Below are 86,041 nucleotides of genomic sequence, written 5' to 3'. Positions count from 1 at the left end.
TGCAACGCGGGCTCGAAGCCCAATCAACCGTTCGAGCGAAGACATGGCGACGGAGATGCTCGCTGAGGTACGAGTTCGAAACCCAAGGATGACACGCATCCCCGTCGCGCAACCCGTTTATACACCAACGGCAACGTACAAGGATGAGGCGGGGGAGAAGTCGCGGATTACCAACGGAAGACGCAGCGGAGGGCACAACAAATAGCCCTCATGGTGAGGAGGCCCAAGGGGCCGTCTCGAACCACGAGGGCGGGTGGCTGGATAATCAACTTTCAGAAATTCTGGAACAGCTGCCTGACCGTATCGTAAGTCGCATTGGCGATGTTCAACGATTGCAGGCCGAGCTGCTGTTGCGTCTGCAGCGCCCTGAGCCTGCTCGACTCCTCCTCCATATCGGCATCGACGAGCCGGCCGATGCCGGCGGTGATGTTGTCGTGCAGCTGGGTTGCGAAGTCGTTCTGCAGCTCGATTCGTTTTTCCAGCGCGCCGAAGGCCGAGCCGACCGTCGTCAGCTGCGTCAGCGCCGCGTCGACGACGCTGATCATCTGGCCGATCTGCCCTTCCGTCGTCGTTGACGAGAGCGAAATGACGACCTGGCCCGCCGTGGTGCCGTTTTTGCTGGTCATCAGCACGTAATTCTGCGCGGTCCCGAGTTCGGTGGCGAAATAGGACGAGGTCAGCACGCCGTATTCGCCCGAGCCGGTGGCCCGGTCGTCGATCAGGTAGCGCGCATCCTTGGAGGTCGTGGCACCGACAGGCGTGTTGTCGATATGGTAGCTCAGCATGCCCACAGACACGGTGCCGTCGGCATTGCGGATGAAGGACGCCGGGATCTGGCGCGGCTGCGTCGGCGTGGCATCATTGTTGAGGATCACCCAGTTGTCGCTATTGAAGGTCGCCGATTCCGAAACGCTGCGCAGTTGCTCCTGCAGCTGCTTGAGCTCTTCGTTGATCTTGTTCTTGTCGACACCGTCCTCGGTGGCGGCGACGAGCTTGGCCTTGATCTCCGAGACGACGTCGATGACGTTCTGGACACCGGTATAGGCCGTGCCCATCGTCGCAGCCGCCATGCCGAGTGCATCCTGGACCGCCGAAATGGCCTTGTTGTCGGTGCGCGCGGTGGTGGCGATCGACCAATAGACGGCATTGTCGGCCGCTTTGGCGACACGCATGCCTGTCGTGATGTGGTTCTGCGTGACCGTCATATTGCGATTGATATCACGCAGCACATAGAGCGCCGCATCAACGGAGACGCGCTGATAAATACTCACGGAACTAGACTCCAAAAACACAACAGAACGCAACTGAACAGGGATGAACCTTCCGCACAGACGCTCATGTCCGGGGTCGCTGGGTCTCCAGCGCATTGCCTTCAAGAAACGAAGAAGGCCAGTCGGTTCCTGGCCACGATCATTGCCGCTTATGCTTAAAAAACGGCTAATCTTCAGAAGAAATTTATCTTATTCCGCAAGACTTCATACACCATAAGAAACGCAGCCGAATGGGAATCCGGCAGCGCGTTCAATGTGGATGCAAGGCTTACTCGGCGGCCTGCAACTGCTCCTCGTCGGGTGCGGCGCGCGGCCTCGTCGCGACCGACATCTCCTCGTGCAGGCGCGCCTCTTCATGGGCATGCGGCTTGGCGAAGCGGGCAAGCAGGAGGTAGGCGACCGGCGTGATGAACAGCGTCACCAGCGTCGCAAAACCGAGGCCGCCGACGATCACCCAGCCGAGCGCCACGCGCGCTTCCGCACCCGCGCCATGGGCAAAGACCAGCGGCACGCCGCCGAGAATGGTGGCGATCATCGTCATCATCACCGGGCGAAGGCGCAGCGAGCAGGCCTTTTCGATCGAGGAGCGCACGTCCTCACCCCTGTCCCGCAGCTGATTGGCGAATTCGACGATCAGGATGCCGTTCTTCGCCATGACGCCGACAAGCAGCACCAGGCCGATCTGGCTGTAGATGTTCAGGCTGGAACCGGTGACGATCAAAGCGAAGACGGCGCAGGCAAGGCCGAGCGGCACCGTCGACATGATGATCACCGAGGAGAGCACGCTTTCGAACTGGGCGGCGAGGACCAGGAAGATGATGACGATGGCGAAGCCGAAGGTCAGCGCCATGCCGTTCGAATTCTCTTCCAAAGTCGCGGCTTCCGCGAGCGGCAGCAGACGCGCGCCGGGCGGCAAGATCGGCTCGGCGAGCGCAGTCACCTGTTTCACCGCATCGCCGAGCGACATGCCGTTCTTGAGACCGGCGGTAATCGCGATAGAGGCGAGCTGCTGCTCGCGGTTCAGCTGCGGCGCGACCGAACCTTCCTTCATCGAGGCGATCACCGACATCGGCACGATCTTGCCGTCGCCGGTTTTCAGGAACACGTTTTCGAGATCCGTGGGGTCGTCGATCGGCCGCGTAGTCGAAGTCAAAAGCACGGGATAGGATTCACCGTCGACGAAGACGTCGACCACCGAACGCCCTTCGAGCAGCGACTGGATCGCCGTCGAAAGTCCGGTGATGTCGATGCCGAGATCCGAGGCGCGCTCGCGGTCGATCGCCACCGATACCTGCGCCTGGCTGGGCTCGTTGGTCAGCCGCGGCGTATCATATTGGCCGGTGGCGTCGAGCGCCTGCACCAGCTTGGCAGCCGCCGCCGTCAGCGCCTCATGATCGTTGCCGACAAGCGCCATCTGGACGCCGCTGCCGGCGCCGCGGATGCGCAGACTGTTGGAAGAGATGGCGTTGCCGCGCAGCGCCGGCACCTTCGCCGCCGCCTGGTTGATGTCGCCGACGATCTCCGCCTGCGTCCTCTGCCGCTCTCCCCAGGGAGCGAGCGTCAGCACCATGAAGCCGCTGTTCAGCGAACCGCCCTGGCCGGAGATCGAGAAGACGTTGCGGACGTCGCCGCTGTCGACCAGCGGCTGCAGATATTCCTCGACGCGCTGCATCTTGTCGCGGGTATATTCGAGGCTCGATCCCTGCGGCGTCGTCAGCCGCATCATCACCATCGATCGGTCCTCTTCCGGCGTCAGCTCGCTTTTGACCGTCGAGAAGGCGACGAGCGCGGCACCGGCGAAGATCACCGAAAAGAGGATAACGACGAATGGCGCGTTGAGGCAGCCGTGCAGCGCCCATTTGTAGAGGCTGGCGAAAGCCCCGCCGACGCGGCCGAGCGCACCGTGATCCTCGATCATCGGCTTCGTCAGCATGCGCGAAGCGAGCATCGGGCACAATGTCAGCGCCACGATCGACGACAGCCCGACCGAAAAGGCGAGCACGAAGCCGAATTCACGGAAGAGACCGCCGACCTGCCCCGGCAGGAAGGAGAGCGGGATGAAAACGGCCGCCAGCGTCGCGGTCGTGGCGATGACGGCGAAGAACACCTCGCGCGTGCCGAGCACGGCGGCCGCGCGCGGTCCCATGCCCTCGGCGCGCCGGCGCACGATGTTTTCGAGCACCACGATCGCGTCGTCGACGACGAGGCCGGTGGCCAGCACGATGGCGAGCAGCGTCAGAATGTTGATCGAGAAGCCGACCAGATAGATGGCAGCCAATGTCCCGATTAGCGCCACCGGCATGCTGACCGCCGGGATCAGTGTCGCCCGCCAGTCGCGCAGGAAGAGATAGATGACGGCGGTGACGATGACGGCGGCGAGCACCAGCGCCAGCACCACCTCATGGATTGCGCCTTGAATGAAGACGGCATCGTCGCTGGTGATGGCGATGGTCGTTCCCTCGGGCAGCGTCTTCGACAGCTGCTCGACGGCGGCCTTGATGCCGGTCGAGATATTCAGCGTATTCGACTGCGCCTGGCGGATGATGCCGAGGCCGATACCGGGCTTGCCGTTCGAGCGCAGCGCCGTTTCGCCGTCGCGCGGCCCGAGCGTCACCGTGGCGACGTCGCCGAGCCGGACGCGGTCCTGCAACATCACATTGGAGAAATCCGCCGGCGTCTGCAGGTTGGCAGTGGCGCGCACGACGATATCCTGCGTCGTGCTCTTCAGCGAACCGGCCGGAACGTCGAGCGCGGCATTGTCGAGCGCCTTGGTCAAGTCGCCGATGGTGAGCCCGCGGCTGGCGAGCGCGCCCTGGTCGACATCGACGCGGAAGACCTTCTCTTGGTCGCCATATTCCTCGACGTCGGCGACGCCATCGACGGAGGCGAGGCGATCGATCACCTCGTTCTCGACGAGCTGCGTCAGGTCGTCCATGTTGAGCTTGGTGGAGGTGACGGCAAGGCGCATGATCGCCGACGAATCCGAATCCGCCTTGACGATCTGCGGCGCATCCGCCTCGTCGGGCAGGTTCTGGGTGATGCGGCCGATCGCATCGCGCACGTCGTTGGCGGCGACCGCGAGATCGATCGCATCGGAGAATTCGAGCGTCACCCGGCTCTGGCCGAAGGAAGAGGTCGAGGAGATCGACTTCAGGCCGCTGACGCGAGCGACCGCGCCTTCGATCACCTTGGTCAGTTCCTGGTCGATCGTCTGCGGCGAAGCGCCGTCGAAAGTGGTGCGCACGGTGACGACGGGACGGTCGACATCAGGCAGCTCCCGCACCTCGACACCGACATAGGCCGCAAGACCGGCGACGACCATCAGCGTGTTGAACACCAGCGCCAGGATCGGCCGGCGAACGAAAAGCGCGGTGAAGCTCTGCTTGCCCGACGCTCGGTCCTGAGGCAGTTCGGTCACGCTCATTGGGTCGCGACCTCCCCGTTCGCGGCGACATCGGCACTGACACGCACCGCCCCGCCCTCACGCACGCGCTGCAGGCCCTGCGTCACGATCTTGTCGCCGTCCTTGAGGTCGGCTTTGACGAGAATGAAATCGGGATTGCGCTGCACGATGCTCACCCGCACCTTGTGCGACTTGTCGTCAGTCACCTGCCACACGAAGGATCCTTGCGAATCCCACTGCACGGACTGCGGATCGACCGCCGGATATTTGTCGCCGGGGAATTTCATGCTGACGCCGAAGGACATGCCGGCGCGCAGCTCGTCGGAAGAGTTGTCAATCCGGGCGCGCAGGCGCAGCGTGCGGCTTGCCGCGTCGATACGGTTGTCGACCGCCTCGATCACGCCCGAAAACACCTGCCCGGGCTTTGCCACCGACATCGCCTCCACCGGCTGGTCGACCGCAACCGTATTGGAAAAACGCTCCGGCACCCAGAAGTCGACGAGGATTTCCGAACGATCGTCCAGGGTGACGATCGGCGTTGATGTCGTGACATTGTCGCCGATATTGACCGGCACGATGCCGACAATGCCGTCGATCGGCGCCGTGATGTTGCGCCGGGCGAGATTGAGCTCGGCGGCCTGCAGCTGCAGCCGCGCGCCCTGCTCGGCGATCTCGGAATCGAAGACGTCCATGCGCGACACGCTGGACTTGATGTTGTGGTAGAGATTGGACTTCTCGACCGCCGCCTTCAGCGCCACATCCGCCTGGCCGCGCGCGATCACCTGCTCCTCGCTGTCGAGCTTGGCGAGTACCTGCCCGGCCTTCACCCTGTCGCCGGATTTGATGAGGATTTCGCGGATCGTTCCCGTGGCCTGCGGCGTCACCGCGACGGAACGGATCGCATCGCCTGTACCGATGGCGTTCAGCCGGTCGTTGACGACGCCTTGAACGACGGCCTGCGTCGCGACAAGAACGACGCTGTTGCGCCCGCCGCCGCTGCGGCGGTTCTGTCCCTGCCCTTGGCCGCGCTGCTGCCCCTGCGCCCCGGCGGAAGCACCGGCATCGGCTGTTTCAGGAGCTTTAGGTGCAATCATGGAAACGAGGCTATCCGGAATGCCTGCATCGCGCATCTTATCGCCGGCACCGGGCGCAAAGAAAACCCACGCGGCAAAACCGGCAATGATGACGATGAGCGAAAGTATAAACTGCTTCCAAAAGGCCATTCACGTCTCCGGAGGGACTCGAGGTTGGACCAGGGTCGGTCGAAAGAGGCGCTGCGGGATCAAGCTTCCCATCTGATGCGACAATATCGCGCGTTTACAGCTTACCGACAAGCATAAGCGGCCGGCATTACCGATTTGTAATATCAGCGAAGAATGGAAATAATCCGGGCGCTCACTTTTGCTTGAATGGAGCTCGCAAAGGTCTTCGATGCTGCCGGTCTATGGACGAAGATCGCTCAAAACCCATAAAAACTGAGGGGCGGAACTCTATCGGCGTATCGCCCATCGCAGGCCGACCATCGCTGCGATCCCCAGTATTGGCCAAACCGCCCAGAAGGTTCCACTCCAGGTGAGAGCGTTGATGCCGATAATGCCGAGCGCCGTGATCGCGAGTGTCACCATCCTGCGGTCGAAAAGCGCCTGGTCACGAGTCCAGGCAAGCGCTGCAATGATGACGAGCGCAAGCAGCGGGAAGCGAGCCCAGAAAACTCCGTGCCATGTGAGGAGATTGATGCCGACGAGTACGGCGGCGATGACGCCGAGCACGCTGAACAGCCTTCGGCCGTAGCCGGCAGCCGGTCTTGCCTCGGCCGTGACCGGAGCTGCCGGCTGGGGCCGAACAGAGGCGGGTCGTTCCGCAGGCTGCGCCTCCTCGCCTCCGTCGCCGATCCTGACCGCATAGCTCGGCACGCCCTCGTCGACGTTCTTCACCGTCAGCGGCCCGAGAAACTCGAAACCAACAGCTACCTTGTTGCGCACCTGATCGTAAACTGTGCTCGATATCACGATGCCGCCGGGGGCGGCCGAGGCCTGCAGCCGCGCGGCGATATTGACACCGTCGCCATAGATGTCACCGCCCTCGACGATGACGTCGCCGAGATTGATGCCGATGCGGAAAAGCATGCGCCCGTCGCTTGGACGGCGGGCATTGAAGCCGGCAAGTTCGTTCTGGGTATCGACGGCGGCGCGCACGGCTTCGACGACACTCGGGAACTCGGCGATCAACCCGTCGCCCCAGGTGTTGACGACACGGCCGCCATGGCTTTCGATCAGGTGTCCCATCGCCTCGCGGCAGCGCTTCAGCGTCGCAAGCGTCCCTTCCTCGTCGGCCCCCATCAGCCGTGTATAGTCCTGCACGTCAGCACAGAAGATCGTCGTCAGCTTCCGCCGCGTTTCACTCATGGTCACTCGCCTTTGCTATCGGCCCCGAAAGGTCGCTGCAAAGGTGGAATTGGGTTGAATGGGGACCAATATGAACGATTGCAGCGGCGGTAAATTACGCAGCCTTTGTATTTGTTGCCATCAATAATTGCCGATCGCCACCGGATGCGGGCAAAAGGATGGACGCATACGACGCGCTTAAGCCCGCGCGCCGAAAAAAATCGATCATTGAACAATCTTGCGCGGGCTCGCCGCATGTTCCTTCGCCACGGTGCTCGAGCCGTCGATTTCCTGAAGCAACACGTCGTAGCCCCAAAGATCGGCGAGATGTTGCAGGACGAGCTTCGTGTCACCTTCCTGCAGATAGCAGCCGTTCATGACGATATGCTGCAGCAACAGGCGGCGGTCGCCGGCGAGATCGACATCGACGATATCGATGGCCGGATCGGTCCAGCCGATATCGTATTCGCGGGAGAGCTGGCGGCGAATGCGCAAATAACCGCGCTCATTGTGAATTGCCGAAACCAGCACACCTTCGGTCTGTTCCGGGTCGTCGTAGAGATGGAACAGCCGCAACCGCCGGATCAGGTTCGGGCTTAGGAACTGGCTGATGAAACTTTCGTCCCGGTAATTTGCCCAAACGTCGCGCAGAACCCCCATCGCGTCGCCTCGTCCCGCAATATCGGGAAACCATGCCCGGTCCTCTTCCGTCGGTTTCGTGACGATCCTCTCGATGTCCTGCATCATCGCAAAACCAAGCGCATAGGGATTGAAGCCCGAGAACCGCCGATCGTCGTAGTTTGGCTGGAAGACGACATTGGCGTGGGACTTCAGGAATTCGAGGAAGTTCCCGTCGCTGATCTGCCCCCGCTCGTGAAGCCGGTTCATGATCTGATAATGGACAAAGGTGGCGGTTCCCTCATTCATCACCTTGGTCTGCCGCTGGGGATGGAAATATTGAGCGACGTGGCGGACGATGCGAAGGATCTCGCGCTGCCACGGCTGCAGTCGCGGCGCGGATTTCTCGAGAAAATAGAGGATGTTATCCTGCGGAAGGCCGAGCGCGGCGCGCCGCTTTTCCAAGCCTATATCACCCGCCTTCTTCGCCTTGCCGACGGGAACCGTGCGCCACAGGTCGTTGAACATCTGCTCCTCGTGGGCGCGACGCTCCTGTTCCCGCTTCTCCTCCTGGCGAAGGTCGATGGTGGTCTTGCCGGCATACCGATGCACTCCATGCGACATCAGCGCATGCGCCGCATCGAGCGTTCTTTCGACAGCCGTCTCGCCGTAACGCTCTTCGCAGCGGGTGATATAACCCTTGGCGAAATCAAGGTAATCGAGAATTCCCTCGGCATCGGTCCAGAGCTTGAAGAGATAATTGTTCTTGAAGAAGTGATTATGGCCGAAGGCCGCATGGGCGATGACGAGCGTCTGCATCGTCGCCGTGTTTTCCTCCATCAGATAGGAGATGCAGGGAGAGCTGTTGATGACGATCTCGTAGGCAAGGTCGCGCATCCCGCGGCGGTAGAAGGTTTCATGGTGCGCAAAGTGTTTTCCGAAGGACCAATGGCGGTAAAACAGCGGCATGCCGGTCGAGGAATAGGCATCCAGCATCTGCTCCGAGGTGATGACTTCGATCTGGTTCGGATAGACATCGAGACCGAGCTCGCCGAGCGCGATTTCCTCGCACGCATCGTGGACGCGCTGCAGCGTTGCAAAGTCCCAGTCGGCTCCTTCGAACAAGAGCCGCTCTCTTGGCCTCACCGTCATGGTCATGGCGTCACCTTCGACTGTGCCTCACGTTTCTGGAAGAGATCGTGGAAAACAGGGAATATTTCGCTTCGCCGGCAGACCTTGCGCATCGAAAGCGGCAGCGGTTCGGAACGGATCCCGTCATAGAGCATCCAGAGGGGCGATCGCGATACCGAGGAATCGCCGCCTTCCTCGCCGACCTCGATATAGGCGAAATACTGGCACAGCGGCAAAATCTCGCGCAGCAATTGCCCGGTCAGATTTCCATCCGAATGGGCGTTGTCGCCGTCCGAGGCCTGGGCGCCATAGATATTCCACTCCGCCGGATCGAAACGCGCCGCGATGATCGCCCGCATGGCGGCAAGCGCGCTCGACACCAGCGTGCCGCCCGTCGCCGGACCGTAGAAGAAGGTTTCCTCGTCGACCTCCTCTGCCCTGTCAGTATGGCGGATGAAGACGATTTCCACTTTCTTGTAGCGTTTCGACAGAAAAAGGTAGAGCAGCAGGTAGAATCGCTTCGCAAGGTCCTTCATGTGCTCCGACATCGAGCCCGAGACGTCCATCAGGCAGAACATCACCGCTTTGGCGACAGGTTTCGGCTCGTTTTCGAAGCGGCGATAGCGCACGTCGAGCGGATCGATATAGGGAATGCGCCGGCTTTTTTCCGTCAGGGATTTGAGTTTTGCCTCAAGCGCCAGGCGACTCTCGTCGTCCTCGCATTCCTCGATCTGCCGCTGCAGGGCCTCGATTTCTTCGCGGCGCGGGCGGCCAAGCGCAACGCGGCGCATCATCGCCAGCTTCGTGGTGCGGCCGACGGCAATGTTGGCGGGGGATCCCGATACGGAATAACCGGCCCGGAACGGAGTTTCCTCCTCCGTTTCGGCTAGACGCCGCTTGGCAAGGTCTGGCAATTCAAGGTCATCGAGGAACACATCGAGGAATTCCTCCCGCGTCAGCACGAAGCGGAAACCGTCCTCACCGTCGCCCTCGCCTGCATCTTTTGGTTTTCCACCCTTCCCACCCGGCGGCCGCGGTATGATGTCCCCTTCGACGAAGGCCCGGTTCCCGGGCAGGATGTGGTCGGCGATGCCGCCTTCGCCCCGTCGAAAGCTTGGTTCGGCCATTCCATCGATCGGCAGGCTGATCTCCCCGCCGTCGAGCACGTCTCGAATGTTTCGATTTTGCAGCGAACGTTTCACCGCCTGCTGCACGGCTCCCTTCATGCGTCGAAGGAACCGCTGACGATTTTCCAGACTTTTACCGCGCGGATTTAGCCGCCGGTCGACAATGTGCATAATGGCTCCGCATTAACTTGCCTGTTTGACGCGCATGTACCATTCGACGAGGCGCCGAACCTGCCGTTCCGTGTAACCTCGCGCGGCCATGCGCGAGACGAATTCGCTATGCTTCTTTTCTGTTTCCGAATCCTTCTTCGACCCGAAGGAAATAACCGGCAAGAGATCTTCGACCTGCGAGAACATACGCTTCTCGATGACTTCCCGGATTTTCTCGTAGCTCGTCCATGACGGATTTTTTCCGCCATTGGCTGCCCGCGATCTCAGCGAGAACTTGACGATTTCGTTGCGGAAATCCTTCGGATTGGCGATTCCCGCCGGCTTTTCGATCTTCGTCAGCTCCTGGTTGAGGAGCTCGCGGTCGAGAAGCTGACCAGTATCGGGATCCTTGAAGTCCACATCTTCGATCCAGGCGTCGGCATAATCTACATAACGGTCGAACAGATTCTGTCCGTAGTCCGAATAGGATTCAAGATAGGCCTTCTGAATCTCGTTGCCAATGAACTCTGCGTAGCGTGGCGCAAGATCGGCCTTGATGAATTCCAGATAGCGCTTCTCGACGTCGTCGGAAAACTGCTCGCGACGGATCGCCTGTTCCAGCACATACATCAGATGGACGGGATCGGCGCCGATATCCGTGGTGTCGTGATTGAAGGTGGAGGCGAGCACTTTGAAGGCGAAGCGGGTCGATATCCCGTCCATGCCTTCGTCGATGCCGGCAGCATCCCGGTATTCCTGGACACTGCGGGCGCGCGGATCGCTTTCCTTCAGGCTCTCCCCGTCATAGGTGCGCATCTTCGAGAAGAAGGTCGAATTCTCGTGTTTGCGCAGGCGCGAGAGGACGGAGAAACGCGCCAGCATTTCGAGCGTTGCCGGGGCGCATGGTGCATCCACCAGTTCCGATCCCTCGATCAGCTTTTCGTAGATCTTCTGTTCCTCTGTCACCCTCAGGCAATAGGGCACCTTGATCACGCAGATGCGGTCGATGAAGGCCTCATTGTTCTTGTTGGCCTTGAAGGTCTGCCACTCCGCCTCGTTCGAATGCGCAAGGACGATGCCGGAGAAAGGTATGGCGCCGATATTCTCGGAGCCGATATAATTGCCCTCCTGCGTTGCCGTCAGCAGCGGATGCAGCATCTTGATCGGCGCCTTGAACATCTCGACGAATTCGAGCACGCCCTGATTGGCGCGGTTCAGTCCGCCCGAATAGCTGTAGGCGTCCGGATCGTTCTGAGAATAGGTTTCCAGCTTGCGGATATCCACCTTGCCGACCAACGAGGAGATGTCCTGGTTGTTCTCATCTCCAGGCTCGGTCTTGGCAATTGCGATCTGGCGCAATCGCGAGGGTTGTATCCTGACGACGCGGAATCGGGAAATGTCGCCTCCGAAGTCGTCGAGCCGCTTCAGGCACCACGGGCTCATCAATCCGTTCAGACGCCGCAGCGGGATCCCATACTGCTCCTGCAGGAGCGAACCCATCGTCTCCGGGTCGAAGAGGTTGAGCGGGCTTTCGAACACGGGGCTGATCTCGTCACCGGCCTTCAGCACGTAGATCGGATGAACCTCCATCAACTGCTTCAGCCGCTCCGCCAGCGACGACTTGCCGCCGCCGACCGGACCGAGCAGATAAAGAATCTGCTTGCGCTCCTCGAGCCCCTGCGCCGCATGCCGAAAGAAGGAGACGATGCGTTCGATTGTCTCTTCCATGCCGTGAAAGCCCGCAAAGGCGGGATAAACCCGGATGGTCCTGTTCATGAAGATTCTGCCGAGGCGCGCGTCCTTGGCGGTATCCACCATCTGCGGTTCGCCTATTGCAGCGAGCAGACGCTCGGTCGCGTTGGCATAGGCGATCGGCTCGGTTTTGCAGAGATCGAGATATTCAGAAACCGACATGTCGCTTTCGCGGCGCGCTTCATAACTGCGTGTGAACGCATCGAATACGGATTCACTCAGCATGGGACCTCCATTAAGGTTATGCCGCAGGCTCTAAGCCGTATAACCATCGAGATGGCCACGGCGTTCCTAAGAATCAATAGTTTCGTAGGTATATTCGACGCTCACCGGCCGTTTGTAGCAATGCACAAAATTGTGCATGCACCGGTAATTTTTTTACTCCGCGAAACTGTTTCCCATTGTAGTTGAGAAAAGGGTCATCGCGATATCAGCACATTTAGCGACGTGACATGAATGTCAAAAAGGTGTGCAATGGCGCCCGTGATTCGAGCCGTGGGAAATCGGCGATCGGCCGACGGTGAGAGCAAGCCGGCTCTGACAGCGGGGCAGCCAGCGCGCTCCCGCAGCATGGAACCGGACGAATGTCACCACCCGCCCGGTATATTCCGAATCATCGCTTCCCGGCACTTTTAGCCGTTGAACGCCTTCTCCAGCGCAACCACATCGATCTTGACCATGCCGAGCATGACTTCGGTGACGCGCCTTGCCCGCTCGCGATCTTCGTCGGCGATCATCTCGGAGAGAGCGCGCGGGACGATCTGCCAGGAAAGACCCCAGCGGTCCTTCAGCCAGCCGCAGGCCTCCGGCGTGCCGCCATTGGCGAGGAAGGCATCCCATATCCGATCGATCTCCGCCTGGCTTTCCAGAAGGATCGCGATCGAAAAGGAATGGTTGAAGCTGTCGAGCGGACCGGCCTTCATCGCCAGGAAGGCTTGGTCGCCAAGCGTGAACTCGATCAGTTCGACGCTGCCGGGAGGGCCGCTCGGCGTTTCCGCCGGAAGTATGGTGGTGCGGCCGATCCTGGAATCCGGAATGATCGACACGTAGAATTCGACGGCTTCGCGTGCCTGCTCCGCGAACCAGAGATTTGAAATGACCTTGGGCATGGACAGCCTCCTTGTTGGCGAGTATCCCGGACTTCTGTCCGATGCTTCGAGGACGTCTGGTCGACGCCGGTTCCGACAGGCTGCGATCGGATTTTTTTCGCCGCCCACACCCCCGCAATAGCGGCGGTTCGGGAATGAAAGCGGAACATCTTTTCTGGCCTTTCCTTCCCGAATCACTACATTACGCGCCATGAGCAATAGTTTCGACGATATTCCCTTCTTCGACGAGGAGCCGGGCGAAGTGGCGCGTAAGCCGCAGCCGTCTGTCGCAACTGCCGGAAGGCCGGCCGCCGGCGGCGGCATCGCCGCCCGCGCCATGGCGGCGCGTGACGGCGGCAAGCGGCCGGATTATCTCGCCGGATTGAACCCGGAACAGACCGAAGCCGTCGAAACGCTGGAAGGCCCCGTCCTCGTGCTCGCCGGCGCCGGCACCGGAAAGACGCGCGTGCTGACGACCCGCATCGCCCATATCCTCAATACCGGCCGCGCCTTCCCTTCGCAGATCCTGGCCGTCACCTTTACCAACAAGGCCGCGCGCGAGATGAAGGAGCGCATCGCCCTGCTCGTCGGCGGCGCCGTCGAAGGCATGCCCTGGCTCGGCACCTTCCACTCGATCGGCGTCAAGCTCCTGCGCCGCCATGGCGAACTCGTCGGCCTGAGCTCCGGTTTCACCATTCTCGACACCGACGATGTCGTGCGCCTGATCAAGCAGCTGATCCAGGCCGAAGGCCTCGACGACAAGCGCTGGCCGGCCAAGCAATTCGCCGGCATGATCGACACCTGGAAGAACAAGGGCCTCGGCCCCGCCGATATCCCCGAGGGCGATGCCCGCGCCTTCGCCAACGGCCGTGGGCGCGATCTCTATTTCGCCTATCAGGCGCGCCTGACGACGCTGAACGCTTGCGATTTCGGCGACCTGCTGATGCATCCGATCGCGATCTTCCGCAAGAATCCGGATCTCCTGAAGGAATATCACGGCCGCTTCCGCTATATCCTCGTCGACGAATATCAGGATACCAACACCGCCCAATATATGTGGCTGAGGCTTCTTGCCCAGCGCGCCAAGGGCGAGCCGCAGAATGTCTGCTGCGTCGGTGACGACGACCAGTCGATCTATGGGTGGCGCGGCGCGGAGGTCGACAATATTCTTCGCTTCGAGAAGGATTTCCCCGGCGCCAAAGTCATCAAGCTGGAGCGCAACTACCGTTCGACCGAACATATCCTCGGCGCGGCCGCCCACCTGATCGCCCACAATGAAGGCCGCCTGGGCAAGACGTTGTTCACCGACCGCGCCGATCCCGACGACGTCAAGGTCCAGGTCCACGCCTCCTGGGATTCGGAAGAGGAAGCCCGTGCCATCGGCGAGGAGATCGAGCAACTCCAGCGCAACAAACATCTGCTGAACGACATGGCGATCCTCGTGCGTGCCTCCTTCCAAATGCGCGAATTCGAAGACCGCTTCGTCACCCTCGGCCTCAATTACCGCGTCATCGGCGGCCCGCGCTTCTATGAGCGCCTCGAAATCCGCGATGCCCTGGCCTATTTCCGCCTGGTGGCGCAGCCGGCCGACGACCTCGCCTTCGAACGTATCATCAACACGCCGAAGCGCGGCCTCGGCGACACGACGGTGCGCGCGCTGCACGATTATGCGCGCGCCCGCGACATCCCGATGCTGGCGGCCGCCGCCGACATCATCGAGACGGACGAACTGAAGCCGAAGGCGCGAAAAGCCCTCTTCGACGTGATTCAATCTTTCCGCCGGTGGCAGGAACTGCTTGAAAACACGCCACATACCGAACTTGCCGAGCAGATCCTCGAAGAGTCCGGCTATACCGACATGTGGAAGAACGACAAGAGCGCCGAAGCTCCGGGCCGCTTGGAAAACTTGAAGGAACTCATCCGCTCGATGGAAAGCTTCGAGTCGATGCGCGGCTTCCTCGAGCACGTTTCCCTCGTCATGGATGCCGAGACCAACGAGAACCTCGACGCAGTCTCGATCATGACGCTGCATTCGGCCAAGGGCCTGGAATTCAACACCGTTTTCCTGCCCGGCTGGGAGGAAGGCCTTTTTCCGCATCAGCGCTCGCTCGATGAAAGCGGCCGCGCCGGCCTGGAGGAGGAACGCCGCCTCGCCTATGTCGGCATCACCCGCGCCAAACGCCGCTGCCACATCTGGTTCGTCTCCAACCGCCGCATCCACGGTCTCTGGCAATCGACCCTGCCCTCGCGTTTCCTGGACGAACTGCCGGAGACCCATGTCGAGGTCGCCGAGATGGAACAGAGCTACGGCGGTTACGGCCGCGGCGGCTACGGCCAGTCCCGCTTCGACAAGGCCGAACCCTTCGCCAATTCCTATTCGACTCCCGGCTGGAAGCGCGCCCAAGCCAACAAGACCGATGCTACCCGCGACAATTGGGGCACCCGCTCCGGCCACGCCGTCGAACGCATCGGTTACGGCGAAAGCGGCCCGAAGGGGCGCATGATAGACGGCGAACTGGTGGCGAAATCGACATCGTCGGAACCATCGCGCTTCACTCTCGGCGACCGCGTATTCCACTTGAAGTTCGGCAACGGCAACATCACCGGCATCGAAGGCAACAAGCTGACGATCGATTTCGATCGCGCCGGCCAGAAGCGGGTGCTGGACGGGTTCGTCGAGCGCGTGTGATTTTGCGGTTATACCGCGTGGGAACCCTTACCCGAACATCCGCATACTGCTGAGCCCGAGAATATCGTTCAGCAGGGCGATCCCCATTCCGGCGGCGACGATCGACAGCCCGATCAGGAACAGTCGCCGAGCCCGGTCGTATTTTGCGGCGAGCAGGGAGTCGCGCGCGAGCAGATCGGCAAACACCTTCACCTGAACGGCGATACCGACAGTCAGGAACGACATCGGCAGCAGATCGATGCGGCTCCAGTCATTGGGATTGGAGACCCAGAGACTGATGAAATTGAGGGAGAAACCAAGAATGATCCCGGTCGCCGTCAGCGAGCCATTGCGGAATGTCGCATCGATCTTTTCATCTGCTTGAGGATCGGACATGGCTTCAATCTCGATTTGCTGATGAGCCAAGAAAGGCAGAAATCGCGGCGGCGGGCAAGGTTGAGCGGACGTTGCCGTCGAAGAAGGCGCTGCAGCGCCTCAGCCGGCAAACCGATGAAGGCTGACACGGGAAAAATGAGGCTCTGCCGGGGAGATCCCGCAGTGTAAAACCTTCGCCTTCCCGCCGTTTCGAGAGGAGAGTCACTGCGATCAAATATCCATGGTTGCATTAGCGTATGCTTTTTCGACCAGCCACTACCGGAGGTACTAGAATTAACACTTGCGCACCCGCGCTGGGAAATCCACTAGTGGTGTGTTCGGTGCATTTGGCATTTGCATTGCAATAACGCGAAGGGATTGGCCTTGATGAAAGCGCTGCTGCTCGTCGATATCCAGAACGGCTTTTGTCCGGGCGGCAATCTGCCGGTGCCGGACGGCGACAAGGTGGTTCCCGTCGCAAACCGGCTGATCGACAGCGGCAGATACGATCTGATCGTCGCCTCGCAGGACTGGCATCCGCCCGGCCACGGCAGCTTCGCCTCCGCCCATCCGGGTGCCACCCCCTTCGAGATGGGCGAATTGGCCGGCAAGCCACAGATGATGTGGCCCGACCACTGTATCCAGGGTACGCCCGACGCCGAACTGCATCCGGAACTGAAGTCCGAAGAGATCGACCTGATCCAGCAGAAGGGCGAGGATCCCAGAATCGACAGCTATTCGGCGTTCCGCGACAATGACCGGGATGCTTCGACCGGTCTTTCCAATTTTCTCCAGGAACAGGGTGTCACCGATCTCGACGTCTGCGGGCTGGCGACCGATTACTGTGTCAAGTTCTCGGCGCTCGACGCGCTCGAGATGATGCCTGGTGTGCGCGTGCGCTTCATCGAGGATGCCAGTCGCGGCATTACCCCCGAAGGTGTTGCCGCCGCCATCGATGAGATGCGGGCGCATGGCATCGCTGTGATTAAAAGCGCAGATGCCTTGCACCAATGAGCTTGCGATCGCCGGCTATTTCAGCAAATAGGCGTCGAATGTCTCATCGCTGCCGGCAACGGGGCCGAAGCGCTTGACGAGGGTCGTCTCGCTCCGGAATGCCGAAATGTCCTCTGGCATCAGGGATAGCAGCCAATTGTAACTTTCGCGCAATGAGACCGGTGCGGCAATCCGGTCAAGCCGCTGTGAGAGAAGAACGACGACGGGAGCATGCTCGCTCTGCTGCAGTTGCCGCGCCGTCTGCAGAATGTCGGCAAGGCTGAGAGACAGCCGCGCTTTGCTGGTATAGTGCACAATGGCACCGAACCGTTCCTCCCTTAGAAGATAGGTGCGATTGGAGATGTAATAGGGCAAGGCTTCCACGAGATAATCGGGGTCCGCCATGATGATCGCATCCTTGAGATCAGGACGAGATTGAATGAACGAGCCGAGATCCCGGGCTCGGCTGAGCGGCATGTCGGTGAAAAGGAATTGATGGACCCTCTCGATGCCGGAAGCGACCTGCAGCGCGAGCAATATTATGAAGCACAGACGCCCGATCTTCACGCCGACGCCGGCAGTTTCGGTGCCGGCGACATCGGCGGGGCCGGCCCGAGGCGGCTGGGTCAAAGCGGTGATTGCGATCATGAAGACCAGCCACAGCGCCTGATGTCTGTAGCTACCTGGGTAAACGAGCGTAAAAAGCAGGGAAAGCCCGAGGAGAACCAGTGCTGCTGCGAACATCGCCGGTCGCCGGTTCGCCAGCCCCAACAGGCTGCCATAGATGAGCACAGCCATGAGCAACGCGAATATCCGGGCGAACAATGGATCAGCCACGACCAGTTCAAGGATCCGGTCGGGGTAGAACGCCATGAAATAGGAACTGGCCGCGGTAAAGGCAGAAAGGACAAACAAAGCGAAATTCTTGCCCGCAAGATCGTTCTGCCCCGCATCATTGAAGGTCGGATAGACCGTCATGACGCAGAGAACAATGCCGACGGCGGCAATGGCAGCGGCTGTCACTAGGGCCCGATATGCGCTCAAAGGGGGTCTTGGCCGCGCCAGAACCAGATCGAAAAACCAATAGGCGAGGAAACCGCCGACGAGGACCACCGAATGGACATTGGTATTGGCCAGCAAGGCGAACAGCAGGCCAAGCAATATCCCATTGCGGAGGCCTTTCTCCCAATTCAGGACGATAAGGAAGACCACCAGCATGCTGATGCCGTAATTTCGCGACATTGCGGCGTAGTCGAAAACCGAAAAGCTGCAGAACAGCGACAGCAGCATGATGCGAAGGGGCAGTTTCAGCCGGAAAACAAGGAGGTAGGCCGAGACCGTCGCGACCGTCAGCGCGACGATCTTCAGGACGACGGGTGAGCCGACCACGACATGAGCGGCGCGCAGCAGGATATACCAGAGAGCAGGATGACCTTCGCCATGCATCTGGCGAAGCATATCGATGAAACTTTCGCCCTGAAGAGCGAGCGACAAGGCGCGAACCTCGTCACGCCATACCGCTTCGAACCAGCAAAGCGCAGACGCTAGCGCAAACCACAGCAGAAAGATCGACGCTTTGCGAAGCACGGTTGATCGGCGTTCATCGATATCAGAGACAATCACAGCCAATTGACACAACCCGGTGACGGAAAATGTCGCGACGATACCGGTGTCCCGATAATTTGGTGTTAAAAACGTTCGGTCCGATTGAGCTTTGGGGCGCTTCTCCGCCGTCGCGAGTGCCACCGTCGAGCGCCGACGGCGGCGGCTGCGATGGCACAAAAATTTCCCCGTCCATGTCGGCTGAACCCAGCTTGGTCCGTTCTTGGTTCTGAACACAACAACCATGGGAGATGAGAATGAGAAAGCTTGTGACCGCAGCCTTCATAAGCCTGGACGGCGTCATGCAGGCGCCGGGCGCGCCGCAGGAGGATCCGACCGGCGGCTTCAGCCTTGGCGGCTGGACCGTCAATTACTGGGACGAGCCGATGGGCCAGTTCATGGGCGGGATCTTCAGCAATCCCTTCGCATTGCTGCTTGGCCGCAAGACCTACGAGATCTTCGCAGCCCACTGGCCCTTCGTCGGCCAAGACGACCCGATTGGAAAGGTCTTCAATGCCGCGACCAAATATGTCGCGACCACCTCCACCCAGCCGCTCGCCTGGGAAAATTCCGTCGCGCTTCATGGCGACGCTGCGGCCGAAATCGCCCGGTTGAAGCAGGAGGATGGCCCAGATCTTCTAACGCAGGGCAGCAGTGGCCTGCTGCAGACCTTGCTGGCGCACGACCTGATCGACGAACTCCGGCTTCTGACCTTCCCGCTTATTCTTGGCCCCGGCAAGCGCCTGTTCGCCGATGGCGCTAAACCGCAGGCGCTGAAGCTCACGGCAAATGCAGTATCCACGACCGGTGTCATCATGAGCGTCTACGAGCGTGCGGGCGAGGTCAAAACCGGCACCTTTGGAATGCAGGAACCTTCGCAAGCCGAAATCGCCCGCCGGGAGCGAATGAACCGCGAGGGCTAAACGCCGCTACCCGTTTACGGCCCAACGCTCTTGTTCTTCTCGTCGCGCTCCATGAGATAGATGTCCTCCGCCAGGTCCTCCATCTTTCGCAGAAGGGCTGCGTGTGCATCGCGAAGGCCTTGATTGTAATAATGGGCACCGATCTCCTCGGCGAAAAAGTCGAGCAGGAACTCGGCCGGCAGCGCGCCGATCGGCTGGTCGAGCTCCGTCTCGAAATAGCGGCGAATACTGGAAACGATGATCGCCTTCGCCTCCTTCGAAAATTCAATCTTCTTCATGGGAGTCCCTTCGGCCGGATGCAGTCAGGCTTTGATGCTTCAGCGAAATCGATTGGTCAATCAACGAAATTCAATTGCCGCGGAAGACCATAGCCCATAAGGAAAACCTGAATTTCCAACAGGACACCCACATGAATCGCGCCGACTTTGTTGAAGGTTTGCGGGGCGGCTCGGCCGTTGCGCTGGCATCGGCGCCCTTCGGCGCGCTGTTCGGAGCGCTGGCGGTTGAAAACGGCATGTCGCTTTCCGAGGCCGCCTTCATGAGCGCCACGGTCTATGCCGGTGCCAGCCAGATGGTCGGCATCGAACTCTTCGGCCACAAGGTCCATGCCTGGCTGATCGTGCTGTCGATCCTCGCCGTCAATTTCCGCCACGTGCTCTATTCCGCGGCCTTAGCGGGCTACATCGGCCATTTCACCTCGGTGCAGAAATTCTTCACCTTCTTCCTGCTCGTCGATCCGCAATTTGCCGCGGCGGTCAAGCGCGGCGAAGCCGGCAAGCCGCTTACCTTCGCGTGGTACCTCGGCTTCGGCATCATCATCTACATCCCCTGGGTGCTGATCAGCGTCGCCGGCGGCATGCTCGGCGGCTTCATCGGCGATCCCAAGGCGATCGGCCTCGATATCCTGTTGCCGGCCTATTTCCTCGGCATCGTCCTCGGTTTCCGCAAGCGCGACAATTTCCTGCCGGTGGCGCTCGTCAGCGCGGTGGCATCAGTGCTCGCCTACCGTTATGTCGGCTCGCCCTGGCATGTCAGCCTAGGTGCGGCCGCCGGCATCGTGCTGGCTGCCCTGCTGCCGCTGCCGCGCGAGGTGCCGGATCTCGAAGCCGACGCCCTTCAATCCGAAGTGCACGAGGTTTGAGCCATGGAATTCGATCTCCACATGGCGCTCGTCATCCTCGCCGCAGCAGTCGCCACCTTCGCCACCCGCATCGGCGGCTATATCCTCATCACCCGAATGAAGAGCATTCCGCCGCGCGTGGAAGCGGCGCTGAATGCCGTGCCGGCCGCCGTGCTGACGACTCTTGTCGCACCTGCCTTCTTCATCGGCGGCTGGGAATCGAAACTGGCACTGATCGTTGCGCTCTTCGTCGGCCTGCGCATTTCCCATACATGGATGCTGGTTGCCGCCTGGGTTGTCGTGATGGCATGGCGCTACACGATCGGCGCCTGAGCCCTGCCTTGCGCCTGAAAGTTGCGCGACCTTGCGGCCCGAAGACAGTGCTCCGCCGCCTCTTGCCTAATATTCGAGCGGCAGCGTCGCGTTTTCGAGCCACGCCTTGACGTCGTGGTCATGGATCAACGGCATCAGCGCCTCGCATGTGCGGCGGTGATAGTCGTTGAACCAATGCAGCTCATCATGGGTCAGCAGCTCGGGAATGACGAGGCTGCGGTCGATCGGGCAAAAGGTCAACGTCTCGAAGCCGAGCATCGGCATGTCGCCGCCGTCGATCTCCTCGGCGCCACGCACATAGATCAGGTTCTCGATACGGATGCCGAAGCTGCCCGGCCGGTAATAACCTGGCTCGTTCGAGAGGATCATGCCGGGCAGCAGCTCCTGCGTCGAAAGCCTGGAGATGCGCTGCGGTCCCTCATGCACAGAGAGATAGGAGCCGACTCCATGGCCTGTGCCATGGGCAAAATCGGCGCCTGCCCGCCACAGCGCGATCCGCGCCAGCGGATCGAGGTCGCAGCCGCGTGTACCCCTGGGGAAACGTGCCGTGCTGATCTGGATCATTCCCTTGAGCACCATCGTGAAGAAACGGCGATGCTCCTCTGACACCGTACCAATCCCGACCGTGCGGGTAATGTCGGTCGTGCCGTTGATATATTGCGCACCGGAATCGATCAGGAAGAGTTCACCCGCCTCGATCATCCGGTTGGTCTCGGTCGTGACACGATAATGCATGATCGCCGCGTGTTCGCCGGCGCCGGAGATCGTATCGAAGGAAATATCCTTCAGCGGGTTCTGCATGCTCTGGCCGACACGGGCGCGCACAGCCTCCAGATGTTCGGCAGCGGCGATCTCGCTGACGCTGCCTGGTTTCTCCTGCGACAGCCAATAAAGGAATTCCACCATCGCCGCCCCGTCCTGCAGATGTGCAGCGGCCGAGCCGTTGATTTCGACGTCGTTTTTCACCGCGCGCGGCAGCTTGGCGGGATCGGCGCCCTCCACCACTTCACCGCCAGCCCGGCGGACGATCTCCGCCAGCGCATGTGAGGCGATATCAGCGTCGATCAGCACGCGGCCGCCATCCCTGGAAACGGCAGCGAGCCTCTCTTCGAGCGCCGAAGGCGGCAGCTGCGTGCAGATCTGCCCGAGATAGGCCTCGGGCTCGATGCCTGTCTTGCGCTTGTCGAGGAAGAGTTCGGCCCGTCCGTCGGTATGGATGATGGCGCGCGCCAGCGGATGCGGCGTGTGCGGCACGTCGGCACCGCGGATATTGAAGATCCAGGCAACCGACGAGGGATCGGCGATCAGCACCGCAGCCAGGTTTTTCTTCGAAAGATCGGCAGCAATCGTCGCAATCTTATCGTTCGCCAGCACGCCGGCCTGGGCGACATTCTGGATGGTGACGGCGCCGAGCGGCTCGGCCGGCCGATCGCTCCACAACCGGTCGAGCGGATTGTACGGCAGGAAGACCAACGTCCCGCCGATCTGCGCCAGTGCTTTTTCCAGGCGCCGTACCTCCGCGCCCGCGTGCAGCCAGGGATCGATGCCGAGCCTCAGCCCCTTGCTTCCGTTTGCGGCAAGCCAGACATGCGGCGGCTCGTTGACGAGATCGCCAACCGAGAATACCGAGCCGTCAACTTGTTCGGCCAGCTGCGTCACATAGCGCCCGTCGACGAAGACGATCGCCTGCGTCCGCAGGATCAGCGCAATGCCCGCCGAGCCGGTGAAGCCCGTCAGCCATGCCAGGCGCTCGGAGCATGCGGGAACATATTCGCCGTTGAATTCGTCGGCACGCGGCACGAGGAAGGCATCTATGCCGAGCGCATCGAATCCGGCGCGCAACGCCGAAACCCGATCCTTGCCGAACTGCGGCGTGGAGGTGACCTCGAAAGACTGGAACATGCTGGAAATCCGAATGGTTGAAACGAATCCGGTTAATGGGATGCAGTCATGTTAGCGAAATTTCAATCGATGGGGAGAAAAAGCGACGAAACGAGTCGAAGTCACTGCAGACGCTCGGCATTTTGACAGAACTGTGACGCTAAAAGTTAATTTGGCATGCTTTATGCATTGGCCGCATGGCTCCCATGAGGAAAACCCTCTGCCTCCGCATTTCAGAATAGCTATATAGACGCCATCGAACGGTTCGGATGAACCAGCAAACAAAGGATTTTTTGAAATGACCGCCTCTCTCTCGCGCTTCGCATACAGCAGCCCGGTACAGGCTGGCGAACGCCAGACCGTGCGTCACGTGATCGGCGCCCGCCGCCCGCAGAACGAGGACAGCCTCAAGCTGCTCGGCGCCGGCCAGCGCGTGACGCGCCACCAGGGCGCCCCCAGCTACGCGTTCTAAGCTTAAAGCCTGTCCGTCCCCTCCCTCCCGGACCGGCCTATTGGAATGCAGTAGAGCCTGCTTGAGCACTCCTCCTCCTTCGAGCTCGCGGGCATTGGCCGGATAGACCGGTCCAAGGCGGTGCCACTGGCGCCGCCTTTTTCTTTTGTTGAGAACGGCACGGGAAGCGCGCTATCCTGTGGAACAACTGAGGTCACGACTTGTCCCCTCTTCTCCCCAGCGTGGAGAAGGTGGCCCGTAGGGTCGGATGAGGGGGCCGCACGGCACGCCCTTCATTGCCCTTCGCTTGCGCTCAGCGCATTCGCGGCTTCGCCGCTCACCCCCTCATCTGCCCTTCGGGCATCTTCTCCCCGCCGGGGAGCGGAGTAAGTCGCACCCGTCGCCCCGATCCTCTCCCTCCTCAAGGCCGATCGAAATGAATCGTCACCCAGCCGTTCCGCCAGATCGTCCTGACATGGCGGAGCCGCGCGCCACTATAGGCGGCGATCACCTTCCACCGTTGTGACGCGAGAATGCCTGAAAGGATCACCGATCCGCCGGGCGCAAGATGCGTGGCGAGCTTTGGCGCCATCCGGATCAGCGGCCGGGCGAGAATATTGGCGATGATGAGGTCGAAGGGGCCATGCTCCGAGAAGGCCGTCGAATGAAAACCCGGTGCGGTCTTCGTGACGATGCCCGACGCGATGCCGTTGCGTCGTACGTTTTCAGCCGCGACCCGCGTCGCGATCGGATCGATATCGGTCGCAAGCACCGGTATATTTTTGAGCTTGCGCACCGCGATCGCCAGAACGCCGCTGCCGGTGCCGAGATCGAGCGCATTGCCAACCCGGCGCGAACGCACCACGGCATCGATCATCTCCAAGCAACCGGCCGTTGTGCCGTGATGGCCGGTGCCGAAGGCCTGGCCGGCATCGATCTCGATGGCGATGTCGCCGGAGAGGACCTTGTCGCGGTCATGCGAGCCATGCACCAGGAAGCGCCCTGCCCTGACTGGCTTCAATCCTTCGAGCGATTTCGCCACCCAGTCGACATCCGGGATGACTTCTCGCAACAGCTGAGCATCTGGAAAAGCGACCTTCAGCGCCGCCTCGATGCGAGAGCGCACATCTGACTCGTCCTCGGTCATCATATAGACCGAGGCTTCCCAGACATCCTTCTTTTCATCGATTTCGGTAGTGCCGATGGCGAAGTCTTCTTCGCCGAAGACTTGGGTCAGGAGCTCGAGGATCGCTTCGGCCTGGCTTTCGGTGGTCGACACGTAAAGGCGGATTTCACTCACGATAGGCGGTCTTTCCCGTTTCCGTTGCCCGCCATCGGTCGAGCCAACGGCCCATCACGCTGAAGCCGTCACCCCTTATTGACGAGATTCTCCAGCTTCTTTACCGCCGTGTCCGGATTTTCGCCATAGGCGATCGTTCCGGCAAAGCGTCCAGCCGAATCGAGCAGGAAGACCGAGGCGAAATGATCCATCGTATAGTCGCCGTTCGGGTCCTTCTCATCGACCGGTACCTTCTTGGCGTAGATGCGGAAACCCTTGATAACCTCGGCGATCTTGTCCGGCGGGCCTGAAATGCCGATGATGCGCTTGGAAAAATTGGAAACATATTGGTTCATGATTTCGGGCGTGTCGCGCTCGGGATCGACGGTCACGAAATAGCCCTGCAGCTTGGTTCCCTCGGGATCTACCTTCTCCATCCAGCCGTTCAGCTCGTACAGTGTCGTCGGGCAAACTTCGGGGCAATGGGTAAAGCCGAAGAACAGCGCCGTCGGCTTGCCGCGCAACGCCTGTTCGGTAATCGGTTGGCCGCTTTGAGAAACGAGCGTGAAAGGCACGCCGTAGGGAGCTTCCGCCACCACGTCCCGCGACTTCATGGAATAACTAACCGCGCCGAGAACTCCGGCAAGTATCAGAACACCGATCCAGACGGCGATGCGAAATGTCTTCATGGCGTGGCCCTCAGTCGGAGGCGGTCATGCCCCCGCCGGCGTGATTATAGTTTCGGCCGGAGGCGCGCAATTCAAGAATATGTTTTCTGACCCGTGATTAATTGCCTCAGGGGCAGAAGCTGTCCAGGGCGGAAAAATCGTCGAACCGCAATAGCGCATACCAAAAAGCGGCATCATTTGAAACACTTACCATCAAGGTGAACAGATAAGTTCAAGAGAAACATCATTAGGAAAGGCTTAAATCGTCATCTTTATATTTAGCAGTGCGTGCGGCCCGATCGAGCCGTTCTGACATGAAGTCTGCCGAGTGGCGAAAATCCCCGGACGTCCGCATGAGGGTAGGAAAAACATAAACCCGAGCGGTTTGTGGAGGGGTCTTTTCATGACGAATTCATCGGTGCGCAAGAGCCTGTCGGTGAGCCAGCGGCTCTGGACACTGGGCGGTGCGGCCTTCATCGGTTTCGGAACGATGCTCGGCGTCGGCTGGTACGAGAACATGCGGATCGACACGGCGTTGCGCCGCGCCGGCGAGATCCAGACGAGCGTCAACCATATCGGCGACATGCGGCTTGCGAATCTGACGATGGTCTTGGCCGCGATGGACATCATCGTCGACAAGGACAGCAAGGCCGTCGAACCCGAGCGCATCAAACTGATCGGTGATTCGCTGGCTGCTCTTTCGGGTGGTTCGAAGGAGATGCACTTTCTGGCGAATGAAATGCAAGTCGGCAGCCTGTTGAAGAGCTATGACGCCGATGTCGCCGCAATCGGCAAGGCAATACAGGTCGATCTGATCGCGCTGGTCCAGCAGGGAGCACCCGACGCCGAATTCGACAAGATCGACGACGCGATCGACGGCGCCGGCGAGGAACTGACCGCAACGCTCGACAAGCTCGCCGCCGACGGCACCATTTTCGCCCAACAGCATGTCGAGCTCGCCAATGCTGTATCGCGGGAGGCCCTCATCCTGCAGATCGGCCTCGGTGTCCTGGCCATCCTCACCATGGGTGTCCTGCAATATGTCCATGGCGGCTCGATCCGGCGTGGCATCGGCGCCGTGCGCCAGAGCATGCAGCGCATCATGAGCGGCGACCTGGCCAGCGACGTTGCGGAAAAGAACCGCGGCGACGAGATCGGCGAAATGGCCCGCGCGGCCGACAGCTTCCGCCTCGCCGCCATCGAAAAGCGCGACCTTGAAGCCCGGACTGAGACCGACAGGCAACGCAGCGATGCCGAGCAGCGTGCCCGCGAAGCCGCCAAGCTTGCCGACGCGGAAGCTCTGAACGCCGCCGTCACCGCTCTCGGCGCCGGCCTCACCCGTCTGTCGGGCGGCGATGTGACCGTGACGATCGACCAGCCGTTCCGCGACGAACTGGAGCGCTTGCGCCTGGACTTCAACCAGACGACCGTGACGCTGCGCAAAGCAATGAGCGACATCGCCATCAACAGCAGCTCGATCGAGGCGAACAGCCGCCAGATGCGCGCCGCCGCCGACGATCTCGCCAAACGCACCGAGCAGCAGGCCGCCTCGCTGGAAGAGACGTCCGCCGCCCTCGACCAGATTACCGCCACCGTCCGTAACGCCACCAACCGCGCCGAGGAAGTGGGCCACATGGTCTCCCACACCCGCGAGAATACAGCGAAATCGGATATCGTCGTCGGTGATGCGATGGCCGCGATGGAGCGAATCGAAGGCGCCTCCCGCGAGATCGGCAAGATCATCAACGTCATCGACGAAATCGCGTTCCAGACGAACCTCCTGGCGCTCAACGCCGGTGTCGAGGCAGCGCGCGCCGGCGAGGCCGGCAAGGGCTTCGCCGTCGTCGCCCAGGAAGTGCGCGAACTCGCCGGCCGTGCTGCGGGTGCTGCCAAGGATATCAAGGCCTTGATCGGAAAATCCGGCGAGGAAGTGAAGATCGGCGGCGAACTGGTGACAGCCGCCGGTGAAGCGCTTCGCCAGATCGGCGAAGATGTTCTGCGCATCGACGAACATGTTAAATCAATCGTAACCTCTGCGCGCGAACAATCGGTTGGATTGAACGAAATCAATACTTCAATCAGCCAGATGGATCAGGTCACGCAGAAGAACGCGGCCATGGTGGAAGAGACGAATGCCGCAAGCCATACGCTCGCCATCGACGCCGAAAATCTGACGCAACTGATCAAGCAGTTCAAAACCGGCGAGGGCATGAGCGCCCGGCAAACGCCGCGAGAGGCAACCGCCGCCTCGCATTCGAGACCTTCTCCCGCACGCAGCCTGATCGGCAAAGTCGCGGGCGCATTCAACGGTGGTTCCGCCGCCAAAGCCATCGCCGCTCCCGCCGGGGACAACTGGGAAGAATTCTGATCATGAACAACAACGCCATCAAGCAGTCGGGCGCCTATCTCGAAATCGTTTCGTTCCACCTGGGCGACCAGGAATTCTGCATCGACATCATGGCCATCCGCGAAATCCGCGGTTGGGCGCCGGTAACGCCGATGCCGCATACCCCTCCCTACGTGTTGGGCCTCATCAACCTGCGCGGCGCGGTGATCCCGGTCATCGACATGGCCTGCCGCCTCGGCATGAAGATGACCGAGCCTTCCGAGCGCTCGGCGATCATCGTCACCGACATCGCCGGCAAGCTGGTCGGCCTGCTGGTCGAGCAGGTTTCCGACATGATGACCATCAAGAGCGAAGACCTGCAACCGCCGCCGGAAATCATCCCGGAAGCCCAGCGCGCCTTCTGCCGCGGCATCGTCGCGCTGGAGAAGACCATGGTCTGCTTCCTGAACCTCGATACCGTCATTGCCGACGAGCTGAATCAGGCGGCTTGATATTTATCTGAGCATGGAATTCGGAGGGCCCGGCTCGTCCGGGCCTCTTTCGTTTTTGAGGAAGATGCGGCTCACCTTATCTACCGAGCCGCGCGCCCCCTCTCCTCCGTCATCTCTGTGCTTGTTGTCACAGGGATCCAGCCACCGCGCGTCCGCGCGGTGAATGACCCACCATAAGAGTCTCCTGCGCCCAAAGACTTGGGCGCGCTGGATCCCTGTGACAAGCACAGGGATGGGGAGTTTGGGGAGACGACCCACACCCTTCCTAACATCCGCAACCCTACTACGGCCTCCCATTCTTCCAGGTCACGTTCTGCCCATAGAGCGGAATGGTCGAGATCGACATCTTCGCCGAACCATCGGTCAGTTCCCGCGAATGAGCGAGATAGATCAACGTGTCGTTGGTCTTGTCGTAGATGCGGTTAACAACAAGCGTCTTCCAGATCAGCGACATGCCCTGGCGGAACACCTCGCTGCCGTCCCTGGAGAGGTCGATGTTGCCGATCTCAATCGGCCCGGTCTGGCGGCAGGCGATGGAATTGTTGGACGGATCCTCGAACCAGTTGCCGTTCTTGAACCGGTCGATCAGGCTGCGATCGAAATAGGTGACGTGGCAGGTGACGCCCTTGACCTCGGGATCGGAGAGTGCCTCGATCATGATGTCATTGCCGATCCAGTCGACCCCGACCTTGCCGACGACTTCGGCCGAGGCGGCGCCCGTGGAAATGGCAGCGAAGGAAAATGCGGCGAGAAAAAACATGCGCAGCTTGGACATGGCGGCTCCCTGGATGATCCGCATTCTAGATAAGCATGCACCCAGGCTTTGCAAGAAAGCGCCGCTGCAGGTTCAGATTCAGCCCTTCCGGCAGGTGCAGGGCGCGTAGCCCTTCGCCGTCAGCCGCCCCGGCGTCATGCCGATCAACGCCGGAATCGCTTCCACGGCTTTCGCCTTGACCGCCTTCGCCATCTCGATCGCCGCTGCCGCGCAGACCGCGGCATCCTCGGCGGCGTTATGGTGCATGAAACGCAGGCCAAGATGCTCGGCGATCAGGTTCAGCCGATGCGAGAGGAAATGCGGCCAGATCCGCTGCGCCATTTTCAGGCTGCAGAGATAAGTGAGTTCCGGATAGGATTGCCGGTAGAGATCGAGGCTCGCCCGCCAGACGCTGAAATCGAAGGCCGCGTTGTGCGCGATCATCGTCGCGCCGCTGATATCATCGTAGAACTCGTCCATCACCTCGGGAAACTCCGGCGCATCCTCGACATGCTCCGGCCGGATACCGTGGATCGCGATGTTCATCCCGGAAAACCGCATGTCGCGCGGCCGGATCAGCCGCTCCTCGACGCGAGTAACCCGTCCCTCCTCGATCCAGGCAAGGCCGACCGAGCAGGCGCTGCCGCGCTGCTCGTTGGCCGTCTCGAAATCGATGGCGATGGTCGTCAAAGACAAATATCCGAATCGTCTAGCGCTACCGGCATAATCATAGCGGAAGGCGAAGGCAAATTTCGGCCTGTTGACATCTGCACGCCAATGGGGAAACTTCCGCGCATGATCAACTCTGTGACCCTTACCATCCATCATATCGCCACGACCCTTCCAGGGTACGCGGGAGCGATGGTGCGTCACTAGCCGTCCGATCATCCCGAAAACCCTGCCGAGGCGAGCAGGGTTTTCGAAAATCCGGCTCTCCTCCCTGAAACCCAAGGAGAGCATCTCATGTCAGAAAACAAAGAGAATGAACCCCGCGACCGAGCGCGCCTGCCGGACGGCGTCGTCGTGCGCGCCGTACGTCTTTCCGATGCTGAAGAGATCACCGATCTTATCAACTTACCGGGCTACCGGGCCGGCACCCTGCGGCCGCCGTACCAGCGGATCGAAGAGGTCCGCAAGAACATGGAAAACCCCTCGCCCGGCGCGCTCAATCTCGTCGTCACGCTGAATGGCAAGATCGTCGGCAATTGCGGCCTCAACCGCCTTAGCGGCCGTCGCCAACACGTCGCCAGCCTCGGCATGGGCGTGCATGACGATTTCACCGGTCGCGGTTTCGGCCGCATCCTGCTTGGCGCGATGGTCGATGCCGCGGACGACTGGTTCGACATTAAGCGGCTCGAACTGACCGTCTATACCGACAATGAGGCTGCGATCGCTCTCTACGAGAAGTTCGGCTTCGAAAAGGAAGGGCTTCTGCGCTCATTCGGCTACCGCGCCGGCCAATATGTCGACGCCTATGCGATGGCGCGGCTGAGGGCTTAGGCAACAGCCAGACGATAGGGCTTGACGAGGCATTCGGCGGGAACGCCCCATGCCTCGTTGAGCTTGAAAATCATGTCGACCGTCAAGGCGCGCTTGCGGTGCAGGATTTCCGAGGCGCGGGAGCGCGAACCTAGGATCTCGCCAAGATCTGCCTGGCTGCGGGCGGTCAACTCCATGAATGCATCCAAGAAATCGACAGGTTCCAGTTCGACCGCGGGGAAGTGCCGGTTTTCATAGGCCTCGATAAGATCGCAGAGCACGTCGAATCTGTCCGCATCAGCCGAGCCTTGCGGCGGCGGATTGTCGAAATACGGAGCGACTTCTCCAAGCGCCCATTCCAGATCACCATCGCTCCTGATCGGTCTTATGTCCATTACACCGTCTCCGGATCAACCCTGTCATATTCGGCATGCGTACCAACAAACTTGATCAATACGCGCCGGTAGGCATAGGCAACGTGCACGATAAGGCGGTACTTGTCTCCGCCGATATCGAAAATCACCCTGTTGTCACCGACGAAATCTACGTTGGTACCGAACATTCTTTTGATATCCGCCGATCCCGCCCATTCCGCTTTGCTGACAACAGCATGCCAAACGCTAAAAGGAACCCTGGCCTGCGGGTGCAACTCCCAAAAGGCACGCAATGTCGACTTGGCGATCACCTGCATGGAAGAGAATATTCCCAATACGGGAACAAATCAAGCATCGATCACCCGCCAATCAGCGCTAGCCACTCGTCTTCGTCCATCGTCTGGACGCCGAGTTCGCGGGCCTTCTCGAGCTTCGAGCCGGCGCCTGGGCCGGCGACAACGATATCGGTTTTCTTCGACACCGAGCCCGCCACCTTGGCGCCGAGACTTTCGGCCGTCGCCTTCGCCTCGTCACGGGTGAATTTTTCGAGCGAGCCGGTGAAGACCACCGTCTTGCCGGCAACCGGGCTGCCTGACGTGACCGGCTGTTCGGCCGCCGTAGGTCTCACCTCTTCGAGCAGCCGGCCGATCACCTCGATATTACGCGGCTCCTTGTAGAACTCGACCATGGCGCGCGCCACGACCTCGCCGATGCCCTCGATGGTATTGAGATCGTTCCAGGCGTCGCCGGAAACCGGTGCCGCCTCCCTCATCGCGGTCGCAAAGGCCTCATAGGTGCCGTAGGAGCGCGCCAGCAGCTTCGCCGTTGTCTCGCCGACATGGCGGATGCCGAGCGCATAGATGAAGCGGTGGAGCGCGATGCTCCGCCGTTCGTTGATCGCCGCATAGAGCTTGCCGACGCTGACCTTCCCGAAGCCGTCGATATTTTCCAGCTTGGTGAGCGAGGATTGCTGGCGCTTCTCCAGCGTGAAAATCTCGGGCGCAGTGCGGATCTGCAGCGACGGATCCTCGTTTTCAAAGAAGAAGTCGATCTGCTTCGAACCGAGCCCCTCGATATCGAAGGCGTTGCGAGAAACGAAATGCTTCAGATGCTCCGTCGCCTGCGCCCGGCAGATAAAGCCGCCGGTGCAGCGGCGCACCGAATCCATCTTGCCGGTCTTCTCGTTCACCTCGCGCACGGCATGCGAACCGCAGACCGTGCAAGTCTTCGGAAATTCATAGGGCCTCGCCTCGGCGAGGCGCTTCTCCATCACCACGTCGAGGATCTGCGGAATGACGTCGCCGGCGCGCTGGACGATGACGGTATCGCCCTCGCGGATATCGTGTTCCTCCGGCCGGATGCGTTCGCCGCTATTGCCGATGCCCTTGATGTAATCCTCGTTGTGCAGCGTCGCGTTGGTGACGACGACGCCGCCGACCGTGATCGGCTTCAGCCGCGCCACCGGCGTCAGCGCCCCGGTGCGGCCGACCTGGATCTCGATCTTCTCGACCTCGGTAAAGGCCTGCTCGGCCGGGAATTTATGCGCCGTCGCCCAGCGTGGGCTGCGCGAGCGGAAGCCAAGGCGCTGCTGCAGTTCGAGGCTGTCGACCTTATAGACGACGCCGTCGATATCGTAATCGAGATCCGGGCGTTTGAGGCCGATCTCGTCATAATGCGCCAGGATGTCGGCAACCGAATTCAGCCGCTTCATCAGCGGATTGACCGGGAAGCCCCAGTCCTTGAAGGTCTGCACCATGCCGAATTGCGTGTCGGCCGGCATGTCCGACATCTCACCCCAGGCATAGGCGAAGAATTTCAGCTTGCGGCTCGCCGTCACCTTGGCGTCGAGCTGGCGCAGCGATCCGGCCGCCGTATTGCGCGGATTGACATAGGTCTGCTTGCCCTCCGCCTCCATCTGCCGGTTCAGCGCCAGGAAGTCGCTCTTGGCCATATAGACCTCGCCGCGGATTTCCACGACCGCGGGAACGCCCTTCGGCAATTGGTTGGGTATTTCGGCGATCGTCCGGATATTGGCAGTGACGTTTTCGCCCGTCGTGCCGTCACCGCGCGTGGCGGCCGTCGTCAGCCTGCCGTTCTCGTAGCGGATCGACATCGAAAGGCCATCGATCTTCGGTTCGGCGGTAAAGGCGATCGACTGGTCCGGCAGCCGACCGAGGAAGCGATAGACGCTGGCGACAAAATCCTGCACGTCCTCCTGCGAAAACGTGTTGTCGAGCGACAGCATCGGCCGCGCATGGACGACGGGCGAGAAGGTGACGGAAGGCGCAGCACCGACCCGCCGCGACGGGCTGTCTTCACGGATCAGCTCGGGAAACCGCGCTTCCAGCGCATCGTTGCGGCGCTTCAACGCATCGTAATCCGCGTCCGAGATTTCCGGCTGGTCCTTGCCGTGGTAAAGCGCGTCGTGATGCGCGATCTCCCTTGCCAGCCGCTCGAGCTCGGCAGTGGCCTCTTCGATCGTCAACGTGTCGACGGTGGAACCTTCGGTGGACATGGAACATCACTCCAGAGAATCTGGCCAGAAATCTGCATTGTTTTTAGAGCAAAATCGCCGGATGAAAAGAGCAGTTGCTTACCCTGTCCGGTGAGGACTGCCTACAGTTCTATGCCCAATCCCGCGCATTGCGTAGCCGGATCCCGCTGACATGGAGGCCGGTGTTCCAGAGGTTCTTCAGCAGCCGCAAACTGTCGACCACCCGCAGTTCCACCCGGCGCGGCGCGAACTCCTGGTCGAGACGTGAGATGGCGGTGCGCTCGATGGAAACGACGCGTCTACGGGCCAACCACATGCCCGCATCCCTGAGATCCTCAAATTGCTCAGCCGGCATCTCGTAGCGATGGATCGTTTCCGCTTCGAGCCTTTCCAGCCAATGACGCTCGACATAGGCCGCAGCCCGCCACTCGCCGAGCCATTGCCGCCGTTCGGTCTCCAGCGTCTCGGGTGTCGCCCAGATCAGTGTCCGCGGGCAATCTCGCGGAAAGAGATACATAAAGTCATGATCGTCATCGATCGCCCAGACGAGCGGGCCATTCAGCCATTCCAGGCCCACCGGGCGGATCGAGGGATTGCGAACCGGGCGCGGCTCGAACACCGCAATGTCGGGATCATCGCTGAAATGGAAAAGACGCATGGCAACGGATCGCGCTGATCGGAATGATACGCATAGCGCGAAGCGGAATCTTTGTCACCGTTGCCGGCCGCAGCAATCAGCCGTTACCCGCCAGCAGGCGCTTCGCCGCCGCCCTCGCCTCTTCCGTCACCGAGGCGCCGGCGAGCATGCGGGCGATCTCCTCGGTGCGATCCTTGTGCGCCATCGTCGCGACGCGCGTGGCGATCTTTTCGGAACCTTCGGCCGCTGGCCCCTTGGAGATCAGCAGGTGTGTCGCCGCCCTTGCCGCGACCTGCGGCGCGTGGGTGACCGAGAGAACCTGCACCCGATCAGAGAGCCGCTTCAACCGCTGGCCGATCGCATCGGCCACCGCGCCGCCGACGCCGGTGTCGATTTCATCGAAGACGAGCGTCGGGGCTGAGCCGCGATCGGCGAGCGCCACCTTCAGCGCCAGCAGGAAACGCGACAGTTCGCCGCCGGAGGCGACCTTCATGATCGAGCCTGGGCGCGTGCCGGGATTGGTCTGGACATGGAACTCGACGACGTCGATGCCTTCGGGCAGCGCCTCCTGCGCATCCGTGGTGATCTCGACCATGAAACGAGCGCGTTCGAGCTTCAGCGCCGGCAGTTCGGCCATCACGGCGGCAGCCAGCGCGGTGCCGGCTTGATGGCGCTTGTCGGAAAGCGAGCGCGCCGCCGAATCGTAATTCTCTCGCGCCAGACCGACCTCCGCTTCCAGACGCGCAAGCCGCTCCTCGCCCGCATCGAGATCGGCAAGATCGGCGATCATGCGCACCGCCAGCGCCGGCAGCTCGGTGACGGGCACGGAATATTTGCGCGACGCAGCTCTGAGCGCGAAAAGCCGCTCCTCCACCCGCTCCAGTTCTCTCGGATCGTATTCGGTCTTGCGGAGCGCTGCCTCGACTTCCATCTGCGCGTTGGAAAGCTGGTCGAGCGCAGCATCGAGCAGCGTCACCGTCTCTTCGAGCAGCCCGGGCGCTTCATGGCTCTTGCGCTCCAGCCGGCGCACCAGCGAGGCGATATGCGGTACCGGCGAGGCATTGCCGTTCAGGAATTCGGAGGCTTCGGCGATATCGCCGGCGATTCGCTCCGCCTTCATCATCCTCTGCCTGCTTTCGGCGAGTTCCTCCTCCTCGCCGTCCTGTGGCGAGAGTTTCTCGAGCTCTGCCACGGAGGAACGCAGATAGTCGGCCTCGCGCGCCGCACTTTCCACCCTCTCGCGATGCTTTTTCAGCGTCCGTTCGCTGTCGCGCCAAAGACGGTACCGGCGAGAGACCTCCGCAACCTCATCGGTGAGGCCGGCAAAGGCATCGAGCAGGTTGCGGTGGGCATTGGTGTCGACAAGAGCGCGATCATCGTGCTGGCCGTGAATCTCGACCAGCATCTGGCCGGCCTGGCGCATCAGCTGCACACTCACCGGCTGATCATTGACATAGGCCTTGGTGCGCCCATCGGCTGATTGCTGACGGCGAAAGATCAGGTCGCCCTCGTCGTCGATGCCGTTTTCACGCAGGAGTACGCGCGCCCCATGGTCCATGCCGACGTCGAACACCGCCGTCACCTGGCCCCTGTCTTCGCCATGGCGCACCAGACCGCCGTCACCGCGCCCGCCGAGCGCCAGCGACAGACTGTCGAGCAGGATGGATTTGCCCGCTCCCGTCTCACCCGTCAGCACGGAAAGACCGGTCTCGAAGGCAAGATCCAGCCGCTCGATCAGGACGATATCGCGGATCGAAAGCTGGATCAGCATGGGACTTAGGAACCGAGCAGGAGTTTCTTGCCTGCCGCAGCGATCCAGGAGCCCTTGTTCTCACGCGGCTCGGCGCCACCTGTCTGCAGCAGCTTGTAGGAATCGGCGTACCACTGGCTGTCCGGATAGTTGTGACCAAGGACGGCTGCCGCGGTCTGCGCCTCGTCGACGATACCCATGGCGTAATAAGCCTCGACGAGACGCGCCAAGGCCTCTTCGATCTGGTTCGTGTTCGGATATTTCTCGACGACGATGCGGAAACGCGAGATTGCGGCGAGATATTCCTTCCGCTCCATATAGTAGCGGCCGATCTGCATTTCCTTGCCGGCGAGCTGATCACGGGCGTAGCGGATCTTCGCCTGGGCGTCGTCGACATATTCGGAGTTCGGATAGTTGTCGATCACAGCCTGCATCGCCTCGATCGTCTTGGCCGAGGCGCGCTGGTCCTGGGTCACGTCGACGATCTGTTTGGAATAGGTGAGACCGATGAGATACTGCACATAGGCAGCGTCCTGGGACTTCGGATATTGCGACATGTAACGGTTACCCGAGGCAAGCGCATCATCGAGCTTGCCCTGGCGGTATTTCACGAAGGTGCTCATGACAAGCGCCTTGCGCGCCCATTCGGAGAATGGGTTCTCGCGATCGATTGCATCGAACTTGCGCGCTGCTTCCGCCATGTTGCCCGCCTTCATATTGGCAAGGCCCTGGGTGTAGAGCACGTCAGGCGGATCGGTTTCGAGGCCAAGCTTGGTGATGTCGATATCGGGATCCGACTGGCAGCCGGAGATCGAGGCGCCTGCGCTCAGCACCAGAAGCGATGCGAACAAAGCGCGCGCTGTCTTCATCATACCTTCAGATCCTGCATAAGCCATTCAAAAGAACCCCACTGCCGCCGCTCGCTCCACGACAGCCACGCCTCGCTGGCGTTTCTAGCCACAAATGTGCATCAAGAGCAACGCAATGATAAGGCATTAACGCATTTTTGTGGCAGCCGCCGCCGGATTGGCCGGCTTTTCCTCTTCTCTCCAACCTGTGGCAGCTAAGCAACTGCGAGAAAACACCTATCACCACAGACTCGGGCCGACATAAAAAAACCGCCTCCGGGAAAGAGGCGGCCTGGTCTTGAGAATATGCTGGAGGTCATGCCGACCAGGGAGCGAATTCCGAAGCGTTGACGGCAATCAGTTCACGAGCGGCGACGCGCTGGCGCGGCGTCGAGGTCTCGACCACCTCGTAGGCAGAGGGATCGGCGAGCAGCGCCTTCAAAGCATTGGCATTCATCTTGTGGCCGCCACGATAGGATCGGTAGCAACCGATGAACTGGACGCCAGCGAGCGACAGGTCGCCAACAGCATCAAGCGTCTTGTGGCGAACAAACTCGTCCTTGGCGTATCGCAGGCCTTCGACATTGATGACGGTATTGTCGTCCGAGATGACCACGGAATTTTCGAGCGAAGAACCGAGCGCATGGCCCGATGCCCAGAGACGCTCGACATCACGCATGAAGCCGAAGGTGCGGGCGCGGGAAAGTTCCGACTTGAAGACGGCGGCGCTTATGTCGCCGGCCCACTTCTGCCGGCCGATCAGCGGGCATTCGAAATCGATCTCGACTTCGAAGCGCGTGCCGTCATAGGGACGGAATTCGCTCCAGGAGCCGCCATGCTCGATTCGCACCGGCTTGGTGATGCGGATATAGCGACGCTTGACACCGAGCGAGACGAGACCGGCCTGCTCGATCGCTTCGACGAAGGGCAGCGAGCTGCCGTCCATGATCGGCATTTCTGCGCCCTGCACCTCGATGATGACATTGTCGAGGCCGAGTGCATACACGGCGGCCATGACATGTTCGATCGTCGCAATTGAATGCATGGGTGAGAAGCCGAGCACCGTGCAGAGGTCTGTATTGCCGACCTGCGAGGAGACGGCCTTCAGTTCGGTGATGTCGCCATTATCGTGCAGGCGCTGGAAAACGACGCCGGTGTCCGCTTCGGCCGGGTTCAGCGTGATCGAAACATTCGCACCCGAATGAACGCCGATGCCCGAGAGCGTCACGGGACGCGAAACCGTCGTTTGAAAACCCAGCAAGCCAATAGCCATAAAATCTGCCTTTATTTTTCCGCTCCAGCGGTTGGTGCCACGGCGCGGTTATCATTCCTTCTGCAGAAGGAGTCTCGTCCAGACGACTCCCAGCGCAGTTTTCTTGCGCCATATTTACGTGTGTCGGCGCTCCAATCCAAATCACTGTTTCTTTCGTTTTGTTACGAAGTCACACGATTGATATCGCTCATAAATTCCCGCCCGAAAACAGCAATGCCCGGGATCTGAATCCCGGGCATGAACGGTGCCGAAGCCCCCGATATTTCAGTTCGACTGGCGGCGCAGGAATGCCGGAATTTCCAGCTGATCGTCTTCCTGCATCATGCGAGCCTGCGGAACCGCACGACCCTGATCATCGAGATTGCCGCGGCGCGGCGCATAGAGGCTTGCCTCCGGCGACAACGGACGGCGCTGCTGTGACGCGGCCGGCGGCGCGGCGGTCATGTCGGCGGCAACGGCGTCATCGTCGCGGCGGCCAAGCGAATTGGTGATTCGCTTGAGCAGGCCCATCGGGCCGCGCTCTTCCTGCTGATGCGCGGAAGCCGGCTGCGTGCGGTGGTCGAGTTCAGCCTGGACGACCGGCGGGAAATCCTCGACCTTCGGCATGCGCACCGGTTCAGCCGCCTGCCGGATAATCGGCTCCTGTCGGACCGGCTGCTGCTGGATAGGCTGCTGCTGGACGGGCTGGCTCATCACCGGCTGGCTCATTACCGGCGCCGGAGCCTGCTGCTGCACCTGTGGGCGGATCGCCGGAGCTTCCTGTGCAGGCGCGAAGATCTTGCTCTGCGGACGGAAGACTTCCTGCTGCGCAGCAGGCTGCTGGACGGGGGCTGCAGCACGCGGGGCCGGAATTTCGAGCTCACGTTCCATCTCGGCTTGGCGGATGGTCTGCGCGATCGGATCGATGGCCTTCGGTGCCTGCATCACCGGGGCAGGCTGAACTGCGGCCGCTGCCGGAGCAACAGCCGCGGAGGGACGGATAGCGGGCTTGGCGGCCGGCTGGAAGTTGCGCTCGGCGGCTTCGCTGATCGCCCGGTCGATACCGGTCGCGACGACCGAGACGCGGATGATGCCTTCGAGCGATTCGTCGAAGGTGGCGCCGAGGATGATGTTGGCGTCTGGATCGACTTCTTCGCGGATGCGGGTCGCAGCTTCGTCGACTTCGAAGAGGGTGAGGTCGCGGCCGCCGGTGATGGAGATCAGCAGCCCTTGAGCGCCCTTCATCGAGGTTTCGTCGAGCAGCGGGTTGGCGATTGCCGCTTCGGCTGCCTGCAGTGCACGGCCGGAACCGGAGGCTTCGCCGGTGCCCATCATCGCGCGGCCCATCTCACGCATCACCGAGCGGACGTCGGCGAAGTCGAGGTTGATGAGGCCTTCCTTCACCATCAGGTCGGTGATGCAGGCGACGCCCGAATAGAGAACCTGGTCGGCCATGGCAAAAGCGTCGGCGAAGGTCGTCTTGTCGTTGGCGATGCGGAAGAGGTTCTGGTTCGGAATGACGATCAGCGTGTCGACAGACTTCTGCAGTTCCTGGATGCCCATCTCGGCCAGACGCATGCGGCGGCCGCCTTCGAAATGGAACGGCTTGGTGACGACGCCGACCGTCAGGATGCCCTTGTTGCGGGCGGCCTGCGCGACGACAGGAGCAGCGCCGGTGCCGGTGCCGCCGCCCATGCCGGCGGTGACGAAGCACATATGCGTACCGTTCAGGTGATCGATGATCTCGTCGATGCACTCTTCGGCGGCCGCACGGCCGACTTCCGGCTGCGAACCGGCACCGAGGCCTTCGGTGACGTTGGCGCCGAGCTGGATGATGCGCTCGGCCTTCGTCATCGTCAGCGCCTGCGCATCCGTGTTGGCAACGACGAAGTCGACGCCCTGGAGGCCTGCGGTGATCATGTTATTGACGGCGTTGCCGCCGCCGCCGCCGACGCCGAACACGGTGATGCGCGGCTTCAGCTCGGTGATGTCAGGCTTTTGCAGCTTGATGGTCATGGTACCTGTTCCTTCTCTCTCTGGCCGCATCGCCACGCCGGCCAATTACGCAAATTTCAGAAGCTTTCCTTCAACCACTGGCCCATGCGGGCTATGCGGCTGTTATTTCCCCCAAGCGACATGAGCAGACCGCTCTGTGACGCATGTGTCTCCATGTCCGCGACCTGCGGATAAATCATCAGGCCGACGGCCGTCGAAAAGGCCGGGCCCTTGGCCGCCGTCGGCAGTCCCGAGACGCCCATCGGCCGGCCGATGCGGACGTTGCGGGCCAGAATGCGCCGCGCCACCTCGGCAAGGCCGGTCAGCTGGCTCGCGCCTCCCGTCAGCACGACGCGTTTTCCAACGATCGGGCTGAAGCCGGAACGCTGGATCCGGTCGCGGATCAGTTCCATCGTCTCTTCGATTCGGGCCGATACGATGCGCGAAACCAGCGCCCGCGGCACCTGAGACGGCTGGTCGCGATCGTCCTCGCCGATCGGCGGGATCGAGATCAGCTCACGCTCATCGGAGGAATTCAAGAGTGCGGAGGCATGCACGACCTTCAGCCGCTCTGCATCCTCGATGCGGGTCGAAAGGCCGCGCGCGAGGTCGGTGGTGACGTGATGGCCGCCGAGACCGACGGCATCGGTATGAACGAGCTTGCCTTCGGCAAAGACCGAAATCGTCGTCGTGCCGCCGCCCATGTCGATCGCCGCGCAGCCGAGTTCGACCTCATCGTCGACGAGAGCCGCAAGACCGGATGCATAGGGGGTCGCAACAATGCCTTCGACCGACAGATGCGCGCGGTTGACGCTGAGCTCGAGGTTCTTCAGTGCCGAGCGCTCCGCGGTCACGACATGCATGTCCACCCCGAGCGCATCGCCATACATTGCTAGCGGGTCGCGAATGCCGCGCTCGCCGTCGAGCGAGAAGCCGGTCGCCAGCGAATGCAGCACCGAACGGTCCTGGCGCAGAGACTGCTGGCAGGCCGCCGACAGCACCTTCTTCAAATCGTTGAGTTCGACTTCCTGGCCGCCGAGATCGATCGTCGCGGTGTAGATGTCACTGCCGAGGCGGCCGGCCGTCAGATTGACGATCAGGCTCTCGACGGTCAGCCCGGCCATGCGCTCCGCCGCGTCGACCGCCAGCCGAATGACGCCTTCAAGCGCATCGAGATCGGCGATGACGCCGGTCTTGATGCCGCGGGAGCGCTGATGGCCGATGCCGATGATCTCGATATTGTGCGTGCGGCCCGGCAGGATCTGGCTTTCCTCGCGCGGCGTCAGCCGACCGATCATGCAGACGACCTTGGTCGAGCCGATGTCGAGCACCGAAACGACATGCGACCGCTTCGACGAAAGCGGCTTCAGGCGCGGCAATCCGAAATGGGATGAACCGAACAAGCTCATATATTCTGCCCCGCCTTCTTCAATTCCTTCGTACGCTCCGTTACCGCCGCCTGCCGGCGGACCGCCGCTTCCGGCGTCAGCTGGATCGCGGTCCTGTCCGGCAATCGCAGATCGACCGCGGCGATGTCCCGCTCCAGGAGCTGATGCTCCTTGTCGAACTTCGAAAGCGTCGCCAGCGCCTGATCGATGCCGTCTTCCGGCAGCTTGACGATGACGCCGTTATCCATGTGCAGATCCCAACGACGGCCCGATATCCAGACATAGGCCTTCACGCGGGCCTTCACGTCGGGCCATTTCGAGAAAGCGTCGCCGAGCGAAGCCGCCGCGGTCTCGGCGTCGCGGCCAACGACGAGCGGCAGCGACGAAAACTTGTTGTCGCGCAACGGCGCAATGACGCTGCCGTTCTTCTCGATCAGCGAAAGCTCCTGCCCGTGCTGCCAGATCGCATAGGCCTCACGCTCCTTGAGCTTCACTTCGATCGTCCTCGGATAGACCTTTCGAACCTCGACATTCTCGACCCAGGGAAGGTGCGCAATCTTCCGGCGGGCCGCATCGACGTCGAGCGCGACCAGTGAGGTCGTGCCGTCCAGGCCGATCAGCTGCAGGATCTCGATTTCGGAGGTTTCCGAATTGCCAGAGACTTTCACATCCTCGATCGCAAAACCTGCGGCCGTGGTCGTAGCCTGTGCGACGGCTTCGGTATGACCGCCGAGCGACATGCCGTAGAGGCCGGTCGCAGCCAGGAAGGCAAGCGCCGACACCGTCCCCGTATGGGCCGGAATGTAAATGCGGCCGCTACCGAGGCTGATCAGGAAACGAGTGACGCGGCGCAGCGGACGCGGCAGGACGAACCGCTCTTCGGCTTCTACGATCGGAAGCACGGCATGATGGCTGGGGCGCCCTATCCTCTTGACCGTCAACGCAAACAAGACGCGTCCTCCACCATCCACCGGAGAAACTCACCAAAGGAATAGCCGGCATGACCGGCCATTTCGGGCACGAGCGAGGTAGGAGTCATGCCTGGCTGGGTATTGACCTCCAGCCAGATGATTTCGCCGTCTTCGGAGAAACGATCGTCGTAACGAAAGTCGGACCGACTGACGCCGCGACAACCGATTGCCTGATGCGCCCTTAGAGCCAATGTTTGTATTTTTTGGTAAATATTCGGTGAAATTTTCGCCGGGATGACGTGTTTTGATCCGCCCGCAGCATACTTGGAATCGTAATCATAAAAATTGTGTCCCTGCGGCACCACCTCGGTGACGCCGAGCGCAGTCTCGCCCATGACCCCGCAGGTGAGCTCGCGGCCGTAGACATAGCGTTCGACCAGCACCTCTTCGCCATAGCGCCATTCGGGCGAACTGACGACCTGCGGCGGATGCGCCTGATCTTCGGTGACGATCACGACGCCGAAGCTCGAGCCCTCGCGCACAGGCTTCACCACATAAGGCGGCTTCATCGGATGCGTCGAAGGAAAGACGAAACGGTTGATGGCCTGCGATTCGGCGACCGGGATGCCGGCGGCGGCAGCGACACGCTTCGCCTTGTCCTTATCCATTGCCAGCGCCGAGGCAAGCACACCTGAATGCGTATAGGGGATCTCCAGATATTCCAGGATGCCCTGGATGGTCCCGTCCTCGCCGAACGGCCCATGAAGCGCATTGAAGACGACATCGGGCCTCAATGCGGCAAGCTTTTCGGAAACATCGCGGGCGACATCGATCGTCGTTACCTTGAAGCCTTCGGCTTCGAGGGCCTCTGCGCAAGCCTTTCCCGAGGAAAGGCTGACAGGCCTTTCCGAGGAAAATCCGCCCATCAGGACAGCAACATGCTTGCGACTCATCAACACCCCCAAAAATAACTTCCATTTTTGAAAACGACGCTTGCGCGAAGCTGTCTGCGTCGTTTCGCGCCTTTGTCGGGCCTCACATGCATTAGAGCATCATTATGGTTAATGAAGTGTTTACTTTCGTTAACTCCTGGCCCGGAACTTCGCGGCCTTTTAACTTTTGCTCATTGTGCGACCAATCCCTCGCCATCCGGGAATGAACCTGCGCGGAAGTGAAAAAGCCTATGTCTTCAATGAGATACCCAATCACGCTCACCCGCGATGGAATCAGCCAAGGGAATCGGGTGCATCTCTCAGCCGGATACCGGCAACAGTGAGGCGGCGGCCGGCGCTCGAATTGATTAATGCCGAGAGCATCGGCGCGCGGGCGTCGCCGCTTTTCTATTGATGCCGATACCACTTCCGGTTAGCGAAGGCGCATGGGTAATCAGGGAGAAGATCATGCGATGCCTCGTCACCGGCGCCGCCGGCTTCGTCGGTAGTCCGCTTGTCAAACGGCTGCACGCAGACAAGACTTGCGAGCTCGTGGCCACCACGAGATCCGAGACCTCTGCCTTTCCGCCGGATGTAATGCATTTTCCCATTGAAATAACCGACGGAACCGATTGGACGCCAGCGCTTGAAGGCGCCGACGTCATCATCCATCTCGCCGCCCGCGTTCACATTATGGACGACCGCGCGGCCGATCCGCTAGCGGAATTCCGCCGGGTCAACACCGCCGCCGCGCTCAATCTCGCTGGACAGGCCGCCAAGGCGGGCGTGAAGCGATTCGTCTTCGTCAGCACCATCAAGGTCAACGGAGAAGAGAACGACCGGCCGTTCCGGCACGACGACAGACCGAAGCCGATTGATCCCTACGGCATTTCGAAGCTGGAATGCGAAATCGGCCTGCTTGAAATCGCAGCGCGCACCGGCATGGAAGTCGTCATCATCCGGCCGCCGCTGGTCTATGGCCCCGGCGCACGCGGTAACTTCGCGCTGCTCGTGAATCTTGTCCGCAAGAAACTGCCGCTCCCCTTCGCTTCGCTGATGAACCGCCGCACATTGGTCGCGGTGCAAAATCTTGTCGACCTGATCATCACCTGCGCGACCCATCCCGCCGCCGCAGGCGAGACCTTCCTTGCCGGAGATGGTGAAGACCTCTCGACGCCTGATCTCATCAGGGGAATTGCCGCGGGGCTGGGCGTCAAGCCGATGCTGGTCCCCTTCCCGCCTGCACTGCTGCACCTGGCGGCAAAGGCACTCGGGAAGGAGGCCGTCTATCAGCGCCTTTGTGGTTCGCTGCAGGTCGACATATCCCGGGCGCGCGACGTTCTCGGCTGGTCACCCGTCGTCACCCCGCGCGAAGGCCTCAAACAGGCAGTAGAATAGCTTATTCGCTCGTTACGCCCTGGAACGGGCGCACTTCGCGGCCGGGCATGAAGACGCCGAGGCGCTTGATTTCCCATTCGAGCTTGATGCCGTCTTTCTCGAAGACCTCACGGCGCACCTGCTCGCCGAGATATTCGAGATCGTAGCCGGTCGCCTGCCCCATATTGATCATGAAGTTGCAGTGAAGCGACGACATCTGCGCGCCGCCGATCACGAGGCCGCGGCAGCCTGCCTCGTCGATCAGCTTCCAGGCCGAATGACCCGGAGGGTTCTTGAAGGTCGAGCCGCCGGTCTTTTCGCGAACCGGCTGCACCGTCTCGCGGTGATTGCGCACAGCGTCCATTTCGGCGCGGATCTGGGCGCGATCTTCCGGATAGCCCTCGAACAGCACCGAAGTGAAGATCAGATCGGCCGGCGCCTTTGAAAGCCGGTAGGAATAACCCATCTCCGCATTGGAAAGCACATGCTTGTTGCCCTTGCGGTCGACGGCGTTGACCTCGATCAGCCGCTCACGCGTCTCCACGCCGTTCGCGCCGGCATTCATGCGCGCCGCGCCGCCGATACCGCCCGGAATGCCGTAGAAGAAATGGAAGCCGCCGATGCCATTGTCCATCGCCATTGCCGCGACATGCTTGTCGGGGCAGATGGCGCCGGCGAGGATGCGGTTTTCGCCGGCAAGCTCGACGAAGCCGAAGCCCTTGGCCGACAGGCGCAGCACCACGCCTGAAATGCCGCCGTCGCGCACCAGAATGTTGGAGCCGACGCCGACCACCGTCAGCGGCACCTCTTCCGGCAATATCTTCAGGAACGCAATGAGATCGTCGACGTCATGCGGCTGGAACATCAATTCGGCCAGACCGCCGGCCCTGAACCAGGTGACGCGATCCATGGGGGCATCCGGCGTGATACGGCCGCGGATATCCTTTACACCGTCTCCGAGAGACGCGAGAAGCTTTTCCCCATTCACCTGTTTCATGCGGACTTTCCCGATAGGCCTTCCAATTGCTTGGGCAGTGCTGCTGCCCATGATGTGATGCTCCCAGCCCCCAACAGAACCACGAAATCACCAGGCTTTGCAACCTCCGCAACCATTTGCGGCAGAAGCTCCGCCGAAGCGAGGAAGCGGGCGTCGCGATGGCCGCCGGATTTGATGCGCGAGACGAGCGACATGGAATCGATACCTTCGATCGCATCCTCGCCTGCCGCATAGACGGGCGCAAGGAAGATGCTATCGGCGTCGTTGAAGCAGGCGGCGAATTCCTCGAACAGGCTAGCGAGACGCGTGTAACGGTGCGGCTGATGGACGGCGATGATGCGCCCCTTGCAGGCCTCGCGGGCCGCCTTCAGCACTGCCTTGATTTCGACCGGATGGTGGCCGTAATCGTCGAAGATCTGCACCCCATTCCATTCGCCGGTCAGCGTGAAGCGACGCTTGACGCCGCCGAAGGAAGCAAGCCCCTTGGCGATATCTTCACTCGATATGCCAAGCCGGTTGGCGACCGCGATCGCCGCCGTGGCGTTGGAAATATTGTGGCGCCCGGGCATCGGCATGACCAGCCCCTTGAGCTCGGTCCTCTGGCCGGTGCGGCGGCGGCGGATCTCAACGTCGAAAATCGAGCGCGTGCCGTCGATGCGCACATTCTTGAAGCGCACGTCGGCCTGCGGGTTCTCGCCATAAGTGATAATCTTGCGGTCCTCGATGCGGCCGACCAGCGACTGCACCTCGGGATGATCGAGGCACATGACGCCGAAGCCGTAGAACGGCACGTTTTCGACGAACTGCCGGAAGGCGGCGCGCACGGCGTCGAAACTGCCGTAGTGGTCGAGATGCTCGGGGTCGATATTGGTGATGACGGCGACATCGGCCGGAAGCTTCAGGAAGGTGCCGTCGGATTCGTCGGCCTCCACTACCATCCACTCGCCCTCGCCCATGCGGGCGTTGGTGCCGTAGGCGTTGATGATGCCGCCGTTGATGACGGTCGGATCGAGCCCGCCGGCTTCGAGCAGCGTTGCGACCAGCGAGGTTGTCGTCGTCTTGCCGTGCGTGCCGCCGATGGCGATCGCATTGCGGAAGCGCATCAGCTCGGCGAGCATTTCGGCGCGGCGCACCACCGGCAGCAGCTTTTCGCGCGCGGCGATGAGTTCCGGGTTGCTCTTCTTGATCGCCGTCGAAACGACGACGACTTCGGCATCACCGAGATTTTCGGCGCGATGGCCGACGGAGACCTCAATGCCTTTATCGCGCAGTCGCTGCACATTGGCGCTGTCCGATTGATCCGATCCCTGCACCTTGTGACCGAGATTGTGCAGCACCTCGGCGATACCGCTCATGCCGATACCGCCGATGCCGATGAAATGGACGAGACCGATCGCCTTCGGCAGTTTCATGCGCGTGTCCTCTTGAATTCTGAGACTGTCTTGCCGGCGGCAATAGCCTCAACCATGTCGGCAAGCAAGTTCGCCGCATCCGGTTTCCCGGCGAGCTTGGCCGCCGCCGCCATGTGCGAAAGCTTGTCCGGATCGTTCATCACATGGCTCAGTATAGAGGTGATGCGTTCAGGCGAAAGCTCCGACTGAGGGATCACCTTCGCCCCGCCGGTCGCAGCCAGTGCGGCGGCGTTCGCCGCCTGATCGTGGTCGAGCGCATGCGGATAGGGCACCAGAATGGCCGGGCGCCCGATGACGGAGATTTCCGAAACAGTGGAAGCGCCGGAGCGGCAGATCACCAGATGCGCTTGAGCAAGACGCTCCGCCATGTCGTTGAAAAATGGTGCGATATCGGCTCCCATCTCCAGCTTGGCGACGCAGCCGCTGACCATCTCCATATCCTCAGGGCGCACCTGCTGCGTCACCCTGAGCCGCGCGCGCAGGCCGTCGTCGAGCAGGCTGATCGCCGTCGGCATCGCCTTGGAAAAATACTGCGCGCCCTGGCTGCCGCCGAAGACGACGAGATTGAAGGGCTCTCCGGAATGCGAGGGCAGGTAAGGCTGCTCGGCGGCGGCAAGGATCGCCGGGCGCACAGGATTGCCTGTTGCAACCGTCTTGTCGGAAAAAGCATCCCCGCTTTCCGGCAGAAAGCCGCCGGCGATCGCCTTGACACGCGGAGCCAGCGCCTTGTTGGCGCGGCCCATGACGGCATTCTGCTCATGCAGCATCGAGGCGACGCCGAGCCGCGTCGCAGCCAGCAGCGGCGGCACGGTGGGGTAACCGCCGAAGCCGACGACAATCACCGGCTTCAGCCGCTGGATCAGCCTTTTGGCCGCTCGCATGCCGCTCCACAGCGTCCACAGCGAGCGGGCGACGGCAACGGGGTTCTTCGAGCCGATCGTCGCCGACGGCACGACATGGATCTGCTCGGCCGGGAATTTGCCGGCATAACGCTCGGCCCGGCTGTCGGTCACCAGATGCACCGAATAGCCGCGCTCCTTCAGCTTGAAGGCCAGCGCCTCCGCCGGGAACACATGGCCGCCGGTCCCCCCGGCGGCAAGCAGAACGATGCCTTTGCTCATGACCTCTTACTCCGCCGGCATGCCGTGCGGGACGCGGAAGAGGCTCCGGTCCTGCGCACGTTTTTCCGGGCGATGGCGTGTCAGCGCCAGGATGAAGCCGGCGGTAACGCAGATCGCCACCATGGAAGAACCGCCGTAGGAAATCAGCGGCAGCGTCATCCCTTTCGCCGGCAGCAGCTCGAGGTTGACGCCGATGTTGATGATCGACTGAATGCCCATCTGCAGCACCAGGCCGGCGACGGCGAAGCGGTTGAAATCGTTCCGCTCGCGATAGGCATGCGACAGGCCGCGCAGCACCAGCGCGGAAAACAGCGCAACGAGCGCCATGCAGAAGACGATGCCGAATTCCTCGGCCGCGACCGAGAAGATAAAGTCGGTATGCGCATCCGGGATGATACGCTTGACGATGCCTTCGCCCGGCCCCTGACCAAACCAGCTGCCGCGGATAATCGCCTCACGCGCCGTGTCGATCTGGAACGTGTCGCCCTCGCCGGTCATGAACTTGTCTATGCGCAGCGCAACGTGCGGAAAGACGTAGTAGGCGCTGAGCAGACCGCCGGCGCCGCCGATGCCGAGCAGCATGATCCATATCCACGGCATGCCGGCCATGAAGAACATGCCACCCCAGACGGCCGTCGTCAGGATGGTCTGGCCGAGGTCGGGCTGGGCGACGAGCAGCGCCGCAACGATGCCGAACAGGATGATGGCAAAGAGATTACCGGGGATTTCAGGCTGACGCGCATGCTCGGCAAACAGCCAGGCGCAGACGACGACGAAGGCAGGTTTCATGAATTCCGACGGCTGGATGGAGAGGCCGGCGATCCAGATCCAGCGCCTGCCGCCCTTGACCTCCTGGCCGACGAAGAGAACCAGCACCATCATGGCGAGCGAAATGATCAGGAGCAGGATCGCGGTTCGTCGCACCTGGCGCGGCGTCAGGAACGATAGCCCGAGCATGACGGCGATCGACGGGATCATGAAGGCCGCATGACGCTTGACGAAGTGAAAAGGCTCTAGCCCGATGCGCTCGGCAACCGCCGGAGATGCCGCAAACGACAGCATGAAGCCGATGCCCATCAGGAAGATGAACATCGCCAGGAAGAAGCGGTCGATGGTCCAGAACCAATCGGCCAGCGGCCCACGTTCCGCGCGGCTTACCATGTCATTTCTCTCCTGTTGCCGGACCGATCAGCATTGTCATTCCGTCAAGGGCGGCCACATGGCTGACGAAGGCATCGCCTCTGACTTCGAAGTTCTTATACTGGTCGAAGCTTGCGCAAGCTGGGGATAACATCACGGCGGAAGCAGCAGCTTCGTCGCGCTCCGCATCGGCCGCCGCATGTGCGACTGCGCGCTCCAGCGTGCCGGAGATCTCGTAGGGCACGGCTTCGCCGAGTGTGGCGGCGAACTCCGCCGCTGCCTCGCCGATCAGATAGGCCTTGGCGATGCGCGGGAAATAGGGCGCGAGAGTCGTGATGCCGCCCGCCTTCGCCAGGCCGCCGGCAATCCAGTAGATGCGATCGTAGCTCGACAGCGCGGGTGCTGCCGCATCGGCGTTCGTCGCCTTGGAATCGTTGACGAAGACGACGCGGCCGCGTTTGCCCACAGGCTGCATGCGGTGCTTGAGCCCGGGAAAGGAGGCAAGGCCGGTGCGAATGTCGTCGGCGGAAACGCCGACGGCAAGGCAGGCGGCGACCGCCGCGGCCGCGTTCTGCGCGTTATGGCTGCCGCGCAGCGTCTGGATGCCGTCGAGATCGTCAAAGGGCAGCATGGCGCCGCCGCCGGCCTGGACGAGCCTGGTGCCCTCGGCATAAATGCCGTCAGCCACCACACTCCGGCGCGAGATGCGAACCACCTTGACACCTGCCCGCTCGACCCGGTCGGCGATCAACGCCGAATGGCTGTCGTCGATGCCGACGATCGCGACATCGCTGCCCGCAACCAGCCGTTCCTTGACGTCGGCGTAGTGCTGCATCGTGCCGTGACGGTCGAGATGATCGGGCGTCAGATTGAGCAGGATGCCCGCGGAAGGGTTCAGCGTCGGCGCCAGATCGATCTGGTAGGAAGAGCATTCGACGACGTAATAACGCCCCGCCTTCGGCGGATGGAGCGTCAGCACCGCCGTGCCGATATTGCCGCCGAGCTGGGTGTCGTAGCCTGCGGATTTCAGTATGTGGGCGATCAGCGCCGTCGTCGTCGACTTGCCGTTGGTGCCGGTGATAGCGATGAAGGGGCAATCCGGCGCATGGGCGCGGCGCTCGCGCACGAAGAGCTCGACGTCGCCGACGATATCGACGCCGGCCGCCCGCGCGAGGTCGACTGTCCAGTGCGGCTTTGGATGGGTGAGCGGCACGCCGGGCGACAGGACGAACAGGGCATGCTGGCTCCAGTCGATGCCGTGCAGGTCTTCCGTCCGAATGCCTTCTGCAGAAGCCTTGGCGACGCTGTCGGGATTGTCGTCCCAGGCGGTCACCTCGGCGCCGCCCGCAATCAGCGCGCGGGCAGTAGCAAAACCGGAACCGCCGAGCCCGAAGAGCGCGACCTTCCTGTCCTTGAGCGTCGTGACCGGGATCATCGCCGCCTCACCGGAGTTTCAGCGTCGAAAGGCCGAGCAGGGCCAGGCCGACGGCGATGATCCAGAAGCGGATCACCACCTGGCTCTCGGTCCAGCCCTTCTTCTCGAAATGATGATGGATCGGCGCCATCAGGAAGACGCGCCGGCCGGTCATCTTGAAGAAGCCGACCTGGATGATGACCGACAGCGTCTCCATGACGAAGAGGCCGCCGATGATCGCCATGACGATCTCATGTTTGGTGGCGACGGCAACGGTGCCGATCGTACCGCCGAGCGCCAGCGAGCCGGTATCGCCCATGAAGATGGCGGCCGGCGGCGCATTGAACCAAAGGAAACCGAGGCCGGCGCCGATGACGGCGCCGAGCACGACGGCAAGCTCACCGGTGCCGGGCACGAAATTGATCTGCAGATAGTTCGCAAACACCACATTGCCGGCGAGATAGGCGATGACGCCGAAGGAGGCGGCGGCGATCATGACCGGCACGATGGCAAGCCCGTCGAGGCCATCGGTCAGATTGACGGCATTGCCGGCGCCGACGATGACGAATCCGCCGAAGACGACGAACATGATGCCGAGATTGATCAGGAAGTCCTTGAAGAAGGGAAAAGCGATCGAGGAGCCGAAGGTCGAACCGGCAGTCCCCGAGGCAAGGGCCGTGCGCATCATGAAATAGACCGCGATGCCGGCGATGACGAACTCGATGCCGAGGCGCGCCTTGCCGGAGAAGCCCTTGTGGCTCTGCTTGGTCACCTTGAGATAATCGTCATAGAAGCCGATTGCGCCGAAGCCCAGCGTCACCAGCAGTGTCGCGACGACATAGACGTTGGAAAGATCGGCCCAGAGCAGCGACGCCCCGACGATGCCGGCCAGGATCATCAGCCCGCCCATGGTCGGCGTGCCGGCCTTCTTGAAATGCGTCTGCGGCCCGTCCGCGCGGATCGGTTGGCCCTTGCCCTGCCGGATGCGCAGCGAGTTGATGATCGTCGGCCCGAAAAGGAAGACGATTAGTGCGGAGGTGAAGAGAGCGGCGCCCGTGCGGAACGTGATATATCTGAACAGGTTCAGAAATTTGAAATATTCCGACAGTTCGACAAGCCAGATCAGCATTCAAGGCCCCTTGTTACCCGGTCAAAGTTCGCGTTGCGTGTCGGAAAATGCCGGGAACTTGTCAAGAAGCGCGGCGACGATCTTGCCGAAACCGATGCCCAGAGACGATTTCACCATCAACACGTCGCCCGGTGCGACCGAATTCAATACATAGTCCGTCAGTTCATCCGTCTTTTCGCGGTACTGTACGTGGACGCTTTCCGGCAGTGATTCCTTCAGCGCAGCCATTTCGGCGCCTGCGAGCCAGACATGTTCGATGCCGGCCGCAAGCAGCGGCCCGGCGAGATCGGTGTGGACCTTCCCGGCATACTCGCCCATCTCGAGCATGTCTCCGAGCACGGCGATACGGCGTCCGCGCCCGGTCGGCTCGGAGGCCGCCAGCAGTGCGATCGCCGCGCGCATCGAAGCGGGATTGGCATTGTAACTCTCGTCGATCAGCGTGAATCTGCTATTACCGCCGCCGATCGACAGCCGGTGGCGTTTGCCCCTGCCCTTTTCCGGCTTCAGCGTCGCAAGTGCATCGATCGCCTTTTCCATGTCGGCGCCGACGATCTTGACAACGCCGAGCGCCGCGAGAGCATTCTCGGCGATATGGCGGCCCGGCGCACCGATCGCGACCTCCAGCGTCTCGCCGCCGATCGTCAGCCACAACGTCGAATTCTCGTCCGCGCCGTTGAATTCCGCTAGCCGGAATTCCGCCTTGGCATGTTGGCCGAAGGAATGAATATGCTCGATGCCGAGCGACTGCGCCGTTCGATCGAGGAAATTGAACTGGTCATTGTCGCGGTTGAGCACGACGTGGCCGCCGGGCTCGAGCCCCTCGAAGATCTCCGCTTTGGCGGCAGCAATCTCCTTGATGCTCTTGAAATTGCCGAGATGGGCCGGCGCGATCGTCGTGATGACCGCAACATCGGGGCGGATCATCGCCACCAGCGGCCGGATCTCACCCGGATGGTTCATTCCGACTTCGTAGACGCCGTAATCGGTATCATCATGCATCCGCGCCAGCGTCAGCGGCACGCCCCAATGGTTGTTGAAGGAGGCGACGGAGGCATGCACCTTGCCCGACGGCGACAGCACATGCCGCAGCATCTCCTTGGTGGTCGTCTTGCCGACAGAACCAGTGACGGCGATGATCTTAGCCCGCGAGCGCTCGCGGGAAGCCTGCCCCAGACGCCCGAGTGCCGCCAGCACATCGTCGACGACGATCATCGGTACCGTCAGGCGGCCGAGGGCGGGAAGCCTCGCTTCGCTGACGACGAGAAGCGAGGCGCCGTTCGCTATCGCCATCGACGCATAGTCGTGACCATCGACGCGGTCACCCTTGATCGCAAAGAACGCCTCGCCTGATGTAATCGAGCGGCTGTCGATGGAAATGCCGGTGATCCCTTCGGGCAAAGTGCCGAAAGGGCGCCCCGCCATCGCTGCGATCATGTCTTCGGTCGTCCAGAGCCAGCTCAAGATTTTAGTTCCTCCAAGGCCTTGCGCACCTCCGCGTGGTCGGAGAACGGCAGTGTGACACTCCCGATCGTCTGCCCTTCCTCGTGCCCCTTGCCGGCAACGATCAGCGTATCGCCGGATTTCAGCATGCCGACCGCCTCGCGGATCGCCGTGGCGCGATCGCCGATCTCGGAGGCGCAACCTGCTGCCGCCATGATCTCGGCCCGGATCGAAGCCGGCTCCTCCGAACGCGGATTGTCGTCGGTGACGATGACGACATCGGCAAGGCGGCAGGCGATTTCGCCCATGATCGGTCGCTTGCCGCGGTCGCGGTCGCCGCCGCAGCCGAAGACGACGACGACACGGCCGGTGGTGAAGGGCCTCACCGAATTCAGCACATTTTCCAACGCATCCGGCTTGTGGGCATAATCGACATAAGCGAGTGCGCCATCTTTGGTATGGCCGACCAGTTCGAGGCGGCCGGATGCGCCGACCAGTTTCTCGAGCGCCGCCATCGCGACCTTCGGCTCGACTCCCGTGGACATGGCAAGTCCTGCCGCAACCAGCGCGTTGGCGACCTGGAAATCGCCGGCCAGCGGAATGTCCACCTCGAAGATCTCATCGCCGATATGGATCTCCGCCGTTTGCTTGTGGCGGAAATGCTCGACGCGTTTCAGCGAGAGATATTGTCCCTTGCGCCCGACGGTGCGGACGTCATGACCGGCATCGGCAGCCGCCTTGATGGCCTGCGCCGACCACGGATCGTCCGCGAAGACGATCGCCGGCGAGCCCTTCGGCAGCAGCGTATCGAAAAGCCGCATCTTGGCGGCCATATAGTCTTCGATCGTGGGATGATAATCCATGTGGTCGCGGCCGAGATTGGTGAAGGCTGCGGCGGCGAGCCTGACGCCGTCGAGACGGGACTGATCGAGGCCGTGGCTGGAAGCCTCCATCGAGGCATGCGTAACACCCTCGTCGGCGAGCTCCGCCAGCAGTTTGTGCAGCGATACCGGATCCGGCGTCGTCAGTGCGCCATATTCATTGCGCGTCGGCGAAACGACACCTGTTGTGCCGATCATCGCGGCTGCATGGCCGGCATGTGCCCAGATCTGGCGGGTGAAAGAGGCGACGGAAGTCTTGCCTGCCGTGCCGGTGACGGCGACCATGGTCTCGGGCTGCCTGCCGTAAAAACGGGAGGCAGCGATGGAAAGAAAGCGGCGCGGCTCCTTGACCGCAAGCACCGGGATGGGAGCATCGACAACCTGGGAGGTGATCGCGACGGCGGCCCCACGGCCGGCGGCATCCGCGATGAAGCCCGCGCCATTCGCCTTGGTGCCGGCGACCGCGACAAAAGCGTTGCCCGATTCCACCTTGCGGCTATCCGAAGACAGGCCTGAGATATCAAGCAAGCCTGCCGGGCCTTCGAGCTGTGCTTCAAGTTCCGGAAACTGATCTCCGGCCAGGTCTCGCAATTTCATCGAACGCACTTTTCTCTCTTGAAGCCGGTTCACCCCTCGCGAATCGGCGTCGGTATTCATTCACACTCAATAAGACACCAGCAAGGCCGAACCGCCCTCCCCAAATTTCGGCTCGATGCCGAGAATGGGAGCCGCGCGGCGGATGATCTCACGAGCGATCGGGCCGGCAGTACCGGCGGAGATCGTTCCACCATACTGCTTTTCGCCTGTTTTCGGCTCGTCGCAGAAGGTGATGACGACATATTGGGGATTATCGATCGGGAAGGCGGAGATAAAGGAGTTGAAGTTGAGCGTCGCGGAATAACGCCCGTTCACCACCTTGTCCGCCGTACCGGTCTTGCTGCCGACGGCAAAGCCCGGCACACGGGCGACGCGTCCCGACCCCTTGTAACCGTTGAAATCGAGAAGATAGCGGATCTCATCGCTGGTCGATTTCTTGAGGACCTGCTTGGAGACCTGATCGGCCTGTTCGCGGGTGCGCGGCAGGAATGTCGGCTCGATCAGCTTGCCGCCGTTGACAAGGGCGGCAGCCGCCACGCCCGTCTGCAGCGCGGTCGTCGAGACGCCGTGGCCGAAGGAAATCGTGATCGAATTGATCTTCTTCCAGACGCGCGGCTGGCTCGGCATCTTCACTTCGGGCAGTTCGGTCTGCATCTTCGTCAGCAGGCCGAATTTGGTCAGATAATCCTTCTGCGCGTCGATGCCCACGAGGTCTATGACGCGCGCCGTGCCGATATTCGACGAATACTGGAAGATTTCGGGAACGGTCAGCCAGCGGCGCTGTCCGTGAAAGTCATGGATGGTGAAGCCACCGATATAGATCGGCTTGCTGGCGTCGAACGTGTCGGACATCTTCACCTTGCCGCTGTCGAGCGCCATCGCCAGCGAGAAGGTCTTGAAGGTCGACCCCATTTCGAAGGTGCCGTTCGTCATCCGGTTGAGCCAGCCTTCCTTGGCGCCCTCCTGCGGATTGTTCGGATCGAAGTCGGGTGCCGATGCCATGCCGAGCACTTCCCCGGTGTGCACGTCGATAACAGCCGCGCCGGCCCCCTTGGACTGGAAATTGTTGACGGCGTTGACGACCGCGTCGCGAACGATGTTCTGCACGCGCAGGTCGATCGACAGCCGCACCGGCTCCAGCGGCTGGTCGCTCGTCATGCCGACCGAGGCGAGATCGGCGAGCCCCTGGTCGTCGATAAATTTCTCCATGCCGGCAACGCCGCGATTGTCGATGTTGACATAGCCGAGGATGTGCGCCGCGGTTGAGCCGCCGGGATAGAAGCGACGCTTCTCCGGCCGAAAGCCGATACCGGGAATGCCGAGCGCGAGGATCTGGCTCTGCTGCTTCGGCGTCAGCTGCCGGCGCAGCCAGGCGAAATGCGAGCTCTTGACCGAAAGCTTCTTGTAGGTGTCCCTGACGTCGAGCTCCGGCAGAACAGTCGCAAGCTTCTCCACCGCCTCATCAACGTCAACGATCTTGTTCGGCTCGGCAAACAGCGAGACCGTGCGGATGTCGGTCGCCAGCACCTCGCCATTGCGATCGAGAATGTCGGGCCGCGAGGCCATCAGCCGGTCGGGCGGCAGGATGCTGGAGACGACCTCCTGATCCTTCATGGCATATTCGACCAGACGACCGCCGATGACGACATAGACACCCATGAAGCCAAGGATCAGCAGCCCTACACGGCTTTTTGCCTGCCCCGTCTTCTTCTTGCGCGACCCCTCGATGGCCACGCCGGCGGAAGGCCCGCCGAAACGGTTATAGACGCCGGCGGAGAAATGCGCCTGGCTCTTCAGGACCATGATGCGGGAAAGAAACGACATTATTCCACCGACCCCGTTTCGATCTCGTCTGCCTCGTCCGCCACCACACCGTGCTGCTGTACTATGCCGCGTGGCGCAGACATCGGCACCGGCTGTGCTTTGCCGGTCGCGCCTTTGGCGCCGGCCATGGTCGCACCCTTGGGACCGGCGTTGGCCTCCGTTACGTCGGGTGCCGGAACCTCGGATCTCAGCATCGGCAGCTCCTTCGCATGCACGAGCGCCGTCGAATCCGTCGGCTGCAGCTGCAATTCCGCATTGTAGGCATTGACCAGCCGCTCCAGCCGGTTCGGCTGCGATTGCAGCGCCCAATCGGCCTTGAGAAGATCGATCGTGTCCTTCTCGAGCTTGATCTCGGCTTCGAGGCGATGAACCTCCTCAAGCTTCAATTCGGCGCGATGCTTGATCGTGTAGGTGACGGCGGCAGTCGCCGTCATGACGCCGATGAGCACGAGATCGAACGTCTTCAGCATATCAACCTCCGAGCTTTCCGAGAGAGGCAAGATTGGGAAACCCGAAGAGCGACATATCCGCCGCCTCGGCGGCCGCGCCCGTGCGCAGGCCAGCGCGCAGCTTGGCGGAGCGGGCGCGCGGATTGGCTTCAGCCTCCGCCTCGCTCGCCGAAACCATCGGCTTGCCGATCGCCGTGAAGGTCGCCGCCCGCTCGTGTGCGGCCGGCAGGTGCCGCGAGCCCGTCGCCTTGCCGGCGCGGTCGGAGAAGAATTTCTTGACGATGCGGTCTTCAAGCGAATGAAAGGTCACGACGACGAGCCGGCCGCCGGGCTTCAGAGCTCGTTCCGCCGCAAACAACGCCTGCGCCAGCTCCCCTAGCTCGTCATTGACGAAAATGCGCAAGGCCTGGAAGACGCGCGTCGCGGGATGGATCTTGTCCTTCATCTTGCGCGGGGTGACCAGCTCGATGAGACCGGCAAGATCGCGCGTCGTTTCGAAGGGCTTTTCCTCGCGCCGCTTCTCGATCGCATGTGCGATTCGCGGCGCCTGACTTTCCTCGCCAAGAAAATGGAAGATGCGGATCAGATCCGCGACTTTGGCGCGATTGACGACATCGGCGGCCGAAACGCCTGTTGCCGACATGCGCATGTCGAGCGGCCCGCTCTTCTGGAAGGAGAAGCCGCGCTCGGGCTCATCGATCTGCATGGAAGAGACGCCGATATCGAGCACGATGCCGTCGAGCCCGCCCTGCGGCGCATGATCGGCAAGATTCGAGAACTGCGCGTGAATGAGCGTGAGACGACCGGCATGAGCGGCAACCATCGCCTGGCCTGCGGCAATTGCGCTGGGATCGCGATCGAGCGCGATCACCTCGGCGCCGGCGGCAAGAATGGCTGCGCTATAACCGCCCGCACCGAATGTACCGTCGAGAATGAGCTTGCCGGGCGCGGGCGAGAGCGCCACGAGGACTTCATTGAGAAGAACAGGAATGTGACGAACCGGTCCGCCACCGGCATCAGTTGAACCTCCGCCAGGATTCGTCACCATTCCGTTCCCTCGTTCCTTCAGGAACGCTTGCCCGCCAGCTTGCGCTCCCCTCGTGCCTGCGCCTGCGCAGCCAGGAATGCCTGCGGCTGCCAGAGCTGAAAATGATCCGCCCGACCGACGAAGGTCACTTCGTCCGAGACGCCGGTAAAGTCGCGGATGAAATCCGTGACCATCAGCCGCCCCTCGGCATCGAGCTTCATGAAGACCCCGCCTCCGTGGATCAGAAGCGACATCGCGTTCGCATCCGGCGAAAACGGATCTTCCGCAGCAATCTGCCGCTCGAATCTTTCGAGAAGATCCGGGCCGCCGACGCTGATCGCCGGAAACACAAAGTCCTGGAAACAGTAAAGCTCCTGGACGTTGCGCTGCGCCAGCACGGAACGGAATGCCGAAGGCACGGAAACCCTGCCCTTGGCATCGATCCTGTTGGTCGCGTTCGAAAGGAAGCGGCTCATGACTCGAAACATCCGTTCCCGCAGGGAGCCGGACAAAAAGACGCCCGAAAGTCCCAATATCAGGCACAGCTTCGCAAGCCGGATGAGCCAAATCCCACCCGACGCTTCCGGAAAGGAAGACGCCTTTGCTTTGCGATGAATGGGCAAATGATTGCCCTGATGCAGTGCGCATTTGGGATAGCATGGGACCATATGGGCGTCAATGGGATACGCCCATTTTGCAACGGACGCATGATCAAACATTTATAAGCTGTTAAGTTTAACAAAGGGTTAGCGGCGCCATTTTCGGCATGACGCGCGTTGGTCGCGCGTCACAAAAAAACAGCCATAAAATGCATGAATATCAGCTTGAAAACAGTTGGTTTCAGCGGCTTAGGGTGAAAATCCCGGCCCTGCCGCAGCACGGATGTTAATCGCCAGTTGGCCTGTAAGCCGGGTTCTGTATGGCTCCGGCGTGAACCGGAACGTGGCAGCCATTCCTCTGGGACAGCGCTCGCACGCTGCCTCACGCAACCCACCCGGACGACTGGCCTGGAAACCGGCCGGAGAGCCTTTCGGCCCGCCGCGTCATCCCTATTCGGTCTTGCTCCCGGTGGGGTTTACCGTGCCATATCCGTTGCCGGAGATGCGGTGGGCTCTTACCCCACCCTTTCACCCTTACCTGTTATGACAGGCGGTTTGCTTTCTGTGGCACTTTCCCTGAGGTCGCCCTCGCCGGACGTTATCCGGCACCGTGTTTCCGTGGAGCCCGGACTTTCCTCACCTTACCGCCTTTCGGCATTGGTAAAGCGCGGCTGCCCGGCCAACTGGCAGGGCTCCCATAAACGAGAGAGCCCGTAATTGCTACTGAAATATAGGGGGCAGCCTTAACGGAAATTAGGTGTGAAATCCGTGGAGTAGCCCTGTTCGCTGATTCTGCCCGACAAAAGCAGCTCCGCGCCGAGCCTGCCGATTTCGTCCGAACTCTTGGCCGAGGTGCCGGCGCAGCCCGTCAGCACCGCGATCCCGGGCGAAGAGGTATAGCCGACCATCGGATAGCTGCTTTCCGTAAACGAGACGACGCAGGCGGCCGTCGAAATCGACAGCGGCGTCATATCGGGCACGAGGTCGGCGACGATGCGCTGGAGATGCGAGCGCACGCTCTCGCGCCCTTCGGTCCTGAACCAGGCTCGCATCTCGATGTCGTTGTGTAAGATCAGATCGTCGGGATCGCCGCCGATCTTCAGGTAGAATTTGCCATCGGGATAACGGATCGGCGGCAGCAGATAGATGTGGATGCCGGGCACGTCGAGAATGAGCGACGGCATCGCCGCAAGGCGGAGCGCATCAGCCTCGCCGACCTCGAACAGCGTTACGGTCCGGCCATAAACCGTCATGGCAACAGGCCGTGGCAACAGATTCTCGGCAATGGAAAATCCGCCCGCCGCCAGCAGCACCTTTTCACTGCGATAGGTGAGGCCCCCGGCAGTCTTGACGCTCGCCAGCCCGCCCCCCTCGCGGATAGAGACCACATGATCCCGGATGACAGTCGCACCTGCCCTTTCTGCCAGCATAGATTGTGCCTTGACCAGTTTACGCGGACTGATATGTCCGGCGCCCCTCGCTTCGAACACACCTGCACTGCGGGCGGGAAAGGCAAAGAAGGGAAATGCGGTCTTCAATCCGCCGGCGTCCAGAAGCCTGGTCTCGACGCCGAGCGAAACGGCGGCCTGCCGAGTCCTTTCGAGATAATCGCTCCCATCAGGCGCGACGACGACGCAGCCGGCCTCCCGATAGAAGTCGATGCCGCTCTCGTTCGCGATCTCGCCGTAGCGACCGATCGAACGATTGGCGAGCAGCGCCCAGTTGCGGTCGGGATCGATGGTGCGGGTAATGCGCCCCTCGTCGTAATGGCTGGCGAAAACGCCTTCATGCGCCTTGCGATCATCAGGCTCGTCCGGGCCGATCACCGCGACACCATCCGTCTGCCGCGCCAGATGCCGCGCGGCAGCGGCTCCCATCAGCCCGCGGCCGACGACGATATATTTGAAATCGACTGCCATGATATTCCTCTCAAGCGAAGACGGGCGCCAATTCGCGGCCGAAGTCCTCGTCCCCGAGCCGCCCTTCCTTAAGAAGCACGGCGCCAAGACGCCCGAGTTCGTCGGAGGATTTGGCCGCGACGAAATTGCCGCCGGTCAGCACCGCAATCCGCGGCGACTGCGTGAAGCCGACATAGGGATAACCGGTCGGGGTGAAATTCGCCACACACGGAGCCGACGTGACCGGGCAGCCGGCAAGCTCCGGCATCAGTTGCAGGGCGATGCGCGAGAGATGATCGCGCTCGGCCACACTGCCGTCGGAACGGAACCACGTGGCGGCCTCTTCCAGCCGGCTGAAGGAAAGCGCCTCGGTATCGCCGCCGAGCTTCAGATAGGTCTTGCCATCGGGATAACGCACCGGCGGCAGAATATAGATGTGATCCTCCTCTCGGTCGCCGAGCACAATGGTCGACGGCATGTCGCCGAAAATCGTCATCTCGCGCTCGCCGATCTCGTAGAAGACAACGGTACGCGCCATGACTCTCAGATCGACGCGACGCGGCAGCAAAGCATGGAAATTGCTGAAAGCGCCAGCCGCGACCAGCACGCCCTCGGCACTGTAGCTTCTGTCGCCAGCTGTCACCTCGACATGGGAGCCCGCGTCGCGCACCGATGTCACGGTCGCTTCGATCAGCGAGACGCCGCCCTGTTCGGCGAGCTTGGCTTGCGCGCGCACCAGCGCCCGCGGATTGATGTGCCCGGCACGATTGCTCTCGAAATATCCGCTGAAGTCGGGGGCGACGTTAAGATAGGGAAAACGCTGCCTGAGTTCCGCCGGCGCGACGGTCTCGATATCGCTACCGAGCGTTCGGCTGACGGCCAGCGCCCTCAGAAGAAAATCCTGCTCATCCCTAGGCGCCGGCCCGGCGAAAAGGCAGCCGACTTCCGAAAAGAAGGAAATGCCGCTCTTCGCCTCAATGTCGCGGTAGCGGCCGAGCGCCCGCGCAGCGAAGGTTCCCCAGGCAAGATTGCCGTCGAAGGTGCGGGTAATGCGCGCTTCGTCATAGTGGCTGGCAAAGACGCCGCGATGAGCCTTACGCTCCTCGGGCTCCGGCGGGCCGATCAGCGCGATGCCGTCGGCCATGGAGGAGAGGTGCCGTGCCGCCGCCGTCCCCATCATGCCGCGCCCGATGACGATGAACCTGAAATCGACTGCCATATCTCACCCCATCTCGAGGTGGCCCACCTCGTTTCGAGGTGGGATATCATGGCGCGCATCCCGATTCATATCGCAAAAACAGCGGCGGAGGATTTTCCTCCGGTCCGCTCGGCGGCTCAGTCGAGCATTGCCAGGACCTTACCGCAATAGGTCTTCGAAACCGGGTTCATGCGCGTTGCGCCGTGGCCGGCATTATACTTGAGGATGGTGTTGCAGGTCTCTCCACCACCGAGATCATGGGCAGCAGCCAGATATTTCATGCCGTACTTGATGTTGGTTTCCGGATCGAACAGGCCCTTGGCGCTGCCGGAATAACCCATCATGCGGGCCGTTGCAGGCTTTATCTGCATCAGGCCGATTTCACCGTGGCTGCCGCGTGCATTCGGATTGAAATTGCTTTCGACGCGGATGACCGCGGTCGCAAGCGCAACTGGTACAGCATATTGGTTCGCATATTTGCTGATCAGCGCGGAATAGGAATCGCCGGCAACATTGGCGACGGAATAACCGCTCTGGCGCTCGACCGTCTTCAGCGGGCGTTCCGCCGTCTTGAGCGGACGCTTCGCCGGCTTGACCGAACGTTCCGCTTTCTTCAACGGACGCTCTACCTTCTTCGAAGGACGCTCGACTTTCTTCACCGGCGCATCGGCTCGCACACCCCAATCATTCGCAAGCGCAAAGCTATTTCCCGCCAGCACCATGCCAACGCATGTTGCAGCAACAACAATCAGTTTTCTCATGTAGTCTTGAACACTCCGACCCAAAGAATTTCCGGACGGCGCGCCTCGCTGTCATAATGAATACCAGATCAATGACCGATCGGGATTCACGGTAATTCTTATCGTTTCACATATCGCCCGTAGTTTAACCCGAAAACAACCCCGAGCACCGCTTGGCGGACGTTCTTAGACCATCGTAATGAGGAGATAATAGGGAAATGATGTGGCAGGCCGAATTTCGCGCTGCAATGCGAAATTCGGCGTTTGAGTAATTGCCGAGAATCAGGAGTAACGCGGCAACGCCGACAGCAGCCGGTGCAGCGTGTCGATCGTCGAGAAATCGGCGATCCCGTCCACCCGTTCCGGCCGGAAATGGCGCTGGAAGGCTTCCACATCGCCGGCCGTCTTTTCGGAGAATTTCCCCGTAATTTCAGTACTGTAACCATAAAGCGACAGCATCGACTGCAGCGCTTCCACCGGCTGGCCGGCGTCCCCGCGCTGAAAGAAACGCCCACCGGTGATCATCGCCGGCTCGACCCAATGGCCCACACCCGCCCGATGAAGCTCGGCCCAGGGGAATTTCTCGCCCGGATCGACCTTGCGAATCGGTGCGACATCGGAATGCCCGAGCACCCTTTCCGACGCGATCGACCAACGTTTGACACAGTCGCGACACAATTCGATGACTGCTGCGATCTGTTCTTTCGGATAGTCGGGAAGGCCGCCGGGATGGCCGGCATTGGCGATTTCGATCCCGATCGACAGCGAATTGATATCGCTCTCGCCGTGCCAGCTGCTTTTGCCCGCATGCCAGGCGCGCCGCGCCTCCGGCACGAGCTGGATCACCTCGCCATTCTCGTGCACGAAATAATGGCTGGAAACCTGGCTCTCTTCCCGACAGAGCCAGTCGAGCGCGCCATCGGCCGTCGGCATACCGGTATAATGCAGGAGGATCATGTCGGGACGCCGCCCGTCCGCCCGCTCGCCGTGGTTGGGCGACGGCCGCACGCAAGCGCCTCGATAATCGGCCTCGAAAGAGGTCATGCGGCGCGGCGTTCCTTCTCGATCGCCGCATAGGCGGCGTTCAGCGCCGCCATGCGCTCATTGGCGATCAAGTGAAACTCCTTCGGCACCCCACGCGAGATCAGTCGATCGGGATGATGTTCGCTGACCAGGCCGCGGTAACGGCGGCGGATCGTCGGAAAATCATCGGAAGGCGACACGCCGAGCACCTTGTAGGGATCGCCGCCAGACGAGACGTGGCGAGCGGCGATCTGGTCGAAACGTGTCTCGCTCATTTCAAAGATTTCGGCGATGTGGCGCAGGAAATTCAGTTCCTTCTCATGGATCAGCCCGTCGGCCTTGGCGATATGGAAGAGGCCGTCGAGCACGTCTTCCAGCACCGTGCAATTGGCCGCGCAGGTGGTGCAGAGCGTGGAGAGCCGCTCGGCGTAGGCCTCATAGCCGGCAACATCCTGACGCGCGAGGTTATAAAGTCTGGCGACATTCTTGGCCTGGTCCTCGGGAAATTCGAAGATTTCCCGGAAGGCCTCGACCTCCCTCTCGCTGACGATGCCATCGGCCTTGGCCATCTTGGCCGAAAGCGCGATGATTGCCACGGAGAACGCCACTTTGCGCCGGGTTTCGGGATCGCCTTCGAAAACCGTTCGGATCGCCTCGACGACCGCGGAAAGCGCATTGCCCGCGGTATTGCCAATGGCATTCAACAGTTTTTCCCAGAAGGACATCGAAAATCTCTCGCACGCTTGTCAAGTATGAGCAATCAGCTTGACCAAAGAATCTGAGCCTTTGCAAGGCGACGATTGGTCGTAGGATCGAAAACAGTTTTCACAATTCGGTAATTATTGCACCGCAGCAAGCGGTCGGTCGCTTTCGCCGGATCGGCCGTAAGAGAGTGCTCGCACCATCTCACTCGATGCTTAACCGCCGATTTCCACAAACAGCTCCAGACAACCAACGCGGGCTTGAAACGATTATATCGATACTTCGCGCCGCCTTCGCCGTTGAACCCGGCAAAAAGCCGCTTCTTTCGTAAATTCTTTACTTTACAGAGCCCTTTCCCTGCCGCATCCATGCGCTAGCTAACGCCGCCCACAGAAACATCGCAGGAGGGATCCATGGCCAAACAGAAAGTCGCAATGCTGACCGCCGGAGGCCTGGCGCCCTGTCTTTCCTCCGCCGTTGGCGGCCTCATCGAACGCTACAGCGACGTCGCCCCCGAGATCGACATCATCGCATATAAGTCCGGCTATCAGGGCGTGCTGCTCGGCGATCGCATCGAGATCACCCGCGACATGCGCGAGAAGGCGCCGCTGCTGCATCGCTATGGCGGCTCACCGATCGGCAACAGCCGCGTCAAGCTCACCAATGCCGCCGACTGCGTCAAGCGCGGCCTTGTCAAGGAAGGCGACAACCCGCTGAGGGTTGCCGCCGAACGTCTTGCCGATGACGGCATTACCATTCTCCACACGATCGGGGGCGACGACACCAATACCACCGCCGCCGACCTTGCCGCCTACCTCGCCGCCAACGGCTACGACCTGACCGTCGTCGGCCTGCCGAAGACGGTCGACAACGATGTCGTCCCCATCCGCCAGTCGCTCGGCGCCTGGACGGCCGCCGAAGTCGGCGCGCATTTCTTCGACAATGTCAGCAACGAGCAGACGGCCGCACCGCGCACGCTCGTCATCCACGAGGTGATGGGTCGTCATTGCGGCTGGCTGACGGCGGCCACCGCCCGCGCCTATCTTCAGCGCACCAGCCGCAACCAGTATGTCGATGGCCTGATGATGGACGCGCACCTGAAGAGCATCGACGCCGTCTATCTGCCCGAAATGGCCTTCGACCTCGACGCCGAGGCCGCCCGCCTGAAGGACATCATGGACCGTACCGGCCACGCCACCGTCTTCGTCTCGGAAGGCGCATGCCTCGACGCCATCGTCGCCGAGCGTGAAGCTGCCGGTGAGACCGTCAAGCGTGACGCTTTCGGCCACGTGAAGATCGACACGATCAATGTCGGCGCCTGGTTCCAGAAGCAGTTCGCCAACCTGCTGAACGCCGAGCGCTCGCTGGTGCAGAAATCGGGCTATTTCGCTCGCTCGGCCCCGGCCAACGGCGACGACCTCAGGCTGATCCAGAGCATGGTCGATCTCGCCGTCGAAAGCGCGCTCAATAAGGTCTCCGGCGTCACCGGTCACGACGAAGCGCAGAACGGTAAGTTGCGCACTATAGAATTTCCCCGCATCAAAGGTGGCAAAGCTTTTGACCTGTCGACGGCATGGTTTGCCGAAGTCATGGACAATATAGGGCAGAAATACAAAGAAGCATGATTGACGGACGGTTAATATGGTGTCTTTGCTTGTTCCCGACGGAATAGGAGGAGATTCCATGTCGCTTGAAGCCTGGCTCGCTTTTGCTGCCGCATCCGCCATCATGCTGGCCATACCGGGACCGACGATACTGCTCGTCGTTTCCTATGCGCTCGGTCATGGCCGCCGGACGGCCTTTGCGACGGTGAGCGGCGTGGCGCTTGGCGACTTCACCGCCATGACCGCGTCCCTCTTCGGTCTCGGCGCGGTGCTCGCCACCTCCGCCGCCCTCTTCACCCTTTTGAAGTGGATCGGCGGCGCCTACCTGATATGGCTGGGAATCAAGCTCTGGCGCGCTCCGGTGATTGGCGAGCCGGTCGCCGACAACGACAATCTGCCGGAGGAAAAGTCGCTTAAGATCTTCCTCCACGCCTATGTCGTCACCGCCCTCAACCCCAAGAGTATCGTCTTCTTCGTCGCCTTCGTGCCGCAGTTCCTCAACCCGGCCCTGCCCTTCTTCGGGCAGATGGCGATCATGGAAGCGACCTTCCTCGTGCTGGCGATCCTCAACGCCGCCACCTATGCTTTTCTCGCCCATTCCGCTCGCGGACTGATTCGCAAGGCGAGCGTCCAGCGCGCCGTCAACCGGACCGGCGGCACCCTGCTGATCGCCGCAGGCGCCGTCACCGCTGGGTATCGCCGTATTGCGGCTTAAAAATCCGGTTATCGCGCTATTGCAGCTTAGAAATATTCCGTGGTTGCCGGATTGCAACGAATAGGTTAATGGGGTCATCGGGTTTAAGCTTTTTAGTAACTTTTATAACGCTGCCGGGGCGGCGCGATTTCACGAAAGTGACGGAATGGTGGCGATCGGATTGTCCGGCCTGAAACGCGGTCTTGCCGTTTCAACGGTGCTCTGCTGCGGCGTGATCACTGGCTGCACGAGCGTCGAATATACCTCTCAGGCCGAACTGACAGCTGCTCAGACCGTGGTTCCGACGCCGAAGCCGGGCGAAGACGCGATGCTCGCCGCGGTCCCGACAGCGGAAGGTGCTGCCGGCCAGGCAATCGCCGGTGCCGTCCTTCCCCAGGCAGCTCCGTCACTCACCGCAACGGCGATGCCGACTGCGCCGGGCTCCCAGCCCGCCGATCTGACCATGCAGGCAGGCATACAGCCGGCAGCCTATGCGCAGATCCCGCTGACGCCCGAGATGACAGCGATCCAGTCCGTCGTGCCGACGCCGCGCCCGGGAACGCCGTCACAGCCGGCAACGCAGCTTGCCTTCGCCGCCACGCCGCAGAACAGCGCGCTTGCAGCACTTGCCGCAGTCGACACCACGCCGCGCTCCATGGACTACGGCTTCGACGAATCCGGACCGATCGATCCGCCGACGGCTCCCCCGATGTTCAGCGACGACGATAGGGACGATGCGCCGACCGTCGAGAAGAGCTTCGTCACCAAGCTCATCCAGAAATATTCGAAGATCTATGAGATTCCCGAGACGCTGCTCCACCGCATCGTCCATCGCGAAAGCCGCTACAATCCGAAAGCTTACAACAAGCGCGGCTATTTCGGCCTCATGCAGATCAAATACAACACCGCCAAATCCATGGGCTATGACGGTGCGCCGGGCGGCCTCTTCGACGCAGAGACCAACATCAAATATGCCGCGAAATACCTGCGCGGCGCCTGGCTCGTCTCCGACAACAAGGAAGACGACGCCGTCCGCCTCTATGCGCGCGGCTATTACTACGACGCCAAGCGCAAGGGCATGAGTGATGTCGCCCAGGGTAATTACTGAACCGGGCAGCTGCCGAAACAACCAATTGAAACAGCGGTCATAGCCTACGGCTGCGGCTGAACCTCCCGTTGTGATCCGGCCTGCTGTTGCGGCGCTCCCGATTGCGGCGACGCCGCCAGGATCGCCTTCAGAAGCGTTTGGGGCTGATAGCCGAGCCAGCCCGGCGTCAGGCCGAGTCGGACGACGATCAGATTGGCGGAAGGCACGATCGCCATGCTTTGCCCGTCATGCCCCGTGAGCCAGAACGTATCCTCTGGCAACCCGAACGCGGCGCTGGAGCCACCGGGCGCGAGCCAGGCCTGACCTTGCGTATACCGGCCGTTCGAGGCAGCCGTCGGCGTGCGCATGGCGCCGACGAAGCCCTCCGGCAACAGCCGCTGGCCGTTCCACACCCCATCCTGCAGCAGGAACTGTCCGAAGCGGGCCCAATCATGCGCCGTCGCGTAGAGATAGGAGCTTCCGACAAAGGTGCCGCGCGCGTCGAGTTCGAAGACGGCACTCGTCATGCCGAGCGGCAAGAAGAGCGCGTCGTGCGGATAGGAGAAGGCTGCCAGCGCATTGCCGACTCGGTCCATCCAGATGCGCGACAAGAGCACCGCCGTGCCGCTCGAATAGCGGAAGCGCTGACCCGGTGCCGCCTCCATCGGCGCATTGGCCGGCAACGACACCATATCGGGGTCGAGATAGAGCATGCGCGTCACGTCAGCGACGTTGCCATAGTCCTCGTTGAACGCCAGGCCGCTCTCCATACCGAGCAAGTCGGATACCTTGATCCTGGCGCGCTGATCGTCCTTCCACTGCGCCAGCAGATGATCATCGTCGAAGGAAATCTTGCCATCGAGCATCAGCCGGCCGAGGATGGCCGCATTCACCGTCTTCGTCATCGACCAGCCGATCAGCGGCGTCTTCGCTGAAAATCCGGGACCATAGGCTTCAGCGACGATTCGGCCATCGCGCACCACCACGATTCCCCGCATGGCCGGGCCGGCAAGCCCTGTATCGTTAAGCACCGCAGCGATCTTTTCGTCCCGACCGCCGACACCCTCGCCTTCCGGCCACAACGCCGCGTTCGCCTCCATTCTTGCCGGCGCGTCGAAAGCTGCGGCATTCGCCGCCGCCTCGAAATTGCCGTCGGGCACGCTCGTGCAGCCGAAAGCGCCGCGGTAGAGCGCGTAACTCGAAGCAAACAGCCCCAGGAAGCGCGCGGTCACACGGTTGTTGTCGCGGTCGACGCTGACGCGCACGAGCCGCAGCAGCGGATTTCCCGGCGCCTGCACGTCATCCGTCAGCACGTCTTCGGCGTTCCGTCCGGCAATGAAGACATTGGAGCAGACGATCTTGGCGGCATAGCCGTCGCCGACGCGCAGAAGCTCCGGCGGCCGGACGAACAGCCAGGCAGCGCCGGCAACGACGATGAGAACGACAAGGAGAGCAAGCGCCTTCAGGATACGCAGGACAAATCGCATGGCATTCCTCCGAATGCCCGGAGAGAAGCAGGAATTCCGTCTGCCGGAAAGGGCGCGGCGCGAAGAATATTCCGTCACCCGATCACTTTCCGAGGAGGGCGATGTTTTCGAACGGCGCAGGCCCACAGCCCGCGTCATCAAACTGTAGCAGTGGCGCGCTACACGCCCTGAACGCTAAAAAGGTGACAGACTCATGTCAGAATTTGCACCGGATGCCGGCTTCCGCAAGAACCGGAAACTCAAGGACGCCCTTCTCCGCCACAAGGCTTTTTCGAAGGAGGGCTTCTCCGAGCGTCTCTTCGGTCTTCTCTTCTCCGGCCTCGTCTATCCGCAGATCTGGGAGGATCCGGATCTCGACATGCAAGCGATGGAGCTGAAGACCAATCATCGCATCGTCACCATCGGCTCCGGCGGCTGCAACATGCTCGCCTATCTCTCCAAGGCGCCGGCCTCGATCGACGTCGTCGACCTCAACCCGCACCATATCGCGCTGAACAAACTGAAGCTCGCCGCCTTCAAGCATCTGCCCGATCATACGGATCTCGTCCGCTTCCTGGCGATGCCGAACGAGAAGTCGAACAGCCGCGCCTTCGACCGGCATCTTGCCGCCAATCTCGACGAGGCGACCCGTAGCTATTGGAACGGCCGCAAATTCGGACGCCGCCGCGTCACCGTCTTCGACCGCAATATCTATGAAACCGGCCTGCTCGGCCGCTTCATCGGCGCGGCCCATCTCCTTGCCCGTCTGCACGGCGTCAAGCTGCGCGAAATGACCAAGACCCGCTCGATCCGCGAGCAGCGCCAGTTCTTCGACGAGCAGATCGCCCCGCTGTTCGAAAAGCCGGTCGTGCGCTGGATCACCGGCCGCAAAAGCTCGCTCTTCGGCCTCGGCATTCCGCCGCAGCAATACGACGAGCTCGCAAGCCTTGCCGCCGATCATTCGATCGCGCCGGTGCTGAAGCATCGCCTGGAAAAGCTCGCCTGTCATTTCCCGATGCGTGACAACTATTTCGCCTGGCAGGCCTTCGGCCGCCGCTACGGCACGGAAGAAGAAGGCCCGCTGCCGACCTATCTGAAGCCGGAGCACTACGAGGTGATCCGCGCCAATGTCGACCGCGTCAACGTCCACCACGCAAGCTTCACCGAACTTCTGGCCCGCGAGCCGGCCGCCTCGCGCGACCGCTACATCCTGCTCGACGCGCAGGACTGGATGACCGACGAGCAACTGAACGACGTCTGGCGGGAAATCACCCGCACGGCGCGTGAAGGTGCCCGCGTGATCTTCCGCACCGCCGCCGAAAAGAGCATCATCGAAGGCCGCCTGTCTCCGTCGATCCGAGATCAGTGGGATTATTTCGAAGAGAAGTCGCGAGAGCTGACGGCGCTCGATCGCTCCGCGATCTACGGCGGCTTCCATATTTACGGGAAGAAGGCGTGAGCAAAGTCGGCGCCGAGACGGCAGGAAACAGCAACGAACATGCCAGCCTGATGGATGGCATGTATCGCTACCAGCGCCATATCTACGACCTGACCCGCAAATATTACCTCCTCGGCCGCGACAGCACGATTCGCAATCTCGACGTGCCTGATGGCGGCACGCTGCTCGAAGTCGGCTGCGGCACCGGGCGTAACATGGCTTTGGCGCACAGGTATTTCCCGAGCGCCAAGCTGTTCGGCCTCGACATTTCCCAGGAAATGCTGATCTCGGCGCGCAAGACCTTCGCTACGAAAGCGACAATCCCGGAATTCCGCGTCGCCGACGCCACGGCGTTTACGCCGCGCGAATTCGGCGTCAGCGGCTTCGACCGCATCCTGATTTCCTATGCTCTGTCGATGATCCCGGACTGGGAACGCGCCGTCGATGCATCGATCGCCGCACTCAATCCCGGCGGCCAGTTGCACATCGTCGATTTCGGCCAGCAGGAAGGCCTGCCGCGTTGGTTCCGCCGCATGCTGCAGGCCTGGCTTGCGAAATTCCATGTCACTCCGCGCGCCGATCTGCAGGAGGTCCTGGAAGCGCAGGCCGAGGAACACAATGCGCGATTGTCCTTCGAAACAGTCGGCGGCGGTTACGCCTGGCGGGCGGCCATTATCAGCAGACGCTCATAATTCGCTTGAAACTAACCGATTTTTTACGTTGATATGGTGAAAAGAGGGTTATTCCTCTGCTGGACTCGTTTTTCTCGAAGGTCAGGCTGTGGGGCAAAGAGATCATTCGGTTCACGACGGGATACCCATGCGCCGGCTTTTGTTTTGCGTTCTGCCCCTTGCCATCATGCTGGCCGGCTGCTCCTCTTCCGGTCACGACTATCTCGAAACCGCATCGATAAAGCCGAAGACGCGCTTCCAGGACACCGATCCGCAGGATTTCGGTCCGAAGCATCCGCAGCAGAATGCAATCCACGGCATCGACATCTCCAAATGGCAGGGCGATATCGACTGGGCGACGGTGAGGAATTCCGGCGTCGCCTTCGCCTTCATCAAGGCGACGGAAGGCAAGGACAGGGTCGACCCCCGCTTCGATGAATATTGGCGCGAAGCACGCGCCGCCGGCATCCCGAACGCCCCCTACCATTTCTATTATTTCTGCTCCTCGGCCGATGAGCAGGCCGACTGGTTCATCCGCAATGTGCCGAAGGAGGCCATGCGCCTGCCGCCGGTGCTCGACGTCGAATGGAACGCCGAATCGAAGACCTGCCGCTACCGCCCCGACGCGGAAACCGTGCGCTCTGAAATGCAGCGTTTCATGGACCGGCTGGAGGCCTATTACGGCAAGCGCCCGATTGTCTACACCTCGGTCGATTTCCACCGCGACAATCTCGCCGGCTACTTCCAGGATTATCATTTCTGGGTCCGCTCGGTGGCAAAACATCCCGAGGTGACCTATTCCGACCGCCGCTGGGCCTTCTGGCAATATACCTCGACCGGCATTATTCCCGGCATCAAGGGGCCGACCGACATCAACGTCTTTGCCGGCAGCGCAAAGAACTGGAACAATTGGGTCGCGGCCGTTTCCAAGGATAGAAATTCTTAGTAACGTCTTTCAATCTTTCTTGCTTCCGTCACATTCCTCTGTGAAAGCGACGGGCATCCATTTGCTATAAGGACCGCATTCATGCACCGCTCGCTCACAAGCCGCTCTGCACTCGCCCTCCTGTTTGCCCTCGCTTTTGCAGGCGGCGCGGCCGCCCAGCAGGCGCCCGCGGCCTCGGCTCCGGCAGCCCCCTGCGGCGGCGATCTGTCTGCCTTCCTCCAGGGCATCAAGGCTGATGCGGTCGCCGCAGGCGCCAGCGCCGCAGCCGCCGACGAGGCGCTGGCCGGCGCCGAAATCGATCCCAAGGTCCTGAGCCGGGATCGCGCCCAGGGCGTCTTCAAGCAGACCTTCCTCGAATTCTCGCAGCGTACCGTCAGCCAGGCCCGTCTCGACATCGGCCGCCAGAAGATGAAGCAACATGCCGACGTCTTTGCCCGAGCCGAGCAGGAATTCGGCGTTCCCCCCGGCGTCATCACCGCCTTCTGGGCGATGGAAACCGATTTCGGCGCCGTCCAGGGCGATTTCAACACCCGCAATGCCCTGGTGACGCTGTCGCACGACTGCCGCCGCCCGGAGCTCTTCCGCCCGCAGCTGATCGCTTTGATCGAGATGGTCGAACACGGCGACCTCGACCCCGCCACCAACACCGGCGCCTGGGCTGGCGAGATCGGCCAGGTTCAGATGCTGCCACGCGATATCATCGCCTATGGCATGGACGGCGACGGCGACGGCCATATCCACGTGAAGCAGAGCGGCCCGGACGCCGTCCTGACGGCGGCGAAATTCATCCAGCACCTCGGCTTCGAGCGCGGCCAGCCCTGGCTGCAGGAAGTCACCGTGCCCGACAACCTACCGTGGGAGAAATCCGGCCTCGGCGGCACGATGAAGGCCGGCGAATGGTTCGCGCTCGGCGTCAAGCCGCGCGACGGCAACACCGCCTTCGGTGAACTCGAAGGTGATCTCGTGCTGCCGCAGGGCCGCATGGGACCGGCCTTCATCGCCTATCCCAATTTCAAGATCTATCTCGAATGGAACAAGTCGTTCATCTACACGACATCGGCCGCCTATTTCGCGACCCGCCTTTCCGGCGCCCCGACCTATCTCAAGGGCGCACCGGAACAGGGGCTTGCCAACGACCAGATGAAGACGCTGCAGACCAAGCTGCAGTCGCTCGGCCACGATGTCGGCGAGATCGACGGCATTCTCGGTTCCGGAACGCGTATCGCGATCCAGAAGGAACAGCAGCGCTTGGGCATACCGGCCGACGGCTGGGCGACGCCTGCCCTTCTCAACGCTCTCTGATCGCCGACAGCCGGCCTCCATCCGTTTGACAAGAAACGGGTGGCGCCGTTTTCCGCTTACGCTAAAACTTCATGGTCAAAAGCCGTCGGTTTTCGACCAACGTCCGGCGGAGATGCGATTTGCGGTGGAGGACGCGGCGTGGAAAGCAGAATGAATGCCTGGACCTGGGGCTTGCTGGTCCTGCTCGGTCTGATCTGGGGCGGCTCCTTCTTCTTTGCCCGTATCGCCGTCCAGCACGTGCCGCCGCTGACCCTCGTCTTCCTCAGGCTGCTGCTCGCGGCACTCGCGCTGCATGTCTATATTGCCGGCCGTTTGGACATCTATTCTATCCTTCAGGCCCGCTGGCGCGAGTTCCTGGTCCTTGGCCTGATCAACAATGCGCTCCCGCACGCGCTGATCTTCTTCGGCCAGACCCGCATCGGCGCCGGCCTTGCGGCGATTTTGAACGCGACGACACCGATCTGGACGGTGCTCATCGCCAATTACTTCACATCGGACGAGAAGCTGTCCTCGGCAAAAATCGCCGGCTGCCTCGTCGGCCTCGCCGGAACTGTCGTGCTGATCGGTCCCGGCATCTCGACAGAAAGCGAAGCGCCGCTCTGGCCGTTGCTCCTTCCCGTGCTTGCCGCCGTCTCTTATGGTTTTGCCGCCACCTACGGCAAACGCTTCAGGGATGTTCCCGCTCCTGTCACATCGGCGGGCCAACTGACCGCCTCCTCGCTGATCGCACTGCCACTGTCGCTGGTAGCAGATCGCCCCTGGACTCTTGCCGTACCGCCGGTCGATGCGATCCTCGCCGTTCTGGCGCTGGCGCTGCTGTCGACCGCCTTCGCCTATATCCTGTACTTCAGGATCATGGCCGCCGCAGGCGCCACCAATGCCTCTCTCGTCACCCTTTTGGTACCGCCGAGCGCCATCCTTCTCGGCGTACTCTTCCTCGGCGAAACGCTCAGTCTTGCCGAATTCGCCGGCATGGCCCTCATCGGTTTCGGGCTAGTCATCCTCGACGGCCGCGCCTATCGCCGGCTGGCGAGAACAGCCTGAAATCCGGTTGCAGTTTCCTTTTGTTTTCAACCGCTTGCGGCGCCGCCATGTTTTGGGCGCATAGGTAAACTGGCGATCGCTCGATTTAACGGCATGTTAAATTCTGTGAACAAAAATTAATCAGAAATTATTACGTTACTTCAATGGCTTATCAAATCTGATTTCGATTTATCCACCGACCACTTCGGCAGCGCAGCATAAAATCCGCTTTTCAACCGACATATTTCAGACATAATATCCGCGGGTTAACGCGAGGAGACAGACATGGGACTCACGCAATCCTTGAATGTTCTGTTGGTCAGTGCAGCGTTTGCTTTCGTCCTGTCCATGCTCTTTATTTGAGCTGACGGGCTGGTAATGCTGATAGTGCCTAAACTCCCCTGATCAATCCGCCAACGAAAAAGCGCATGTCCCGCCCGACATGCGCTTTTTCACTTTTGAACGTCTGAAAGGATCAAGCGGCGGCGCCCGCGCTCTTTGCCGACCGGCGGGAGAAGCCGAGATTGTCGAGCACCGCGGAAACCAATGGCGCGCGGTTCATCGTATAGAGATGGAAATCACCGATGCCGCGCCGGACGAGATCCTCGATCTGCTCGGCAGCAACTTCGGCCGCAACCTTCGCCCGATCCTCGGGCTTGTCGTCAAATCCCGCGAAGCGCTGATCGAGGAAGGCCGGGATAACCGCGCCGCAGGCGCCGGCGAACCGCTTCAGCTGCGTCAGGTTCTGGATCGGCATGATACCGGGCACGATCGGGATCGAGATGCCGGCGGCGCGCACCTGCTCCAGGTAACGCTCGAAATTGTCGTTGTCGAAGAAGAACTGCGTCAACGCCCTGTCGGCGCCGTTATCGGCCTTGCGCTTCAGCATGTCGATATCGGCGGCCGTATCACGGCTTTCCGGGTGCTTTTCCGGATAGGCGGAGACCGAAATCTCGAAATCACCGACCGACTTGAGGCCGGCCACCAGTTCCGCGGCATTGGCGTAGCCGCCGGGATGCGGCTGATAGGGCGCGCCGACGCCGCCAGGCGCATCACCGCGCAACGCCACGAAATGCTTTACGCCGACCTTACGAAACGTATCGATCATTTGATGCGTTTCCTCCTTCGTCGCACCGACGCAGGTCAGGTGCGAGGCGGTGGCAAGCGGCGTCTGCGCCAGGAAGCGCGTCACAGCGGACAGCGTCGGCGCCTTGGTGGTGCCGCCGGCGCCATAGGTCACCGACACGAAATCCGGATCCCAGTCCTGCAGCTTAGCGACGGTATCCCAGAGCTGCCCTTCCATTTCTTCCGATTTCGGCGGAAAGAATTCGAAGGAGATCCCGAAGTTGCGCCCGCGTCCTTCGTTTTTCAAAGCCATGTCATACTCTCCCGGCAAATGTAGGTTCGGCGCCTTCGCTCGTCTGCGAAGCCATGAGGCGCCTCGGATCGCGCGCGAGCCAGACGGTGACCGTCAACCCCTGCCCGCCCTGCTGACCCGGATGAAGATCGACGACCTGCTCGACATCGAGCCCGGCCTTGCGCAGCCAGTCGGACATCGCCTGGTGCGAAAAGCCGAGACGGACATGGGCATGTTCGTCACGAAGATATTCGAGCGTGTGCGGCGCGAGGTCGATGACCACGAGCCGCCCGCCCGGCCGCAGCATGCGCGCGGCTTCCGCGATCGCAATCTCCGGCTGATCGAAGAAATGCAGCACCTGATGGATCGTCACCAGGTCGAAATCCTGCCCCTCGAACGGAAGGTTCAGGATATCGGCGTGGCGCACCGTCGCCTTGGTGATGCGGGACTTGTCGAGATTGGCGCGCGCCACGCTCAGCATGTCGCGGCTGGCGTCGACACCGATAGCGCGGCGATAGAGCCCCGACAGGAGTTCGAGGATGCGGCCGGTGCCGGTGCCGAGATCGAGCAGCGAATCGATCGGCTGGTTGCCGAGCAGGCGAATGACGGCGGCGTCGACCTCCTCATCGGCCGCGTGCAGGCGGCGAAGCTCGTCCCATTCCGCGGCGTTGCGGCTGAAATAGGCCTGCGCCCGCTCGGCCCGCTGGCGCTTGACCTGCGAAAGCCGCTCGCCGTCGCGAAGGATGGTCGGATCATTCTCGGAGACGTGTTTCAGCAACGCCCGCACCAGCATGGCCGCCTTGCCGTCCTGCTTGAGGCGGAAATAGGCCCAGGCGCCTTCCTGATAGCGTTCGATCAGTTCGGCCTCGCCGAGCAGCTTCAGGTGGCGGGAGATACGCGGCTGCGATTGGCCGAGGATTTCGGTAAGATCGGTGACCGTCAGGTCGCCGCCGTCGAGAAGGGCCAGAAGACGCAGACGCGTGGGTTCGCCGGCCGCCTTCAAGACGTCCACCAACCCATCCAGTCCCAGCTTCAAAGGTTCGCTCATCATCAGCCCAATCAAGATATAAAGATATCTTTATGTGATTTGAAAACCGGTGGCAAGCGGCAATTCGCACTGTTCGCGAAATTGCCTGCGCAAATTGCGACAGGCCCGAGATGAAAAAAGCCCCGGTCGAACCGGGGCTTTCGCAAGTAGAAACGAAGCAGGATCAGCGTGTCAGGCGCTTATGCGCCTGGCTGCCCGGGTTGAGCGCATCCGGGCCGAGGCGGCGGATCTTGTCCTGCTCGTAATCCTCGAAATTGCCTTCGAACCATTCGACATGGCCCTCGCCTTCGAAAGCCAGGATATGCGTGGCCAGACGGTCGAGGAACATGCGGTCGTGGCTGATGATGATGGCGCAGCCGGCGAAATTCTCGAGCGCGTTTTCGAGAGCGCCGAGCGTTTCGGTATCGAGGTCGTTGGTCGGTTCGTCGAGCAGCAGAACGTTGCCGCCGGCCTTCAGCATCTTGGCGAGGTGCACACGGTTGCGCTGACCGCCCGAGAGATTGCCGACCTTCTGCTGCTGGTCGCCGCCCTTGAAGTTGAAGGCGCCGCAATAGGCACGCGAGTTCATGTCGAACTTGCCGAGCTTGATGATTTCGGCGCCGCCGGAGATTTCCTCCCAGACCGTCTTGTCGGCGGCTAGCGCGTCGCGGCTCTGGTCGACATAACCGAGATGCACGGTCTCGCCGATGCGGATCGAGCCGCTATCCGGCTTTTCCTGGCCGGTGATCATCTTGAACAGGGTCGTCTTGCCGGCGCCGTTCGGGCCGATGATGCCGACGATGCCGCCCGGCGGCAGCTTGATCGACAGATCGTCGATCAGCGTGCGACCCTCGAAGCCCTTGGTGATGCCTTCCAACTCGATGACCACCTGGCCGAGCCGTTCGCTCACCGGGATGATAATCTGCGCGTCGCCGGGACGCTGCTTCTCGGCCGCCTCCACCAATTGCTCGTAGGATTTGATACGCGCTTTCGACTTGGCCTGGCGAGCCTTCGGGCTGGAAGCAATCCATTCCTGCTCGCGGCTGATCGCCTTCTGGCGTGATGCCTCTTCGCGGTTTTCCTGCAGCATGCGCTTGGCCTTGGCCTGCAGATAGGCGGAGTAGTTGCCTTCGTAAGGGATGCCGCGGCCGCGATCGAGTTCAAGGATCCAGCCGGTGACGTTGTCCAGGAAGTAGCGGTCGTGGGTAATCATCATCACGGCGCCGGGATAGTCGCGCAGGTGCTTTTCGAGCCAGGCGATGGTTTCGGCGTCGAGATGGTTGGTCGGTTCGTCGAGCAGCAGCAGATCGGGCTGCGAGAGCAGCAGGCGGCAGAGCGCGATGCGACGACGCTCTCCACCGGAAAGGCTGGTGACTTCGGCATCGCGCGGCGGGCAACGCAGGGCTTCCATCGCCATCTCGACCTGGCTTTCCAGATCCCAGAGGTTCTGGCTGTCGATGATGTCTTGGAGCTTCGCTCCCTCTTCCGCGGTCTCGTCCGAATAGTTCATCATCAACTCGTTGTAACGATCGACGATAGCCGTCTTCGCGGCAACACCTTCCATGACGTTCTCGAAAACCGTCTTGGTCGGGTCGAGTTTCGGCTCCTGCTCGAGATAGCCGACCGTGGCACCCTCTGCGAGCCAGGCTTCGCCGGTATACTCCTTGTCCTGGCCGGCGATGATGCGCAGCACAGTGGATTTACCGGCGCCGTTTGGCCCGAGGATGCCGATCTTGGCATCCGGGTAGAAGGAAAGGTGAATGTTCTCCAGGATCTTCTTGTTGCCATAAGCCTTGTTGAGGCCGGACATATGATAGATGAATTGACGTGCCATGCTGCGCTGCTCCGGGCGGGAAACTTCATTTCGTGCCGCTATGTAGGCGAAACAGCGCCTGTGAGCAACGCCGAAACCCGTTTACGCCGGATTCCGGTCAGAAGCCCGCCGCATCGACAACGCCCTCGTCACAGCCGAACGAGGTTTTTCCCGCTCCCTGGATCAGATCGGCAAGGCCCGCGCTTTTTGCCGATGCCGTTCCCGCATCCGCAGACAGGCCGATCGTCAACTCGCTGATCACCCTGGCATTGCCGGCTCGCCGGCAGCTCATCTTGACGCGCTCGCCCGCACCCGGCCCGAAGCTCTTGTCGAAAGCAGCCTTGACCGCCTCGGCCTTGACCGTCTTGCCGATATTGGCGGCAAAGAGATCGCGCACGGCCGATGCGTTGAGCGCCTCCACCAGATGGACGCCGACGCCGAAATATTCCTCCACGCTCATTTTCGTGCAGGTGCCATGCTTTATCCATTCGTGCCGTTCGAGGCCGGACTGCGTGCCGGGCATCGCCTTTGCAAGCGACGCCTGCGTCTCGGCCGAAAGCGCGACATCAGGCAATGTATCCCATTTGCCGTCCTTGTCGGCAGCCTTCTGGTCGTCGCTGACGCCGCAATAATCCTGCCGCATCGGCCACAGGCCGTGCAGCGAGAAATTCGTCGCGTCATGGCGCTCGCCGGTCTGGCTGGCGCATTCGGGCTTCTTCTGGTTCGTCTGGCAGAAAGCGGGCTGCCAGCTCGCAGCAAGAATGAAACGGGTACGGCCCTCGGCCTCCTGCGCCACGGCAGCGCCGGCAAGGATCATCGACACGGCGAACGTAAAGGTACGCAACTGCATGCTGCTCATTTCAACCCCCAAAGAAGAACAATGCAGGAACAGATAAGCACAAAGAGTAAACGGCAGCAACCCTGAATCGCAACTATCCTGGAATTTGTTATCGACTGAGCCTCGCCGGAAACAGTCGGCCGTTCCGGGGAGCTCACTGTTCTTGAGTCACGCACGGACGCTGTCGCACTTATGGTTGCAGAATATTCGTTTAAATCGATTCCGCTTTAAGGAATTATGCAGTAGCGATCTGCTCTGCTGCGGCAGGGAGGATCCGGATGTTTTCTGATACGCAAAGACTCGCCATAGGGGAAGCGTCTCTGGCCTATCACCATGCCGAGGCTACCCACCCGGCACGCGGCATCCTATTGGTCTCGCACGGCCTGGCGGAGCACTCGAAGCGATATGGCCGCTTTGCCGAGGCGATGGCGGCGCGCGGCTATCACGTCTATGCCCATGATCACCGCGGCCATGGCGAGACGACCGCGCCCGACGCGCCGATCGGCCGCTTCGCCGGCCGCAATGGCGTCGACCGGGTGATCGGCGACGTCATCGCCATGCGCGCCCATGCGGCCTCGCGCCATCCCGGCCTCAAGGTGATCCTCTTCGGCCACTCGATGGGCGGCCTCGTGGCGCTCAATGCCGCCGTCACCGCTCCGGCCGACTTCGACGCCGTCGCCGTGTGGAATTCGAATTTCACCGTCGGCCTTGCCGGCCGAGCCGCCCAGGCGATCCTGCTTGCCGAGCGGATGCTGAAGGGCTCCGACGTGCCGAGCGGCCTCTTGCCGAAGCTCACCTTCGCAGCTTGGGGAAAATCGATCCCGGACCGCCGCACCGAGCTTGACTGGCTGTCGCGCCATGCCGATGAAGTCGACAAATATATCGTCGATCCGCTCTGCGGCTTCGATGCTTCGGTCTCCCTCTGGCTCGATCTCTTCGAACTGACGTTTCGCGCACCGCAGAAGCTCCATCTCGACCGCCTGCCGCGCGACATGCCGATCCATCTGGTCGGCGGCGGCGAGGATCCGGCGACGGAGCGTGGAAAAGCCGTGCTCTGGCTGTCAAACCATTTGAAAGCCCAAGGCTTCTCTCGTATCAGCGCTCAGATATATCAGGATATGCGACACGAAACGCTGAACGAGATCGGCGCCGACGCGGCGACCGCCGCCTTCGCGCACTGGTGCGACGAGGCACTCGCAAGATCCTGAGGCAGAGAGATTCCATCATGAGCAGCACTTCCGCCCGCCCCGCTTCGTCCGCCTCCGAGGTGACGACGGGGCTTGCGCTGATGTTTCTGTCGGTGATGGTCTCGCCGCTCATCGATATCTTCGCCAAGCTTGCCGTCGTCACCGTCCCGTCCGCCGAGATCACCGCCGGCCGCTTCGTTGTGCAGGCACTCTGCATGCTGCCGATCGTGCTATGGCGGCGCAGCTTTGCCGATTTTTCTTGGCGCCAGAGCCTGTTCCACGCCATCCGCGGCTTCATCATCACCGTCTCGATGATCTCTTTCGTCACCACGTTGAAATACATGGCGGTCGCCGACGCGATCGCGATCTTCTTCATCGAGCCGATTATCGTGACCATCCTCGGCGGCATTTTCCTCAAGGAGACGATCGGCTGGCGGCGTTACACCGCCTGCGGCGTCGGCTTCTTCGGGGCGATGCTGATAATTCAGCCGAGTTTCGAAGAGGTCGGCTACATCGCGCTCCTGCCCGTCCTGACGGCGCTCTGCGTCGCAACCTTCGTGTTGATGACCCGCGTCCTCTCACACAGCGAGGACCCTTGGTCGATGCAGTTTCAGATGGGCATCTGGGGCTTGCTCTTCTGCGCCCTCCTGCTTTTTGTCGGTGAAGGAAGCGGCTCCGATCTCTTCGATCCCGTCATGCCTGTAGGCAGCGCCTGGTTCTACGTCGCCGGCGTCGGGGCTATGGCCGCCATAGCCGGAATCCTCGGCGTCTACGCCTATCGGGCAGCACCGGCGTCGACGCTGGCACCGCTGCAATATCTCGAGATCGTCTCAGCTACGGTCTTCGCCTGGCTTGTTTTCGGCGATTTTCCGGATGCGATCAAATGGCTCGGCATCACGATCATCATGGCGTCGGGCTTCTACATCCTATGGCGCGAGCGCCGCTTTGCTTCAAAGCCCGTATCCGATACATCTGAGGTGACGCTGGCGCCGTAGACACCGACGGGAGGAACATGACCGAGACCGCGACGAACAAGCCGCCGCTTGCCGGCATCCGGGTGATCGAGCTTGCCCGCGTGCTCGCCGGCCCCTGGGCGGGCCAGATGCTTGCCGATCTCGGCGCCGACGTCATCAAGGTGGAAAATCCCGACGGTGGCGACGACACCCGCCAATGGGGCCCGCCCTTCGTGGAAGGGGCCGACGGCGAAAATCTCTCGGCCGCCTATTATCACGCCGCCAATCGCGGCAAGCGCTCCATCACCGCCGACCTCAAGAGCCCTGAAGGCCAGGAACTCGTCCGTCGTCTCATAGCCACCGCCGATGTGGTGATCGAGAATTTCAAGGTCGGAGGCCTCGTCAAATACGGGCTCGACTACGATAGCGTTCGCGAGGTGAACCCGAGGCTCGTCTATTGCTCGATCACAGGCTTCGGCCAGACCGGCCCCTATGCCGGCCTCGCCGGCTATGATTACATCGTTCAGGGCATGTCCGGATTCATGTCGATAACGGGCGAACCGGACGGCCAGCCGATGAAGGCGGGCGTGGCGATCGCCGACATCTTCACCGGCATCTATGCCGTTTCGGCGATCGAGGCCGCCCTGATCCATGCGCTGAAGTCAGGCGAAGGCCAGTTGATCGACATGGCGCTGCTCGATGTGCAATCGGCCGTCCTCGCCAATCAGAACATGAATTACCTCATCTCCGGCGCCGCACCGACCCGCCTTGGCAACGCCCATCCGAACATCTCGCCCTATGAGGTCGTGCCGACGGCCGACGGTTATCTCATCCTGGCCGTCGGCAATGACGGCCAGTTCCGCCGCCTCTCTACCATTCTCGGCCTGGAGACAATCGCGGATGACGCGCGTTTCTCCACCAACAAGGCCCGCGTCGCCAACCGCGGCGAGCTGCGCCGCCTGATTTCCACGGAGACGCTGAAATGGCAGAAGGCGGATCTCCTGAAGGCCTGCGAGCAGAACGCGGTTCCATCAGGCGCGATCAACACGATCGAGGAAATGTTCGCCGACCCGCAGGTGCAGGCCCGCGGCCTGCGCATCGACCTTGCCGATGCCGCCGGGACCGTCATCCCCGGGGTCAGGACGCCGGTGGTGCTGTCGGAAACACCGTTGCGCTACAACAGGCCGAGCCCGCGTCTCGGTGAACACAGGGAAGAAATTCTGGCCGAACTCGCCGAGCTTGAGAGGAAGGCATCGTCATGAAAAAGGTATCCTTATGAAAAAGACGGGCGGGGAATTGATCGTCGAGGCGCTGAAGGCGAATGGCGTCAAGCGTCTTTCCTGCGTGCCCGGCGAGAGTTTCCTCGCCGTTCTCGACGCCTTGCGCGACAGCGATATCGACGTCCTCGTCTGCCGGCAGGAAGGCGGGGCGGCGATGATGGCCGATTGCTGGGGCAGACTGACCGGCGAGCCCGGCATCTGCATGGTGACCCGCGGTCCCGGCGCCACCAACGCCTCCGCCGGCCTGCATATATCGAGACAGGATTCTATCCCGATGATCCTCTTCATCGGCCAGGTGCAGCGAGAGGCCCGTGAACGGGAGGCCTTCCAGGAGGTCGAGTTCCGCCGCGCCTTCACCGAATTCGCCAAATGGGTGGGCGAGATCGACGACGCCGCCCGCATTCCCGAATTCGTCACCCGCGCCTTTGCGGTCGCAACCTCCGGCCGTCCCGGCCCCGTGGTGCTGACGCTGCCGGAAGACATGCTACGCGACGAGGTCGAGGCGCCCCGCGCCAGGCGTTATGCCAGCGTCGAGGCCCATCCCGGCCGCAGCCAGATCGACGATCTTTATGTAAGACTCTTGAAGGCCGAACGGCCGATGGTGATCCTCGGCGGCACACGCTGGGATGCCGATGCCGTCGCCGATTTCGCAATCTTCGCAGAGCGTTTTCAGCTGCCGGTGGGCTGCTCCTTCCGCCGGCAGATGCTGTTTGATCATCTCCATCCCTGTTATGCCGGCGATGTCGGCATCGGCATCAATCCGGCGCTCGCCAAGGAGATCAAGGAGAGCGACCTGCTGATCCTGCTCGGCGGCCGCATGTCGGAAATGCCGTCCTCCGGCTATACGCTGCTCGACATCCCCTACCCGGCCCAGTCGCTCGTTCATATCCATCCGGACCCGTCGGAGCTCGGCCGCGTCTATCGTCCCGATCTTGCCATCTGCGCCAGCCCCGCCGAATTTGTCGAGGCACTCGCTGATCTCGAAGCTCCGGCCGAGCCACGCTGGGCGGAGCGGACCGCGCATATGCACCAGGCCTATCTCGCCTGGTCGAAGCCGCCAGCGACGGGTCCGGGCGCCGTCCATATGGGACCGATCATGGAGTGGCTGGAAGGCCATATCGAGCCGGAAACGATCGTCACCAATGGCGCCGGCAACTACGCCACCTGGCTGCACCGCTTCCATCGTTTCCGCCGCTTCAACACCCAGGCCGCCCCCACCTCCGGCTCGATGGGCTACGGCCTGCCGGCGGCGGTGGCCGCCAAGCGGCTCTTTCCCGAGCGCGAGGTCATCTGTTTTGCCGGCGACGGCTGCTTCCTGATGCACGGCCAGGAATTCGCCACCGCCATCCGCTACGAGCTGCCGATCATCGCAATCGTCGTCAACAACGGCATGTACGGCACGATCCGCATGCACCAGGAGCGCGAATATCCCGGCCGCGTCAGCAGCACCGATCTGACAAACCCCGACTTCGCGGCCCTTGCCCGCGCCTATGGCGGCCACGGCGAGACGGTGGAAAGCACGGAGGAATTCGCCCCGGCTTTCGAGCGCGCGCGCGCAAGCGGAAAACCGGCGATCATTGAGGTGAAGCTCGATCCGGAGGCGATCACACCGACCAGGACGCTTTCGGAAATCGCGCAAACAAAAAGCCGATGAGAGACCGACTAAACACCGCCGAAAAAGCCACCAACCACTCCTTCGTCATGCTCGGGCTTGTCCAGGCTTGTCCCGAGCATCAGCAACCGATCGACAGCGCAGCAGATCCTCGGCACAAGGCCACGGTTGTCCGGTTTAAAAACGTGGACTGGATGAATGGTATTGATTCTTTTTACTTTCAGATGCTTCCTGCGAATTGAGACATGAGCAGGAGTTCAATGCAGGCGATATCCCGACACCAGAGATTGGCGAAGCCAGCCCCTCATCCGCATGCCGGCACCTTCTCCCCCAAGGGACATAAGGAAGCAAGACTGTGATCTACGAGCTTAGAGTTTACGACTGCCTGCCCGGCGCGATTGCCCGCGCAGCTCAACCGCTTTGCCGAACATACGCTGGCCCTGTGGAACAAGCACGGCATCAAGCAGGCGGGTTTCTTCACGACAATGGTGGGCGAAAGCAGTCAGCGTCTCACCTATCTCATCGCCCGGAAATCTTTAGCCGATCGCGAGGTGAAATGGAAAGCTTTCACCACTGATCCGGCATGGCTTAAGGCCCGCGACGAGTCAGAGCACGACGGCCAAATCCTCTCCAATATCTCTAACCAGCTGAGTCTGATATTCCGTAAAACAATGGATGTCTCTTTTCGTAACGAAAGCCATCGTATGCCCGATATGAAAACTATTTGGAAAAGAGTTGAATTACAGTTGTTTTCTATTTACGCGACCGCCCATTTTCCCATTTTTCTCTTATCAGATGCGAAGTATTGGGACGATTGGAGTCTTTCTGGCGCCAGTAAAGATATGCTTGTCTCTGTGTTTTCTCAGGCTGGACTTCCGATTATCGGATACTATCACTATGCTGTACAGCTGGTCGGCTGGTGGCTTTATGCTTTCTTGACCTTTTGGCTAGGCTATCTTATAGTTAATGTATTTTATCTTGTTCTAAAAGCTTTGAATTTCTCGAAATTCGACGCAATGGCCCTGTCGTTTCTTGTGGCGGTCCTACCTCTCTATCATGCTAGAATTGGAGCAATCAATAATCCCGGGCTTATTTTCATATTAATCTTCATCTTTGCTGTTTATATTTTTGTTATATCCCAAAATGAGAATAATAAGTATAAGGAATACTTCTCATATGCACTGTTTGTGCTCTCATTCCCGTTAAATTCTCTAGTTCCGTCGTTTTTGCTAGTGTTATTTTTAGCTGCCTACCTCCTTTACAAAAAGGAAAACGCTTTGAAAGCTGAATTTCATCAGCGAAAGTATTTCAATGCAATAAAATACACTCTAAAGAATACATACTTTATCATATTACTTCCTTTCGTTTATGCTGTAATTCAGCATTTTCTATTGAAAAAAAGCGGCATGTTTGCTGATGATTACAACGTAATCGACATAAAAATCGCGACGTTAATCTCAGAAATTAGAGTCATATTTCTTTACTTATTTCCAGGTGATGGAATTTATATTGGCAATGGGCTTCTCTTACTAGTTTTCGCAACTGTCCTGATGGCGGTTTATTCCATCACCTCCTATCAAGTGTGCAGCAGCCCCGAGGTCGAACACAGTGGAAGAGGACTGATTGGCATGGGTGTCGTCTTACTGGGGCTTGGCGCGTCGGCCTACGTGATGGTCGGGAAGGAGCCCTCCTATGAACCTTGGACCGCGACCCGTTTTCAGGTATTGCTTCCGTTCGGTGCGGCCTTCTCGACGCTGGGTCTATTCAAGACCATATGCGCCGTTTTTCCGGCGACGAATCCCGATAAACGTCATCGGATGAAAGTGGCCTCTTTTGCCGGCTTAATCGCGGTGTTCATTGTGAATTGGTGGTTCGTCTATGGCACCTTTTACCTGGACCACCTTTG

General features: G+C 61.2%; 72 protein-coding genes, 1 other RNA gene and 1 pseudogene. 24 read left to right on the top strand and 50 right to left on the bottom strand.

The features are described 5' to 3' along the window. Positions 1-272: 272 nt before the first annotated feature. From QWJ46_RS21940 to QWJ46_RS21905, 8 genes are all read right to left on the bottom strand, one after another. Positions 273-1,271: a flagellin gene (locus QWJ46_RS21940; protein WP_302753841.1), complete on the bottom strand. Its 999-nt coding sequence runs from the start codon at positions 1,269-1,271 to the stop codon at positions 273-275. A 268-nt stretch (positions 1,272-1,539) separates the two neighbouring features. Then, entirely contained in the window at positions 1,540-4,695 is a 3,156-nt protein-coding gene (locus QWJ46_RS21935) for an efflux RND transporter permease subunit (RefSeq protein WP_302753839.1), read from the bottom strand. Beyond that, positions 4,692-5,897 carry an efflux RND transporter periplasmic adaptor subunit gene (locus tag QWJ46_RS21930; RefSeq protein WP_302753837.1) on the bottom strand — a complete coding sequence of 402 codons (1,206 nt, stop codon included), beginning with the start codon at positions 5,895-5,897 and terminating at the stop codon, positions 4,692-4,694. Before QWJ46_RS21930 ends, QWJ46_RS21935 begins: the two co-directional genes overlap by 4 nt. Before the next feature lie 267 nt (positions 5,898-6,164). Next, entirely contained in the window at positions 6,165-7,079 is a 915-nt protein-coding gene (locus tag QWJ46_RS21925) for an adenylate/guanylate cyclase domain-containing protein (protein WP_302753835.1), read from the bottom strand. Between the two features lie 204 nt (positions 7,080-7,283). Then, a complete protein-coding gene (locus tag QWJ46_RS21920) occupies positions 7,284-8,834 on the bottom strand; it encodes a SpoVR family protein (RefSeq protein ID WP_184460469.1) in 1,551 nt (516 codons plus the stop codon). After that, positions 8,831-10,105 (bottom strand): YeaH/YhbH family protein, encoded by a 1,275-nt coding sequence (locus QWJ46_RS21915; RefSeq protein WP_184460468.1) that lies wholly within the window; start codon positions 10,103-10,105, stop codon positions 8,831-8,833. Before QWJ46_RS21915 ends, QWJ46_RS21920 begins: the two co-directional genes overlap by 4 nt. 12 nt (positions 10,106-10,117) lie before the next feature. Beyond that, complete coding sequence (locus QWJ46_RS21910; protein ID WP_064803761.1) at positions 10,118-12,061, bottom strand: PrkA family serine protein kinase; 1,944 nt, start codon at positions 12,059-12,061, stop codon at positions 10,118-10,120. A gap of 407 nt (positions 12,062-12,468) precedes the next feature. Continuing rightward, positions 12,469-12,945, bottom strand: coding sequence for a VOC family protein (locus QWJ46_RS21905; protein WP_184460467.1), 477 nt, complete (start codon positions 12,943-12,945; stop codon positions 12,469-12,471). Positions 12,946-13,135: 190 nt separating this feature from the next. Between QWJ46_RS21905 and QWJ46_RS21900 the strand changes: the two genes are divergently transcribed. Continuing rightward, positions 13,136-15,613: an ATP-dependent helicase gene (locus QWJ46_RS21900; protein WP_302753830.1), complete on the top strand. Its 2,478-nt coding sequence runs from the start codon at positions 13,136-13,138 to the stop codon at positions 15,611-15,613. Positions 15,614-15,640: 27 nt separating this feature from the next. Here the strand turns inward: QWJ46_RS21900 and QWJ46_RS21895 are convergent, their stop codons facing one another. Beyond that, a complete protein-coding gene (locus QWJ46_RS21895; RefSeq protein ID WP_302753828.1) occupies positions 15,641-15,988 on the bottom strand; it encodes a hypothetical protein in 348 nt (115 codons plus the stop codon). A 366-nt stretch (positions 15,989-16,354) separates the two neighbouring features. Here QWJ46_RS21895 and pncA point away from each other — a divergent pair, with 366 nt between their 5' ends. After that, positions 16,355-16,981, top strand: a complete 627-nt coding sequence (gene pncA / locus QWJ46_RS21890) for a bifunctional nicotinamidase/pyrazinamidase (protein ID WP_302753826.1) — start codon at positions 16,355-16,357, stop codon at positions 16,979-16,981. A 15-nt stretch (positions 16,982-16,996) separates the two neighbouring features. Here pncA and QWJ46_RS21885 read toward each other — a convergent pair whose 3' ends face one another. Beyond that, positions 16,997-18,589, bottom strand: coding sequence for a hypothetical protein (locus QWJ46_RS21885; protein ID WP_302753824.1), 1,593 nt, complete (start codon positions 18,587-18,589; stop codon positions 16,997-16,999). 230 nt (positions 18,590-18,819) lie between these two features. On the opposite strand from QWJ46_RS21885, the gene QWJ46_RS21880 reads away from it, so the two are divergent. Then, a complete protein-coding gene (locus QWJ46_RS21880) occupies positions 18,820-19,485 on the top strand; it encodes a dihydrofolate reductase family protein (RefSeq protein WP_302753822.1) in 666 nt (221 codons plus the stop codon). A gap of 14 nt (positions 19,486-19,499) precedes the next feature. Here the strand turns inward: QWJ46_RS21880 and QWJ46_RS21875 are convergent, their stop codons facing one another. After that, positions 19,500-19,763 carry a DUF2164 domain-containing protein gene (locus QWJ46_RS21875; RefSeq protein ID WP_302753820.1) on the bottom strand — a complete coding sequence of 88 codons (264 nt, stop codon included), beginning with the start codon at positions 19,761-19,763 and terminating at the stop codon, positions 19,500-19,502. 131 nt (positions 19,764-19,894) lie between these two features. On the opposite strand from QWJ46_RS21875, the gene QWJ46_RS21870 reads away from it, so the two are divergent. Both QWJ46_RS21870 and QWJ46_RS21865 read left to right on the top strand, forming a co-directional pair. Beyond that, entirely contained in the window at positions 19,895-20,626 is a 732-nt protein-coding gene (locus QWJ46_RS21870; protein WP_184460460.1) for an AzlC family ABC transporter permease, read from the top strand. 3 nt (positions 20,627-20,629) lie between these two features. After that, complete coding sequence (locus QWJ46_RS21865) at positions 20,630-20,938, top strand: AzlD family protein (RefSeq protein WP_064803774.1); 309 nt, start codon at positions 20,630-20,632, stop codon at positions 20,936-20,938. Positions 20,939-21,004: 66 nt separating this feature from the next. Here QWJ46_RS21865 and QWJ46_RS21860 read toward each other — a convergent pair whose 3' ends face one another. Beyond that, entirely contained in the window at positions 21,005-22,840 is a 1,836-nt protein-coding gene (locus QWJ46_RS21860) for an aminopeptidase P family protein (protein WP_302753818.1), read from the bottom strand. A 277-nt stretch (positions 22,841-23,117) separates the two neighbouring features. Between QWJ46_RS21860 and QWJ46_RS21855 the strand changes: the two genes are divergently transcribed. Beyond that, on the top strand, positions 23,118-23,291 hold the full coding sequence (locus tag QWJ46_RS21855) for a hypothetical protein (RefSeq protein WP_004668779.1): 174 nt from the start codon (positions 23,118-23,120) through the stop codon (positions 23,289-23,291). Between the two features lie 400 nt (positions 23,292-23,691). Here the strand turns inward: QWJ46_RS21855 and QWJ46_RS21850 are convergent, their stop codons facing one another. Beyond that, entirely contained in the window at positions 23,692-24,570 is an 879-nt protein-coding gene (locus QWJ46_RS21850; RefSeq protein ID WP_184460458.1) for a 50S ribosomal protein L11 methyltransferase, read from the bottom strand. A gap of 68 nt (positions 24,571-24,638) precedes the next feature. Then, positions 24,639-25,238 (bottom strand): SCO family protein, encoded by a 600-nt coding sequence (locus QWJ46_RS21845; protein WP_184460457.1) that lies wholly within the window; start codon positions 25,236-25,238, stop codon positions 24,639-24,641. Between the two features lie 382 nt (positions 25,239-25,620). Here QWJ46_RS21845 and QWJ46_RS21840 point away from each other — a divergent pair, with 382 nt between their 5' ends. Both QWJ46_RS21840 and QWJ46_RS21835 read left to right on the top strand, forming a co-directional pair. Continuing rightward, the gene (locus QWJ46_RS21840; protein WP_184460456.1) at positions 25,621-27,585 is read left to right on the top strand and encodes a methyl-accepting chemotaxis protein; all 1,965 of its coding nucleotides are present in this window, start codon (positions 25,621-25,623) and stop codon (positions 27,583-27,585) included. Between the two features lie 2 nt (positions 27,586-27,587). After that, a complete protein-coding gene (locus QWJ46_RS21835; protein ID WP_004668786.1) occupies positions 27,588-28,055 on the top strand; it encodes a chemotaxis protein CheW in 468 nt (155 codons plus the stop codon). A 283-nt stretch (positions 28,056-28,338) separates the two neighbouring features. Here the strand turns inward: QWJ46_RS21835 and QWJ46_RS21830 are convergent, their stop codons facing one another. Next, positions 28,339-28,830: a CreA family protein gene (locus tag QWJ46_RS21830; RefSeq protein ID WP_302753807.1), complete on the bottom strand. Its 492-nt coding sequence runs from the start codon at positions 28,828-28,830 to the stop codon at positions 28,339-28,341. A gap of 78 nt (positions 28,831-28,908) precedes the next feature. Next, positions 28,909-29,499, bottom strand: a complete 591-nt coding sequence (locus QWJ46_RS21825; RefSeq protein WP_302753805.1) for a 3'-5' exonuclease — start codon at positions 29,497-29,499, stop codon at positions 28,909-28,911. A gap of 273 nt (positions 29,500-29,772) precedes the next feature. Between QWJ46_RS21825 and QWJ46_RS21820 the strand changes: the two genes are divergently transcribed. Next, positions 29,773-30,309 carry a GNAT family N-acetyltransferase gene (locus QWJ46_RS21820; protein WP_184459224.1) on the top strand — a complete coding sequence of 179 codons (537 nt, stop codon included), beginning with the start codon at positions 29,773-29,775 and terminating at the stop codon, positions 30,307-30,309. On the opposite strand, the gene QWJ46_RS21815 is transcribed toward QWJ46_RS21820, so the two are convergent. From QWJ46_RS21815 to QWJ46_RS21765, 11 genes are all read right to left on the bottom strand, one after another. After that, positions 30,306-30,683 (bottom strand): type II toxin-antitoxin system HigA family antitoxin, encoded by a 378-nt coding sequence (locus QWJ46_RS21815; RefSeq protein WP_302753803.1) that lies wholly within the window; start codon positions 30,681-30,683, stop codon positions 30,306-30,308. The two genes, QWJ46_RS21820 and QWJ46_RS21815, sit on opposite strands and share 4 nt — an antisense overlap. Further along, positions 30,683-30,979 carry a type II toxin-antitoxin system HigB family toxin gene (locus tag QWJ46_RS21810; RefSeq protein ID WP_184459226.1) on the bottom strand — a complete coding sequence of 99 codons (297 nt, stop codon included), beginning with the start codon at positions 30,977-30,979 and terminating at the stop codon, positions 30,683-30,685. The genes QWJ46_RS21815 and QWJ46_RS21810 overlap by 1 nt, the downstream gene beginning before the upstream one ends. A gap of 41 nt (positions 30,980-31,020) precedes the next feature. Next, positions 31,021-33,177, bottom strand: coding sequence for an NAD-dependent DNA ligase LigA (gene ligA / locus QWJ46_RS21805; protein ID WP_302753801.1), 2,157 nt, complete (start codon positions 33,175-33,177; stop codon positions 31,021-31,023). 109 nt (positions 33,178-33,286) lie between these two features. Next, positions 33,287-33,814, bottom strand: coding sequence for a DUF6886 family protein (locus QWJ46_RS21800; RefSeq protein WP_302753799.1), 528 nt, complete (start codon positions 33,812-33,814; stop codon positions 33,287-33,289). A gap of 76 nt (positions 33,815-33,890) precedes the next feature. Next, positions 33,891-35,564 carry a DNA repair protein RecN gene (recN, locus tag QWJ46_RS21795; RefSeq protein ID WP_302753797.1) on the bottom strand — a complete coding sequence of 558 codons (1,674 nt, stop codon included), beginning with the start codon at positions 35,562-35,564 and terminating at the stop codon, positions 33,891-33,893. Positions 35,565-35,569: 5 nt separating this feature from the next. Continuing rightward, a complete protein-coding gene (locus QWJ46_RS21790) occupies positions 35,570-36,439 on the bottom strand; it encodes an outer membrane protein assembly factor BamD (protein WP_170965882.1) in 870 nt (289 codons plus the stop codon). Positions 36,440-36,707: 268 nt separating this feature from the next. Further along, the gene (lpxC, locus tag QWJ46_RS21785) at positions 36,708-37,664 is read right to left on the bottom strand and encodes a UDP-3-O-acyl-N-acetylglucosamine deacetylase (protein ID WP_302753795.1); all 957 of its coding nucleotides are present in this window, start codon (positions 37,662-37,664) and stop codon (positions 36,708-36,710) included. Between the two features lie 264 nt (positions 37,665-37,928). Continuing rightward, positions 37,929-39,659, bottom strand: a complete 1,731-nt coding sequence (gene ftsZ / locus QWJ46_RS21780; protein WP_302753794.1) for a cell division protein FtsZ — start codon at positions 39,657-39,659, stop codon at positions 37,929-37,931. A gap of 56 nt (positions 39,660-39,715) precedes the next feature. Then, positions 39,716-41,047, bottom strand: coding sequence for a cell division protein FtsA (ftsA, locus tag QWJ46_RS21775; RefSeq protein WP_064803798.1), 1,332 nt, complete (start codon positions 41,045-41,047; stop codon positions 39,716-39,718). Further along, a complete protein-coding gene (locus QWJ46_RS21770; protein ID WP_088391679.1) occupies positions 41,044-41,976 on the bottom strand; it encodes a cell division protein FtsQ/DivIB in 933 nt (310 codons plus the stop codon). The genes ftsA and QWJ46_RS21770 overlap by 4 nt, the downstream gene beginning before the upstream one ends. Beyond that, positions 41,964-42,890, bottom strand: coding sequence for a D-alanine--D-alanine ligase (locus QWJ46_RS21765; RefSeq protein WP_302753789.1), 927 nt, complete (start codon positions 42,888-42,890; stop codon positions 41,964-41,966). Before QWJ46_RS21765 ends, QWJ46_RS21770 begins: the two co-directional genes overlap by 13 nt. Before the next feature lie 447 nt (positions 42,891-43,337). On the opposite strand from QWJ46_RS21765, the gene QWJ46_RS21760 reads away from it, so the two are divergent. After that, positions 43,338-44,267, top strand: coding sequence for an SDR family oxidoreductase (locus QWJ46_RS21760; protein WP_302753788.1), 930 nt, complete (start codon positions 43,338-43,340; stop codon positions 44,265-44,267). Position 44,268: 1 nt separating this feature from the next. Here the strand turns inward: QWJ46_RS21760 and murB are convergent, their stop codons facing one another. The 18 genes from murB to QWJ46_RS21670 all read right to left on the bottom strand — a co-directional run bounded on the left by murB (position 44,269) and on the right by QWJ46_RS21670 (position 63,860). Continuing rightward, positions 44,269-45,243: a UDP-N-acetylmuramate dehydrogenase gene (gene murB, locus QWJ46_RS21755; RefSeq protein WP_302753787.1), complete on the bottom strand. Its 975-nt coding sequence runs from the start codon at positions 45,241-45,243 to the stop codon at positions 44,269-44,271. Next, on the bottom strand, positions 45,240-46,655 hold the full coding sequence (gene murC / locus QWJ46_RS21750) for a UDP-N-acetylmuramate--L-alanine ligase (RefSeq protein ID WP_302753785.1): 1,416 nt from the start codon (positions 46,653-46,655) through the stop codon (positions 45,240-45,242). Before murC ends, murB begins: the two co-directional genes overlap by 4 nt. Continuing rightward, a complete protein-coding gene (gene murG, locus QWJ46_RS21745) occupies positions 46,652-47,776 on the bottom strand; it encodes an undecaprenyldiphospho-muramoylpentapeptide beta-N-acetylglucosaminyltransferase (protein WP_302753783.1) in 1,125 nt (374 codons plus the stop codon). Before murG ends, murC begins: the two co-directional genes overlap by 4 nt. A 6-nt stretch (positions 47,777-47,782) precedes the next feature. After that, positions 47,783-48,937 (bottom strand): putative lipid II flippase FtsW, encoded by a 1,155-nt coding sequence (ftsW, locus tag QWJ46_RS21740; RefSeq protein ID WP_184459238.1) that lies wholly within the window; start codon positions 48,935-48,937, stop codon positions 47,783-47,785. Position 48,938: 1 nt separating this feature from the next. Continuing rightward, positions 48,939-50,351: a UDP-N-acetylmuramoyl-L-alanine--D-glutamate ligase gene (murD, locus tag QWJ46_RS21735; protein WP_302753781.1), complete on the bottom strand. Its 1,413-nt coding sequence runs from the start codon at positions 50,349-50,351 to the stop codon at positions 48,939-48,941. A 7-nt stretch (positions 50,352-50,358) separates the two neighbouring features. Further along, on the bottom strand, positions 50,359-51,459 hold the full coding sequence (mraY, locus tag QWJ46_RS21730) for a phospho-N-acetylmuramoyl-pentapeptide-transferase (RefSeq protein WP_011426095.1): 1,101 nt from the start codon (positions 51,457-51,459) through the stop codon (positions 50,359-50,361). A gap of 21 nt (positions 51,460-51,480) precedes the next feature. Next, positions 51,481-52,920 (bottom strand): UDP-N-acetylmuramoylalanyl-D-glutamyl-2,6-diaminopimelate--D-alanyl-D-alanine ligase, encoded by a 1,440-nt coding sequence (locus tag QWJ46_RS21725; protein WP_302753778.1) that lies wholly within the window; start codon positions 52,918-52,920, stop codon positions 51,481-51,483. Beyond that, a complete protein-coding gene (locus QWJ46_RS21720; protein ID WP_302753776.1) occupies positions 52,917-54,437 on the bottom strand; it encodes a UDP-N-acetylmuramoyl-L-alanyl-D-glutamate--2,6-diaminopimelate ligase in 1,521 nt (506 codons plus the stop codon). The genes QWJ46_RS21725 and QWJ46_RS21720 overlap by 4 nt, the downstream gene beginning before the upstream one ends. A 6-nt stretch (positions 54,438-54,443) precedes the next feature. Next, a complete protein-coding gene (locus QWJ46_RS21715; RefSeq protein WP_302753775.1) occupies positions 54,444-56,201 on the bottom strand; it encodes a penicillin-binding protein 2 in 1,758 nt (585 codons plus the stop codon). Then, entirely contained in the window at positions 56,201-56,671 is a 471-nt protein-coding gene (locus QWJ46_RS21710) for a hypothetical protein (RefSeq protein WP_184459243.1), read from the bottom strand. The genes QWJ46_RS21715 and QWJ46_RS21710 overlap by 1 nt, the downstream gene beginning before the upstream one ends. A gap of 1 nt (position 56,672) precedes the next feature. Continuing rightward, a complete protein-coding gene (gene rsmH, locus QWJ46_RS21705) occupies positions 56,673-57,698 on the bottom strand; it encodes a 16S rRNA (cytosine(1402)-N(4))-methyltransferase RsmH (protein WP_302753773.1) in 1,026 nt (341 codons plus the stop codon). 17 nt (positions 57,699-57,715) lie between these two features. Next, complete coding sequence (mraZ, locus tag QWJ46_RS21700) at positions 57,716-58,153, bottom strand: division/cell wall cluster transcriptional repressor MraZ (RefSeq protein WP_302753772.1); 438 nt, start codon at positions 58,151-58,153, stop codon at positions 57,716-57,718. A 412-nt stretch (positions 58,154-58,565) separates the two neighbouring features. Next, an RNA gene (gene rnpB / locus QWJ46_RS21695) (RNase P RNA component class A) lies at positions 58,566-58,963 on the bottom strand. A 56-nt stretch (positions 58,964-59,019) separates the two neighbouring features. Beyond that, positions 59,020-60,195, bottom strand: coding sequence for an FAD-binding oxidoreductase (locus tag QWJ46_RS21690; RefSeq protein WP_302753771.1), 1,176 nt, complete (start codon positions 60,193-60,195; stop codon positions 59,020-59,022). 10 nt (positions 60,196-60,205) lie between these two features. Next, a complete protein-coding gene (locus tag QWJ46_RS21685; protein ID WP_184459247.1) occupies positions 60,206-61,393 on the bottom strand; it encodes an FAD-binding oxidoreductase in 1,188 nt (395 codons plus the stop codon). Between the two features lie 116 nt (positions 61,394-61,509). Beyond that, positions 61,510-62,133, bottom strand: a complete 624-nt coding sequence (locus QWJ46_RS21680; protein WP_302753768.1) for a lytic transglycosylase domain-containing protein — start codon at positions 62,131-62,133, stop codon at positions 61,510-61,512. A 261-nt stretch (positions 62,134-62,394) separates the two neighbouring features. Further along, on the bottom strand, positions 62,395-63,156 hold the full coding sequence (locus QWJ46_RS21675) for an N-acetylmuramoyl-L-alanine amidase (RefSeq protein WP_184459249.1): 762 nt from the start codon (positions 63,154-63,156) through the stop codon (positions 62,395-62,397). Next, the gene (locus QWJ46_RS21670) at positions 63,153-63,860 is read right to left on the bottom strand and encodes a DnaJ family molecular chaperone (protein WP_184459250.1); all 708 of its coding nucleotides are present in this window, start codon (positions 63,858-63,860) and stop codon (positions 63,153-63,155) included. The genes QWJ46_RS21675 and QWJ46_RS21670 overlap by 4 nt, the downstream gene beginning before the upstream one ends. Positions 63,861-64,250: 390 nt before the next feature. Between QWJ46_RS21670 and QWJ46_RS21665 the strand changes: the two genes are divergently transcribed. From QWJ46_RS21665 to QWJ46_RS21655, 3 genes are all read left to right on the top strand, one after another. Beyond that, on the top strand, positions 64,251-65,462 hold the full coding sequence (locus QWJ46_RS21665; protein WP_302753766.1) for a pyrophosphate--fructose-6-phosphate 1-phosphotransferase: 1,212 nt from the start codon (positions 64,251-64,253) through the stop codon (positions 65,460-65,462). A 58-nt stretch (positions 65,463-65,520) separates the two neighbouring features. After that, positions 65,521-66,156, top strand: coding sequence for a LysE family translocator (locus QWJ46_RS21660; RefSeq protein WP_184459252.1), 636 nt, complete (start codon positions 65,521-65,523; stop codon positions 66,154-66,156). A 145-nt stretch (positions 66,157-66,301) separates the two neighbouring features. After that, positions 66,302-67,243, top strand: a complete 942-nt coding sequence (locus QWJ46_RS21655) for a lytic transglycosylase domain-containing protein (RefSeq protein ID WP_184459253.1) — start codon at positions 66,302-66,304, stop codon at positions 67,241-67,243. Between the two features lie 44 nt (positions 67,244-67,287). Here the strand turns inward: QWJ46_RS21655 and QWJ46_RS21650 are convergent, their stop codons facing one another. Further along, the gene (locus QWJ46_RS21650) at positions 67,288-68,709 is read right to left on the bottom strand and encodes a serine hydrolase (protein ID WP_302753763.1); all 1,422 of its coding nucleotides are present in this window, start codon (positions 68,707-68,709) and stop codon (positions 67,288-67,290) included. Between QWJ46_RS21650 and QWJ46_RS21645 the strand changes: the two genes are divergently transcribed. From QWJ46_RS21645 to QWJ46_RS21620, 6 genes are all read left to right on the top strand, one after another. Beyond that, positions 68,708-68,857, top strand: coding sequence for a hypothetical protein (locus QWJ46_RS21645; RefSeq protein WP_184459255.1), 150 nt, complete (start codon positions 68,708-68,710; stop codon positions 68,855-68,857). The two genes, QWJ46_RS21650 and QWJ46_RS21645, sit on opposite strands and share 2 nt — an antisense overlap. Before the next feature lie 45 nt (positions 68,858-68,902). Beyond that, positions 68,903-70,147 carry a DUF3419 family protein gene (locus tag QWJ46_RS21640; RefSeq protein ID WP_302753761.1) on the top strand — a complete coding sequence of 415 codons (1,245 nt, stop codon included), beginning with the start codon at positions 68,903-68,905 and terminating at the stop codon, positions 70,145-70,147. Next, a complete protein-coding gene (locus QWJ46_RS21635; RefSeq protein WP_184459257.1) occupies positions 70,144-70,818 on the top strand; it encodes a class I SAM-dependent methyltransferase in 675 nt (224 codons plus the stop codon). The genes QWJ46_RS21640 and QWJ46_RS21635 overlap by 4 nt, the downstream gene beginning before the upstream one ends. A 127-nt stretch (positions 70,819-70,945) precedes the next feature. Next, a complete protein-coding gene (locus tag QWJ46_RS21630) occupies positions 70,946-71,743 on the top strand; it encodes a GH25 family lysozyme (protein WP_302753758.1) in 798 nt (265 codons plus the stop codon). An 81-nt stretch (positions 71,744-71,824) separates the two neighbouring features. Then, complete coding sequence (locus QWJ46_RS21625; protein ID WP_184459259.1) at positions 71,825-73,045, top strand: lytic murein transglycosylase; 1,221 nt, start codon at positions 71,825-71,827, stop codon at positions 73,043-73,045. A gap of 138 nt (positions 73,046-73,183) precedes the next feature. Continuing rightward, complete coding sequence (locus tag QWJ46_RS21620) at positions 73,184-74,089, top strand: DMT family transporter (RefSeq protein ID WP_302753755.1); 906 nt, start codon at positions 73,184-73,186, stop codon at positions 74,087-74,089. Between the two features lie 454 nt (positions 74,090-74,543). On the opposite strand, the gene metF is transcribed toward QWJ46_RS21620, so the two are convergent. The 4 genes from metF to QWJ46_RS21600 all read right to left on the bottom strand — a co-directional run bounded on the left by metF (position 74,544) and on the right by QWJ46_RS21600 (position 79,124). Continuing rightward, positions 74,544-75,446, bottom strand: a complete 903-nt coding sequence (metF, locus tag QWJ46_RS21615; RefSeq protein WP_184459261.1) for a methylenetetrahydrofolate reductase [NAD(P)H] — start codon at positions 75,444-75,446, stop codon at positions 74,544-74,546. 1 nt (position 75,447) lies between these two features. After that, positions 75,448-76,473 (bottom strand): metalloregulator ArsR/SmtB family transcription factor, encoded by a 1,026-nt coding sequence (locus QWJ46_RS21610; protein ID WP_302753845.1) that lies wholly within the window; start codon positions 76,471-76,473, stop codon positions 75,448-75,450. 163 nt (positions 76,474-76,636) lie between these two features. Continuing rightward, positions 76,637-78,286: an energy-dependent translational throttle protein EttA gene (ettA, locus tag QWJ46_RS21605; RefSeq protein WP_184459262.1), complete on the bottom strand. Its 1,650-nt coding sequence runs from the start codon at positions 78,284-78,286 to the stop codon at positions 76,637-76,639. A 97-nt stretch (positions 78,287-78,383) separates the two neighbouring features. After that, complete coding sequence (locus QWJ46_RS21600) at positions 78,384-79,124, bottom strand: ribonuclease (protein ID WP_184459263.1); 741 nt, start codon at positions 79,122-79,124, stop codon at positions 78,384-78,386. 257 nt (positions 79,125-79,381) lie between these two features. On the opposite strand from QWJ46_RS21600, the gene QWJ46_RS21595 reads away from it, so the two are divergent. The 5 genes and pseudogenes from QWJ46_RS21595 to QWJ46_RS21575 all read left to right on the top strand — a co-directional run. Beyond that, positions 79,382-80,311, top strand: a complete 930-nt coding sequence (locus QWJ46_RS21595; RefSeq protein WP_302753752.1) for an alpha/beta fold hydrolase — start codon at positions 79,382-79,384, stop codon at positions 80,309-80,311. Positions 80,312-80,328: 17 nt separating this feature from the next. Then, entirely contained in the window at positions 80,329-81,285 is a 957-nt protein-coding gene (locus tag QWJ46_RS21590) for a DMT family transporter (RefSeq protein WP_184459265.1), read from the top strand. A gap of 17 nt (positions 81,286-81,302) precedes the next feature. Continuing rightward, positions 81,303-82,505 carry a CaiB/BaiF CoA-transferase family protein gene (locus tag QWJ46_RS21585; RefSeq protein ID WP_302753750.1) on the top strand — a complete coding sequence of 401 codons (1,203 nt, stop codon included), beginning with the start codon at positions 81,303-81,305 and terminating at the stop codon, positions 82,503-82,505. Between the two features lie 13 nt (positions 82,506-82,518). Beyond that, positions 82,519-84,177 (top strand): thiamine pyrophosphate-binding protein, encoded by a 1,659-nt coding sequence (locus tag QWJ46_RS21580; RefSeq protein WP_302753748.1) that lies wholly within the window; start codon positions 82,519-82,521, stop codon positions 84,175-84,177. Between the two features lie 313 nt (positions 84,178-84,490). Then, positions 84,491-84,785: pseudogene (locus QWJ46_RS21575) on the top strand (NIPSNAP family protein); the annotation flags it as partial. Positions 84,786-86,041: the final 1,256 nt, after the last annotated feature.

Origin of the sequence: Rhizobium sp. CBN3 (genome assembly GCF_030518245.1) — a bacterium.
GTDB lineage: Bacteria > Pseudomonadota > Alphaproteobacteria > Rhizobiales > Rhizobiaceae > Rhizobium > Rhizobium aethiopicum_A.
The sequence above is the reverse complement of the archived record's forward strand: the minus strand, read 5'-3'. Positions and strand labels throughout refer to the sequence as shown.

Excerpts from the sequence above, each read along its gene's own strand:
- QWJ46_RS21675 (WP_184459249.1), bottom strand. The coding sequence starts at position 63,156 with ATGACCTCTTTCGAGGCCGATTATCGAGGCGCTTGCGTGCGGCCGTCG.
- QWJ46_RS21880 (WP_302753822.1), top strand. The coding sequence starts at position 18,820 with ATGAGAAAGCTTGTGACCGCAGCCTTCATAAGCCTGGACGGCGTCATG.
- QWJ46_RS21590 (WP_184459265.1), top strand. The coding sequence starts at position 80,329 with ATGAGCAGCACTTCCGCCCGCCCCGCTTCGTCCGCCTCCGAGGTGACG.
- QWJ46_RS21920 (WP_184460469.1), bottom strand. The coding sequence starts at position 8,834 with ATGACCATGACGGTGAGGCCAAGAGAGCGGCTCTTGTTCGAAGGAGCC.
- mraY (WP_011426095.1), bottom strand. The coding sequence starts at position 51,459 with ATGCTGATCTGGCTTGTCGAACTGTCGGAATATTTCAAATTTCTGAAC.
- QWJ46_RS21720 (WP_302753776.1), bottom strand. The coding sequence starts at position 54,437 with ATGAATACCGACGCCGATTCGCGAGGGGTGAACCGGCTTCAAGAGAGA.
- QWJ46_RS21925 (WP_302753835.1), bottom strand. The coding sequence starts at position 7,079 with ATGAGTGAAACGCGGCGGAAGCTGACGACGATCTTCTGTGCTGACGTG.
- QWJ46_RS21580 (WP_302753748.1), top strand. The coding sequence starts at position 82,519 with ATGAAAAAGACGGGCGGGGAATTGATCGTCGAGGCGCTGAAGGCGAAT.
- QWJ46_RS21710 (WP_184459243.1), bottom strand. The coding sequence starts at position 56,671 with ATGCTGAAGACGTTCGATCTCGTGCTCATCGGCGTCATGACGGCGACT.
- QWJ46_RS21790 (WP_170965882.1), bottom strand. The coding sequence starts at position 36,439 with ATGGCTTATGCAGGATCTGAAGGTATGATGAAGACAGCGCGCGCTTTG.
- murC (WP_302753785.1), bottom strand. The coding sequence starts at position 46,655 with ATGAAACTGCCGAAGGCGATCGGTCTCGTCCATTTCATCGGCATCGGC.
- QWJ46_RS21815 (WP_302753803.1), bottom strand. The coding sequence starts at position 30,683 with ATGGACATAAGACCGATCAGGAGCGATGGTGATCTGGAATGGGCGCTT.
- QWJ46_RS21860 (WP_302753818.1), bottom strand. The coding sequence starts at position 22,840 with ATGTTCCAGTCTTTCGAGGTCACCTCCACGCCGCAGTTCGGCAAGGAT.
- metF (WP_184459261.1), bottom strand. The coding sequence starts at position 75,446 with ATGGCTTTGAAAAACGAAGGACGCGGGCGCAACTTCGGGATCTCCTTC.
- QWJ46_RS21665 (WP_302753766.1), top strand. The coding sequence starts at position 64,251 with ATGGCCAAACAGAAAGTCGCAATGCTGACCGCCGGAGGCCTGGCGCCC.
- QWJ46_RS21600 (WP_184459263.1), bottom strand. The coding sequence starts at position 79,124 with ATGAGCAGCATGCAGTTGCGTACCTTTACGTTCGCCGTGTCGATGATC.
- QWJ46_RS21820 (WP_184459224.1), top strand. The coding sequence starts at position 29,773 with ATGTCAGAAAACAAAGAGAATGAACCCCGCGACCGAGCGCGCCTGCCG.
- QWJ46_RS21910 (WP_064803761.1), bottom strand. The coding sequence starts at position 12,061 with ATGCTGAGTGAATCCGTATTCGATGCGTTCACACGCAGTTATGAAGCG.
- QWJ46_RS21655 (WP_184459253.1), top strand. The coding sequence starts at position 66,302 with ATGGTGGCGATCGGATTGTCCGGCCTGAAACGCGGTCTTGCCGTTTCA.
- ftsZ (WP_302753794.1), bottom strand. The coding sequence starts at position 39,659 with ATGACCATCAAGCTGCAAAAGCCTGACATCACCGAGCTGAAGCCGCGC.
- QWJ46_RS21680 (WP_302753768.1), bottom strand. The coding sequence starts at position 62,133 with ATGAGAAAACTGATTGTTGTTGCTGCAACATGCGTTGGCATGGTGCTG.
- QWJ46_RS21765 (WP_302753789.1), bottom strand. The coding sequence starts at position 42,890 with ATGAGTCGCAAGCATGTTGCTGTCCTGATGGGCGGATTTTCCTCGGAA.
- QWJ46_RS21625 (WP_184459259.1), top strand. The coding sequence starts at position 71,825 with ATGCACCGCTCGCTCACAAGCCGCTCTGCACTCGCCCTCCTGTTTGCC.
- ftsA (WP_064803798.1), bottom strand. The coding sequence starts at position 41,047 with ATGAGCTTGTTCGGTTCATCCCATTTCGGATTGCCGCGCCTGAAGCCG.
- QWJ46_RS21715 (WP_302753775.1), bottom strand. The coding sequence starts at position 56,201 with ATGTCGTTTCTTTCCCGCATCATGGTCCTGAAGAGCCAGGCGCATTTC.
- QWJ46_RS21610 (WP_302753845.1), bottom strand. The coding sequence starts at position 76,473 with ATGAGCGAACCTTTGAAGCTGGGACTGGATGGGTTGGTGGACGTCTTG.
- QWJ46_RS21935 (WP_302753839.1), bottom strand. The coding sequence starts at position 4,695 with ATGAGCGTGACCGAACTGCCTCAGGACCGAGCGTCGGGCAAGCAGAGC.
- ettA (WP_184459262.1), bottom strand. The coding sequence starts at position 78,286 with ATGGCACGTCAATTCATCTATCATATGTCCGGCCTCAACAAGGCTTAT.
- ligA (WP_302753801.1), bottom strand. The coding sequence starts at position 33,177 with ATGTCCACCGAAGGTTCCACCGTCGACACGTTGACGATCGAAGAGGCC.
- QWJ46_RS21870 (WP_184460460.1), top strand. The coding sequence starts at position 19,895 with ATGAATCGCGCCGACTTTGTTGAAGGTTTGCGGGGCGGCTCGGCCGTT.
- QWJ46_RS21830 (WP_302753807.1), bottom strand. The coding sequence starts at position 28,830 with ATGTCCAAGCTGCGCATGTTTTTTCTCGCCGCATTTTCCTTCGCTGCC.
- QWJ46_RS21760 (WP_302753788.1), top strand. The coding sequence starts at position 43,338 with ATGCGATGCCTCGTCACCGGCGCCGCCGGCTTCGTCGGTAGTCCGCTT.
- mraZ (WP_302753772.1), bottom strand. The coding sequence starts at position 58,153 with ATGAGCCGCTTCCTTTCGAACGCGACCAACAGGATCGATGCCAAGGGC.
- recN (WP_302753797.1), bottom strand. The coding sequence starts at position 35,564 with ATGCTGATCCAGCTTTCGATCCGCGATATCGTCCTGATCGAGCGGCTG.
- murB (WP_302753787.1), bottom strand. The coding sequence starts at position 45,243 with ATGAAACAGGTGAATGGGGAAAAGCTTCTCGCGTCTCTCGGAGACGGT.
- murG (WP_302753783.1), bottom strand. The coding sequence starts at position 47,776 with ATGAGCAAAGGCATCGTTCTGCTTGCCGCCGGGGGGACCGGCGGCCAT.
- QWJ46_RS21650 (WP_302753763.1), bottom strand. The coding sequence starts at position 68,709 with ATGCGATTTGTCCTGCGTATCCTGAAGGCGCTTGCTCTCCTTGTCGTT.
- QWJ46_RS21900 (WP_302753830.1), top strand. The coding sequence starts at position 13,136 with ATGAGCAATAGTTTCGACGATATTCCCTTCTTCGACGAGGAGCCGGGC.
- murD (WP_302753781.1), bottom strand. The coding sequence starts at position 50,351 with ATGATCCCGGTCACGACGCTCAAGGACAGGAAGGTCGCGCTCTTCGGG.
- QWJ46_RS21930 (WP_302753837.1), bottom strand. The coding sequence starts at position 5,897 with ATGGCCTTTTGGAAGCAGTTTATACTTTCGCTCATCGTCATCATTGCC.
- QWJ46_RS21810 (WP_184459226.1), bottom strand. The coding sequence starts at position 30,979 with ATGCAGGTGATCGCCAAGTCGACATTGCGTGCCTTTTGGGAGTTGCAC.
- lpxC (WP_302753795.1), bottom strand. The coding sequence starts at position 37,664 with ATGGCTATTGGCTTGCTGGGTTTTCAAACGACGGTTTCGCGTCCCGTG.
- QWJ46_RS21685 (WP_184459247.1), bottom strand. The coding sequence starts at position 61,393 with ATGGCAGTCGATTTCAGGTTCATCGTCATCGGGCGCGGCATGATGGGG.
- QWJ46_RS21865 (WP_064803774.1), top strand. The coding sequence starts at position 20,630 with ATGGAATTCGATCTCCACATGGCGCTCGTCATCCTCGCCGCAGCAGTC.
- QWJ46_RS21595 (WP_302753752.1), top strand. The coding sequence starts at position 79,382 with ATGTTTTCTGATACGCAAAGACTCGCCATAGGGGAAGCGTCTCTGGCC.
- QWJ46_RS21845 (WP_184460457.1), bottom strand. The coding sequence starts at position 25,238 with ATGAAGACATTTCGCATCGCCGTCTGGATCGGTGTTCTGATACTTGCC.
- QWJ46_RS21660 (WP_184459252.1), top strand. The coding sequence starts at position 65,521 with ATGTCGCTTGAAGCCTGGCTCGCTTTTGCTGCCGCATCCGCCATCATG.
- QWJ46_RS21585 (WP_302753750.1), top strand. The coding sequence starts at position 81,303 with ATGACCGAGACCGCGACGAACAAGCCGCCGCTTGCCGGCATCCGGGTG.
- QWJ46_RS21670 (WP_184459250.1), bottom strand. The coding sequence starts at position 63,860 with ATGTCCTTCTGGGAAAAACTGTTGAATGCCATTGGCAATACCGCGGGC.
- ftsW (WP_184459238.1), bottom strand. The coding sequence starts at position 48,937 with ATGGTAAGCCGCGCGGAACGTGGGCCGCTGGCCGATTGGTTCTGGACC.
- QWJ46_RS21875 (WP_302753820.1), bottom strand. The coding sequence starts at position 19,763 with ATGAAGAAGATTGAATTTTCGAAGGAGGCGAAGGCGATCATCGTTTCC.
- QWJ46_RS21645 (WP_184459255.1), top strand. The coding sequence starts at position 68,708 with ATGGCATTCCTCCGAATGCCCGGAGAGAAGCAGGAATTCCGTCTGCCG.
- rsmH (WP_302753773.1), bottom strand. The coding sequence starts at position 57,698 with ATGGTGACGAATCCTGGCGGAGGTTCAACTGATGCCGGTGGCGGACCG.
- QWJ46_RS21630 (WP_302753758.1), top strand. The coding sequence starts at position 70,946 with ATGCGCCGGCTTTTGTTTTGCGTTCTGCCCCTTGCCATCATGCTGGCC.
- QWJ46_RS21800 (WP_302753799.1), bottom strand. The coding sequence starts at position 33,814 with ATGCGTCTTTTCCATTTCAGCGATGATCCCGACATTGCGGTGTTCGAG.
- QWJ46_RS21905 (WP_184460467.1), bottom strand. The coding sequence starts at position 12,945 with ATGCCCAAGGTCATTTCAAATCTCTGGTTCGCGGAGCAGGCACGCGAA.
- QWJ46_RS21855 (WP_004668779.1), top strand. The coding sequence starts at position 23,118 with ATGACCGCCTCTCTCTCGCGCTTCGCATACAGCAGCCCGGTACAGGCT.
- QWJ46_RS21915 (WP_184460468.1), bottom strand. The coding sequence starts at position 10,105 with ATGCACATTGTCGACCGGCGGCTAAATCCGCGCGGTAAAAGTCTGGAA.
- QWJ46_RS21640 (WP_302753761.1), top strand. The coding sequence starts at position 68,903 with ATGTCAGAATTTGCACCGGATGCCGGCTTCCGCAAGAACCGGAAACTC.
- QWJ46_RS21895 (WP_302753828.1), bottom strand. The coding sequence starts at position 15,988 with ATGTCCGATCCTCAAGCAGATGAAAAGATCGATGCGACATTCCGCAAT.
- QWJ46_RS21690 (WP_302753771.1), bottom strand. The coding sequence starts at position 60,195 with ATGGCAGTCGATTTCAAATATATCGTCGTCGGCCGCGGGCTGATGGGA.
- QWJ46_RS21835 (WP_004668786.1), top strand. The coding sequence starts at position 27,588 with ATGAACAACAACGCCATCAAGCAGTCGGGCGCCTATCTCGAAATCGTT.
- pncA (WP_302753826.1), top strand. The coding sequence starts at position 16,355 with ATGAAAGCGCTGCTGCTCGTCGATATCCAGAACGGCTTTTGTCCGGGC.
- QWJ46_RS21840 (WP_184460456.1), top strand. The coding sequence starts at position 25,621 with ATGACGAATTCATCGGTGCGCAAGAGCCTGTCGGTGAGCCAGCGGCTC.